Source organism: Paenibacillus nuruki (assembly GCF_963311185.1).
GTDB classification, from domain to species: Bacteria; Bacillota; Bacilli; order Paenibacillales; family Paenibacillaceae; genus Saccharibacillus; species Saccharibacillus nuruki.
This window is the reverse complement of sequence record NZ_OY725677.1, coordinates 2,059,975-2,175,317: the sequence shown is the minus strand read 5'-3', so window position 1 is coordinate 2,175,317 and position 115,343 is coordinate 2,059,975. Positions and strand designations below refer to the sequence as shown.

Below are 115,343 nucleotides of genomic sequence, written 5' to 3'. Positions count from 1 at the left end.
AACAGTACGTATTTTGGAAGAATCGTCTTCGTTCCCTTATCGAATGAAAGGGGAATTGATCGGTTCAGATATCCCGGGCAAAGAAAACCGTGTTGTTCGTGAAGCTAAAGGTGTAATCGGTGTAATTGGACCGTGGAATTTCCCTCTACATCTATGTATGCGTTCTGTCGCTCCAGCACTTGCTGTAGGTAATGGTGTAGTGATCAAGCCTGCTTCAGATACACCAATCACAGCAGGATTATTGATCGCTGATATTTTTGAAAAAGCAGGATTACCTAAAGGAGTCCTTAGTGTTGTCAGTGGTAGCGGTAGCGAAATAGGCGATGCTTTTGTCAAACACCCGATTCCTAAATTGATTTCATTTACAGGTTCAACAGAAGTAGGACGTGGAATCGGTAAATTAGCAGGCGAACATTTGAAAGATGTAGCGCTAGAGTTAGGCGGCGACAATGCAATGATCGTATTGGATGATGCGGATATTGATAAAGCTGTCGAAGCCGCTGTATACGGTAAGTTTTTCCATCAAGGACAGATCTGTATGGCACTTAATCGTATTGTGATTGATGATTCAATCTATAATACTTTTGTAGAGAAATTTACGAATACAGTCAAAGGTCTCAAATTCGGTGACCCTGCTGATGAGAAAACGTTAGTTGGGCCTTTGATTCATGAAAAAGAAGTAGATCGTCTATTAGAAGTTATCGAACAAGCGCAAAAAGAAGGCGCTAAATTACTGTATGGTGGTAAAAGCAAAGGCAGCGTGCTTGAGCCAACTGTATTAAGTGAAGTGTCTCCTGACAATTCAGCAGCACAACATGAATTGTTCGGACCTGTTGCTTTATTGATTCGTGCCCAAAATGAAGCAGATGCGATTGAAATCGTTAATCGTAGTGAATATGGTCTGAGTGGATCTGTATTTACATCGAATATCGAACGTGGTTATCGTGTCGCTCAAGAAGTAGAAAGTGGCATGGTGCATGTGAATGATCAATCTGTAAATGATGAAGCACATGTGATGTTTGGTGGCGAAAAATCATCTGGTTTGGGACGTTTCGGCGGCGATTGGGCGATTGAGAAATTTACACGTACACGTTGGATTAGTATTCAACATGAATACCGTGAATTTCCTAATATTTAAATCAATCGACTCAACAAGTATTCTATAATGCAATCATAGATCTGTTCAACTTAAACGGCTTTATCATTCCTGCGTATGGATGATAAGGTCGTTTTTGCATGATCGTATATGTTAAATCATAGCTATATTTCCTAGCAAAAAGATCAAAAAGGAGTTTGAAAGATCTGAAATGCGGTTATTAATTCTTACCGGAAGATTTACCATAATCTTATTATGGACTGTATATTGGTAACGAAGCTTCTGGTGAATCGAGAAGGAGTTGAGCAGGTATGTCAATAGATCGTTTTATACTCCATAAATTAAGCCGTGAAGCCAATGAGCATACTCGTACCAATTTATTGCGCTTATTTGTTATCCGTATCCGGAGTGCAGAAAAGCAAGAAGCTGTTAGAAAACATCAATATATTAGCTAAAATGATTTTAGATTATCGATCACTTTAATGAGACATTCTCATCATTATTCTTTTGATTGTCTAGATAATCATGAGAGTTAATGATGTATATAGTAGATGCTTAAAGCTCACAAAAAAACATCCGTTCTCCTTAAAGGAGCCGGATGTTTTTTTATAGTTATAATGGTTGTGTTATTTAGCTGTTTGAGAATACTCGGCTTCTAAAACCATTGCTTCTGGCTCTACCCATGATTGAGACCAGTCCTGAATACCGCGTATAACAGATTCTAATGCTAATCCTTTTTGAGTTAATTCATATTCAATCCGTACCGGAGTCTCAGGGTATACATGGCGGACAACCATTCCTTCATGCTCTAGATCCTTCAGGCGTTCGGACAAAAGACGACCGCTTACCGGGAGTGATGATTGAATAGAGCAAAAGCGTTGAGGACCACCCATCAGTTGATAAATAATTAAGCCATTCCAACGTTTACTTAAAATCTGCATCCCCTTTTCGAATCGAGGACAAAGCATTGATGTATCCATCTATATCACCTCTTTTAATAAACCTATTATATCACATAATATACATTTGATACAGACTATCACTTCAGTAATTTAATAACTTTTAAGATATTTCTTTTAAAAGTACACTAGATTACTTAAAGTTAATTGGTGTGCAATTGATTTACCTGCATTTTTATTTAAAATGATCGAATTGCTCACAAAAAGCCGGTATTACATATAGATCCGTAAAGATCAGTATGTAACACCGGCTAAATGACAAGAATACACTATTTTATGTAATGACTAAGAAAGCTCAGACAGAAAGGGCCAAACGGAAATGTTCCGTTTTCAGGCCCAGCGTAATGTCTATAGAAGTGCATGGAGATTCATTTTGTTTAGTATAGAGATAAAGCTAAAGTATCGCTTTCACGATAAGTGTGCAAAATCGCTTCAGAACCCACAACTTCGATACTGATCACTGTATCTAGACATGTTTTAATCATTTTTTTACCATTTACAACTTTGTGTTCAATCGTTCTGCGTAATAGTCTTAACAGCTTGGACATTGGTTGTGTATTCTCGGCGTTAAAGTAAACCGGAACCATCTTGTTCTCTAAAAGAATTGTCGTTTTCACTATTAATCACCTCGTTTATTTTTATAAGTAATTTGAATTCAAAAGATTGTGTAGGTTTAGCCTCTCGACTAACTTGACTTTATTGTAATCACCTTTCCTTAAAGAAAACTTAAAATTACATGATTTTCACCTAAAACATTAGTATGAATTTTAAAGCAAGACACATAATGTTCAATAAACCTACATTACTTATTACTTATAATAATCATTTATGGTTAAAAATGGAATATATTTCGGGAAATAATTGACAAAATTAAGCCTATAGTGCTACATTTGAATAGGTACTAAGAACCTGTATTCTATTATTTCCGTAAATAGTCGCCCTTTATATAGTTATAAAAGCTCACATGCCGGTATGGAAGGGAGAAGATAGTCCACATGTTAACTTTAAATTCTTCCAAAGAACTAATGATGACGTTGACAGACAAAGAATTGTTCTTTTTAGGCGGCATACTTGGATTCGATCAGATCATGGGTATAGACAATCCATTACACCATAGTACTGCTGAAGAACTGGCTGATATATGGAAGCAAGCAAGTACATCTTTATTACAAAAAGGATGCTTGATTATAGAAGATAATAATGAATTAGCGTCACTTCCACCAGATGCATATTTACAAGGAAAGTTTATCGGCACCTATAAGCGTGGATGCTGTATACGTTACTTTTGTGCTACAGATGCTAATAGTAAAGTCCGTGAAGGGCATAGCTATTTTACGCATGAAACGGTAGTTGATATTAAGCAAACGCCTACTTTACCGGGAAGCTATACGTTAACTGAATTAGGAAGTCTTAATAAAGCATGCACATTATTGTTAAAACGAATGAAATTAAGTAATAACAAAATAGGTGAAATGCCTGCATTAACATTTTCGCGGCAATGGTTTGATCAGTATTTTCGTGATGGTGAACCTATTCAATTAGAAAAGATGATTTCAGAATTAACTGAAATGACCGGAGATTCTGAAGGTTCACGTATTTTTGCAAAAGTGTTGCATAATTATAGTCTTCGTGCTGAGATTCAATTTTCTCAATGGGAAGAAGATAGTTGGCAACGTCAAGGCGCAGTGTTATTGGCTGATCAGAATACCAATTGGATTGTTCGTATGAGCAATCAAGATCATGAAGATTGGGTGATCGCTGTGCCTGTTGATAAAAAGCAATTACGTCGTATGTTGCTTGATTGGGTACAACAACCTGATCCTGTATAATTGTAGAAGTAGATCCTATGAGCCGGACAGATGATATCTGTTCGGTTTTTTATTGTTAAAATTGTTAAAAAAATATGAAAAAGTGATTCCATCACTACCTATATTGGGTAAATTGTTGAAGCACGAGGGTGCAATACTTATGCATACATATTTTATTTAAAAGGAGTGGAGTAAATGATGGAATCTACAATTAATATACATCGCTTTGCAGGTAAAACAGCGTTGGTGACCGGAGCAGGTTCTGGCATTGGTAAAGCGACTGCTCTTAAATTCGTAGCTGAGGGAGCGAATGTGATCTTATGTGATCTATCGCTTGAACGTATACGTGAAACAGAAGCAGAAGCAAATGCGATTCGTCCTGATGCAGCATTGGCTTTTGAGATGGATATTGCAAATGAAGAACAAGTGAAACATGCAATTCAGGCAGGAGCAGAACATTTTAGTGGTCTGGATATTGTTTTTGCTAATGCAGGGATTAACGGAGTACTTGCTCCTATTGATGAGATCGGATTCGAAGATTGGCAACGTACGATCAATACCAATCTAGGAGGTACTTTTCTGACGATCAAGTATGCGCTTCCTTTCTTAAAAGAGCATGGAGGCGGAAGTATTGTGATTACCAGTTCGATTAATGGTAATACCACATTTGCAAGCTTTGGTATGTCAGCTTATAGTACTTCCAAAGCAGGTCAAGTCGCTTTTGCTAAAATGGCTGCTCTTGAACTGGCTCAATTCAAAGTTCGTGTCAATGTAATCTGTCCGGGAGCAATCTCAACGAACATTGATCAAAGTACAGAAGTGAATGAACTGGTACGCAATATCGCTATTCCTATCGAATTCCCGAATGGTCGTCAACCTTTGGCAGGGCAATCGGGTTCAGCGGATAATGTAGCAGATCTGGTTACTTTCTTATCTTCTCCAGAAGCGGCTCATATCACAGGAGCGCAGATTACGATTGATGGCGCAGAATCGTTGTTGTGTTAATCTGTCGCTGACTCCCTAAATAGATAATTAATAATCATGTATATCATAAATAATGACCAAGAAGCTCTGTTATAGGAGCTTCTTTTGTTATATTATGAGGCTATTGAAATGATTACTGTAATAGATATAGATAATAATCAAAGAGGTGACAACCATATGTTATCTTGGTTAGCTGAACAGAAGATTAATAAAGCGATACAACAAGGAGAATTCGATGATCTTCCGGGAAAAGGAAAGCCACTGGAATTGGAAGATTTATCTCATGTGCCTGAAGAATTACGTGCCGCTTATAAATTGATGAAAAATGCAGGTGTCATTCCAGAAGAGTTACAATTGCGACAAGAGATGTTAACCTTAACCGATCTGATCGCAGCTTGTCAGCATGCAGGTGAACGACAAGCTTTACATCGTAAATTAGATGAGAAAACATTGCGTTTACAGATGATTACAGCTCAAAGAGGATTGTATGATAATGCTTCTTATCAACGATATGAACATCAAATTCGTCGTAAATTCACTTAGAATAGTAATATGTGATTGAAAAAAGTTCGCTTGGAATATTTAATTCTCATTTTATTAGATAGCGTTTATATAGATAATCAGACGTTTACAGAAAGGAATTATGATTTGACTGAATTATTGAATTTACCAGTAGATGCGTTGATTCCGGACTTAAAATTATATTTAGAGCAACAAGGAATAGCCGTATTAACAGCGGAACCAGGAGCGGGCAAAACAACGCGTATTCCACTTGCTTTACGTCATGAAAAATGGCTAGAACATAAGCGCATTATTATGCTAGAACCTCGCCGTGTAGCTGCGATTGCTGCGGCACGCTTTATGGCGGCTTCCTTAGGAGAGCAAGTCGGCCAAACGGTTGGTTATCGAGTAGCTTTGGATAGCAAAGTAAGTAAGCATACAGTGATCGAAGTGGTGACTGAAGGTATTTTGACAGCAATGATCCAGCATGATCCTTCATTAGAACAAGTAGGTTTGATTATTTTTGATGAATTTCATGAACGGAATCTGCATGCTGATCTGGGGCTTGCTCTGGTGATAGAGAGCAGGTCTATTTTGCGTGAAGATCTAAGGATAGTCGTTATGTCTGCTACGATGAATCCACATCCTGTTGCAGCTTTATTAGGGAATGCTCCTATACTTTCGAGTGCAGGACGAACATATCCTGTAGAAACTTATTATGTGGCAGGCGAGTCGATTTTTAATATGTATCAACGTCCATATTCTGATTGGGCCAAAAAAGTATCTTCGACTATCCAAGAAGCATTACAGCAACATGAAGGAAATGTACTGGTCTTTTTGCCAGGTATACGTGAGATTCGATCGGTATATCGAGAATGTGCATCTTGGATTCATCTGATGGGTAGTAAGGCAGAAATAGTCATTTTACATGGTGGTATGAGCGCATCAGAACAGGATCAAGTGCTTGCTCCTTCTATAGGACATACACGTAAAGTCGTATTATCCACATCGTTAGCAGAATCCAGTATTACAATAAATGGAATCCATATTGTTATTGATAGTGGTCTGATGCGTACGCCTGTCTTTTCCGCTCGGACAGGGATGCAACATTTGGCAACAGAACGTGTATCTCAAGATAGTGCAGATCAACGCCGAGGCCGAGCAGGGCGACAAAATGCTGGCATATGTTATCGTATGTGGAGTGAAGAAGAACAATTGTATTTATTAACTACCCGTTTACCGGAAATCATGCAAAGTGATCTGGCTTCGACGGCGTTACAAATTGCGCTCTGGGGAACAGATGTGAATGAATTGAACTGGTTGGATCAGCCACCCAAAGCCGCTTATGAGCAAGCTTGTCAATTATTGATCCATCTGGAAGCTCTGGACGATCAGAAATGTATAACAGCGCATGGACGTGAATTAGCTAAGCTTCGGGTTCATCCTCGTCTTGCTCATATGATTGTAAAAGCTATTCCTTTAGGTCTGGTTCAACAAGCGTGTGATCTAGCCGCTTTGTTACAAGAACGCGATATATTGTCATTTCATGAAGCAGGTGCAGATATAGAACATCGTGTACAAGCTCTTCATGGCAATACATCGTATACAGTAGATCAGGCGGCAATCAAACGTATTCGTGAATGGAGTCAACGATTTGAGAAGCAAGCACGTTTAGTTAAAGTGGATATTAAGGATGCTCCATTAGAACATCTTTCTTCTAAATTCCATACAGGGCTGTTATTATCACTTGCTTATCCTGACCGAATAGCCAAAAATCGTGGGAATGGTACCTTTCTATTACGTATGGGGAGAGGAGCTGTATGGAATAAGAAGCTGGCTCATTCTGAATATTTAGCAACTGCTTCGTATCTTGTCGCCGCCGAATTAGATGGTACAGGCACAGACAGTATGATTAGATTAGCCGCAGTCATAAGTGAAGCACACATTCGGGAAGTCCATCAAGTTCATATTCAATTGGTCTCTCAAGTTCACTACGATGAAGAGAGCGAAAGGATATCTGCACGCATGGATACTTGTCTGGGATCTATTACTTTGCAATCGGTGCCTGATCCTAAGCCTTCAGCAGAAAAGATTCAGCAGGCAATGATAGAAGCTATTCGGCGCAAAGGATTGGATAGCTTGAACTGGACCAAAACAGCTGTGCAGTGGAGAGAGCGAATATCTTTTATGCATCATCTTCAAGCCGATTATCCTGCTATGGATGATCAGACATTATTAGCAGACATGGATCAATGGTTACTCCCTTATATAGAAGGAATCCGTCGATTTAGTGAATTGCGTAAGATAAATATCACAGAGTTGCTAACTCAGCAGTTATCATGGGAACAACGTCAAGCGATAGAGCGATTGGCACCTACACATATTGACGTTCCTAGCGGATCACGAATTCCGGTTAACTATCATGATCCATTGCGTCCATTTATCGCTGTACGATTACAAGAGTTATTTGGTTGTCTCACTACACCGACTATAGGTTACAATACTCCGCTCACGATCCATTTATTATCTCCAGCAGGGCGACCGGTGCAGGTCACGAACGATTTGAATAGCTTTTGGCAAGAAGCCTATTTTGAAATCAAAAAAGATTTGAAAGGCAGATATCCCAAGCATTATTGGCCTGAAAATCCGCTAACAGCTGAACCTACACATCGTGTTAAACCACGTCAATCTTAAATGCTAAGTGTCTAACTACAGAAATATGATTTTGTCAACACTTTTTTTGTGATTCCGATTGAAAATATGCCTTCAAGGGTAATAACTTCACATGCAACCTGATACCAAATTAGGTGATAAAAGGTTAATACTCGGGAGGTAACAACAATGGATAAGAAAATCGTAGGTGTATTTAATACAGAACAAGAAGCTTCTAATGCAATTGAACAATTAAAAGGTCAAGGATTTTCTACAGATGAAATTTCTGTAATTACCAAAGACCGTGAAGAATTACGTAATATTACAGAAGAAACAGATACCAAAGCACCAGAAGGTGTAGCAACAGGAGCGACTACAGGCGGAGTACTTGGCGGAACAGCAGGCTTATTAGCAGGTCTTGGTGCGCTAGCTATACCGGGTATTGGCCCAATTCTAGCAGCAGGACCGATTGCAGCGACGATTACTGGTGCAGCTGTAGGTGCTGGAGCAGGTGGATTGTTGGGCGGACTGATCGGTATGGGTATACCGGAAGAGGAAGCTACTGAATACGAAGGTTATGTGAATAATGGTAAAATTCTTGTACTTGTAGAAGATGATGACCGTTATGACAATGTATACGGCGTATTCCGTAATAACCGTACATTGAATGAGACTCGTTACCGTACACAAGCAGACCGTCAAGGTACGCTAGACCAGTCTACAACAAAGCAAGATCAACCGGTAGGACGTACAGAAGAAGACCCGAATGCGTCTAAAGTTCACAAAGAAATAGATAAAGACAGTCTTAACGATGATAGTCAAGGATCAGACAACAAATTGACTTCATATTCTAATGGCGGTTACGGCGTATAATTGATTTTTCCTAAATTATATAAAGAAACATTCAAAAGCTTATCTTTGGTCAGATTTTCTGCCAGAGATAGGCTTTTCGTCATTATTCTACTAGATTCGCTACAGTAATTGCCAAAAAAACGTGCATTAGGTTATAAATGCCCTGTTAGATTATCGCTAGAAGAGGTATACTGACAGTGAAAGGGTATGTATTATGTTCCCTTTACTTTATCAATGAGGAGGTTATAATCATGGACGTACAGGATAAACTGACTCAGCCCACATCTGGTTCTGCAAAGGACAAAAAAAGAAATCGTCGTAAATGGATCAACAAGTTACGTAACGAACTTCGTCTTCCAGGTGCACCATCACCATCGCCTAGAAATGAATCACAACGCATGCCAACACCAACAATGTCTAACACTGCAAGCTGGGGTTGTGGATCACGTTTGACTTCATAAGACTGACTTATGAAGAACTATTGAATATTCCCTCAGGAGTAACATTATGACAAAAAAACCTAGATTAAGAGAAATCGAGATTTTGCGTGGTATGGCTTTTGCCGCTGTCGTGCTTCAGCATTCGATTGCTCATTTTTCTGTAGTCCCAGAATTGAAAATGGAGGATGGGGCTCGGCTTACTTTATTGCTATTAGCGGCCAAATTTGCAGTACCGGCCTTTATTTTCATCACAGGGCTGGTGCTTTTTTATAACTATGAAGGCAAAATCAATTATGTATCGTTTGTTCGCAAACGATTTAAAGACATTATTGTGCCTTATCTGTTATGGTCAGTTATTTATTCGTTTATGTTAGGTATTTACAATAATCCACCGTGGGAATGGATCACGACCATGATTCGCTTCTGGCTCACAGGTAAATCCAGTTATCACTTATGGTATATTGTGATGATTATTCCAATGTATCTGTTGTTTCCGCCGCTACGTATAGGTGTAAGAAAAACGATAGCATGGATTAATGGACAACGTTATCGTGCATGGATATTGATGATCGGGTTAGTTGTAGGATATGAACTTATTTTATTTGCAAGACCTTATATTACCGATACAGCCACCATGTTAAATATTCCGATTCTTAGTGCATATTTTACAACCTATGCTGATCGTAATGTGATCTATTATTTGTTTTATTTTCTATTAGGTGCTTTAGCTGGACTACATATCAATGTGTTCCTGGATATCCTAAAACGGGTGAAATTTCCTGTGATAGTGATATGCGGGTTGTTTGCGGTGTATTATACAGGGCTGGTCTTAGGGCATTTTCCTCCAGAAGCTCCATTTGGTAGACGGTTTATCGCATTAACTTTATTACAACCTGCCATGGGACTGTTCCTGATTTCATTTTTATTGCTGATCTATATTATAGCTTTGAGTATCCTATCTAGTGGTGGTACGTATCATCGACAATTATGGATTACACTAAGTCGATATTCATATGGTGGTTATTTGGCACATGCTTTGATGTTAAGAATAAGTTATATCATAGAAGAGTCATTATTAGCAGGAATGAATATTACAGTAAGAATGATCATCGTATGGATAATTACGCTCGTATTATCGGTATTCGTTACTTATGTGATCTCACATATTCCTTACGGACACTGGCTAACAGGCATGTCATTACGTAAAAAGAATCCAGTTAAACTATAGTGTATCCAAAGAAGCAGACATCCGTTTATAAAAGGTGTCTGCTTTTTTAAGTTCTTATTTGTTATCCTTAAAAGAATAGAATGTATAAGGCTAAAGAGTGTCAAAGTTGAAATCAAATGGTTAAGAAGTTTATAGTGTATTTACGGAATGAATATTCATTCCGCTGATATCACTCAAAGATTAGCTGATGAATGTAGAGCAAAATAGAGCTAGACCACACAGGATAGAAAGGAGTGAATACGATGGAAGCAACACTTCACAAGCAAGATTTAATCTTATCGGCTGCACTTCAATTATTTGCTGATCGTGGATTCGATGGTACGACAGTACCGGTTATTGCCGAAGCCGCCAAAGTAGGAGCAGGCACGATTTATCGTTATTTTGAAAATAAAGAAGCGCTGGTGAATGTATTATTTGAGCAAGGGACGTTATCACTCACAGAAGCGACAGTAGGCCAATTATATCAAAATGGTGAAGATGTACGCACACAGTTCAGGCGTTTATTTTATGGCATGGTACACTTCGCCAAACAAGATATCAATCATCTGCACTTTATTGTCACACATGCACAAGGATGGTATTTGACAGCTGCGAATAAACAATTATTTGAACAGTTACAACATGGACTTTATGCCTTTTGTGATTATGGCATTGAGCAACAGATGATTCGTCCATTGCCATCACCTGTATTAATAGCGATCGTATTTGGTGCTTTCAAAGAATTGTATAATGCAGTACGTCTGGGCGGTGTAATACTGTCCGCAGAATTGATAGAGCAAGTGGAGGAATGTTGCTGGAACGCGATAGAGCAGAAGAAATAAGGAGGAATCATAATGACCACCTATACAGATATTCCACAACCGAAAAAAGTAGGCTTACTCGGTAATTTACCCTTGATCGATGCTGAAGCTCCGTTGCAATCGATTGTAAAGTTATCTTATCAATATGGACCGATTTTTCGAATGGAGTTGCCCGGAAGAGAGCAAGTTTACCTTTCCGGACACAAATTAGTACAGGAAGCATGTGACGAATCTCGATTTGATAAAAATGTATGGGCACCTCTGCAAAATGTCCGTCCATTTACAGGCGATGGATTATTTACAAGTTGGACGCATGAACCCAATTGGAAAAAAGCGCACCATATTTTGTTGCCAAGCTTTAGCCAGCGAGCGATGCAAGGGTATCAGAATATGATGGTCGATATTGCTACTCAATTAGTTCAGAAATGGGCACGATTGAATCCAGACGAAAGTGTCAATGTGCCTGAAGATATGACCCGCCTGACATTGGATACGATTGGATTATGTGGTTTTAATTATCGCTTTAATAGCTTCTACCGTGATCAACCTCATCCATTTATCGTAAGCATGACTCGTGCATTAGATGAAGCGATGAGTCAATTGCAACGACTAGGTATTCAAGATAAATTAATGATTACGAAAAAACGGCAGTACAAGCATGATATTGAGCATATGTTCTCTACTGTTGATAAAATTATTGCTGAACGCCGCGAGGGATTGACCGAAGGCAAGGACGATCTGTTATCTCATATGCTTAACGGCAAAGACCCTGAGACGGGCGAGACATTAGATGATGAAAATATTCGCTATCAGATGATTACCTTCCTTATTGCTGGACATGAGACAACCAGTGGATTGCTATCATTTGCGATATATTATTTGCTCAAAAATAAAGATAAACTGCAAAAAGCATATGAAGAAGTAGATCGTGTATTAGTGGATCCATTGCCATCGTATAAGCAAGTCAGACAGTTAGATTATATACGAATGATCTTAAATGAAGCATTGCGTCTGTGGCCAACAGCGCCTGCCTTTTCACTATATGCCAAAGAAGATACGGTTTTGGATGGTCAATATCATTTAAATAAAGGTGATGCGGTCAGTGTATTGATTCCCAAGTTGCATCGGGATACTGAAGCATGGGGTGAAGATGTAGAAGAATTCCGTCCTGAACGATTTGAAGATGACAGTAAAGTTCCTCATCATGCGTACAAACCGTTTGGTAATGGGCAACGTGCCTGTATCGGTCAACAGTTTGCTTTGCATGAAGCGACATTAGTATTAGGAATGGTGTTAAAACATTTTGAGATTATTGATCATACCGATTATCAGCTCAAAATCAAAGAAACGCTAACCCTCAAACCGGACAATTTTACAATGAAAGTGAAAGTACGTAAAAATCCAACAGCTGTCGCTGTTATGGAAGAAAGTCAGCAAGAGCAAGAAAAAGCACAAAAAATCGAAGCTGATCCCAAATTAGCGGGTCATAATACCCCATTATTGGTATTGTACGGTTCTAATCTAGGCACAGCTGAAGGTATTGCACGTGAACTAGCAGAAACCGGTCATTATCTTGGTTTCCATAGTGAAGTCGGAACACTGGATCAATATGCAGCCAAACTACCAACCGAAGGCGCTGTACTAATCGTTACGGCTTCTTATAATGGCAATCCGCCAGATAATGCGAAGTACTTTGTGGACTGGTTGCAAGGAGCTGAAGCAAGCGCATTACAAGGTGTGAAATATGCTGTATTCGGTTGCGGAGATCATAACTGGGCAAGCACCTATCAGAAAATACCTCATTGGGTAGATCAACGATTGACTGAACTGGGAGCACAGCGTCTTTATGAGCAAGGTGAAGGCGATGCAAGTGATGATTTTGAAAAGCAATTAGATGATTGGAAAGAGCAATTATGGCCGCAATTGATGGGGGCATTCGATCTTAATTATGCGGGTGGTGACAAGAAAGAACACAGCAATCTATCGGTTAGTTTTGTTAGTGGGATGGTAGGTACACCACTCGCTGAGACCTATGATGCGTTCCATTCTGAGATTCTAGACAATCGTGAATTGCAACATCATGATAGCGGTCGTAGCACACGACATATTGAAGTGTCTTTGCCTGCCGAAGCATCCTATCGTGAAGGTGATCATTTAGGCATATTGCCACAGAATCCAGCCAGTCTGATTAAGCGAGTGACCGATCGTTTTCATTTGAAATTATCAGATCATCTATTGCTTAAAGGTAGTGGACGTAGTGCGGCTCATTTACCATTAGAACGTCCAGTAAGCTTGCCTGACTTATTAGGACACAGCGTCGAATTACAAGATGCTGCTACACGTGCACAGATTCGAGAAGTGGCTGCATATACTGTATGTCCACCACATCGTAAAGAACTAGAAGCATTATTAGATGAAGAAAAATACAAAACAGAAGTACTCGCTAAACGAATCACCATGCTGGATCTAATCGAACAATATGAAGCTTGCGAAATTCCATTTGATCGTTTCTTGGAATTATTACCACCACTCAAACCGCGTTACTATTCAATCTCAAGTTCGCCTAAAGTTCATTCCGATCGAATCAGTATTACGGTAAGTGTTGTACGTGGAGCTGCGCGCAGTGGCAAAGGAGAATATCGTGGTATTGCTTCTAATTATCTTGCGGAACAAGCCATCGGTTCATCTATCGTTATGTTTATTCGTAGACCGCAATCAGGCTTCCAATTACCTGACGATCCAGCAACACCAATGATTATGGTAGGACCGGGTACAGGTGTAGCTCCTTTCCGCGGTTTTTTACAAGCCAGAGAAGTATTACAACAAGAAGGCAAAGCACTGGGACAAGCTCATCTATACTTTGGTTGCCGTCATCCAGAACACGACTTTTTGTATCGTGAAGAATTAGAACAATATGCACATAAAGGAATTGTGACATTGCATACTGCTTTTTCTCGTGAAAAAGAAGAAGTCAAAGTATATGTTCAACATCAAATGAAGAAAGATACTCCTATGCTAATCGAACTGATAGATCAAGGTGCTCATTTCTATATCTGTGGAGATGGAACGAAGATGGCTCCAGATGTAGAGCAAACTTTGCGAGAAGCGTATCAAGAAGTGCATGGAGCAAGTGAAGAACAATCCGTACAATGGCTAGACGACCTACTCAGTAAAGGTCAATATGCTAAAGATGTATGGACAGGGATCTAAAAAGTAGAACCAAGAATCTCAAAATAATCGTTAAACTACCTTCAAACAGAACACCTTCAAGATTTTATTCAGTTCTTTTATAATTGAGCTGGATTAAATATTTGAAGGTGTTTTTCTTTATTCATTATTAAATTTAATGACATGAAAAATTCGAAACAGTGAATAGAAGGATATAACCATCACAAAATGGCTAGAACCGACGAGGGATAGCCGGAAATGAGCAACTCATTTAAACAGAACGTATATGAGTACAGAAATATATAATAATTATTTCAACATATGAAAAATTCAAAATAGAAAACCGAAAATCACGTATCAATGACTATATTCCAAAAATATGATCTCTACTTATGTCATTAAAGACTGCTTAACTTTTCAAACCAGTGAAAATTTCATATAATAGAACATGGACAGATGTTCTGATGGGATAACCCTTTGGATAACGGGTCACACACCAGTATGCAGAAGGGGGACGAGAAAATGGCGTTTATGATTGCACAACGAGCCTTTATCAAATTGTATCTAATTTCTATGGTTGAAGAACATCACGGATATGGATATGAGATGCTTGAAGAGATGAAAGCACGATTTGAGTCGTTTGGTTATTCTCCTCCACAGAGCGAAATTTATCGAGCTTTGCACGAATTGGTGCATGATGGTGTACTTTACCGGACGAAGCAATTAAAAGGTAATGATCCCAAAGTCGATTTTCAGGAGATTGTTATTTATCATTTTACAGATGATGGGCATGAGAAAGCGAATCTGTATAAGAAACAAGTGAAGGTCGATCTGGACCGATGTATCGGAATGCTCACCAAAGCCGCCACAGACAATTACAAATAACTACAAATGGGTATATAGTGTAGAAATGAGTTAAACTCCTTGCCGGAAAGTTAAAATCATTTAATTTAAAACGAAGGGAAGGAATACAATCATGACTGAACGTAAATTAAAGTGGGGCATTATGAGCACCGCAGGGATTGCTGTAAGCGCCGTCATCCCTTCTATTCATGAATCGTTACGTAATGAAACATTGGCGATTGCGAGTCGTTCGTTAGAACTGGCGCAAGTAGTAGCCGAACAGTGCAATATTCCAAGAGCCTATGGTAGCTATGAAGAGTTATTAGCTGATCCTGATATTGATGCTGTGTATATTCCATTGCCGAATCATTTGCACAAAGAATGGACGATCAAATCAGCAGAAGCTGGCAAACATGTATTATGTGAAAAGCCTGCGGCACTGGATGCGCAAGAAGCGGCTGAAATGGTGGACGTATGTCGTAGATCAGGGGTGTTATTTGCCGAAGGATTTATGTATCGTTACCATCCGAAGCATGCACGTGTCAGAGATATTATTGAATCCGGCGAGATTGGTACCATTCGTTCGATGCATGGACGATTTACATCTAACAATGCAGAAGATATTGATAACGTAAGATATCGCCGTGAAATGGGTGGCGGCTCATTATATGATTTGGGTGTCTATCCTGTATCTGCTGCACGTATGTATTTCGGGTCTGAACCTGTAGCTGTAACCGTACAAGGATTCTTTTCTTCTAAACATGATCATGTCGATATGATGGCATCCGGTCTGATTGAATTTCCAGGTTCGGCTTCATTAACCTTTGAATGTGGAATGTGGGCATATCCGAGCTGTGCTCTAGAAATTGTAGGTACCAAAGGGCGTATTAAATTACCATATGCTTTTGGACGCAATGACAGTGAAGATGAACCTCAAGTCGTCATCTATACCGATGAAGGCAAGCGCGGAGAAAATGTACAAGTGGCTAATCACTTTGCTCTTCAAGTCGATGCTTTTGCCGCAGCTGTAATTGATGGAACTCCATTACCTTATAGCCCGGAAGATGCAATCCGCAATACCAAAGTCATCGCCGCATGTCTAGAATCCGCCAAACGCGGAGAAAAAATCCGCCTTGTCTAGCATTTGGCAATAAAAATGCGACATCTTCTAGTAAAACCAAAAATGATTTTTGCAAAGCAAAATATCTTACGTAAGCGTTTGGCAGTAAAAACGCGACATCTTCTAGTAAAACCAAAAATGATTTTTGCGAAGTGAATATCTGATATTCTATCCTACTATAAGAAAAGGGGAATTTGTTCATGTCTAATCTTACTAGCGCTTCCGAACAATCTTATCAAGGAGAACCTGCTATTGTACTTACTTATGCAGGGCAAGAAGCGATTGTATTGCCAGCAATAGGAGCGAATCTGATTGCTTATCGTGATAATGAAAAAGGATATCGCTTTTTACGTGAACCGAAAGAAAATGAAATGGATGCTTTTCGAGCCAATCCAGGTGTCAATGGGATTCCCGTTCTTTTCCCACCGAACCGTTATGAAGATGGAACGTTTACATGGAATGGTAAAACGTACACATTCCCGATTAATGAAGTTGAAACGCATAATCATTTGCATGGATTTTTGCATACCATTCCTTGGAATGTGGATGTATATGAAGCTAATGCACAATCAAGTTCAGTCTTACTTAGTGTAAGTGTCGATGAGCATCATGAAGTATATAAATATTTCCCGCATTTGTTTACAGTGAAATTAAAATATACATTGTCGGCAGAAGGGTTGTTGCAACAAATTCAAATTCGTAATGATGGTGCAGAAGATATGCCAGTTATGCTTGCTTTCCATACTGCATTAAATGCTCCGTTTGCACCGGATAGTAAGTCAGAAGATATGTCTTTCAAAGCAACGATCGGTGAGCGTTATCAAATGACAGAGCGTATGTTACCGACAGGTGAATTCCAACCGTTATCAGCGTGGGAAGAACAATTCCAAAATGATGGAGCGAATCCTTCAGGCGAAGAAGCAGATAACCATTATACAGCTGTACCACAACGTGGACGTAACTTTACAGAAATCACAGATACTCGTCTAGGTGTAAAATTAGTCTATGATGTTGGAACGGCTTATAAGCATTGGATGATCTGGAACAATATCGCATGCGGCGAATTTATTTGCCCTGAGCCACAGACCAATCTAGTCAATGCACCTAATGTGGATCTTCCAGATGATGAAAAAGGACTATTCCGTCTGGAGCAAGGCGAAATTTGGGAAGAAAGTTCCCGTTTGTACACCATCGAGAGTTAAGATAATACTACAATTCTTTGTCGCTTAAAGAATAAAAAAATGCTCAACAATAAAGAAATATCCAAAAACGCTATCGTTAACAAGATAGCGTTTTTTTGCTGTTTATATGAATTTACATAGAGTTGATATTCAAAGGGTTTAGAATTCACAAATGATCGGTATAGTGAATATGGTTGTTGATACATATATTTTATAATTTATAAAAAAAGGGGATTTACAAACAAATGAAACAAACAATGAAAAAAATGATCGCAATTGCAGCTCTGGCTGGAATTACTTTGACAAGTGGAGTGGCGCAGACTGCACTTGCACAAGACGATGTGAACACAGAAGTGAATCAACCGGCTAAAGTGAAAAATGTTATTTTTCTAATTGGCGATGGCATGGGGCCTTCTTATATGACCGCTTATCGCTATTTCAAAGATAACCCTGCAACCAAAGCAGTAGAAAAAACAGCATTCGATGCGTATCTTGTAGGTGCACAGACAACATACCCTGATGATGATTCTGAAAATATTACAGATTCAGCTTCAGCGGCAACAGCGATGTCTGGTGGTGTCAAAACATACAATGCAGCAATAGCGGTTGATAATGACAAATCCAACGTCAAAACAGTGCTAGAACAAGCGAAAGAAAACGGCAAATCAACAGGTCTTGTCGCAACTTCTGAGATTACTCACGCGACACCAGCGGCTTTTGGTGCTCATGATCCGAGTCGTAAAAATATGGCAGGGATTGCAGACGATTATTTTGATGAGATGATCAACGGTAAGCATAAAGTAGATGTATTGCTTGGCGGAGGTAAAGACTATTTCGTACGTAAAGATCGCAATTTGACAGAAGAATTTAAAAAAGCAGGTTATTCTTATGTGACAGATCGCAATGGTCTATTGAACAATAATAGTAATCAATTGTTAGGGTTGTTCGCTCCAGGTGGATTGGATAAAGCCATTGACCGTACAAGTAAAACTCCTTCTTTGCAAGAAATGACGAGTGCAGCAATCAAACGTCTAGATCAAAATGACAAAGGATTCTTCTTAATGGTAGAAGGAAGTCAGATTGATTGGGCAGGTCATGATAATGATGTTGTCGGAGCAATGAGCGAAATGGGCGATTTTGAAAAAGCGTATCAAGCGGCTATCGACTTTGCGAAAAAAGATGGCGAAACTTTAGTGGTAGCGACAGCAGATCACTCTACAGGTGGAATGACTCTGGGTGCTGGTGGCGAATATAATTTCAAAGTAGAATCGTTAAAAGCAGCTAAACGCACACCTGACTTTATGGCAAATGAAATTGCTAAAGGTGCAAATGTGAAAAGTACACTGAGAAAATATATCTCTATCCCTTTAACAGCAACTGAAATTCAATCGGTACAAAAAGCAGCTGTGAAAAAAGATGTAACTACGATTGATAATGCGATTGAGAAGATTTTTGATACACGTTCCTTTACAGGTTGGACAACAGGCGGACACACAGGTGAAGATGTGCCTGTGTATGCTTTTGGCCCACAAAAAGAACAATTTGCAGGTCTGATCGATAATACAGACAATGCTCGAATTATCTTCTCTTTGTTAAAACAATAATTCATTTAATACATTGAAATACAAGAACAAGCTTTACAACTGCCTGATGCGAACAAAGCATCATTCTAAGGTAGAAGTGAAGCTTGTTTTTTTACGTTTTGCTAATATAAATATAGTCATATTCACTAAAAAACCTAAATCGTAATTATTTTGTTTAAATAGGTTGACAAGAGGAATAGCATAGGAGTAAAGTTATTCAGGTGGTATTCGTAAAAATTACGATAAGAACGGAAAGAATGGAAGGAGCGCTATATCTTGTTATTAGCTTCGATGCAAGACGTTATTTTTGGATATGATCGTGAACCGGTAGTGAATCGGTTGTCGATGGAAATATATAGTAATGAATTTTTGGCTTTAAGTGGCCCCAATGGTGCTGCCAAAACCACTTCACTCAAGTTATTGCTTGGTATATTGAAACCTTGGAGTGGACAAGTACAGATTAAGCGTAATGAAAAAGGGTCCAAACCCGTGATCGGTTATGTCCCACAACAAGTATCCTCATTTAATAGCGGTTTCCCGAGTACGGTCTATGAATTAGTTCGTTCCGGTTGTCATATGAATCTTGGATTATTTAGACGTTTTGGTGCTCAGCAAGCGCAGTTAGTTCAGTCATCTCTTGAAGCTGTAGGCATGTGGGAACTTCGTGATCGTAAGATCGGGGAATTATCTGGTGGTCAGAAGCAACGTGTCTGTATCGCACGTGCGCTTGCCCAAGAACCTGATGTGCTTATTCTAGATGAGCCTACAACAGGAATGGACTTGGAAAGCCGTAAAGGATTTTATGAATTAATGCGTCATCATGTACAAAAGCATGGACGTACAGTAGTTATGGTTACACACGGACTTGAAGAAGCAGAACCGTATTTGGATCGTATTATTCGTTTGGAGAGAGAGGAGGGTGGAGGATGGGCATGTTTGACTACGAGTTCATGCAGCGCGCGTTTTGGGCCGGAGGAATGATTGCTGTCATCGCTCCACTGCTTGGCGTATATCTGGTTTTGCGTAGACAGGTATTAATGGCTGATACGCTTTCTCACGTATCTCTAGCAGGTGTAGCGATCGGTGCTGTACTTGGTTTTAATCCGTCTATTGGCGGATTTATTGTTGCCTTATTAGGAGCATTGATTATCGAACGACTCAGACGGAACTTCCGTGGTTATGGTGAAGTATCGGTCGCTGTTATTATGACCGGTGGTCTGGCGCTTGCGCTGGTATTGATGAGTATGAGTTCATCACTAACCCGTAGCTTTAGCTCTTATTTATTTGGTTCTATTGTTGCGGTCAGTAGCACCCAGTTATGGATTATCGGAACCGTATTTGCACTGGTTATTATTTACTGGGTCACGATGAGAAGACCACTGTACAATCTGACTTTTGATGAAGAAACCGCTCAGATCGGTGGAACGCATGTACGCTGGTTATCGCAGACGTTTGCAGTATTAACAGGAATGACAGTAGCTGCGGCAATGCCAATTGTAGGAGTGTTATTAGTCTCTGCATTGATGGCTTTACCTGCGGCATTAGCTCTTCGCTTTGCCAAAGGATTTACTTCAGCGCTAGTGATTGCTGTAGCTATTGGTCTGATCGGTATGTTCGGAGGATTAACTACTTCGTATTATGTGAACACGCCTCCAGGAGCAACAGTGGCTCTATTATTGCTAACATTCTTATTAGTAGGCATGGGTATCCAACGTATCTATTATCGTCTGAATCGTAACAAAAACGATGGATATGCGCCAGATATTGATAGTCGTCGATTCTGGCAACGTCAAAATCGTAGTGAACAAAACAGCAAAGTCAAAACACAAGTTTTGAATAAAAGATAAAGCTTAATCAACATCTATGATCAATATAAAAACAACAGTGGACTAGGAGAGGTGAGAGATTACACATGAATATGAAAAAGAAGAGTTGGGTAACACTGCCTTTGATCGCTTTGTTAAGTATGAGTACATTACTTGCTGCTTGCGGTAATAATTCGAATTCAGCATCACCTACGACAGACGGTAATACTGCTTCAACAACGACTGGTAAGAAACTGCATATCGTGACTAGCTTTTATCCCATGCAAGAATTTACGTCTAAAGTTGCCGGCGATCTTGCAGATGTACAAGTGTTAGTACCAGCAGGTACAGAACCTCATGATTGGGAACCGACAGCTCAAGATATTGCTAAAATGACAGATGCAGATATGCTTGTCTACAACGGTGGCGGTGTCGAATCTTGGATTGATCAAGTAAAAGATACATTAGGCGATAGTGGCCCTAAATTAGTCGAAGCCAGTCAAGGTATTCAAATGATGGAGAGCACAGAAGAAGAACATGAAGGCGAAGAAGCAGGTCATGCAGAAGAAGCTGATCATGCGACAGAAGAAGGTCATGATCATGGATCTCTTGATCCTCACGTGTGGCTATCTCCACTTCAAGCACAGACTGAAGTTCGCAATATTGAGACAGCTCTAACAACACTTGATCCAGATCACACAGCTGATTACAAAAAAAATGCAGATGCTTATATTGCAGAACTTCAGAAGTTAGATGCTGAATACAAAGCAAGTCTTTCTAAAGTGAAACGTAAAGACTTTATTACACAACATGCGGCATTTGCTTATCTTGCTCATGATTATGGCTTAACTCAAGTACCGATTGCAGGTCTTTCTCCTGAACAAGAACCATCCGCAGAAGCGATGGCGAAAATCGTAGATTTTGCGAAACAAAACGATGTTAAAACGATTTTCTTCGAAACGCTAGTTTCTTCAAATGTTGCTAAAACGATCGCTGATGAAATAGGTGCCAAAACCGATGTACTGAATCCTTTAGAAGGATTAACCAGTGCAGAAACATCTGCTGGTGAAAATTATGTATCTGTTATGCGTACCAATCTAGCAGCGCTTGAAAAAGCTTTAAACGAATAAAAAGTACTGCTATAGCTCAATATGGACAGCTTTAATATGGAATTAAGCATAAAGACAGTTTCTACGATATTCCTGTAGAAGCTGTCTTTTTTTGCTATGTTAACAGATATGAGCATCTGCTAGTAGATGGCTAATCACATCCACTTTAAATCTTTTTATGAACAATTTTACATAATTTATAGGTGAGAAGATTGACTTCAAACGTAACGGGGTATAAAATAGTAAGTATAAGAACTAGAGAGTTTCGTGAGTACTATAAAGTTTTTGAACGTTTCAATAGGGGTTAAATGTGTGAAAGTATAGTGCAGAAGAGGTTATTGATTATGGTAGAAGAACGGAAGCGCGTGATCCTTATCGCTGGAGGTCAGTTGTTTGCAGAAAAAGGTTATTTCTCAACAACGGTGCAGGATATTGCAGAGCAGTGCAATATGTCCAAAGCTTCGATTTACAAGTTATTTGAATCCAAAGAAGATATTTTGTTACACATTGTGAAGCAAATGCATGAAGAAATTTTGCTAGCGGCTAATCGATTACATTTTGAAGATCATGTATCACCTAAAGAACAATTTACCCAGAAGTTAGTGGTACAGTTTCAAGAGTTTGTTTTAAAGCATGAATTTTTCTTGGTGTTAAATCAGACAATGCCTCTTGAATTGAGTGCGCAAATTCGGGCAGCTATGTTGCAATTCAAGCGTACGATGTTGAACTGGCAGAAGGAAGCGATTCTTCAGGCATTTGGAGATAAGGTGGAACCGATTGTATGGGACTTATCCTTGTGCATGCAAGGAATCGTCAAAGAATTTATGTTTTTATTACGATGGAACAAAAATACGAATTTTGAGCTGTCTGCTTTATCTGAATTTGTTGTAGAAAGTCTAGAAGCCATGATTCAAAAGCATCTGAATCGAACACCACTGATTACCGAACAAATGGCACAGCAGTTTGATTTGTCTGACCCAGATGTACGACATAAGTATTTTGGCGAAAGTGAATGGCGCAAAATCATACGTGAACTCAGTACAGCGATTCATCAACGTTCACCTGAATCGATTCGCCCGGATCTGATAGCCGCTACCGAACGATTAAACACGGAACGTAAAAAAGTCATACCGCAAACCTTTATGATTGAAGCATTAATCGCATATTTACAGAAAAGGGAAGAGCTTCAGCAGGAAGTCGCTCAACTACAACATGTATATCGTGCAACATGGGAGGAAAAGAAACATGAATAATATTTCAACACCGAATAAGCCGAAATTAAATATTACGCTTATTGTCGCTATTATGCTGGCAGGTGCATTTGTAGCGATATTGAACCAGACCCTACTTGTAACAGCATTACCGCATATTATGAGTGATCTTAATATTGATGCAACAGCTGCTCAATGGTTAACAACGATTTTCATGCTCGTCAACGGGATTATGATTCCAGTGACAGCGTACTTAATCGATAAATTTTCAACACGGGCGTTATTTATTACGTCTGTTGGTTTATTTGCGTTAGGAACACTGATTGCAGCCGTTTCGCCTAACTTTGGTACATTGTTAGTCGGTCGTGTTGTACAGGCAGCAGGAGCAGGTATTATTATGCCACTGATGCAGACTGTATTTTTAGTAATTTTCCCAAAAGAAAAACGGGGAGCAGCCATGGGGATGATCGGTTTGGTTATTTCATTTGCCCCAGCGATTGGACCTACACTGTCCGGTTGGATTGTCGATTCCTACTCATGGCGTACACTGTTCTACATTATTTTACCGATTGCAGTGATCGACCTTGTGATAGCTATCTTTGCCCTCAAAAATGTAAGTGAATTGAGAAATCCGAAATTGGATATGACTTCAGTAACATTATCGACATTAGGATTCGGTGGTCTATTGTACGGATTCAGTAGCGCTTCTAAAGGCTGGAATGATCCTACAGTGATTATTAGTATTCTAGTCGGTGTAGTCAGTCTGTATCTATTTGTCACTCGTCAGTTCAAATTAAAAGAACCATTATTGGAATTCCGTGTATTTAAAGATCGCGTGTTTACAGTTTCAATGATTATTACAGTGATTGTATTTACAGCGATGATTGGTGCATCCACATTGATGCCTTTATATATTCAAAATGCTCGTCATATGTCAGCTCTACATTCAGGATTGATTGTTTTACCTGGAGCGATTCTGATGGGGATTATGTCGCCGATCACAGGTCGTATTTTTGATAAATACGGTGCTAAAGTCATCAGTACGATAGGATTGATCCTGATGGCAGGCGGAACGATTCCATTTGCTTTTTTAACATCAACTACATCGATTACGTATATCACGATTATGTTTACACTACGGATGTTCGGTATGTCGATGGTATTGATGCCAGTAACGACAGCAGGTCTGAATCAATTGCCTACCCATTTGTTATCTCACGCATCTGCGATGAACAATACGTTACGTCAAGTTGGTGGATCGATCGGAACAGCGGTGTTAATTACTATTTTGACCAATGCTAGTTCTTCATCTGCTCTATTAGGAAATAGCACTGAAAATGCGTTGATTCATGGTACGAATATGGCGTTCTTAGTAGCTTCAGGATTATCTGTATTAGCATTAATTTTAATTTTCTTCTTAAAAGAACCCCCACGTAAAAATACAGAGAAGCAAGAAGAGAAAGCCAAAGCTTCTCCAGTAAATAGCAAACGCAAAACGATTTCTCAATCTTAAACAGTGCTTCAACATTAACTAACAATACCTATTGTGCAGAAAGGAATATACTGTAGTAATAGGTATTGTTAGTATACTTAATTATTTTTAGTATATTACTTGCATAAAATTGAATTGGTTACTATAATATATATAGTCACATTAAATAATAACAGGTACGATATAGAGAATAGGAGAGATAGCCTTGAATACAAAATATAAATCTTTATTTGAACCGTTCCAACTGAATGATGGTATTGAATTAAAAAACCGTATTGTTCTTGCTCCTATGACACATTTTTCTTCTAATACAGATGCTACTGTTTCTGATGCAGAGCTTGAATATTATGCACGTCGCACAGGTGGCGTAGGTATGGCTGTAACAGCTGTTGCTTATGTAACTAAAGGCGGTATCGGTTTCCAAAATCAATTTAGTGCTACAGGTGCTGAATTTACAGAAGGTCTACGCAAATTAGCAACAACATTGAAATCTAATGGTGCTAAAGCTGTTTTGCAAATTTTTCATGCAGGTCGTCTAAGTCCGGCTGAATTGGTTAACGGTGATGTAGCCGCTCCAAGTGCAATCGCAACAGATCGCACGAATGATGGTAGCGAAGCTCCAGCTCCTCGTGAATTGACAGCACAAGAAATCGACGATATTATTGTTGATTTTGGTAAAGCAACAGCGAATGCAATTAAAGCTGGATTCGATGGCGTAGAGATTCATGGCGCAAACGGATACTTAGTTCAACAATTCTTTTCTCCACATGCGAACCGTCGTGAAGACAAATGGGGCGGAAGCTTAGAAAAACGTCTAACGTTCCCATTAGCAGTAGTGGACGAAGTACAACGCGCAGTAAAAGAACATGCTAAAGGACCTTTCATCGTAGGATACCGTTTCTCTCCAGAAGAACCAGAAACTCCTGGGATCACAATGGCAGATACATTGGTATTGATCGATGCATTAGCTGAGAAAAACTTGAGCTACTTGCACGTATCTCTAATGGAATATGCTTCGACTCCACGTCGTGGTGTAGATGACAAACGCTCTCGTCTTGAAATTATTCAAGAACGTGTAGGCGCTAAAGTTCCAGTAATCGGTGTAGGTGCTGTTAACACACCTGATGATGCATTAAATGTTATCAATACAGGTGCACCACTAGTAGCACTTGGTCGTGAATTGATCGTAGATCCGGATTGGGTTGAAAAAGTAGAATCCGGTCGTGAGTCTGAAATCGATTATTCATTGACTAAACAAGACCAAGATCGTTTGGTTGTTCCAGATCCATTGTGGAATTCTATTATGACAATGACAGGCTGGTTCCCGGTTAAAGATGCAGAAGAATCTAGCACATTAACGAAGTAAGCTATAAATATACAGACTGTTCTTTTTCTGCTACGGTAGAAGAAGAACAGTTTTTTTGTACGTTGGATTGATAACGATATGGATAAAATAGAAGGAGCATGACGATGATCTATGATTACCATGTACATACAAATCATTCTTTTGATTCACAGGCGGTTATGAATGAAGTATGTGCAGAAGCGGTACGACTTGGCATCCAAGAGATTTGTTTTACAGAACATTATGCAGTTAATCCAGTACTGCCTACGTACGGGCATTTGAATTTTGAACATTATATACATGAGATTGAAAACGCTCGTGAGCGATATGCAGGGCAGTTGAAGATTAAAATAGGAATTGAATTGTGTGAACCTCATCATATGCAGACACAGTATCAAGCAGCATTAGCTAATCAACCACTCGATTTTATTCTAGGATCTGTACATAATATGGATGAGCGTAAATTAAGGCTTTTTTTAGCGCAAGAAGGTATTAATCATTATGATCTATATTTTAAAGAAGTATTAAAAATGGTAGAGTGTGCAGATATTGATGTGATTGCTCACTTGGATTTATTAAAAAGATATGCAGTAGGAACGGTAGGCAATTACAAGTTAGAAGATCATCAAGAAATTATTGAAGCGATACTGCAAACAGCGATTGCACGCAATATTGGTATCGAGATCAATACATCAGGTTGGCGAAGTGGTGTCGATCAATCGTTTCCCTCTTCAGAAGTATTGCAGTTATATCGACAGTTAGGTGGAGAGTTACTCACACTTGGTTCCGATTCTCACTTTGTAGAACATACAGGAGCAGGTATAGCAGATGCGATAGCGTTGGCGAAACAATGTGGATTTCAGTCGATCTATACGTATCACCAAAGACAACCTCAAGCTATAGCCTTAGATTAAACGTTTTGTCAGGATGCAGGCTACAATAAATAGATAGGGACTAGGTATGAATAGACTACTGATATCATGCTTTAGATCAGGGTAATACGATTAATTCAAATAGATATAAAAAAAGAAGCTCAACATCGACAAGAGTAATACTCTCGATGTTGAGCTTTTCATATCATGCAATACAATATTCTTTAATGATACACTATATCATCCGTTCTAAATAGGATACCTGAAGCACGATTGTATTACTGACTATACGTATTGCCTTGCTCATCTACATAAACAGATTTTACAAGAGTACGGCGGTACGGGTAACCTGCTTCTGTATATCCATCAATATCGGTTGTAACGACATAAATAGAAGGAGTATTCGCTACAGGCGTAGTTACCGATTCTTGAGTAGTCATTGAACGGTTAGCACGCTCGGTAGGTGGTGCAAGCTTAGTACCATCTGGATGATAATAGTTCACCGTGTAATTCAGGTGAGTACGTTGTTCGTCCAGACCTTCGGTATTGACGTTCATACGTAATTGATTATTGCTAAGGTGAGTTTTGAGTTCTGCTTGCTCTGCACCCGGTGTATACACAGCAGTCATAAGATAAGCACCTTTACTTGCACTGGTCGCTTGTAGTTTCCATTCTCCTGCTTCAGGTTGCTGTAGTGTAGCGATCTGATGATAAGCTCCTGGGAAAAATTCATCATCCGGATTCGATTGTACGTTAATATTTTGCTTTTTCCCACTTGGTGAAATGAATTGTAAATCAGTTAGTGGTTGATCACTGAGCCAATCGAGCGAGATCGTTTTAACATTGTTTTCTACAGTTAATGTCTCATGCGCTACACCTTGATGTTCTCCGCCCCGAATATAATATTGTCCATGACCGTCTTCAGAGGTCACGTTATATGGATCGACAGGAGGAGTCGATTGTGAACGGCTTGGCATAGTTGGATTGGTGACCGATGGCTGTGTCTGATAGGTGTTTTCTGTAACAGAAGCAGGTGTTTTGAGACTGGCTACAGCGGCTGGAAGAGTACCGATATATGATTTGAATAGATCAAATGTGGATGAACCTGTACGTACTGTTTTATGATTCCAAGCCCCGGACTGAATCAAAGTTGCGCCGGGCAATAGAGCGCTATCTGTAGTCACTACCCCATCGTTACTACCGAACAGTGATAAGTATGAACCGCCAAAAGTATATGAAGCCTTACCAGAACCCGACCATTTGTTACCACTCATTGTGTAAAAAGGAACTTTGTTTACATCAGGGTCTTTTGCCATTTCAGATCGAAAATAATCCATATAGGAGGTCTGAAGTGAACTGGTACCCGGACTTTGTGATCCAACAAGATCGGCAAGCCATCCAGCCCAACTGCTATAAGCAAGATCTGCTAATTGAGAACCGTGATGAGGTGTACTGAGTGTAATGACACGAGAAACGTAAGGATAGGCATTGTAACGTACCAATGCGGATTGAGTATCTACTCCGCCTTTGCTATGAGCGACAATGACTACTTTTTTGCCAAAGTATTTGCTGATTTCTTGAATTTTGGCGGCAAGCAATTCTCCATCTTTCCACATATCTTCCGGTGTACCTGTAATATCATACATATTGATAAAAGCCGTTTGATATCCATTTTTGTAAGCATACTCATACATATCATTATCTTCATACCAGACATTGGCTTTGCTGGTTAGACCATGAACAAACAAAATTGCAGGCTTGTTCGGAGAAACGTTGGCAGGCGTCTGTCCTGTTGCCCAAGCTCCGGGAGAAGGAGCAACAACAGGAGTGGTAGGAGCCATCCATGCTTGTTGTGGTAAAGCCGTTAATCCTAGAATAACTGTAAAAGATACCCCCAAAATCGTATGCTTGATATTCATTATATTCCTCCTGTAATGTGGTCTGGATAATGATATTATCCTTAAGCAAATTTTAATTTCTAAATATTAGAAACGATACTCATTTATGTATAAAATATTTTTACAAATCGATTCTATATATTGGAAAATTAATACATAATTGATCGACGGTTAATACAATAATGCTTATTAAAATAAAAATTTTAAGTTTTTTGCGTCTGAAATGAAAAGATGAGAGGTATATTTCTGAGAATCTGGTTATAATAGAATTCGTAAACAATCCAAATTCACTTCGGACGATAGCTAAAGGGTCATCCATTGTTAGTGATCGATCTCAATAGAATGATCAACATCAATAGGATCGCTGTTATAATCGTCCCGACCGTTCATCTCTAATGAACGAAGATTAGGTTTGGAAAAGTATGTAACAAAAAGTACAAGCGCAGAGAAAGAAGGGGCAAAGTGCATGAATAAGTTAGAAATGTTGCAAAATCCAAAACAGCGTAAATTGCTGGTCAGTGCTGGATTTAGCTGGATGTTTGATGCGATGGAAGTAGGTATGATTTCATTTATCGCTGCTGCACTGGCAAAAGATTGGAATCTAGCACCGCAACAAATCGGTTATCTGACCAGTATTAACTCGGTTGGTATGGCTGTAGGTGCTGCCACAGCAGGATATCTAGCCGATCGTTATGGACGTAAGTCGATTTTGTTGTGGACCTTGTTGATCTTCTCTATTGCGAGTGGGTTATCTGCTCTAGCCACAGGATTCGGCATACTGTTAGTGTTACGGTTTATCGCAGGCTTTGGATTAGGTGGAGAACTCCCAGTAGCTTCTACATTGGTGTCTGAATCGGTATCTGTACAAGACCGTGGACGAGCTGTTGTATTACTGGAAAGCTTCTGGGCACTCGGTTGGATTATTTCAGCGGTCGTTGCTTACTTTGTTATCGCACAATATGGCTGGCAATGGGGCTTTATTATAGGGGCTGTACCTGCGCTGTATGCGTTATATTTACGCCGGGCGATTGAAGATTCACCGAAGTTTGTTAAAGGTGGAGCAGGCAAACGTGCTTCTTTTGTAAAAGGATTCGCAGATATCTGGAGTAGTGAACATCGCCGTACTACGATTATGGCGTGGATTTTATGGTTTACAGTTGTGTTTTCTTATTATGGTATGTTTTTGTGGTTACCATCCGTGATGGGATTGAAAGGTTTTACATTGATCAAAAGTTTTGAGTACGTGCTTATTATGACATTGGCACAATTGCCAGGTTATTTTACAGCAGCTTATTTTATTGAGAAATTTGGACGTAAATTTGTATTGATTGTGTACTTAATTCTGACTGCTGTCAGTGCTATCTGGTTCGGATTTGCGACAACAACAGCTTCGCTTTTGATGGCTGGTATTTGTTTATCCTTCTTTAATCTGGGTGCTTGGGGTGGATTATATGCGTATACCCCTGAATTGTATCCGACCAAAGTACGCTCAACAGGCGTAGGGATGGCTGCTGCATTTGGACGTGTCGGCGGGGTTATCGCTCCATTTCTAGTCGGGATGTTAGTCGGTAAAGGGGTGGCTATTAGTACGATCTTTACGATCTTTTTTGTTACGATTCTGATCGGTGTAGCGGCAGTTGCTTTTCTAGGTAAAGAGACCAAAGGATTAGAATTAGATTAATCGGTTAGGGGAATCATAATGAAATATTCGTTTATGACTGATATGGAACTTCTGCTAGCTTATGAAGGCATTCGTAACACCAAATCTCGTTATTGTCGGCTGATTGATATGAAAAAGTGGGATGAATTAGGGAGTGTATTTGCTTCGGATGCAGTAGCTGATTTTAGTACAGAAGGCAATCCGATTCCTGTGTTAGAAGGTCGAGATACGATTGTCAAAGTGTTCAAAGACCTTGTACATCCTGCGGAAACGGTACATCAGGTACATAGTGCTGAAATTGAAATGATTTCGGCAACCAAAGCGAAAGTCTTCTCGCCTATGGAGGATTATGTAACTTTTCCAGAAGGAAGCGAAAATATTTCTTTTCACGGGTATGGTTATTACGAAGAGACATTCGTAGCGATCGAAGGTCAATGGTATATTCAGCATACAAGGTTGGATCGCTTGAAATTTGATGTCATCTAGTCGGTTGAGCAAGCTTACAGGGATGGTATTGTTCTTGTAGCTTGTAATTAGGAACATAAAAAGCCTCTATAAGCTGGAACTATAGAGGCTTTTTATGTTGAATTTTTTACGAAATGAGTTGTTGATCTGGTGCGAACAGTCTGTCTATTTACCCTAATCATTGCTAATATGTTCGGTATATTAGAATTAGTGGTCTATATCCTCTAAGATAGATAAGATGAATAAAGCAAACTTATGTTTCTAATCATCGTCACTGAACAGTTCATCCAGCATCCTTTTCGGATTTTCCAGAAATCGTCTAGTGATCTGGTAATGGTCGGTATCTTGATAGTGAATAGGCTCTAGCCGATCTTGATCGAAGCTGATAATCTCAGCATCAGGGTAGCCGAGCAGAATCGGCGAATGGGTCGCAATAATAAACTGCGAGCGTGGCGAAAGGTCTTTAATAATCCTCATTAAAGACAGTTGTCTGGCAGGAGAGAGAGCGGCTTCAGGCTCATCTAAGAGATAGATAGATTTTTCGCGCGCATGGGTAAATTTTTGCGTGAACAAGGTTAAAAATGATTCTCCATGCGATTGATGATGAAGAGACTTACCACCATAATTTTTAATACTGTCTACATCATCAATATGAGAAGCAAACTGGTAAAAAGATTCGGCTCTCAGGAAAAAGCCATTTGTTAATTTGGGGAGCCATGACAAACGCAAATAGTCCCCCAAAGCAGATTCGGCTTGATCGACTTCATAACTGTTATTACGCGAACCTCCTGCTGTATGAAATCCACATTGATACGCTATTCCTTCCAAAAGCGTTGATTTCCCTGACCCATTTTCACCGACAAAAAAAGTAACTGGATGATCGAAATGAAGCTGATCCAGACGCTGAATAAGAGGAAGCGAAAAGGGATAGGTATTGAAATCTACGATTTTGTCTTTTAGCAATGTAACTCGTTTAAGAGACATGATGAAGTACTCCTTTTGATTAGACATATATGAGTGATACATATCGAATCGTTGAAATGAATAAAAGTGCAGTAACCTATGAGTACAAATAAGTAATCATCAGGCACTACACTTATAAGACGTACACAAAGGTATTTTTGATACAAAATGTAGATATCATAGTACCGTTTATTATAAAAAATCAGCTAAAATCTGATCTTGATCTAGCGGCGTAATCACTTTTGCATCGGGTGACAGTGTCTTGTCGTTCATCGAACGAATCAAAGCATCCTGATCCAACTCTGCTGTGAAAATGATATCAGCTTCTTCAATATGTGGAGTCAGTGTTCCATGAGCCTCAGCGTGAAGATGGAACAACTGATACAGATTCGGTCGAATCAATTCAGTCATCGCTCGTCCGATCAGTGCAGAGCTCATCCGGTTCGTTGCAATATTATTGACATCATCAGGATAATGTTCCAGAGCGATATCTGTCCACAACATTTCACGTTGTTCTACATCGACAATAACTGGAATACAGATACGGGAATTAGCCGCAATATCTATACGATTTTGCACAGTAGATGATTCAAAGACTTCACCTGATTGCGGCACTTGACGCATCATCCACCCTGCATAACATTCAGGTAAATCTTTGAATACTTGTGATGTAAAAGCATTCACAGACATCTGAATATAGCGCACTCCCGATTCTCGGACAGAAGGAAGATGCAAGTCGATATACTCTGCCGCCCCTTCAGGAGCCGTAACAATATCCCCACTATGAGCTGCTAAAAAGTGATCGGAACGCAGATTCATATAGGAAATATGCTCTATTCGTTGCCATTGATCATCATACAGAATAGCAGATAGATCAATATCTACGCGATCACTATGTACACCATTTACCCATCCTTCTTTCCACCATACAAAAAAGCGCAAGGTATCGCCTTGATTCAGTGGTATCCATGAACCACGTGTTAATGTACGTAATGACTTACTAGCAGAACGTACACCTAAAGGTACAAAATGTTTTTTTAACTGAGGATCGATATAGATTTGTCCCAGATCTGGCTGTTCAGCAAATTTGTCGATCAATGCTTGCTTTGTGACTGCAATAATCGAAGACGTTACCTGTTCAGTTAAAGGAACAAGAGGTTGAGTAGATACAAATAGCTTAGCTGTATTGCCTTTTGGGAAAAAGTGACGTCTAGGTAAGGTAGAAGAACGCTTTTCAAAATGAGCCATTACACTTAATAAAATAGGTGTAGATACTTCGGGAGCGATCATCCGATATCGATTCAACAAAGACTCCATATCAACACCACTACGAATCAATCGATCCAGACGACGTACAAATTCACCTGGACGCTGACTTAATAGCTCTAAGATATGCTGATCCTGATGAGAAGCAAAAGCTTGTTCCACTTGGGAATAAAATGTTTGTGGACGATCTCCATGGCGCAGAGCATCAACATGTATCGCTGTTTGTGGAAAATGTTGACGGTATTCGCCCGGGTGAAGTCTTTCGCCTAATCGAATCCATCTGCCTTCATAACGGAACATATCTTCCAGCGGTTTACTGATATTTTCCAACAAGGCTAGGATTAATTTCCGCTGAGCACGTGAAAAAGAAACAAATCGAGTATTTGTTGCAAGACTGACATCCCCATTAGACAAAGCAGTAGCGATGCGCAAAACATCGGTGGCTGTCTGTACATGAGTATATAGCCATTCTTTATCTATTTTACCCGCAGAAATTAATGCTGCGATAAAGATAGCAGCATTCTCTTTATTAGGGATCACATCAGGTGTACTTTGTTGCCAGTGAGGTTGATGATTCGCAAACCAGATCAAATGCTCACGACTTGTTACAGGAAGTGCAGAGACCGCACGAAGTAAATGTTCACATATTTGGGCAAATTCTTCTTCTGTTCCTAAATGAATCACACGTAAAGAGACTTGATCCAATAGCATAATCTTCGGTTGTTCATCTTCAGGGGTACTATGACTCTCAGGTAAAATGCCTGTCCAATAATGAATAAGAGCGTTTATGTATAGCTGAGCATCTGACATTTGCATCACTTGATCGGGGAATCGAGGGTACATCATCCGATAATTCCGTTCAAAACCTGTCATTTCACAGAGTTCTTTTACTAATTTCTTATACCACGCTGTAAAAGTAGTTACTGACCATGTATTTAATATATCTAATACTGCTGGCGAAAATGTAAACCCTAGCGGTTCTAAGTTGGTCAAAGCTGTAGCTAATACATTAGCAGGTAATGAAGCTTCTTGTTGCTGAGTATGTAAAATTACTTTTAATTCACGTTGTAAATAAATCGAAAATTGATCCATCGGCGATATTCACTCCTTAAGCGCTTAATAGGATAAGCACCAACCATTGTTATACAAAAACAAATAAAAAAATCAGGAAACAGGTGTCCCTAATAAAGCAGCAGTTGGATTAGAAGGAAGGGGCACCATAGCCTGATTGTTCTTATTATAAGGAAGTTAAAAATGAAAAGCAAACGTTACCAACTTCATCATATCTTCATTCACATTTCAGACATAAATTTAAAAATAGTACACTATTCAGACAAAAAATGTTTTATAATGTGCTCATGCAGGTAAAAAAAGGTAATACTTATATTCTTTTTCAAAGATATCGATCTATGCTTTGGAAAAGACTAAAGTAGAAGCAATGATAAGATGTACACCTGTGTATTATTGTTCATTTGGAATACAGCAAGTTCATACTTTTTCGAAAGGCGGACTATCCATGGCAGACGATAATCAGAAGCAACCGCAAGCAAGTGAACATGAAGAAGAATTAACGTTAACGAATCGTCAGGGACATCCGGTTACTGACAATCAGAATGTAAGAACCGTAGGTAATCGAGGTCCGATTACGCTAGAGAACTACAACTTTTTAGAAAAAATCTCTCATTTTGATCGGGAGCGTATTCCAGAACGTGTTGTTCATGCTCGAGGCGCTGGAGCACATGGCGTATTCGAAGCATATGGAACAGCTGGCGATGAACCTATTTCCAAGTATACTCGTGCCAAACTTTTTCAAGAAAAAGGAAAGCAAACGCCTGTTTTTGTACGCTTTTCAACAGTGGTACATGGCAATCATTCACCTGAAACATTACGTGATCCGCGCGGATTTGCGACAAAATTCTATACCGAAGATGGTAACTGGGATCTAGTCGGTAATAACTTAAAAATATTCTTTATTCGTGATCCTTTGAAATTTCCTGATATGGTTCATGCCTTTAAGCCTGATCCTGTTACGAATGTACAAGATATGGAACGCTTTTTTGATTTTCTGGCAAATAGTCCAGAGTCTACACATATGGCAACATTCCTCTTTTCTCCATGGGGAATCCCTGCGAACTACCGGCAAATGCAAGGTTCCGGTGTAAATACCTACAAATGGGTCAACAAAGACGGAGAAGCCGTATTGATCAAGTATCACTGGGAACCGGTAGAACAAGGGATTCAGAATCTAACGCAAGAACAGGCGAATCAAGTGCAAGGGTTAGATTTTAACCATGCGACAGTCGATCTGTATGATGCGATTGATCGTGGAGAATATCCAGAGTGGGAATTGTGCGTACAGATTATGAGCGATGATTATCATCCTGAGCTGGACTTTGATCCGCTTGATCCGACCAAGTTATGGCCAGAAGATCAATTCCCATTTCTTCCAGTCGGCAAAATGACACTGAATCGTAATCCAGTAGACTATTTTACTGAAGTCGAGCAAGTGGCGTTCGGTACTGGGGTACTGGTAGATGGATTAGACTTCTCGGATGATAAATTGTTACAAGGGCGTACATTCTCTTATTCGGATACCCAGCGTCACCGGGTAGGAGCGAACTATCAGCAATTGCCGATTAATGCACCGAAGTCGAATGTCGCTACCAACCAATCTGGCGGGCAAATGCGTTATGAGCCAGACACAGCGCCGAAGCAGAATCCTCATGTCAATTATGAGCCTTCTTCTCTGGGTGGTCTGAAAGAAGCTCCCAAAGCAGGTGCTGATCATGAGCCTCATTATTATGATGTGAATCTAATGCGTCAGAAGCTAGATCGTCCTAACGATTTTGCACAAGCAGGAGAAACGTATCGTAACTTTGAAGATTGGGAACGTAATGAGCTAGTAGCCAATATTGCAGCAAATCTAGCGCAATGTGCTGATGTGATTAGCGATAAATTTATTGCAAATCTACAACAAGCGGATACCGAGTATGCACAGCGTGTAACAGATGAATTAGCTAAAATTAAAGCTGATCCTTCGAACAAACCGTTACATCGTGCCAACACAGCAGCCAAATTAGCCCAAGAAAAAGGTCATGATGCTAAACCGTACTAATATGTACGAACATGACAAGCTTTTATAAATAAGATAGAAATGAAGTTATCTGTAAGCTCTCTATTGTTTTCGCTGATTAGTGCGGGACGATAGAGAGCTTTATTTATGTTCATATATAGTCGAATAGAGCAGAGATTATATACTAATCGTTTAGTCTACTATGAGAAAGGTTTAATGATAAGCAAGACGATATACATATAGCAAAGGCGGAGAATACAATGAAAATTATTATTACACGTGAAGAAGCTGTTCAAAAAGGAATATGGGAAAAAGTAATGCAGATGTTCGGTGTGGATCAAGATGATGATACCTATGCCAATGAACAGTTTATTTTGACCGAGGAACAAGCCAAACAATTGCAATTAATCTGATCGTCTAAGATACTATCTAATGATAATAGATCAATCAGCAAAGCAGAGATCCAATAACTATTTTAAACTTCAAAAAGAAAGGCTACTCTTTTCGTTAAGAGTAGTCTTTTTTATTGCATTCTATCTCTATAAGATTATATTTCCAAAATAAGTTATAAAAGGTATTATGAACCTGAAACCTAGTTGAAAGAAATGTTGTTATCCTTAAATATGTAAGCGTTATCTTTTTGAGAAAGTTTACTTTATTCGAAGGAGTGTTGGCATGAAAACATGGAAAGTGCTAGGAACAACAGCGATGGTTACTGCTTTATCTTTATCCATTGTAGGGATAACTTCTGCGGAGGCGAATACGATCTCTTCTACATCTGTAAATGATCTAACCTCATCTAGCTCTACAGAATTAGCATCTGCTACAGCGGCTATTCCGGCAGGAGCAATCGTTGTGGATCAGAAAGGTTCAGGTCAGTACCAAACGGTACAAGCAGCCATCAATTCGATTCCAGCTAACAATAATCAACAGAAAATAATTTATATCAAAAACGGTACGTATACTGAAAAATTAACGATCACTCAACCCCGGATTACATTACAAGGAGAAAGTACGACAGGAACTATTCTTAGCTACAATGCCACCAATGCCAGTAGTGGAAGTACAACCAATAGCGCAAGTACTACGGTCAAAGGCGATTATTTTCAAGCCAAAACGATTACTTTCCGCAACAATGCAGGGATCAATGCTGGTCAAGCTGTAGCTTTTTATAATAATGCAGACAAAGCGGTCTATACCGATGTTCGTTTTCTAGGGCATCAAGATACAGTCTATACACCGGGTACAGGCAGGCAATATTTCAAAAACTGTTATATTGAAGGAACGGTTGATTTTATTTTCGGATCGGCGACAGCTGTATTTGATCAATGTCAGATTCATAGTCTAGGTGCAGGCTATGTTACTGCTGCTTCTACAGGTGCAGATACGAAGTATGGCTATGTCTTTTTAAATAGTCGTCTGACCAGCAGTGGAACAGCTAATCAATCAGTATACCTCGGTAGACCGTGGCGTCCTTATTCAGCAGTGACGTATATCAATACCGATATGGGAGCTCATATTCAACCTACAGGTTGGGATAACTGGCGTGATCCAGCGAATGAAGCAACAGCTCGGTATTATGAATATGCAAGCAAAGGTGCAGGAGCAAACAACAATGCACGCGTGAAATGGGCAAAATTCTTAACCAATGAGCAGGCAAAAGCAATCACTATCCAAACGGTACTTGGTGGAACAGATCAATGGAATCCTACACAAACGAATTAGAATGATTCTTTTAGATCAGATCATCCTATATCAATATCGACTTATCCTGTTTTTGTAAAAAGGAGTCTGGCATTCTGCTTGGTAGAGGATGTTCAGATTCCTTTTTTGAGTTGTCACCAAAAGTACATATAAAAAGCAGATAATACAAGCTTTTTTTGGGTAAAAAAAGAGTATAAACCCGTTGTTATATGTTATTTAAAAAGATACATATCAACATTGGCATAATAGAGAGCAGACTGTAATCACAGATAAAGGAGTGTTGGAATGGAATATTATCGTCAGGAAGTCGATCAAGTACTTGAGGAAGTGGAAAGTTCGACACAAGGATTATCGAATCAAGAAGCGAAGCAGCGTATTGAGACGCAAGGATACAATGAACTCAAAGGTAAAAAGAAAACACCAACATGGAAGCTGTTTTTAGAAAATTTCAAAGATCCCATGGTTATCGTATTATTAGCAGCTGTAACTGTGCAACTTATATTAGGGCAATGGGTAGAATCAATTATTATTTTCTTTGTGTTAATACTGAATGCGATTATCAGTGTTGTACAGACACGCAAAGCAGAAAGTTCGATTGATGCACTGAGGCAAATGTCTGCGCCTGAAGCGAAAGTGATTCGGGATGGAAAAAAGCAAAGTATCGAAGCTAGAGAATTGGTCAGTGGAGATATTGTACTTCTCGAAGCAGGAGATTATGTACCTGCGGATGGACGCTTACTAGAATCAGGTAGTCTCAAAGTCGATGAAGGGATGCTTACTGGAGAATCCGAAGCTGTAGATAAGCATATTGATCTTATTCATGAAGAAGCGCCGATTGGAGATCGCCGCAATATGGTGTTTAGCGGTTCACTGGTCGTGTATGGACGGGGCACAGTTGTGATTACAGGAACAGCATTAAATACCGAAATAGGTAAAATTGCTGGATTGATTGAAAGTGCAGAAGCCAAGCAGACACCACTACAACGTAAGCTTGAAAGCTTTAGTAAAAAGTTAGGTATATTTATTTTACTGCTATGTATCGTTATTTTTGGTGTAGAAGCAGGTCGGATCTGGTTTTCAAATGAAGTAGTCGATATGACGGCAGCTATCTTGAATGCATTAATGTTTGCTGTGGCGGTAGCAGTAGCAGCTATTCCAGAAGCTTTATCGTCTATCGTGACGATTGTGTTGTCTGTCGGAACCAATAAAATGGCAAAACAACATGCTATTATTCGCAAATTACCTGCGGTTGAATCACTTGGTTCTACTAGCGTTATCTGTACCGACAAAACAGGAACCTTAACACAAAATAAAATGACAGTAGTTGATTATTTTTTACCAGATGGAAGTACCGATGATTTCCCGGATGATCCTCAGCAATGGTCGGAAGGCGAACGCCGATTACTGCATATCGCTGTATTATGTAATGACTCGAATATCAATGATGAGGGTAAAGAGTTAGGTGATCCTACAGAAGTCGCTTTGATCGCTTTTAGTAACAAAAAGAATAAAAACTACAACGAAATTCGTGAAGAATTTCCACGTCAAGGTGAGCTCCCATTTGATTCCGATCGCAAACTGATGTCGACGATCCATATGTTTGATGATCAAAAAGCAATGCTTACTAAAGGTGGGCCGGATGTGTTAATCGGTCGCTGTACACAAGTATTTGTAGGTGACAAAGTCGTTCCACTGACAGACGAGATTCGTGAGCGTATGCAGACTGCTAACGAAGACTTTTCGAATCGTGCTTTGCGAGTATTAGCGTATGGATACAAAATTATTCCTAATGATCAGACTCAAGTCGGTATAGAGGATGAGCAGGAGTTTATTCTTGTTGGACTAAGCGCTATGATCGATCCACCGCGTGAAGAAGTGGCTGGTTCGATTGCAGAATCCAAAAAAGCAGGTATCCGCACAGTAATGATTACAGGAGACCACAAAACTACAGCGCAAGCGATAGGTAGAGATATCGGTCTAATGGATGATCAAGATATTGCGGTTACCGGTCAAGAGCTGGATCAAATGTCTGAACAGGAACTCGATCATCAATTGGAGAAAATTGCTGTGTATGCACGTGTTTCTCCTGAAAACAAAATCAGAATCGTTCGTGCGTGGCAGAAAAAAGGTAAGATTACAGCCATGACTGGAGACGGTGTCAATGATGCACCGGCACTCAAGCAAGCTGATATTGGTGTCGCTATGGGTAGCGGAACAGATGTAGCTAAAGATTCAGCAGCGATGATCCTGACCGATGATAACTTTGTATCTATTGTCAATGCAGTAGGTGTAGGTAGAACAGTATTCGATAATATCAAAAAAGCGATTGCCTATTTATTTGCAGGCAACTTGGGTGCGATTATAGCGATTTTGTTCGCTTTGATTATGGATTGGATCAATCCTTTTACAGCGATTCAATTACTGTTTATCAATTTAGCGAATGATTCTCTACCTGCTATTGCATTAGGCATGGAAAAAGCAGAACCTGATGTGATGAGCCGGAAGCCAAGAGATATCAATGAAGGTATTTTTGCAGGTGGAACGATGCAGGCTGTGATTACACGTGGTGCGCTGATCGGTATTGCAGTGATTTTGTCACAGTATATCGGTTTACAACACTCACCAGAAATGAGTGTTGCGATGGCATTTACAACATTGATTCTAGCAAGAACGTTCCAGACTTTTGCTGCTCGTTCCAATGTACAGACCGCATTTGGAGTAGGTCTATTTAGCAACAAATATGTATTGGGTGCAGTAGCCCTATGTCTGTGTCTATATGGAGTCACATTACTTCCAGGGGTACGCGATATTTTCTCTATTCCTGTAGAGTTTGGTGTACAGCAATGGGCTGTAGCTACAGGGCTTGCGTTAGGAGCAGTATTATTGATGGAAGTGGCTAAATGGATACGTACTAGAGTGACGATGAAGCAACAATTGAACGATGCTTGAGATTGATAGGAGAAGCATGATAGATAGTGTTAGAACCAAGAAGAAGGTGAAGCGTATCATACGTCTCACCTTCTTTTTCATTGATTAAGATAGGGGATAAGGTTTATTTGTCCTGTATAGCTATGTTAAAATGAAGATGATAAGATAAAATCCATTTTTGAGATAAAAAGGAATAAATGAAAAAAGCGCATTATAAGTACTGGAGGTGAACACTACTTATGTTAAAAGGTAAAAATATAACAGGTAGGCTCATAGCCGTGATGTATTGCTTGGTGATGTTTGAACTTTTAGTTCGAGCACCAGAAGGTCAAGTTGCGCATCATCCAATGTGGTATTATTCGATGATTCCGTTAGGAGCAGTTATTATTTACACTATTTTCGATAAATTTATTAAGTTTGATTTCTTTAAAGAAGACGAGCGATAATGAACGATAAAAAAACAGCCTGTTATCAGAGCATCTAAATGCTTGATTACAGGCTGTATGTTGTAACAATAGAATATATCAACAATTGCTAAATGATGCTGTATAGATTAAAAGGATGTCTGAAAAAGATTACTCTTTATCAGATTTATCGTCATCTCCAGCTGCTTTTGGAGAAGGTTTGGCTGTCCATTCATCGGCTTGTGTCTCGATATTGGAGCCATCCTCTTTTCTCTTTTTCTCCATCAGTGTATCTTCTGAATGAGTTTCGGGTTGTTTGTTTTCTTCTGTCATGATTAACTCCTCCTCGTATTGAAATCAGTATAGTGTTCCTTTCTATATATACCCGTTCTCGCTTTGGACAAACATTGTTTTGGATTTGATTGTGATCGACTATTGATTCTGCCATAATAAAATCAAGTGATGGATTGATATTCTTTTTTATGAAAGCGTTATATTTCTAAGGAGGAGATCAGATGAAAGATATACATATTGGCATGATTGGGTATAAATTTATGGGGAAGGCGCATAGCAATGCATATCGCAGTCTACCGATGTTTTTTCCAAAAGCAGCAAAGCCTCACATGTCTGTTATCTGTGGTCGTGATTCCAAGCAAGTGGAACAAGCTGCAGCGCAATTCGGTTGGGCAGAACATGTAACAGATTGGCAAGATTTGATCGCTCGTCCTGATATTGATCTGATTGATATTAATGCACCAAGTAATATGCACAAAGAAATTGCGTTAGCAGCCGTACAAGCGGGTAAACATCTCTTTTGTGAGAAACCGTTAGCTTTATCACTTGCTGATTCACGCGAAATGTTAGAAGCCGCAAATCAAGCAGGAATTGTGCATATGATTGGGTTTAATTATCGTTTCTCACCTGCGGTACGATTAGCGAAGAAGTTAATTGATAGCGGGCGGTTGGGAGAAATTCGGCATTTTCGTGCATGGTTTCTACAAGACTGGTTGCTTGATCCTCATTTCCCATTAGTCTGGCGTCTGCAAAAAGAAATTGCCGGTTCTGGTTCCCATGGTGATCTTGGGGCTCATTTAATAGACCTTGCGCATTATCTTGTAGGGGATATGGAAGAAGTGATCGGAATGAGTGAGACATTTATCAAAAAGCGTCCACTAGCTACAGAAATGACAGGCTTAAGTGCTAAAGGAAATCAAAATGGTCCACAAGGCGATGTGACTGTCGATGATGCAACATTGTTTATGAGTCGATTTGAAAATGGAGCTTTAGGCAGCTTTGAAGCAACCCGATTTGCAGCAGGGCATCGTTCGACCAATTCATTTGAAATTAATGGCAGTCTGGGTAGTGTAAAGTTTGATTTTGAACGAATGAATGAATTAGAAGTCTACTTTACATCAGACGAAGCAGATACACAGGGATTCCGCCGGGTATTAGCAACAGATGATGTTCATGATTATATGGATGCATGGTGGCCACCCGGGCATACGATTGGATTTGAACATACGTTTATTCATGAAATGTTAGAGCTGGTTAATGCGATCACTGAAGAACGGCAAGCTTCGCCTAACTTTGAAGACGGAGTGAAGTGTCAGGCAGTATTAGAAGCAGTCGAACGTTCTATTGAAGAGCGTCGTTGGATCAATATCGCTGATATGTAGAACTACAGCAATGGGCAAGACCATTAGCGATAAAAAGGAGGGACATTTGATGACAACTCACTGGGATGAATCACAAGTACCTGATATGCAAGGCAAAACGATCGTTATTACAGGCGCCAATAGTGGTATAGGATACGAAGCGACTCGTATACTGGCTGGCCGCGGAGCAGAGATTATTATGGCTGTACGCAATTATGAAAAAGGTCAACAAGCCCTTCAAAATATTCAGAATGTTCATCCTACCGCCAAATTACAATTAATGCGTCTGGATCTGAGTGAATTAGCCAGTATTCGTAATTTTGCTGAAGAGTTCAGACAGAAGCATCATCAATTATCGATTTTAATTAATAATGCAGGTGTGATGATGCCTCCTTATAGCCGTACTCAAGATGGATTTGAGTTACAATTCGGTAGTAATCATTTAGGGCACTTCGCATTGACAGGTTTACTATTACCTCATCTGCTTGCTACACCTTCAGCTCGAATCGTAACATTGAGTAGTATTGCGGCGTATGCAGGTAAGATCGATTTCGATAATCTGGATGGCAGCAAAGGATATCGAGCATTTAAATTTTATAGTCAAAGTAAGCTTGCTAATATGCTATTTGCTCGTGAATTACAGTTACGTCTAGCACAGCATCAAGCAGATGTGATCAGTGTGGCTTGTCATCCAGGGTTTACACATACCAACTTGGCTTCACGTGGTTCAGGCAAGCCTGTGAGTGGCATATTTGGATTGTTATCTCGTTCTTTCGGACAACCTGCATTAATGGGTGCTTTGCCTACCTTATATGCGGCGACTTCTCCAGCAGTACATGGCGGAGAATATATAGGGCCAGATGGTAAAGGTGGACGCAAAGGATATCCCAAGTCAGATGATCATATTGATAAGCTATATCAAGCCGATCTTTCTAAGCAATTATGGACGCTGTCTGAATCATTGACCGGTGTTCACTACGAATGGAAGCAACCTGAATTTGCATCATTTTCATAATTTTTGCACCATCCATTAGAATTCTAAGGAGTGTTAAAGATGAGAAAAGCATTGATCGTATGGGGTGGCTGGGATGGGCATGAGCCTGAACAAGTCTCTCGCATATTTGCAGATATACTGGAAGAAGCTTCTTTTGAGGTAGAACTAGCGAATGATCTAGAAGCTTTTAGAGATGCCGATAAATTACTTGGGCTTGATCTGATCGTACCTGTATGGACGATGGATGACATTGAACAACAATTAGTAGATCATGTCTCTGCGGCGGTGCAACAAGGTACAGGACTAGCGGGTTGTCATGGAGGCATGTGTGATGCTTTTCGTAAAAATGTCGATTGGCAGTTCATGACAGGAGGACAGTGGGTAGCACATCCCGGAAATGATGGAGTAGAGTATACCGTCAATATCAAGCCAATCTCCAGTCCGCTTGTTGAAGGAATAGCTGATTTTCAAGTGAAATCAGAACAGTATTATCTTCATATTGATCCTGCTATAGAAGTGCTGGCGACGACAACTTTTCCAATCGTAGATGGTCCACATCGTCTTAATGGTCAAGTACAGATGCCTGTCGCTTGGACAAAGCGATGGGGTACAGGCAGAGTGTATTACAACTCGCTAGGTCATCATGCCGATATCGTAGATATGCCACCTGTCAAAGAAATGATGCGTCGTGGATTATTATGGGCAGCCGATGGTAAGACCAGAGCGCAGGCAGAAGCTCAAGCTACAGGTCAAGTCTATTCAGGTATGGCAGATAGTCAGTAAAGTGTTATTCTGCGAAAGCGTACTTTCCATGTATAAAAAGGAACTTCCAAAATCAATATCACCATATTAAGCCATTGTACAAAATGCTTTATCAGCATATGACTCTGTTTATTCTAAGAGAAATAGACTGAAGCAAATACAATGGCTTTTTATATGTTAATTAAGCAGTTAATAATCTTTATAAGACTGTATTATTTTCCGTAAAATTTTGAGTAAGCGTTAACATTTTTAAAATTAAACCCGTTTATTTTTGTTTATAAACTTTTCAAACGTATTCAAAGATGATATACTCCTATCAAAGCAAAACAAACATATCCAAATATCTATCCAAACTTATTCATTAATGGAGGAATATCATGATACCGAATCAGTGGAACACAGGACAGGTTGCAAAGATTACAGAAGGTGTAGATCAACTGGTATATCGTTCTAATCTTATTGGTTCAGATCGCCGTGTATGTAACTGGGGTGGAGGTAATACATCTAGCAAAGAAATCACAACTGATTTTCGAGGTCGTGAGATTGAAGTGATGTATGTCAAAGGCAGTGGTTCTGATCTAGCGTCGATGGAAGCCAAACATTTTACAGGATTACGACTTGATGATATTCGTCCATTATTTGAAAAAGAAGAAATGCCTGATGATCAGATGGTTGCTTATCTCGCCAATTGTATGATTGATGCCAAAGCACCTCGCCCATCGATTGAGACATTATTGCACGCATTTTTACCTTTCAAACATGTCGATCATACCCATCCTGATTCGATTATCGGTCTGTGTTGCGCAGATAACGGCAAAGAAATAGCTCAAGAGATTTTCGGAGATACCTTTGTCTGGGTTCCCTATATTCGCCCGGGATTCACATTGTCCAAAATGATCGCTCAAGGCGTACTGGATCATCCCAATGCTGAATTGGTCTTGATGGAGAAACATGGTCTAGTCACATGGGGAGCTACACAGGAAGAATGTTATGCCAAAACGATCGAAATGATTAATAAAGCTGCAACCTATATCGAACAAAAAGCTTCACAACAACCGTTATTCGGTGGCGAGAAAGTTCAATCTCTAGAAGCTAACCAACGCCGTGAATTGGTTGCTCACATCATGCCAGCAGTACGTGGAGCAGTAAGTGACAGTAAGCGGATGATTTTAACATTTGACGATGCTGAAGATGTACTTTCTTTTGTAAATGCGAACGATGCAAGTCGATTATCCCAAGTAGGCGCGGCTTGTCCAGATCACCTTGTACATACCAAAATGACACCCTTATTTATTGACTGGCAACCAAGTGCTGAAGATCATGAAGGACTCAAACAAGCAGTCATTCAAGGCATTACCAATTATAAACAGAAATATCAAGATTACTTTGAACAAAATGCACATGAAGGCGATGTGATGTTCGAAGCCGCACCACGAGTCATCTTAATTCCGGGAATCGGTATGATCAATACAGGCAAAAGCCATGCGATGTCTTTAGTCAGTGGAGCATTATATCATCGTGCGATTGCTGTGATGCGTGGAGCGACTTCACTTGGACAATTTGTGTCCCTGAGCGAATCAGAATCATATAATGTAGAGTACTGGCCGTTAGAATTATATAAATTATCGCTTGCACCTGCCGAAACGGAATTTTCACGCCAAATTGCTCTCATTACAGGTGGAGCAGGAGGAATCGGAAGCGAAACGGCTCGTCGACTGGTAAGTGAAGGTGCTCATGTAGTGCTAGCAGACTTGAATCTGGAAGGTGCACAAAAAGTAGCAGATGAGATTAATGCTCAATACGGCCCTCATCGTGCACTGGCTGTCCAGATGGATGTCACCAGTGAAGAACAAGTCGCTCAAGCATATGCAGAGACAGCTATTCATTATGGTGGAATCGATATTATTGTAAACAATGCAGGTCTTGCCACTTCTAGTAAATTTGAAGATACCACACTCAAAGAGTGGAATCTGAATATGAATGTTCTGGGTACAGGCTACTTCTTGGTCGCTCGTGAAGCTTTTAAAGCGATGAAAGAACAGGCACTAGGCGGCAGTATGATATTTATCGGCTCCAAAAATTCAATCTATGCAGGCAAAAGTGTAACCGCCTATAGTTCTGCCAAAGCACTAGAAGCTCATCTTGCTCGTTGTATCGCAGCAGAAGGTGGCGAACACGGCATCCGTGTCAATACCATCTTACCTGATGCTATTTTGCAAGGATCAGCGATCTGGAATTCTAACTGGCGTAACGAACGTGCCGCCGCTTACGGGATTGAACCCGATCAATTAGAAGAACACTACCGCAAACGCACTACATTACTGGTCAATATTTATCCAAAAGATATCGCTGAAGGCATCGCCTTTTTCGCTTCATCCAAAGCCGAAAAAACAACAGGCTGTATGCTAACCATCGACGGCGGTGTCCCAGCCGCATTCACCCGTTAAGCTGTGCAGTTAAGAGGCAACCCAATTAATTATAAAAATCAAAATCATACTTTTAAAATCATAACAATAAATAAACTCATTCTTATCATTCAATAATAGGTATAATATGGAAATAAACATGGAAAATTATACAAGCAATACCTAATAAGCTTTTCTAAAAATAAAATTAACACTCTATCTCAACAAAGCACCCTAAGTAACTCTAAATGATCTCCCAATAAAGTAACATTAGCTACCCACCAACCAACCTTTAAAATATTTACTTCATAGGTATCTCTCCCCTCTGAGCGAAGGGAATATTATTGTTCTGAAAGAGTGAAACGATCGCCTTTGAAGTCATATCCCTACCGCAAAGCGGAAATCAAAGGGATATGACTTCAACAGCGACGACAAGAACAATAATATTCCCATAGCGTTCTCCCACCCAGATACCTATCCATAAAATTGCCAAAGGAGCCCACAAAATGAATGCCTATGCCTTATTTGAAGAACAACAACAGTCCCGAGGAATCGACCTGAACACTGTCCGTTCAAGATTGAAAGCGCTACAAATCGAAACTCCATCATGGGGATATGGCGATTCAGGAACTCGCTTTAAAGTATTTCAAAAAGTCGGGGTGCCACGTACCCCATTTGAGAAATTAGAAGATGCCGCCCAAGTACACAAAGTAACAGGGGCTTGCCAATCCGTAGCTATCCATATTCCGTGGGATCAAGTAGATGACTATAGTCAATTACGTAGCCATGCAGAAAGTTTAGGACTGACAATCGGAGCGATCAATCCCAACCTTTTCCAAGATGAAGATTATATGCTGGGTAGCGTCACTCATGCAGATTCAGCGATTCGGAATAAAGCGATTGCTCATTTGAAAGAATGTGTAGATATCGCGAAAGAAACCAAATCTAAAGATTTCAGCCTTTGGTTCGCCGATGGTACCAATTATCCCGGTCAAGGCAGTATTCGTCAGCGTAAACACTGGATGCTTGAAGGATTGCAAGAAATGTACAAAGTACTTGATCCCGATATGCGTTTGTTGATTGAATATAAATGCTTTGAACCTGCTTTCTACCATACGGATATAGCGGATTGGGGGATGGCGTATAATTTGTCGCTCAAGTTAGGCGAGCAAGCACAAGTACTGGTTGATACGGGCCATCATTTACCCGGGGCCAATGTGGAGCATATTGTCTCGTATTTGATTGATGAAGGTCGTTTGGGCGGGTTCCATTTTAACAGTTATAAGTATGCAGATGATGATCTAGTTGTCGGTACTATGAATCCGTATGAGTTATTTTTAATCTTTTATCAGATTTTGGATGCACTGGATAGTCAGGAACAACTATTGGTAGATACCGTGAATAAAATGCTCTATATGATCGATCAATCTCACAATATCGAATCCAAAATTCCGGCGATGATTCGCTCAGTGATGAATGTGCAGACGCAATATGCCAAAGCGTTATTGATTGACCACCAAGAAGTAGCCGAAGCACAGCGTAAAGGTGATGTATTAGGAGCAGAAGATGCGGTGCGTAAAGCTTTTGAATTTGATGTGACTCCATTGTTACATTCGATTCGTGAAGAAATAGGTGTACCGATTGATCCGATGAAAGCATATCTAGCGGATAATTATGGTTCTTCGATTCTAGCGAGAGGCAAAGGTGGTGCAAGCTGGTGAGTATCCTTGCTTACGATCTAGGAGCAGGCAGTGGACGAGCGATTATAGGTAGGCTGACCGATAACCGGATCGTGACTCAAGAGATTCATCGCTTTACCAATCAGCCAGTCAAAGTAGGCGACCGTTTACATTGGGATATTTTGCGCCTTTATCATGAAATTCAGCAAGGACTGATCATTGCCAAGCAAGAGCATATGTTGCCAGAGAGTATCGGTATTGATTCATGGGCAGTCGATTATGGATTGATTGGACGACATGGCGAACTGCTGGGGAATCCATACCATTATCGCGATTGGCATACCCATGGAGTGATGGAGAAAGTACAAGATCACTTATCGAAACGTGCTATTTTTGAAGCGACAGGTATTCAGTTTCTTTCGTTTAATACGATTTACCAATTAGCTGCATTACGCCAAAGTGATTCACCGTTACTGAGCGAAGCCGAGCGCTTTTTGATGATTCCCGATCTATTGCGTTATTTTATGACGGGTGAAATGATTAATGAATTTACGAATGCGACGACTACACAGCTCTTTAATGTGAGACAAGGAGATTGGGATCGCAAGTTATTATCCAGTATCGGTATTCCAGCTTCATGGTTTCACAAACCGGTTCAACCTGGATCATCAGCAGGGCGTATACGTTCTTCATTAATGGTTGATCTAGGGATTCCAGCGATTCCAGTCACAGCTGTAGCAGAACATGATACCGCTTCTGCTGTGGTAGCTGTACCCGCTTTGTCAGGTTCTTTTGCCTATTTAAGCTGTGGAACATGGTCGCTGATGGGAACAGAAGTGAAGCAACCGATTATTCATGAGCAAGCGATGAAATGGAACTTTACTAACGAAGGCGGAGCTTATGGCACGTATCGTTTGTTGAAAAATATTATGGGATTGTGGATTTTTCAAGAACTGAAGCGTGAAGCTGAGCGGGAAGGGCATCACTATTCATTTGAACAATGGATTCATCATGCACAGCAAGCTCCTGCTTTTGCGGCTCTGATTGATCCAGATGATGTATTGTTTCTTCATGCGGGAGATATGCGTTCTCGGATTCGTCAATATTGTCGGCAGACTGGACAACAGCCACCTGATACGTATGGAGCGCTTACGCGTTGTATTTTTGAAAGTCTGGCTCTGAAATATCGTTATGTGCTAGAACTGACCGAACAGTTATCTGACCAAACATTTGAAGGATTGCATATGGTGGGTGGCGGTATTCAAAATAAATTGCTGTGTCAGTGGTCAGCAAATGCGATCGGTCGTCCGGTGTGGGCTGGCCCTGCTGAGGGAAGCGCAATTGGCAATTTAGCGGTACAATGGATAGCACAGGGGACATTCAAAGACATGCAGGAAGCAAGAACCGTAATCCGGGATTCTTTTCCTATCGAAATCTATGAACCGGAGCAGGTACAAGCTTGGGAAGAAGCTTACGGGCAATTTCTGCGATTGATCACAGTGTCTACCCAATAACGATACGGAGTGTGGCTGATATGTTGGTGGCAGAACGATACGACATGATTGTAAGACTGGTGAATGAAAAAGGAAGTATGCGTGTAACGGAACTGAGTGAACAGTGTCAGGTGACCGAAGAGACGATCCGGCGTGATCTGGATCGCTTAGAACGTCAAGGATTACTGCGTCGCTCTCATGGTGGTGCAGTCAGTGTCAAAGACGAGCAACCTGAGACTCCTTTTTCCGAACGTGAAATTACGTATGCAGAAGAGAAACGGCGGATTGCTCGCGAAGCGATTAAGCTGATTGAGCCGCAAGATCGAATCATACTGGATGCAAGCACAACAGCATGGTATATGGCGGAAAGTTTACCTGATATTCCATTGACTGTACTGACCAATTCAATTCGTGTAGCAACACAACTTAGCAATAAAGAAAAGATTGATGTGATTTCTACAGGTGGATTGTTATTATCACGCTCGCTATCCTTTGTCGGGCCCTTAGCCGAGCGTTCACTAGATACGTACTATGTAGATAAAGTATTTCTGTCGTGCAAAGGAATCCATGCCGAACGAGGCGTTAGCGAATCGAACGAGATGCAAGGACGAGTGAAGCAAAAAATGGTCGGTATGGCGGATAAAGTAATTTTGCTAGCAGATGCAAGTAAATTCGGCGTTCAAGCATTTACCCATGTGATGGACTTGAGTGAAGTTCATGAACTTATTACCGATCGCCGTCTATCTCCTGAAAGTATAGCGCAATATCAAGAACAATCGATTCAAGTGACAGTTGTCTAAATGTATCCTTGTCAATAACAATGATGCAACAAGAAGCTAATGACACAATGATATACGCTTATGAATATGCAAATAAAAGATGGCAGTCGTAGAAGATATGGCTGTCATCTTATGTATAGAGGGAAGAGGTGTGCAGAGTGAAAGTATCGTTATTTATTACTTGTCTGAGTGATGCTATCTATCCCAAAGTCGGTGAAGCGATGGTACGTCTATTAGCTGCACATGGTATACAGCTTGATTTCCCACCCGTGCAGACCTGTTGTGGTCAGCCTTCTTACAATAGTGGGTATTGGGATGAGACAAGAACAGCCGCACGGACGATTTTGAAAGCGTTTCAATCTAGCGATTTTGTGGTATCTCCGTCCGGTTCTTGCACCTATATGATTCATCATTATCCTGAATTATTTAAAGATGAACCGGAATATTTAGCGCTAGCTCACGAGTTGGAAAGTAAGACGTATGAATTTACGCAATTTCTGGTCAAAGTATTGGGAATTACCGATATCGGAGCAGCATTTCCTTATAAAGTCACATATCACCCATCCTGTCATGGTAGTCGTCTGCTTGGAATCAAAGATGAACCGATCGCCTTGTTAAATCATGTACAAGGATTAGAACTGGTACCGCTACCTTTTGCTGAAGATTGCTGTGGCTTTGGCGGTACATTTGCTGTGAAGATGGCAGATATATCAGGTGCGATGGTCACTGAAAAAGTCGATCATATCAAGGAGACAGAAGCTGAGGTATTGGTCGGTCTGGATATGGCATGTCTGATGAATATTGCAGGCAATCTTAGGCATCGTGGTGAACAAGTACGGGTTATGCATCTAGCTGAACTTCTATATGAAGGGGTGAATATACGATGAATCCAGCATCTTCTACCCGTGGTACAGTCAAAGAACGTGCAGATATTGCGCTAAATGATGATTTTCTGCGAAATGCAGTGCGTTTTACAACCGATCGTCTACGAAGTGGTAAAAAAGTAGCTTCTACCGAACATGGGAACTGGGAAGAATGGCGTGAACGGGGTCGTCAGATTCGTTTGCATACAATTGCTCATCTCGATTATTATCTCAATCTATTTGTAGAAAATGCTCGTAGTAATGGAGTCCATGTTCATTTTGCGGATAATGCAGTAGAAGCGACAGATATCGTCATGACGATCGCCAGACAGAAAGAAGCACAGTCTGTTATCAAATCTAAATCTATGGTGTCAGAAGAAGTGCATATTAATCAAGCGCTTGAATTATCTGGCATTGAAGCGATTGAGAGCGATCTGGGTGAGTATATTATCCAATTAGCCGGCGAAGGCCCTTCTCATATTGTAATTCCAGCTATACACAAAAATCGTTACCAGATTGCTGAACTTTTATCTGAAGATGCAGGGGAAACGTTAGAACCGGATACGACGATTCTGGCAGGTTATGTACGGCGCAAATTACGGCAAAAATTTCTGGAAGCCGATATCGGGATGACCGGATGTAACTTTGCGATCGCAGAGACGGGTTCGATGGTGTTATTTGAAAATGAAGGTAATGCCCGTATGGTAACTACAGTTCCTAAAACGCAGATCACATTGATGGGGATGGAACGTATCGTTCCTTCATGGGCTGACCTTGAAGTGATGGCGACCCTACTGCCACGTTCGGCGACCGGACAACGCTTAACCATGTACATGTCTGGCATTACTGGACCTAAGCGTACTGTGGATGCTGATGGCCCAGAAGAAATGCATATTATTATTGTGGATAATGGTCGCTCACAACAGTTGGGTGATCCTGAATTTCAAGAACTACTCAATTGTATCCGTTGTGGGGCATGCCTGAATGTCTGTCCGGTCTATCGTCAGATTGGTGGTCATTCGTATGGTGGAACGTATAGTGGACCGATCGGGGCTGTGTTAACACCAGCGCTGAATAAAAATGTAGCCGAATGGGATGATATCGCCGGTGCATCCAGTCTATGTGGAGCCTGTTATGAAGCTTGTCCGGTCAAAATTCCGCTCCACGATATGCTTGTTTCTCTACGCAGGCGCAAAGTCGAGCGAGGTCATGGCGACAAACTTGAAGCACTCGGTATGAAAGGGTTTGCCACATTAATGGCTAATTCGAAGCGATTTGCACTAGCTATGCGTTTGGGGAAAATTGCCCAAAAACCATTTGTGCATAATAGTGGTATTCATCTCAAACTAGGACCACTTAAAGGATGGAACACCTACCGTGTAGCTCCAACGTTAGCAAGTCATTCTTTCCGTGATCAATGGAAAGAACTATCTGCGGAGACTGCGGCTCAACCGAAAACGATAGACCCTGCGGTACGTCAGCGAATGGAACAAGTACTTGCAGATCGCCAACATAGCAAGTCCACAAGCAGAACAGGAGGGGAATCACATGAGTAACACCAATCAACCTTTTTCTGCTAAGCCACCTGTGGTACCCAATCCTGAAGGTTCTCATCTTACGCCAGATCATGAACAACATGATTCATCGCAAGCAGATTGGCTTGATGAATTAGAGCAGAAGTCCAAAGCCAAACAACAGACATTTATGAACCATATTGCAGATCGTCTACAACGCCCACGAATCCAAGAAGCACCGCAACATCCTTTTCGCGGGGCACCAGAGATCTGGCAAGATTTCAATTGGAATGAAGCTGAAAAGATCGAAAAATTCACAAAGCATTTTACCGAAGTGGGTGGTAATGTATTGCGGATGCAGACGTTGGAAGAAGCAGGTGCATTTATTGCGGAACAAAGTCGTCTGTTGAATGCACAGTATATTGTCCGCCAACAATTACCGGAGACAGAAGCATTAACTTTGGAAGCGCGCCTACCCCATGTACAAATATCAGCGTGGAATAGCCATACAGAAGAAGCATGGAAAGCAAGAGCCGCCGAAGCGGATATCGGAATTGTCTTGGCTGATGGAGCCGCTGCATATACAGGTACAGTTATGGTAACGTCTTCTGCATCACAAGGTAGATCGGTGAGTCTATTACCGACCGTCTGTATCGTGTTACTCCCAATCGAGCGCTTGCAGACACGCTTAGGCGAACTACTGATTCCATGGGATAGTAAAGGCAGAGAGAATCTACCTGCGGGTATTCATTTTATCTCAGGGCCTAGTCGTTCTTCTGATATTGAAAATGAATTAACAATCGGCGTGCATGGTCCCGGGATTGTATATACATTGTTGATCGGGTGATAGCCATAATTATATATCTCATATAAAAAGCTGATCACTATAGACTGTGATCAGCTTTTTATATGATTTGGCAACAGCAAACTGATATATTCCCATAAGTACCCATACAATTAAAATAAACAATACAATCATTAACGTTATTTCCCACTTTTTGCGTTACTGTTCCATGATTTACAGCTCTTGATGAATGGAGTTTAACATATAACTCTCAAAATAAATTGTAAACTACACATGTTTCATAGAGTATGTATTTACTCTAATAATAAATTATCTTTAAATCGGTTTACCCTATTTAAGCTATCGTTTGTGTAAAAATGGGTATATGAATAGAAGTCCTATTTTTACAATAGATGGAGGGTTATACGATGAAAATGTCAGGAAATACAATATTAATTACAGGTGGAGCATCAGGAATTGGTTTGGCTTTCGCAAAACGATTTATGGCGCTGGGTAATACAGTTATTATCTGTGGAAGACGTCAAGATTGGTTGGATGATGTGCAGAAACAATATCCAGCATTACATACGATCGTTACAGATGTAGCTGAAGAAGCTCATCGTGTGGGATTAGCAGATCGTGTGTTGACTGAATTTCCCAAGCTAAATATGATTATGAATAATGCAGGTATACAGCGCAATTTCTCGGTTCATGATAACCAAATTAGCTGGGCGGCTCATCGTCAAGAATTAGCCATTAATCTAGATGCGCCGATTCATTTGACGACTTTATTTCTACCTCATCTTCGTCAACAAAGTCATGCGGCTATTATCAATGTCACTTCAGGGCTTTCTTTCTCACCCAAAGCATCTGCACCGATCTACTGCGCGACCAAAGCAGGGCTACATTCATTTACATTATCGTTGCGCCAACAATTAGTAGGCTCACCGATCGATGTCGTAGAGATTATCCCGCCAGGTGTTAATACCGATCTAGGTGGTGTAGGGCTACATGACTGGGGCGTACCGGTAGATGAATTTGCAGATAGCATCATGCAACGAATTGAAGCAGGCGAAGTCGAAGTAGGCTATGGTAGTTCTGAGAAATCACGCCTCGCTTCACGAGCAGAATTGGACGAAATATTTCAGAAGATGAACAGTCAGTCATCACCACAGATTTTGTAATCAACAGTCTATCCTCTCTCTATAATATTGCTATATGTCTATAAATGATGAATCAAAAAAATAGAAACCTAGCTCACCACAGGTCAACTTGGCGACTGTGAATGAGCTGGGTTTTTGAGCGTAACCAACCAGAACACCAAAGCAAGCAGACTTACGCCAGCACCCAGATAACATACTCCACTCCAACCTGCATAACTGTACATCATCGTGGAAGACATAGAACCAATGGCACTACCGATTGAATAGAAGATCATATAACTTGCGGTTAATCGACCACGTGCTTCAGGCAAAATGGTGAAAATCATACTCTGGTTTGTCACATGGACAGCTTGTACAGCGAGATCAAGTAACACAATCCCGACAATCAACCAGTATAGTGATGATCCTATATACGATAATGGCACCCAGGAGAGTAGTAGCAATACAAGGGCGATGCCTGTAGTCCATTGAGCTTTGCCTTGATCCGCTAATTTGCCTGCTCGAACAGCTCCAAGTGTACCAGCAATTCCTGCTAATCCAAATGCTCCGATCGCTGTATGACTGAGCGAGAATGGAGGTTCACTTAAGGGCAATACCATCGAAGTCCACAATATACTAAAAACAATAAAGATCAACATTGCTAGTATGCCTCGAATACGTAATATCGGTTGTTGAATATACAAATCTAGCATAGAACGAAGAAGTTCAGTGTACGAGAGTGATGATTTAACTTGCTGATCACTTGGCAATATTTTGAACAAGACACATGTAATCAAAGTCATTAAACAAGCAGATACCAGATAAACAGATCTCCAACCCGCCAAATCGGTTAGAAAACCTGCAAGTGAACGTGCAAATAAAATTCCAATCACTACCCCGCTAGTCACGATACCTACAATCTGTCCACGTTCTGTAGGCTTAGCAAGTGAAGAAGCATAAGCAACCAGTGTCTGTGTGACCACAGCAAGCAATCCAACAATAGCTAAGCCTACAAAAAGAATATAGATTGTTGGCGCAAATCCTACGATGACAAGCGCAATCACAGATAACCCCATTTGAATAATAATCAGACGTCTGCGCTGAATCAGATCCCCCAAAGGAACAAGTAAAAACAATCCTAGTGCATAACAGATTTGAGTAACTGTAATTACAACGCCGATCAATGAATGAGTAATGCCAAATTCTGAAGCTAACGCATCTAACAAGGGTTGCGCATAATAAATGTTAGCGACAGCCAACCCACAAGCAACTGCAAATAAGAAAGCCATAGAACGAGAAAATGAAGTATGTACTAATGTTTTCTTCATCGATAGATCATCCTTTTATAATATATTTTAATCATACCGATTGGTACAAAATGATTCGCAAGCAATATAACCCCTTTACAAATCAATTGTCAATATAAATAAATTCACTTTGACAATCAAATCGATCATCTATAGAATGATAATATACTGATTGGTACAGAAAGGTTGGATATGTAATCATGGTACGGAAGCGTGAATTTAATGAAGAGCAAGCTTTAGATGCAGCGATGCAATTATTTTGGGAAAATGGATTCGAAGCGACTTCTTTGACAGATCTCACCACAGGAATGGGGATTCAGCGTCCTAGTCTGTATGCTACGTTTGGCGATAAGCAAGAATTATTTGAAGCTTCTTTGCGCAAATATAATCAATGGCATGCAGTATCAGTTCGTCAGCAATTACATGATCATGTATCAGTACAAGAAGCATTTCGTGCTTTTTTTGAACAGATTGCTAGAGAAGGGTATGGAGGGAAAACGAGTAGAGGATGTTTTTGTATCAATACGATGGTTGAACTAGCGACTCATGATGAAAAGATTGAAATTTTGACGCGAGAACATCAGATGTATTTGACAGTCATTTTTCAAGAGCGTTTGGAGCAGGGAGTGCAAGCAGGGCAATTACCAAAAAGCGTCCATACCAAGTCACTGGCACAGACGCTAATCGTATCGTTAATAGGGCTTACGGTGATGTTGAAGTCACGACCTGAACGTTCGTTTATCGAACATTCGATTACAGGCATTTTGTCTTTGTTAGAAGATTAATTTTTATATAAATGAGAGATACGAAATATAAATCAAAAGCGTCCATACCAAGTCACTGGCACAGACGCTAATTGTTGTGTTTACTTATTATCGGTTGTATCTGAACTGGAATCATCGTTGCTAGAAGAGAGTTGCTTTTGCACATACTCATGTAACTTTTGTGGATCAACACCGATCACCGAAGCTCCTTTGACTTTGATTTCTTGCAGTAGATGATTCGGTGGAATCTGTAATTTTTCGGTTTTATCCAGATTAATATCTAAGCCAAGTGAAGATAATTTGATCATATCGTTGAGAGACAGATTGGTATGCAGATAAGGCGCAATCGAACTCAAAATACTTGGTAATTTGACGATAGATGTAGAGCTTTGCAGCTCTGCTGCAAGAGCAGTCAAAAACTTACGTTGTCGCTCTGTACGCGTGAAGTCGGATGTTGCATCATGACGGAAACGGACATATTGAAGGGCATGAGTTCCATCTAAATGTTGCAAACCTTTGGTTAAATGAATATCATAGCGGTGCTGATCGCCACCATCGGTATAATCCATATCTTTTTCCACATCGATCTCGACACCACCGATCGTATCCACCAATGTCTTAAATCCTTCAAAATCAATCGTGACATAGTAATCAATCGGAACTCCGAGCAGACCACTGACTGTTTGTTTAGCCAGCTCGACACCCCCGTACGAATAAGCCGCATTCAACCGACTGCTTCCATGACCCGGAATATCCACATACGTATCTCGTAAAATAGACATCAAATAGGCTTTTTTGGTGATCGGATCGATTGTAGCCACCATCATAGAATCCGAACGTCCATTACTATCAGCATCCCGAGTATCTGTACCCATTAGTAAAATGTGCACAGGCTCTTTGCCATCCCATTTCGGAATAGATACAGGCGCAGTCTGATCTTGATCCATAGAAGGAGAACGGTACGTATCATCTGCGATTGAAATCGTATGAGCAAATTGGTAAATCGAATATGTATAATATCCAACTGTACTGATACTTATGATAAGACAAATGCTAACGATCCATTTCCATTGTTTCCATATCTTCTTTAACAAATGACCAACCTCACTTATCTATATAGTTAAAACGTCTTTATAAATCATATGGATGTATCAACACTTTGTCAATATTTTAGACGATATACATAATAAATAGATGGTTAATAATTACTGAATCAGTCGAAAAGAACTATTTATATACATAATGATTACAATATGAATATATAAAAAACCTTTTTAAAGCAGAATGATCTCTACTCTCAAAAGGGTTTATATAAGATATGAACTAAACCAATAGTATTTTTACGCTAAAAATACATCTAAAAGCGAAGCTGTATATTCATGGCGTTCTTCATGATACAGATCGTTTGATGCAAATTGATCTACAATCTGCCCGTGACGCATCACCAGAATACGATCACTCATTTGATACACCGCAGCTAGATCATGTGAAATAAACAAATATGATAAATGAAGCGATTGTTGAAGTTCTTGCAGTAATTTCAGTACAGCGGCTTGACTCGTCACATCTAGACTGGCTGTTGGCTCATCTAAGATGATCAGATCAGGTTCAGTACTGATTGCCCGGGCAATGGTGACACGCTGTTTTTGCCCGCCACTTAATTCATGTGGATAGGCTGATAACAACTTGGTAGGTAATTGAACATATTCAAGTAACTGTGTAGCGATCTGCTCTCGATTACGAATCGTTGGCGATACAAAAGAAGGACGTAGTGATGGTTGTAAATCTAACGGTTCCATTAATGAGTCGATAATCGTGAGCTTAGGATTAAGTGCGGCTGTAGGATGCTGAAATACAGCTCCTATATGTTGCCTTGCCTGACGCAAAGAATGACCTTTAAGCGAACGATACAGTTGTTGCCTAAATTCAATCGTACCTTGATCTAACGATTCTAAACGTAATAGACAGCGTGCCAGTGTGCTTTTGCCACTACCACTTTCACCGACAATACCGACACATTCTCCTTTACCTATCGTCAAAGATACATCAGATAATGCAGGAGTAGGGCGATCGCTATAGATTTTAGTAAGATGATCTGCTTTCAAAATAGGTGTAAATGTCGTTGTCATTACGTATTCACCTGCTTATTTTGTAACTCTAATCGGTAGCGAGAAGGTAATTTGGGAATAGAAGATAAAAGTTGAACTGTATACGGATGTGTAGGATGGAAAAAGATGCTGTGACTTTTTCCAGATTCTACGACTTGTCCGGACTTCATAATAACTAATGTATCAGCAGTACGTTGGACTTGACGCAGATCATGCGTAATCCACAAAATAGCGATTCCTGTTTCTTGCTGGATTCGTTGAATTAACTGAATAATGGAACGCGATGTTAGACTATCTAGCGCTGTTGTCGGTTCATCTGCAATTAAGACTTTAGGAGAAAGCAACAGCGCTGTAGCAATCGCAGCACGTTGTAATTGCCCTCCACTGAGTTCAAACGGATAGCTATTGTAGACTTGCTTGGCAGGTAATTCAACTTGCTCTAAATGCGCTAAACAGGAATGTTGGCGCTGTTGACGGGATAACGATGTATGAGCACGTATCATTTCGTCCATTTGCTTACCAATTGTAATAAAAGGAGTGAACGCACTCTGATAATCTTGAAATACATAAGCAATCTCACGCCCACGAATATGCCGAAGTTCAGGTTCTGATAAATGAAGTAATTCTTTACCTTCTAATTGAATACTGCCGTGAGCATGAAGATCGGCTGAAAGTAAACCACCAATGGCTAGACTGGTCAATGTTTTACCACTTCCACTTTCACCGGCAAGGGCTAACCATTCTCCACGATGTAACTGAAGATCTAGCGGATGAACCAGTGTCTGTAATTGATGATGAACCGTTAGTCCACGTATAGATAACATGGATTACACCCCTTTGCGGAAAAGAATAGAAGACATTGAACGCTTGGCTGAATGGGATTGAACATGCACATCGTACCGATCACGTAGAAGATCACCCCAGCTATTGGTCAACAATACAGTGATGACTATACATAATCCCGGGAAAATCATAAGATGTGGAGCGGTCTGGAAATACGTTTTGCCTTCACTTAGCATAGCGCCCCATTCCGGACTAGGTGGTTGTGGACCCAGACCAATATACGACAGTGAAGCGATCATCAGAATAATTTTACCGATATCAAGTGTAGCCAGTACAAGCAGATTACCGATGGTATGTGGCAAAATATGCTTTACGACTAATTTCCACGGCTTCATACCACTGATTTCTGCTAGTTGGACATAATCTTTTTGGCGTTGTTCCAGTACAATGCTTCGTACCAACCGTGCATAACTAACCCATTTGACAGCTATAATCGCAAAGATCAAGTTCACTAATCCAGGTCCTAATAATCCAGTTAATATTAAGGCAAAGATATAATCGGGTAATGTCATAAAAGCATCTATAATTTTTTTGAATGCTTTATCTAACCAGCCACCGATATAACCGGATAACAGTCCAAAAGGAACACCGATCAATAAAGATACAAACAGTATCGTTAGACTAATACCTACAGTGGTACGAGCACCTTCCATAATTCGAGATAACAAATCTCTGCCTAGATGATCTGTACCTAACCAATGGATAGCGCTGGACGTCTGAAGTCGATCACCCATCTGAATTTGGTAAGGATCGTAAGGTGTCCAGACTAGAGCGACAATCAGAAATAAAAGAAATAGAGTTAAAAAAGAGTAACGTAATCCTATGCTCAGACTCATCAGGAAGTCACTCCTTTTTTACGCGGATCGATCGCAATAGCTGGATTGATGTAGCGATAAGACCATTCCACGATCATATTCAGTAAAACAATAAAAATACTCATAAATAGCATATAGCCTTGAATAATCGGATAATCCCGTGCTGTTATGGCATCGACGATCCATTTTCCTAGACCGGGATACGCAAATAGCACTTCAATAACGACGGTTCCTCCAAGTAGACTGCCGATACTTTCACTAAAAACAGTCAGTAGTGGAATTAGACTATGACGCATAAGATGAAAAGTGAAAATACGCTGTTTACCTACACCACGCGCTCGAGCAGAACGAATAAATTCCTGATGACTACTTTCCAAAATACTCGCCCGAATCAACCGCACATATACCGCAGACATCGCAATTCCAAGTGTAATCGAAGGTAGAATAAGATGTTGCCATGAACCTTCACCCATCGAAGGCAATATTCTAAGCTTAACCGCAAATAGATCAATCAATAACAGACCTAAACAGAAGCTAGGAATCGAAGAGCCAATCAGTGCAAAGATTCGGCTCAAATGATCTGTCAAACGACCACGATAAAGGGCAGACAGAATCCCTAGCGGAAGCGAAATCATAATCATCACTAACAATGAAGTGCCTGTCAGCATAAGGGTATATGGAATCTTCTCGATAAATTCAATAAATACAGGTCGTCCAGTCATATAAGAGTTACCGAGATCTAACGAAAATAGATTTTGAAGCCAGTATCCATATTGAACAAAAACAGATTGATCCAGCCCAAGTTGTTCACGCATCTGCTGTATCTGATCATCCGTCACAGCTACATCATCGACTCGTAACATGCTACGAACGGGATCACCCGGCACTAATTGCAGTAGACAAAAGCTAATAAACGATAAGATCAGAAGAAATAACAATAATCCTGTTATGTTCTGTACAAAAATACGCATATTAATTCACATCCAGATCTTTCGTTAACATATAATATTCGCTTTTGCTTGTGACCCAGCCACTGACACGTTTCTGATGCGCCACAAAGTTATTCGGATGAATAATATAAGAGTGTAGCAAGTTGCGATCGATCATTTCTACTGCTTGTTGGGCAATCTGATTACGTTGTTCTACATCTACCGTTTGGTTTAATTGTTGGATTAATGTGTTGAGTGCTGGGTCTTTGACCTGTCCATAATTCAGCCCACCTGTTGGTGTATAGACTGAGTTGAGGAGATAACTTGCATCTCCACGTGGCGCTGTAATAAAGCTATAGATCGCCATATCCCAATTTTTATTTTCGGCTAGATACTCATCTGCATTATCGACCTGCTGAATATTCAGCTTAATGCCTAATTGAGTAGCATTGGCTTGTAAAAGCTGAGCAATAATAGGCAATTCAGCACGTGACTGATACGTTACAAGGTTGAAAGTTAAAGGTGCCCCGTTATTAGTCACTTGTCCATTGGTTACCGTATATCCAGCTTGAGCAAATAACGTACGTGCACGTTCTATATCAAATGGCTTCGCTGTGTATTTTGGAGAAAGAGGTGAATCTGCTAAGAAAGGACCTTCCGCTACCGAAGCTTGACCTGACATAACAGCATCTACAATTTCTTGACGATTTAATAATGCGTCGATCGCTTGTCTAACAGGTAATTTGCCAAGGTGTGGATTCTCCATATTATAAATAAGCTGATGTGCACGTAATCCAGGCACAGATTCAATCACTAGATTAGGATCCGTTTGTAATTGAGACAGACTTTCTACAGGGAAGCGATAGACTACATCTGCATTACCCGATTGTAGTGCCAACAGACGAGCATTCGCATCTTCATTAAAAGAGAAGGTTGCTTCATCTAACTTAACCTGTCCATTCCAGTAACTCGGATTCCGCTTCACATCTACTTCTATACCGGGCTTGAATTGGGTCAATACAAAAGGGCCTGTACCACTTGGTGTACTTGCATCGACAGACGTATCAATAATACCCGTATTAGGATGTACCAGTTCAGAAGGGAACTGAGGAAGAGGGGTGTCGGTAACGATCTGTAAGGTTTGTCCATTAGCTGTCATTTTCTCAATATGTAGCGCATTACGAATCGCTGGATTTTCTTGAGTGACACGTTCTAATGAAGATTTAACCGCTTGTGCATCGACAGGAGCACCACTGTGAAAAGTAACATTTGGACGAATCTGGAATGTCCAATTTTGTCCATCTTTACTTTTCCAAGAAGTGGCTAACCACGGTTGTAGTTGTTGCTCATCATCAATCTTAACTAGCGTTTCGCTAATCCCTGCACGAGAAGCGGTATAGTTTACATCGGTATGAGGATCAATGGTATTGCTTTGCACATTGAATAAAAGGGTTAGCTTTTTGGTATTTTTCGCTTCACCCGAAGTAAAAGAAGTCTGTGAAGTACAAGCACTTAACAATAAAACAAATATAACGAATGAAATCGAATAACCTATTTTTTTAGATAATAATAACAAGAAAAATCCCCCTTATATATAGCAAATCTGTAAACGGTATGACTAACGATGTACATATTGCACAGTGTTTTGCTTGCTGAATGAATAACTACGCTTCATAAATAATAATCGTTACGATTACGATTGTAAACTAAAAAATATAAATATTAATTAACGTATGATCTTATTTTCATATGTGTAATATGTTGAAAATGATTTGACAAACTAGAAATAAGAAGAGTACAGTGTATTCATGGATTTAATAGTAATTATTACGATTAAAGAAATGCGAGGTGTAAATCATGACTATGATCGAACAAGCATCCAAAATGCCTGTTACTGTGTTGAGTGGTTATCTAGGGGCAGGCAAAACAACATTATTGAATCATGTATTAAATAATCGAGAAGGCTTGAAAGTCGCAGTCATCGTTAACGACTTGAGTGATGTGAATATTGATGCTGATCTTATCCGCGATGGAGGCGGATTGTCTCGAACAGATGAGAAATTAGTCGAAATGTCTAATGGGTGCATCTGCTGTACACTGCGTGAAGATCTATTAGTAGAAGTAGAACGGCTAGCCAAAGATGGACGTTATGATTATCTGTTGATCGAATCGACAGGCATTGGCGAACCAGTTCCTGTTGCTCAGACATTCAGTTATGTAGATGAAGAACAGGGTATCGATCTGACGCAATTTACCCGTCTGGATACAATGGTGACCGTTGTCGATGCTCAAGGATTCTGGAACGATTATCATTCACGTGAATCTCTTGCAGATCGTGGACAAGCCGCAGGAGAAGAGGATACACGCCGAATAGTGCATCTGTTGATTGAGCAGGTAGAATTTTGCGATGTGTTGATCTTGAATAAATGCGATCTGATTGAACCTAATGAATTAGAACGATTAGAAACCGCACTTCGTGGACTGCAACCGAACGCCAAAATCATTCGCTCCACTTACGGTAAGGTCGATCCGCATGAGATCTTGAATACAGGGCGATTCGATTTCGAACAAGCCAGTCAATCCGCAGGTTGGATACAAGAAATGATGAAAGAAGAACATATACCGGAGACCGAAGAATACGGAATCAGTTCATTTGTGTACAAGCGCAAAGTTCCTTTTCACCCAGAGCGGTTATTACAATGGATTACAACATGGCCCCAAGAAGTGGTTCGTGCCAAAGGTATTCTATGGATGGCTACACGTAATCGGACAGCCATATCATTCAGTCAAGCAGGCAGTTCCAAGCAATTATCACCAGCGGGCTTATGGATTGCAGCGCTGAGTGAAGAAGAACGACAGTATCACTTGGGCGACAGTTACCCGCTACCAACAGATTGGGATGAGGTATGGGGAGATCGAGTGACCAAGCTGGTTATGATCGGAATCGATCTGGATCGTGCGCAGATTGAACAGTCTTTGGATCAGGCTTTATTAACGGAAGAAGAAATGAACTCCAACTGGAAAAAGTTCAAAGATCCTTTTCCACAATTAGGTCAATAAGCAGGTCAATGGTATAGCAATATAAACAAAATTAATAACAAATCAAATGAATACTAAAAGGAGTTATTACACTATGGCTAAAAAATCAAAAGTCGTTCGTCAACAACAACGTGAAAAAATGGTCGCTAAATATGCAGATTTACGTCGTGAACTGAAAGAAAAGGGAGACTATGAAGCATTGCAACAATTACCACGCAATTCTTCTCCAACCCGACTCAAAAGCCGTTGCCAGATCACCGGTCGTCCCAGAGGATACCTACAAAAATTCAAAGTATCCCGTATCGTATTCCGTGAATTAGCCCACAAAGGTCAGATTCCCGGAGTACAGAAAGCAAGCTGGTAAAAGCAGAATGAAACGGTATATATTCAGTGGAAGAAATAAGCTGAATATGATTTTTAATGATTAAAGAACGGTATGATTAACGTTTGTGTTATAGAAATTAGATGTAAAAAGGCAACCTCTTCTACTATTGATATGTAGAGGAGGTTGCCTTTTTTATACCCTATATAGGTGTGAATATAAATGTTAGTAAAGTGGAAATAAATATAGTTACTAAAGCACATTTTATGTAGATTACATCAAATTCTTCTCTGTATTAGAATAGATAGTTCCCATACTTTAATTGACAATTAAACAATAAAAAAGATAAATTATATATAAATAGTAACTCATACCACACAGAAAGGAGTTCATTCAACGATACATAGGATGTATGAAGCAAGATCAGTTTGGCTATTTAAGCTATAGAGAGCAGGGTAATAATAATGGAAAAAAATAAATCTACATCAAGCTCGGACGTTAGGAAAAAATGGGATAAGCATAAGAAAGTACGTGTTATTACAATTGCCGTACTAGCATTAATTGTAGTATTCGTAGTAGTACCAATTTTTACTTATTACAATGTAGAATCAGAGAGTACTCAAGCAGTCAGCAGTCCAGATAGCAATGTTGTAAATAATACGACATTAACGCCTGTTGATCCATTACCTTTCGTATTAAGTTCTAAAGTAGGAAGAGCAGAAGGGGTAGGAGATTCTGTTTTTAAGAGAGAGTCTGGCATTCCTATGTTAAAAAAAGATGATCCCAAAAGCCTACCACAATCTACTCAAACTGTATTGGTTGAGCGCTTATCGGGTACACAGATGTCCAAGCCTTTTACAATAGATAAAGGGTATCGTTATGCGAAAATCTGGGTGAAAAACAAAGGGAAGCAACGAATTGCTATATCCATATCCAAAAATTCACCAACAGGTGCGCTTGTGACTGAACGTGTAGTTACTATCGCAGGTGGAACCAACTGGTCGATATATACAACTAAGCCTTGGGAATCGGGTACGTATTATGTCAATTTCACTTCTAACGGATCACCGATCCAAGGTGTTGCTGTAGCTAGAGTGGGCGCAAGATTAGCCGAATTGAATTCGTAATTTTGACTATTGTAGCTGATTGCTCGTAAGAATTTAATACACCTCAGATAGATAGGAACAACGTTCAACGTTATCTTATATCTATCTGAGGTGTGTTTTTATTTGGAAATATAGCGATGCGAGATGATGTATAGCTTCCAATATCAATGAAGTAGAATGATCTACGATTTTAAAGTATAGGTGAAATGTTTTTCCTGATTAGAGCCAGTACGAAAAGTAAAATAGAATGTATGATTGACTCTTTTATCCAATTGAAGATAATCACCTGATCCAAAAGAGTCGATATCCACATCTTCGCCAATCTGTTTTTGCCACGAAGTATCCAGTAGTTCTTTGTATAATGTGACAGATTGGTTAGTATTGCGATCGATCAGCAGAAGTCTTCCTTTGGAGGCAGTCCGCATAAGGATAGCATCATCGTACAGACCTTCTACAGCGTATTTTTCGTTACTGTCCCCACCAAGCTTGACCAGATCAAGCTGATCGATAACGTTTCCTGTTCCATCTTCAATCATTCGCAATATTTTCCCGTCGCTTAGCACAATCTTACCTTGATACGTAGAAATGTCGGAGTCGTTGATTGTGGTAAAGTCTGTATATGCTTTTCGGATCATTAGCCAAATAAAAAGTATATGTAGTTGGAAAGGAAGAACTAGATGCTAATGCAGGGTTACATAAAAATGATTGCAACAGCAAAGTGGATGACAGTAAAGCAGAGAAGATTATTTTTTTATTAATGGTAATGATTTCCTTTATTGGTTGTGTTAAGGTGGTTATATCTATGGACGTAAATCAAAAAGAGAAGTTGCATGATGAAAGGTGTGGAAATAAATACATAAGTAAAGGAGAGAAGAATATGATTAAAGTAATAATAGGATGCAGTTTGTTTCTAGCTTCGATTTGCATTCTTTATGCAGGGTTTATCATTTCGGCAATAGGCTCATCGGATCGCACAGTAAATACTAATTTTGTGTATAGTATTTGGCATGTCAATATATTGTGGACAGTAGTACCGATTGTATTGTTTGTTCTACCTTGCATCGTTACATATAGTGGGTACAAAGAATATTCGTATAATCAAGTAGAATCATAAAAAATAGAGTAAGTAAAAGAGCTTATGACTTAATAAAAAGTGTGTTTATATTCAACATAATTCGTAGAAAGGGAGAGCTAGCTATGACTATCCAATCCACAATAAATGTAATTAAAAACTACGAGAAGCGCATCATTAAATGTTTGCTATATAGATTTTAGACCATCTATATAAATAGTAATTTCATTTTCGCTTTCTAAATTTAAAATTTCAGAATAGTTCTCCTTTATGCAAAGAAATAAACTTCGACAAATACAGTCTATATCTGCTGATAATTGAATTATAAAATCAACTTGATTATCTCTAAAAGACATTTTTGAACCATGAACATACTTTGATCTAATTCCATAGGCACTTTTAACCCTTTCTATAACCCAAGAGTTTTCTCTTTGACTTTTACTTATTAATAAAGCTGTTCTGGTTTTTAGATTTTCAGAAATTTTATTATTACTTCTTGAGAGAAGTATTTCAAGAAATAAAATATAAAATACGATTTTAAGAGTAGGTTCAGATTGTGATCGAGCAAAGGCAATAAATTGAATACTTCTTGTGATTCGATCATAGTTATTGTAAGGATCAAATGTATAGTAATGAAAGACTTTTGAGGTTTGTTCAGTATTAATAATTTGTCCGACGATAGGAGGCGTAGTAGGATTAGGTTGAAGAAGTTCTTTTAATATACCAAAAGGATCCATTCCATTTTCTATCTCACTTCTTAAACGCGCATTACGAGGCGATTCATTTAAAATATATTTATAAAAAAATTCAACAGCTTGTTTAAGTTCTATTTGAGAAAAATGAGTTGTATTACTTGAACTTCGAGAAGTTGTGAAATTAATTGCCTTAACATTTGTTAGTAGTAATTCTTCCTCATTGCTGTATAAATATGAATGACTTAAATTAATAGCATTATCTTTTATTAGCCAAGTACAAAAAAGAAATAATTGAATTAAACGAGAATCGTATTCTAACTCACTATCTAAATCATACGATTTTTCTGTTTCTAAATCTTTTACAAGACATATATTGTTTATTAAGGTTTTAAAATTTAGCTGACCAATCATAATTGAAAAATTATAGTCAGTAGAATCTTGAATCTCGTTTTCTCTATCTAAAAGATATCCTATTTTCTCTTCTATTAATGTTGAGCCAGATTTAATAATATAATTATTCCAAAAATTAATATTTTTAACTTCTGGTATGATTTTTAACCCTTTAAACCCATGTATCATTTTATAAATCATAATAATCCTCCTAAATTAAAACAATTATATAACTGACATCAAATAATTTGTTTACTCTATATAATAAATTAGCTATATCATTGTAAAAAATATAATTTTAGTTTGCTGATTTAGCAATTAAAATGTATATAAATAGATAATTTTCTTTTATATTTGAAGATTTAGCAAATCTATTTTTTTGACATATAAAACATGCTAATCTTAATTTAAAGTATCATAAAGGTAACGATTGTCGTTGCCTTTTTGTTTTATCTAAATCTCTAGTTATTTATTAATGTTATATCAAACAAACCCAACCAAAGGAGCACTCAACCATGTGGATTAGAAGCCAAGACCGTACAACATTTATTGATACAACTGTCCTCACTTTAGAACTCGAAACCGCCGATCATAAATTCGTGATTTCTGCTTATGCTGGTAACGGGTCGGTTGAATCTGCTTTTACTGTAGGCGAATATGATCAAGAGCATCAAGCTCAGGATGTACTACAACGATTTGCAATTCATTTGCAGACAGGAATGACAGGTGCTTTTCAAGTATAATGTAGATTGGTACATAGATGGAATGCGATATTGTATCAATATAAGAATTATACTTTTGCAGGAGGAATAGAATCATGTATGATGCAAGAACAATCATCGACCACAATTTCAAAGGCAGCGAAGGTAGCTTTATTCATGATCTTCACGAAAAGAATATCTTCAATATAGCAGCGTTCAAAGAATACGTAGATGCGATCACTCAACTTACGGAGCATGAGAAAGATGAACAGATGATAGAACGTTCTCTTATGGATCAGGTATTTTTTACATACAGTTATATACTGAAAAGTGTGATCTGGCATCTGGATCTAAATGATCACTCGTCGATAGAGAATATGAGTGATGAACAACTTGCTGAAATGGTCGAACGATTGGAAACGGTCGTTAGAACGTTTATTCAAGGGAATGCCAAATAAGAGCCTGAGCACAGAGGGCTCTTATTTTCTATTTCAAAGGCTAAATAGCTTAGTGAACGCCAATTCGTTATAATGAAAGAGTATCGTCTTGATATGACTCAATAAGGTTAGAATGTGTTAAATAGTATACAAACCTTTGATAATACCGATTCATCCAACTGGAGGAATATCGATGACCACTATTCAAACGACAGGCTTAGCTAAAAGTAAAACGACGCAATGGCAGACGGTCTTAGAAGAGCATTATGATAAATTTTTGAGTTATGGTCAGAAAGCAGTGAAAGATTTTGATGATGAAGATGTACATCAAGCACGTGTGAATTGCCGTAAGCTGATGACTTTGTTACGTATTTTGGATGCTTCGGATCAAGTAGGATTGATTCCTTTGTTGAAAAAATCACAAAAAGCACTTGGTAAAGTTAGAGATGCCGATGTGATGATTGATGCTTTCAAAGAACGTAAAGAAGATGCCAAAACAGATGATCATAAAGATGAAGCTGATCTTCTCAAAGCAGTTATTAAAGCCCACAAACAAGAACGCAAAGAGTACCGCACCAAGCTTGCCAAAAAATTACCTAAGCTCCAAGGCAAAATACTTAAAAAGAAATGGAAAACATTGATCGAAGATCATCTGGAAACGTTAGCGGCACAAGCAGATGTGAATCGGATCATGCGTGAACTTGAGATCGCTTATGAACAACAAAAGCGTACGTATCGCCAGACCGCTAAAACAGAAGGTATAGATTCTGTTGAAGCACTGCATGAATTGCATCAATTGCGGATCGCTGCTAAAGAAATTCGGTACACCGCATCTGCTGCTGAATTTGCACTCAGTTCCAAGTTTCGGGATTCGGAAGAAGTGTACAAAAAGATCCAGACTCAATTAGGGCATATTAATGATAAGCGAGCATGGGTAGAAACATTGGAAGATTTCAATCCCAAAAAGCTAAAAGTCGACGAAGACACATGGAATACATTTATGAAGCAATTACAACAAGAATTAAATGAAGCGATACATGAACAACAAGCTCTTTAAAATATAGCGCGAAGCAGTAAAGGGACTCCCTTTGGAACCTATTGCTTTTTTTAGAACAGTTTCGGTTATATAGATAAAGAAACGTTTTTTATTAAAGGAGCGATAGATATGTCCAAGCGACCATTGAACTGGGTACTGGCAACAGGAGATAAGATTGATCTGAAGAAGATCGATCCTAAAAGCACTGGCGAGTACACATCCAAAGAAGATACGGAAAAAGAAACTAAAGAGCTGATGAAACGATTTGAGAAGTTACAAGACAAGTTATTCTCAAGCAAGAAAAAATCGCTTCTTTTTATTTTTCAAGGCATGGATTGCAGTGGGAAAGATGGCGTAATTAACAAAGTCTTTTCGATCTCTCATCCACAAGGTGTGCAGACACATAGCTTTAAGACACCAACTCGTGAAGAATTAGACCATGATTTTCTCTGGCGTGCTCACAAATTAGTATCAGGCGTCGGTTATATTACAGCGTTCAACCGCTCCTATTATGAAGATGTATTGATTACACGTGTGCATAAATTAATTTCGGATAAAAAGGCACAGCAACGATTTAAACAAATACGACACTTTGAAGAAATGTTAGACGATAATGGCGTGAAAGTAGTCAAAATCTTTTTGCATATTTCTAAAGAGTTTCAGCTAGAGAAATTAATTGCACGTATCGAAAATCCGAAAAAGAACTGGAAATTCGATGAAAGTGATCTGTTAGAACGTAAATCTTGGGATACTTATCAAGCGTATTATGAAGATGTATTTGCTAATGCAGCGACCAAAGATCATCCATGGCATATCGTTTCTGCTGATAATCGTTGGTATCGTGATCTAGCTGTTTTACAAATTGTAGTACGCACACTGGAAGATTTGGATTTGTCTTATCCTGATCCTAATCCGAAGTTACAAGATCACTTGCCTGATATGTATGCAGAACGTGAGAAATTATTGAAAGATAAAAAATAAGTATGATTGATCATAAACTCAAGGAACTATTTCAGTGATCTATAGCCAAATTACGCATATAAACTGAATGCTGTGTTATATACTGTTGGATTTTACTAACAGCCATATAGCCAGCATTTTTTAATAGCTGATTACCTAGAATAACTCTATGAAGAACTCTATTTTATTAAGAAAAGAGGGGAATCGTATGGAACATTCAGATAAAGAGCGTCAGATTATTGTAACCGGTGGAGCGATTATTCGAGATCAGCATAACCGCATATTATGGCAAAAGCGTGCGGATTCTAACGATTGGGGTCTACCGGGTGGTGGTATGCATGCAGGCGAGACGGTTGAAGAAACGATGATACGTGAAGTGAAAGAAGAGACTGGCTTAGCGGTTATTTCTTCTACCTTGTATGCTGTGTATAGCGGAGAACGATTGAAGTATACCTACCCCGGTGGAGATGATGTAGTATTTGTAATGTTTATTTTCGATGCAGTGGCTGATCTGGAAGATAAGATCGCTTCAGATGGAAAAACGTTGTTATTTGAAGATGATGATCATGAGTCGGTGACATTTGTATTTTATCTGATAGAAGAAATGAATATCGAGCAGATTAATCCTGCACAACGTCCATTATTTGAAGATTTGAGTCAGCAAGATCAGCAACAGGGAATACTTCGAAACTAATTGTAATATAAATAACTACAGGTATAGATAATCAAAACGGAATAGCTTAACACAAAAAAGCTCTGTCCCTTCTAAACATACCTATAGCAACATAGGAATGAAGAGAGGGACAGAGCTTTATACGTTTACATGTTAGCGACAGAGAGTATACGTATTACCATTTCAACGTAACAACCGATTTACCAGGAACGGTATAGTTGGTAGACTGACCATTCCATTGTACTTTAACTGTTTTGGTTGCTGTCTGAGAATTGTACAATACAACCACTTTTGTGCCATCTGGATTTTTGAACGCTACATTTTGGATATCGTTAGATGAATTGGTATCAATACGTGTAGCTCCTGTAACGACAAATTTACTGAAATGTCCTAAAAGATAATATTGTTTGTTATAGGTGACTTTATCTTCTGGATTACTGTTGCTGTTATCCGAGTTCTGGATCGTAACCATACCTTTGTTGGTATTGTAATCTCCGATTACACTAGGGCCATCTTTTTGATCTAGAGCAGCATTCCACAAGATAATCGATTTGGACCAGTTACGAGTAATCCCGATAAATTCGTTGATCATATTATCGAATCCTTGAGTGGAGCCGTCCACTTTGTCATTCCAATCGCCAAATCCACCTTCTGTAAACCAGATATCTTTATCTGGATGCGCATTATGCATCGAAGTCATAGCTGTATAGTCGCCACCGTAATGATGGAAAGCACTACCAGCTACAGCACTTGATTTACCACTATTTTTAAGCCCTGCAATAACTGTATTCGGGTAAGACCAGTTATCATAATTATGATCATAAGCGATTACTTTTGTGTTAAGACCTGCATTTTTAAGAGCTGGGCTTAAGTAGTCACCGATCATACCGATCTGATCTTGCTCATTCATATTCATGCCCGGATAACGTCCAGGTTCAAATAATGGTTCATTTTGCGGAGTGACCGCATAGATTGGAATCCCTTGTGCTTGATAACTTTGAATAAATTTCACAAAGTAATTAGCATAGGTAGGGTAGTATTGTGCTTGTAATTTACCTGTACCGTTTTTGTCATTGGTTGTATATTTCATCCAAGCTGGAGCGCTCCATGGAGAAGCGATAATTTTAAGGTTTGGATTTTTGGCAAGCGCTGCTTTGGTCATAGGTATAATATAAGGTTGATCCCTTGCAATCGAGAATTGGCTGAGAGAAGTATCTCCTGCTGTATCATCGTAAGTATACGTACTCCACGCAAAGTCACTAGCACCCATCGTCTGACGTAGCATACTCATGCCTATACCTGTATTGCCGAAAAGGCGTTCCATCACTTCAGCCCGTTTTCCACTACTAAGCTTGTAATTCATTAACCATGTAGATGAATCTGTTAAAGAAACACCGAATCCATCCATGGTTTGATACGTTTTGCCTTCATTTACATTGATCGTATAGTCTGCGTTGCCTGTGGTAGTTGCGAAATTAATATTCGCTTTCTTTGTAAGACGTGCACCTGGGCTTAGTCCGACAGCAGGTTCTGAATTGGGATCAGCAGTCGTTAACCAGACTTCTACCGATTCATTGGCTGCATACGTCTGTGCAGGTACCGATAATAATGGTGTAATCATCAACGAGCTTAACAAAACAAGATTAAGGCTTTTTTTGAACATAGACATGAACATATACACCCTCTTCACATTTTTTGTAAGCGTTTACTAACTTCTGGATTGATATTAGCAAAATAAACCTTTTTTTACAATTATTTTAGAGGGTGTAAGTGCCAAATCGTAGGAATACACAGATAAACCATAGAATCGCCTATACAAATACAAGATAAGAAGACGACAAAAAACCTCTTTTGCTTGAGAACGAATAAGAAATAAATCTTATATCGATCTAGCCGAAAGAGGTTTTGAGATCAAATAATATTATACATAAAGTTGAGTATAGATGATTATTTAGCTGTTAACGCATATTGAGCACGTTCTGTATTTAATTTAACATGGGTATCATCTATATGATCAATGCGAAGATCATGTAAAGCAATTTCATACGTATTTTGCGGAAGAGGAACATTATCGCCATCTGCATTCGATGTAGAACCTTCTCCATGCAAAATTAAAGAGCTTTCTACATAATCGTCAATCGCATTATCTTCACTGCGAATATCTACTTCAGTGACTGTGAAATGAACTTCATCGGTATCATCTAATTCATGTTTTTTGATAATGATGGTACGTTTAAGATGATTATTCAACCAGTCTGATAGTGTTTGTACGTCTTTTTCGTGTTCCATGATTCATCATCCTTTTGTATTAGAAATAGTATTATAAAGCAAGTTAGGTCTTGTAATGCTTTATTTACCCTTTCTGATGCTTATGGAATCGGGTGATATGTAATTCGGGAAATGCACGAATAGGCAATCAAGTGGGACTTTTACCATATTTACAGGTGAAGCAGAATAAGAGATACTTTTTTTAGTCAGTATTTTGTAGAAAAGTAAATTATTTTACAGTCTATAAATATAGTTGCCAAATATGATTCAACAACCTGATAACAGAGTAAATTAGAGAAAGAGATCACGCTCTGGATAGATAGCTATCCGGGTAGGAGGTTAATCATGAACAATAAGCCGAATCAGGCATTTAATCAAGATATATATACCATGGTAGAGAAACATATGATGTATTGGAATCCGATGAATCTAATTGAATGGTGCTTACCCGATGAATATTCGATTGAAATCGATCATATTGTCAAAATACTTCCTTATATGAAGTCTGCTGAAGAATTAGGCAACCAAGTCTATTGGATTATGCAAAAATATTTTGGAAGTCATTTCGCACGTTCAACCGAGGAATGTCACCATATTGCAGACAAAATATATAAAAATCTAGAATATATAAATAGCTTGAATACGTCTTTTGTTTCGTTTAATTTATATTTTAATTCATTTAAAGGGATACGTAGAGATTAGGCGGTAAAATGAGATTCTAATAGATGTAGTGTAGTTACTGATAAATATACTTTGAAGAACCATTGAAGTATAGGAATATGGACACCTGTGTTATAGATTGTTATGATAAACCCAACCGAGCACAAGGGAGGGTAATATGAACAAGTTTAACGATACAGCGAACATAGAACAATCTACAACCTATATTACATCGATTGAAGAATTAAGAGCATTTACTGGAGTTCCTCATGAACATATTATCAAAAAGACGGTTGCGTCTATTGATCCACATATTGCTTATTACTTATCACTATCATCACTATTTTTCTTATCTACATCTGATCAAGAAGGCAAATGCGATGTTTCTCCACGTGGAGATGAGCAAGGGTTTGTGAAAGTGTTGGATGATCAACGACTCATTTTCCCGGAACGTCATGGTAATCGGCGTGCAGATTCGTTGTTAAATATACTAGGGAATCCTAAAGTAGGTATGATTTTCCTGATTCCCGGTATGAATGAAGTGTTACGTGTTAATGGGCATGCCCGAATTACCAAAGACAGTGCATTGTTAGAGCAAATGAATTGGACAGGCAAAACGATGGGGCTTGGTATTATCGTAGAAGTGGAAGAATGTTTTATCCATTGTCCAAGAGCGCTCAAAACAGGAAACGCCTGGCAACCAGAAGAATGGGTAGATGCTACACAACATCCGTCTACCAAAGATATGTTTATTGCTCATTTGAAAATGAACGGTATTGTTTTGTAAATGATATAAGCATGGAAGCGAAGAATGGAGTGATTGCAGTCCATTCTTTTTTGTTGTATAAAAAGAAATGGGTTTACAGCTTTATTATTTTATGTTATTCTTGCCGAAATGAAAACTATGTCTTAATACCTATATTCTCGCGAAGCACGCGGATTATTCCTTTTCAGGGAGTAGTCCGCTTTTTTGTGATTACATATGAATTTAACAGAAATATATGCTAACTAAATAAGTACTTGGAAGAATCCTATTTATCCCATATAATGATGCAAGTGGTATACCATTTAGTCTTAAATACCTAGATCAGTTTACCAGCAGAAAAGATTACGATTGGAATAGAAATACAGCAACTACATATCACAATTTGAAAGATAGAGGAGTATTTTAAAATGAAAAAATTAATCAGTTCCGTATTCGCAGTAGCAACACTTTCGGTAATGTTAAGTCCTTTGATGCAGACAACCAATGCTACTACGTTCAAAGATGTTACTTCATCTCACTGGGCAAAAACAGCAATCGATGAAGCTGTATCTAAAGGATATTTCAAAGGATATGCAGATGGTACGTTCAAGCCGGGTGCCCAAGTCACACGTGCCGAGTTCGCTGTTTTGCTAGATCGTGTGTCTGTGAATGAGAAAGCCGAAGGTAAAGGCAGTTTTGCAGACCTTGCAGGCAATTGGAGTGAAAAAGAAGTGAATGAAGCGGTAGCTAAAGGATTTTTGACTCCTTCTGATTATCCCAATGGATTCAAGCCGACCACTCCCCTTACTCGCAAAGAAATGGCAAAATGGATGTCTTCTGGTCTAGCAACAGCTAGTACAGATTATAAGCAAGCCCTTACCGATACTGTAGATACAGTCGTACCGGTAGCCGAATATTTTAAAAAAACCATGAGTAAAAGCGAATACCCTTATGTATCCCTGATGATGGGAACAGGTTTAATGTCTGGTTATGCAGATGGAACCTTCGGCGGCGGAAAAACCACTACACGCGCAGAAGCAGCTGTTATTCTGGTACGGTTAGCCAATGTACAGAAACAATCAGCAGATTCATTTACAGGGTTGAAGGAGTTAAGAGCTGTAGGTACGACAGGAACGAATATGGAAGTGATCACTCCGTTTAGTAGTGGAGTAACTTCTTTTAAGAATGTACAAGGGAAAAAAATGAAGTTTCGCAATGGAGCCGGTTATTCTAGTTTAAATTATTTAATCTTTGTCGATAGTAGAGATTGGAATAATAAAAAAGGGATTTATGCGTCTGTATTTGTAGGGAAAGAAGATAAAAAATATAACTATAATAATGTATACACTTTATTTGAAAATCAAACTATTTATCCTACAGCTAATGACTTTGGACTATCCCATTATATGAATAGTAGTTTAAGCAAAATTGCAGTAGGGTCTGCTATACAAAATACTTTACCTGATAAATATGGATATACGACTTTACCAGTATTTGAAACAAAAGAAGTATTCAAAAAATACCTTAATAACAATAGTGGGGTGAATTTATGGGTAGCTAATAATATTTTAATATCAAGTCCGGATGCTTCTTATATAACAACAGATGGGTCAAGATTTGTTGTGTTAGATAACAAATAATTAAAGGCGGTTAATATGAAACAAGTATTTATATTATTCTTCGTTGGAATTATATTTTTTTCTGCTCAAAATATAATATATTCGGCAGAAGAAACAAATTATCCTAATAATATTGAATTAGTGCCAAAACAATTCGCAAAGCTTCAAACCTTAAAAATATCCTTAAAAGGAGCATCTACACCATTACCTAAAGTTGTTTGGACACAAACAGACGAGTATAAATGGACTGCTTCGAGAAATGAAGGCATGGATACCTACAAAGTAGAAGGACAAGGAAGTGGAAGAAATGCTCGTCCTGTCCCTACAGAAGTAACAGATAAGATCACCGTTGAAAAATATCCACCAGAAGATATGCATGATACACTTGGACAGGTTTATAATCAGAAGTATATTTCTGATTTAGGTTTCGAAACTATAGATGAAGTTCCAATTAATAGTTACAAATTAAAAAGTCTTAAATACAAAAAAGGTGATATTTTTGCAGTTATTTCTACTGAAACTGGTTATGGTTATATAAATAATGAAATTGGAGTATTTGCAAAACGTGAAGATGATACAGAAAAATTGTGGGTTGCATATTATACGCCTTTAAATATCAATTACACCGGACATGTCATCGAAAAGAAAGAAATTCAAGTCAAATCGGATGCAACATTGCAAATTGACGATACCGAACAACTAACTGCTGAAGTACGTACGAAAGCTTACAATGAACAAGAATTTACAGATAACTGGATTGATGTGACGCATCGGGATCAGACGAAATGGGAATCGTCTGATCCTGCGATTGCTAGTGTGGATCCTGCTACAGGAGAAGTAACTGCCCATGCTACAGGAACAGCGCAGATTACAGCATATTGGTCAAAAGATCCGTGGAGTCTCAAAGATAGTGCTACTATCACTGTAGGTGCAGCCGAAGAGCCACCGACAACAGGTCCTTCAGCAATATGTACGATTCCTCAAGCAGGTCAGCAATTAACTGGCAATTACATGGATCCAATGGTATCCGCGATGATCAAAGCCGATCGACGAGGAAGCGAAATGTTCGATGTCGCTCAAGGGATTCCGACTTCGGAAAGTCTATATGGTAATGTATTTGCATTGAATTATCTTTCTCAACATACCTTTACAGAATATACAGGGGAATGTACATATCGAATATCGGTTAAACGAACGTACAAATTAAAATGGGATGATGGAGAGAAGAAAGATACCAAAACAGTTAATTATTCCTTTGATATTCAGCGACCGTATGCATTTTGGAAAATCGATCAATTGGGAGTATACGGAATTAAGCAAGCTACGCTGAATAACTATGCGTTTGCAGATAATAAGATTATAATTTCTCCTAACAACTATATACCGCCATCTTATTCTGTTTTAACTACAGGTACCTATTATGCTCCTAAGAATCCTGGTAATCAGAATGGAGGTACCAAAAACTTAACAAAAAGTGGAAGTAGCCGTCCTACCATTCCAGATGAAAGCAGCGATATGAAAAGAAAAGCTGAAAATGCTGTAGGTAATGTAGAAGTAGAAAATGATAATCTGAAGTTTAACAATGACATCATTATGGATAGTACACGAACGATTAAAAAAGGACCAACGCCTAAAGCGATGCCTATGCCTACTATGATTAGCAAAGATACGCTTTATAGTACTAACCATATGATTCCCAAAACCAAAACGAATCTAAAAAATGCACCAAGTACAGGTACGATCGAATATAATCTTTTACCGGGAAATATTGATGGCGGAGCTAACCAGACATTCCCGATTAATGGCATCAATACGGTTACTGTCCATACCCCTGTAGTCAATTATTCATTGGTGTCTGATGATCAGAAACATAATCAGAAAACAGTACCTGATGCGTACAGTTCAGCGCTTATTTTGGATCGTCCTTTTTCAGTGCGTATTCCTACTGTTGGACAGCATGTGAATTATCCGGGTTATGGCAATCGAGACTATGCGAAGTATATACGTACAAAGCAGGTTCAATTTCCGTTTGACACTTATAATAAAGAGCAGACTACATTTATTCCTAAAAACACATGGGTAGATGTACCTGTTAATCAATTGGATACAACATTCTTTTTGCCAGTCTGGGTAGATGAAGGTAAATACGATGTTTTATTCCGTACGATTGCTGAAAATGCACCATCTTCGTTTACCGTACAGCACAATGCCAATGTAACATTAGATAACCATGTAGCTGTCGAAAGTGTACCAGTAGAAGTGATTGGTCGTGTCTATGATTTTCATATTACTGATATTGCAGATTACAACTGGCAGATCGTATTTCATCCGTGGCAAAATCTAGCTGTACCTGATGGAACATCGTATTGGGTAGGGGACAATGGTATTGATGGAGCACCTCGTGGAAATACAGCGCCTTATGTACTACCAGTACGTCAGGGAAGTCATCCTTTTTACAGAAATCTAGCAGTGAAAACGGGATATCACTTTAAATTTGATTTGAAAACAAAAGGGAATATGTTCGGTTCAAAAGATGGCATTCGAATTACACCTACATTTCGTTATGTACCACGGCAAGGTGGCACTCCTTTTCCAGTTGATGTGTATTATTCAACAGCGACAGAGAATTTGATTAAAATAGGATCGCCTCAAGATACAGTGCAACGGTATACCATTTTGAATGATCCAACACGTCATGTACCTGAAGAAGAATTGAAAAATACGGCTTTGTATATGTATGATCTTCTTTTACAAGAACAAGCACTGCCGTCTAAAACTAAAACACCAAATAAAGTGGCTCATTCTCAACCATCTACACCATTGACTTCATTTTGGAATATAGCATGGGAACGTGCAGTATCGTCCATCTGGCAAGATCTTACCGGACTCTCATGGGAAACGGTAGCGATTCAAGAGGAACAATCACCTTTGTCCATCATACCTGTTACTCCGACTAATCCAGAAGAAGCGATTGCAATGTTCAGCAAAGCCAGCCATACGCGCAAAGTCAATATCGGTAACTTTACCCATCTATTATTGACTCAGCCATTACGTACATTAATCGGTCCACAACAACATTTACCTCAAGGAAATAATACAATGCGTTCTTTGGCTGCTGTACAAAAGTGGTATGGAGAATACAGCTTGCCGTCAGATGTATATGTAGTCAAACAAGGGACATCTTTGCAAGACGTTAGCGGTTCTACAAATACCAATCGACAACAATCTGCTGAACAAAGTACAGATAGTACCAACAAAAATAATCCAGTAAATAACAGTGCCAAAGGATTAGATGAACATTCGTCTGTCTTTTTAACCGATGGCTATATTGTGGTTAACTTTGATATTGAAACGATCCAACAAGGAGATACCGATCATCCTCATCTACAATATATCCATGCACCACTTATGAACCAATGGCAATTGGAAGGATTTCAAAAGCAATTTAATGATCCTTGGGGATATAATTTTCAACTCAACGATGGAGATGTACTTTTCTATCATACAAATAAAGGCAGTCGTAATGATTTTCAATCGTCAGTTACGCATTAAAATATAAATCTATAGCAAATGATAGATGATAAACCATCAACCAAATGCAGAAGTCTAAAGGGAAAATGAAGAACAACAATCAAAAAAGGAAAAATAAAAAAAATGACGAAAGATCGCAGATTTTATAATGAGTAATGTTCGTTAATTAGCGATAAATATACTTTTATTAAAAAATAATAAACATATAAAATCAATTTATACGAACTATTATTCAAATTAACACTTGACCGTTCGCTTATTTTTTTGTAAGATACCACTGTAGCCAATAGAGATGTATAGGCGCTACAGTGGTATTTTTACGCAATGATCTTATTCAGTATTTAGTATGAATACATCTTACTCGTACAATAAGAATAGAAGTTACAGCGTAAATGATCGTGTTATATTCAATGACTTGTTGATCCTACATTTTAATGATTTTGATATCTAATATATTCGTATATCCCCGAAAATAAGGTTTGGGGGTTTCTACAAGGGACCATAAATTCCTGACTACGAATAGTGTGCTTTGGCATATCTATTCAACAGTCAGGATTTTTTTGTGCGTTCACCCCATATTACTCAACTCAGGAGGACATTATGAACCATTATGATTGTATTGTTGTAGGCGCAGGACCAGCAGGGATTTTTGCATGTTATGAATTAACTCGTCAAGCACCCGATTGGAAAGTATTGTTGATCGATAAAGGGCATGATATTCATCGTCGCAGTTGTCCGATTATGGAAGAGAAGATTCAATTATGTCCACCTCCCGCAGGTAAAAAAGATTATGCTGGCTGTCTACCCGCTTGTTCAGTAACCGCAGGTTTCGGTGGAGCAGGCGCATATAGCGATGGTAAATTCAATATTACTACTGAATTTGGAGGATGGTTAACCGATTATCTTTCCCCTTCGAAAGTAATGGAATTGATTCGTTATGTGGATGATATCAATCTAGAACATGGAGCTACTCGTAATATTACCGACCCTACAACAGATACTATTCGTGATATTGAGCAACGTGGATATGCTTCAGGTTTGAAATTGCTTCGTGCCGAAGTTCGTCATTTGGGAACCGAGCAGAACTTGGAAATTTTAAAATCTATCTATAGTTATTTAACTTCACGCATTGATATGGTATTCAAAGCAGAAGTAGAAGATATTATCACGACCAAAATCGAAGGTAAACACCGCATCACAGGTATCACTACCAAAAAAGGAGAGACCTATGAAGCACCGATGGTGATGATTGCTCCCGGACGTGATGGTTCTGCATGGTTAACCGACATTTTGAAAAAACGTCGTCTAAAAATGTACAATAATCAGGTGGATGTAGGTGTGAGAGTTGAAACGTCTGATGTGGTGATGCGTCAGATCAATGAACATTTATATGAAGGTAAATTTATTTTCAATACTTCGGTTGGGACAAGAGTAAGAACATTCTGTAGTAATCCTTCCGGTCATGTGGTCGTTGAGAATCATAGTGGTGTGATGGCGGCAAATGGTCATTCATTTAAAGATCCGGTACTTGGTTCTGCGAATACGAACTTTGCTCTACTGGTATCGCACAAATTTACAGAGCCATTTGATAAACCCAATGAATATGCTCGTGAAATCTGCCGTCGTGCTAATGATCTATCGAGCGGTGGAGTGATTGTACAGAAATATGGTGATATTCTTCGTGGTCGTCGTTCGACTAGAGAACGGATTAATGAGGGATTCCTTGAACCTACACTTAAAGAAGCGGTTCCCGGCGATCTAGGATTGGTGTTACCTTATAACACGATGAAAAGCTTGATCGAAATGGTAGAAGCGTTAGAAGGTGTAACACCGGGTATTGCTTCTGAACATACATTATTCTACGGTGTAGAAGCTAAATTCTATTCTGCTCGTCCAAAGTTAGATGAACATTTAGAAACTGAAATTGATGGTCTATATTGTGGTGGTGATGGTGCAGGGGTAACCCGTGGACTAGCACAAGCAGGGGCGGCAGGAGTATGGATTGCTCGTAATATGGTTAGCAAAGCAGGAGCAACCACAAAAGTACCTGCTACTGTAGTATAAATAAAATAAATGTGGCGGTATGATCATCTTATTCTATAGATATATAGATGCGGATAGATTCATGACAAGAGATCAGATCACTTTTGATAAGTGCATCTGATCTTTTTTTAATTCATTATAGTTTGATATAATCAGTAGAAGTTGAACAACGAAAAGAGGTTAATATCGTGCTATATCCATCACCATCTTCATCTGACACACCGGATGAATCGAATCCAGAACATGCCGCTTCCTATATCTATACTTATGCTTGTCATGAAGATGAGTATGAGCTATGTCAGTTAGAATTACGTTCGTTATTTACCTATAGAACATCGGAGTCCACATTGCATGACCGTTATCTTGAAACGAACATGGCTATATCTCCCAACCGTAGCCCTTTTATCCACTATCGGATAGCTGTGCAATATGAAGCTAACACATTAGAACAATTAGAAATGATAGTACAGAGCATCCAATTACAAGAGCAGACGTTCAAATTAATGTGCCTTGATGCAGAACAGTTATTTACCTATGATGAAAAACGTTCGATAGAACGCCAAATAGGCATGAATATTCGCGGCAAAGCTCAAATGAAAAATCCACAAATCATGCTAGGGATTACATTTGCCAATCATCGCTGGGTGGTAGGAACATGTATAGCTTCTGAACCTGTTTGGCTTCACCATAATGATAAACCCAAACATTACTCTACAGCACTCAGTACACGGGTCGCTAGAGCCGTCGTCAATATTGCTGTTCCACAACCTACAGGAATAACAATGATTGATCCTTGTTGTGGCATAGGAACGGTGTTGATCGAAGCTTTATCTATAGGTATAGACATTATAGGTTATGATCTTAATCCTTTAGCAGTGCAAGGAGCACGAGAAAATCTATCTTATTACGGTATGCCAGATATTGTGAAGATAGCAGATATGCGAGAATTAGAAGGACGCTATCATGCGTTAGTTTTGGATTTACCTTATAATTTGTGCTCTGTGCTAAGCAGTGAAGAACGATTAGATATGCTTGCCAGTAGCAAACGTCTAGGAGAGCGTATTCTTATTCTGGCGACAGAACCTATAGAAGATTCTATCGAAGCTGTAGGCTTACAAGTGATCGAAGTCTGCCATATTCGCAAAGGAAAATTTGTACGCTATCTATTTATTTGCCAATAACATCAAGTTCATATGAGACTATAGATGCAATTTTTACTATTTATTCGACCATTGGATAAAAAAACTATAAATTGTGTGTGAAATTTAGTAACATGTAAACAACCGGTATGTGCCGGGAGCTTACATACAGAGAGGATGTATACCCTATGAAATTTAGTGAATTTCCTTACGAACGCCCGAATTTGGATGCGGTTAAAGTTACATTTGATGAATTGTTAAGTCAATTTGTAAATGCAACTACGTTTCAAGAGCAGGATCGTGCGATGGCTGAAATTAACAAGTTGTTCAATACGTATTCAACTCAAGCACAACTTGTCTATATTCGCCATTCTATTAATACGAATGATGAATTCTACAAAGCAGAGCAAGATTACATGGATGAAATCGATCCTCTGTTTCAAGAGTACATAGACACGTATTATAAGGCACTGGTTACTTCTGCGTTCCGTACCGAATTAGAGCAAAAATGGGGTAGCCACCTATTCGCATTAGCTGAAATGAAACTTAAAACATTCCATCCGGATATTATTGCAGATTTGCAACAAGAAAATAAGTTAACGACTGCTTATGCTCAATTGATTGCATCGGCTAAAATTCCGTTTGAAGGGGAAGAACGTACCCTTTCTCAATTAGCACCGTTTGGTTTATCTAAAGATCGTGATATGAGACAACGTGCAGGCGAAGCTCGTTATGGATTCCTTGCTGAACAAGGCGAAGAATTGGATCGTATTTATGATGAGTTAGTTAAGATTCGTACAACGATTGCTCACAAGCTAGGATACAAAACATTTACAGCATTAGGATATGCACGTATGGGACGTACCGATTATGGTCCTGAACAAGTAGCTAATTTCCGCAAACAAGTTCAGGAGTATATTGTCCCAGCAGCAGCGCGTTTGAAAGAACGTCAACGTGAGCGTTTGGGATTAGAGCGCTTGTCTTATTTTGATCAAGAGTACTCTTTCCCTACAGGTAATCCGACGCCTAAAGGTGATCCTGAATTTATTATCCAAAACGGTGCACAAATGTATAAAGAATTGTCGCCAGAAATTAATGAATTCTATGAATTTATGATGGAACATGAATTGATGGATTTGTTAAGTAAAAAAGGTAAAATGGGTGGCGGTTATTGTACCTTTATTAATGACCACCAAAGTCCATTTATTTTTGCTAACTTTAATGGAACATCGGGCGATATTGATGTACTGACACACGAAGTAGGGCATGCTTTCCAAGTCTATGAAAGCCGTCATTTTGAAGTGCCTGAATACACATGGCCGACCTCAGAAGCCGCCGAAATTCATTCGATGAGTATGGAGTTCTTTACATGGCCATGGATGGAATTGTTCTTCAAAGAAGATACAGAGAAATACAAATTCGATCATTTATCCAGCGGGTTAATCTTTATTCCTTATGGAGTCGCTGTCGATGAATTCCAACATATTATTTATGAAAATCCAGACTTCACACCAGCAGAGCGCAAAGCGGCTTGGAAATCGGTAGAAGAGAAGTACCTACCATTCTGGGATCAAAGCGATAATCTATATCTGCAAAGTGGAGCTTACTGGCAAAAACAAGGTCATATTTATGAATCGCCATTCTATTATATTGACTATACACTGGCTCAAATCTGTGCTTTCCAATTCTGGAAACGGATGAATGAAGATCAGAAGCCAGCATGGGATGATTATCTTCAATTATGTCGTGCAGGTGGAAGCAAACCATTTACAGAGCTTGTGAAAGTAGGCGGGTTGACGTCTCCATTTGAAGACGGTTGTGTAGCTTCAGTGATTGGTAATATTGAAGATTGGTTGAATAAAGTAGACGATAAGAAATTGTAAATTCTACTAACCAAGCGATAAGATTTTCATATCAATAAATGTATATATGTACAAAAAGGCTGACTGCGATCTTTGATCCATGTCAGTCTTTTTTTGCATTTAACAAATCAACAGCACAAAATGATACTGTGGCTAACAATTGGCTTGTAAGATGGATAACGTAACGTGATTGCTTGGCAAATATTCTTTTGATGCGATGAATGTGCATGTATACTAACCGATGCTTTACATATTTTATATATTGAGGGGGCTAACGATGTCTATCGATCAGTCTATGCATATGCCTATTCGTTGGATCGTATCAGATGTAGATGGCACTTTACTAGATACACACCAACAGATATCTCCATATATTCAGCAACGTATTCGTACATTTACAGAACGTGGAGGATACTTTACTTTAGCTACAGGTCGATCACTAATGAGCGTACAACCGTTTATAGAATTATTGCATCTAACCAATCCTCTGATTCTATATAATGGAGCCAAGATCTATGATCCGCTACAAGCTTGCTTTCTTGAAGAGCAATTTGTCTCTAAATCGCATGTACAGTGGATATTTAATCACTACTATAGTATTCGTCAGCCCTTTGATCTGGACTTGCTTGTATTTCATCAGGAACAGATTTACTGCACACGAATTACGCCTAGAATCCAGTGTTGGATTGATAAAGAGCAAGTGGAAGTACAAGTGATTACTTTGATGGGATTAGAACATATTGCTGAACAAATTACTAAGATGATGTTACTGGGCGAGCCTGAATCGTTAACTCTTTTTCAGCAACAGATTGAATTTCTAAATACCGTTAAATCAGAACATGACATTTTAGAAATATTGCCTTTTGGGATAAACAAAGGAACAGCCTTACAACAATTAATTACGATGACAGGTAGTCAGCCTGATGAAGTGCTAGCTGTAGGGGATCATTTAAACGATGTAGAAATGATTAAGCTAGCAGGGCATGGTGTAGCGATGCAAAATGCACATTCAGATCTCAAAAAAGTGGCCAATTGGATAACGGTAAAAACAAATAATGAAGAAGCATTGGTTGAAATTATTGATCATGTTGAACAGAGCTGGACTGAACAATATAATCCAGTAATTAGATAAAATGTGAAGCAAACCATCTTTTTTGGCTATAGGCTAAAAGAATAGGTTTGCTTCTTTTTTGTGCTGGTTTCTGTATTTTTGTTATGCTAAGCTAATCGTACATTCGGATAGATCAAAGGAGAGTGCATTATGGATCGATTATTTCAAAATCATCGTATTCGGGCTAGACAATCACTAGAAGGTCTATGGGACTTTGGTAAAATGAGAGCGTTATCAATAGACGGATTAGCTGAAAATATAGATTATGATTACAAGCTTGCTGTACCCGGTTGTTGGGAAATGCATCCTCAATTGTTGACTTATCGCGGACATGGGATATATCGCAGATCGATTTATATCGACAATACAGCCCATGTTCGGCTGCTATTCAAAGGTGTGAGTCATACCGCTAAAGTCTATTGGGACGGACAACAAGTAGCTGAGCATTATAATGCTTATACAGCATTTGATACGACTATTATGAATGTAGAGCCGGGTGCTCATGAATTGTGTGTAGAAGTAGATAATTCATTTGGTCAACATTCTGCCCTTCATCTTCCTAATGATTACTATACATATGGAGGTATGATTCGTCCGGTCATAATAGAAATACTTCCGCTACAAAGTTGCTCCATTCAATGGGTTCAATTTACACCTATCAAAGAAGATTGGACAACAGATGAAGAAGGAAACTGGCAAGCAAATGTGCGGATAGCTCTACAGTCTCATGCAGATCATGATATTAAAGGGCACATCCAATTTGAATTATCACCTCTTCAGCAATCCACACTCTGGAAGCAAGAATTACCAGAAATCACGCTAAAAGCTGGACAATATTTGGAATTTACGCACACGTTCACATTTTCGAATATACAGTCATGGAGCTGTGAGCATCCTTATCTTTATGAATGGCAGACTTTATGGTATCAGCATCAGTCGAACACGGTAGAACTTGTAGATGATTGGGTGGAACGGGTAGGATTTCGAACGATCAATACATATGAAGGGAAGTTGTTACTGAATCACCAACCTATTGTGTTAAAAGGGTTCAATCGCCATGAAGATCATCCGATGGTCGGTGCTTCTTTTCCTATCGCATTGATGGTACAGGATCTAGAATTAATGATTCATACAGGTGCAAATGCCGTTCGTACGAGTCATTATCCAAATGATGAACGTTTTCTTGATCTATGTGATGAATATGGAATACTGGTATGGGAAGAAAATCATGCTCGTGGATTGAGTATCGAAGATATGCGTCATCCGCAATTTATAGAGCAGTGTGAACAAGTAAATCGTGAAATGGTCACTCAACATTACAATCATCCATCGATTATCATATGGGCCATTCTAAATGAATGTGCAAGCGATCAAGAAGAAGGTCGAGTTCATTATCAACATCAATTGGAGCAGATTCGTAGCTTAGATCATAGTCGACCGCTTAGCTTTGCTTCTCATCATCGGGAAAATGAGATTTGTTTTGATCTAGCAGACATTGTATCTTTTAATCTCTATCCAGGTTGGTATGGGGATGAAGATCCCGGGGAATTATGCGATCTAGCACGCCAATGGGCAGATCAAGCAGGTGGAAAAGGGAAACCGATGATAATGAGTGAATTTGGAGCAGATGGATTTTATGGCTATCGTTCACCTAATCGTGTCAAAGGCACAGAAGAACGACAAGCAGATATTATTGAAAGTAATTTGAGAGCATATAATGAGCGAGCATATATATCAGGGATGTTTATCTGGCAATTCTGCGATTGTCGTGTTACGGAAGAAGGCATCTGGCCGATGATGCGAGCACGTACACAAAACAATAAAGGAATCGTAGATGGTTATCGCCGTCCCAAACTTGCATATGAAGTGGTAACACGATATTTTAAATAAGAGATGAATGCGTTGGATGGAGAGTGGAAAAAGTAATGAACAATATAGCCCAGCAACTGTTAGCGCAATATTTAGAACCTTATCATCCAGAACAATCTATACCTGATTATCTTGAATATACCTTTGATAAAAATCATCAACAAGATACATGGCAACACAGTCTGAATGTGGCAAAGCAAGCGGTGATGTTGGCAGAACGGTATGGAGCAGATCAACATACCGCTCAATATGCAGGATACTTACATGATCTCAGTACACTATTGACCGATCATGAGAAAGTTATACTGGCAGAGCAACTAGGGATCGAAATATTAGCTGAAGAACGACAAGTTCCTTATGTATTGCATCAGAAATTATCCAGCTGGTTAGCCGCGGAATGGTTCGGTTTGGATCAATCAGATCTGTTAAGTGCGATTACTTGTCATACGACACTACAAGCTGAGCTTGGCACGATGGATAAAATTCTATTTGTAGCCGATAAATGCTCTTGGGCATCAGAAGATTCGGCTCCTTTTATTCATCAGATGAAATCTGCCGCAGAGCATTCTTTAGATGATGCGATTGTAGTGTATTTGGATTATATCTGGCAACAACGAGAGCAGATGGTACTTCATCCATGGCTCAAAGCGGCAAAAGCAGCTTTTGATATGAAGCAAACCGGGCAATTATTAAGTACATTACCAGCGCTCTCACAACCTATTTCTTGGGGACCGGTTACAGCAAGATTCCAACCAATTACTTCGCTAGATGAAATAGATATTGCACAGATTAGTAACATATCGATTGTACCGATGGTAGGCGATCAAGTGGTGATCATGCAATTGGAAGATGGACGCTGGGAATTGCCAGGAGGGACATTGGAAGAAGGAGAACATTATGTAACTGCTCTTGAGCGTGAAGTTATGGAAGAAATGGGGGCAACCCTTATCGATTATCATGTTTTCGGCTATTTTCAATGTATCTCTTCTGCCGAGACTCCTTATCGATCGTATATTCCACATCCTTCTTTTATTCGTCTTACTGTCTATGGACAGGTACAGCTCAATCATCAACCACTTAATCCTCCAGATGGAGAACAGGTCTCTGTAGTAGATGTGGTGAGTATTGAAGAAGCAATCAAGCGCTTATCCGCTACGGGTAGACAAGACCTTGCTGACTTTTATCAGATAGGATATGACATCAGCTTGCGTTCGTGATGAACAGTAGTACAAAGAAAGTGTAGGTCTGTATGATCAGAAAAGTGTCGTTTATTTTATTATGTATATACACGCCATTGTTGCTGTATTGGATGTTTTTCGGATTTGGAAGAGAGTATGACCCTCAATCAGCTTATCGGTATAATATCGTTCCTTTTCATACGATTACTGATTTTGCTTTGATGCGAGTAGGTGGGCGGATCGATCAGTGGATTAATTTATTCGGAAATATTGCTGTCTTTGTTCCGTTTGGAGTATGTATTCCTTTGCTAAAGTCATATACTTGGCGGGCATTTATGATTCGCTTTGCATTAGGTATTCTCATTATCGAAATTGTACAGATGATCAGTAAACGTGGAACATTTGATATCGATGATCTGATTCTAAATTCGATCGGGGCAACGATAGGTTGGTGTCTATGGCATTATATATCTACGTTTAGACAAAGATCATTATAAAGAAAAGCATCCTGCTTGATAACAGGATGCTTTTTTAATTCATAATATATAGTTTTGTAAAGTTGCCTATGATGTAGCCTATTTAGATAGAAACGGGTTGATTCCCTGTGTTCGTGGGCTTACGGAACATAAAGTAATATAACAACGAAGAGATCGTATACAATACGCCTGTGATACTAAACGCAATCGCATAACCCCAATACGTTCCATAGCTAGTGACTAGATACGATTGTACAGGTCCCATACTTGCCCAACCTAACATAAATACGGTCTGCATTAATGAATTGGCGATGCTGCGTCTTTTGTCAGACACACGATCTACCATGATAGAAGATTGCAAAGGATTTGCCGCATTCATCAGTGCTTGTCGGAACAAAAAGCTAATTGAAGCGATAATCAATACATTTGTAAATCCGGTTAACAATAAGAACGGTAACGATAGCAATTGAAACACAACCACCGCTCGTACTGGACCTATTCGTGCTGCCAACGAAGGGCCGAGTAACATCGATACAATCGTCATTAATTGTCCTAACGAAATCAATATACTCATTGAAGTTAACGAAACTGCGAATCGATTGGTGAAATACAAATTTAAGTAAGGCACGACTAACCCTGAACCTAATCCTGTTAATAACTGAGCGAGTAGAAAGCGACTGATAAATACAGTATCTGAATGAGCAGTCGATGGAACAGATTTAGTCGCAGTCGAGACGGCTATTGGTTCAGGTTCGGCTTGCTTGGTCTCTAGTATTTTAACTTCAAGTGGAGCAGGTGCCGCAGATGAAGCATTTTCCCGAATCATCGCCATAGGGATAAAAGCAGCTAAAGTCGCTATACTCCCCAGTAAAAGCACTAACTGTAGACTTAATATGTACGTGAGTCCTGTAAATTGTAGAATATCGGCAAGCACACCACCGCCTGTATTACCCAGTACCTGAGCTGCAAGTGTAAGACAAGCCAGATAACTGAACATTCGTAGACGCTTGGATTTCTCTACATTTTCAGCCAAAAAAGGAATAGCCATGACTTGAAAAATAGAAGCAAATATTCCCGAACATACAGCTAAAACTAATAAACTTTGTTCATTCATCGCAAAAGATCTACCGATAAAAAATAGACCACTGGTCAAAGCACCCAGCACTAGTAACTTTTTACGGCTGAATCGATCGCCCATTAATCCGACAGGTATAAATAAAATAGCAGTAGCTAAGGATTGAATACTAATAATACGTCCGTTCATCACATCGGGGTAACCTAACCCTTGAATATACAAATTGTAGAGTACACTGAACATCCCTGTACCTATTTGATAAAATAAATTAGCCCAGAAAAATAACCGCACATTGTGCGGCCAACTACGTATTTCGTTCCAGATCGATATCAGTACACGCACGTCATATGCCTCCCCTGTTGGATGTATCTGCAATCAACCTTCGTAGTATAACAGTTTGTTGTTGATTTATAAAGGGAAAGAGCCGGATACATCCATACTTACAGTAGAAGCTTACGAATAACGAAGTAGATTTCTCTCAATTTCTTTGCTAATCTGATAAATTAAAAAAGGAGCACCGATAATAACGGTGATCGGCATCACCGAAATATCAAAAATCGGATCAATCGTATGCGATAAAATATCCAATCCAAGAATCAATACTGCACCATAAATCGATGACCCTAGAATCAACCAGCGAATCGGCGGTTGATGAAAGAAAAAGCGCAATATACTTGGAATAATAATGCCCACCAGTCCAAGCGGCCCAGCTAACATCGTCGATATGCCTGTCATCAGAATCACCATCAGCATACAAATGATCGTTGCCCAACTTAATGAAAAGAAACGAGTTGTTGTTGAGCGGGATGGTACACGTAGTGAAAGTAACCAGCAGATTACTATTGCGCCTACAGTGACAGGTAACAGCACCCAGATGGTAAAGCGTGGGTCACCTAATATAGTAGGATTCACCAGATGATCGATATAATCAATAGTAGAATAAGAAGAATATATAATCATAGAGATCACTGTAATTAAGAAGACAGCTGCGATTCCGCCACTGATCTGGCGTAATGATTTTACTTTCCATGGAAGTAGATTGCCGATACTATAAGCTACGAATCCACCTATAGCTGCGCCTGCAATCGCCCAGATCATAATCATCCACTGACTTAGTGAAGGTAGAAAGATAATAATAATGCATAATGCTAGCGCTGTTCCTTGAGTCAAGCCCATAGTGGAAGGAGAAGTCATTGTGTTACGCGAAATATACTGCATGACTGTGCCGGATACGGCTAGACAAGCTCCTACAAGAATACAGCCTAATGTACGAAAAAGTGATCCAGTTTGTGAATACATGTGTTCTCTGTTGATCCTTACTGAAAAATAACATTCAATGATCACTAAAATAACTCCAATAATCAGTACCATCATCATATAATGAGGTACATGCTTAGGAGTTACAGAAGTAGTAGGAATCGCTGTCGAGCGAGACATAAAAAAATTCACTCCTTTATGAGATTGAGTATTTGTGCCAATCTAAATTATGTAAGTGCTACATGATCCATCTGATAAAACGTCTATCTATAGATGCTATTTTGTAGAGTACCTTATCTATTATCGGAAAGAAGATTGTTATTTTTCACTGTTTGAGCAAAAATTTACATAATTGATGAAAATGAGCTATGAAATGCAAAGTAATACAGCTTTTATATGGTAAACTTTGTTAATATGAAAAAGAAGGATAAGGTGAAAGAGTTAATTTGCAGACAGGTGGGATAAAACAGTGAATACAATCAAATCACAAGAGCAAATTATAAATATGATCGTCACATGGGCAGAACAGACAACCAATATTCGTGCTGTTGTTTTGGCAGGTACACATGGTAATGATCAAGTTCATAGTAATCCGTTAGCAACCTATCATATTCAATGTATAGTGAATGAACTGAATACAATGATCTGGCAAGAAGAATGGTTGCATACATTCGGAGAACCGTTGACTACATTACAACATATTCGTCATCATTCGGTGACTGGAGCGGTTGCTTGTACTCAGAATGTATTGTATACCGATGGTATCGAAATCGAATTTCAAATCTATCCTGTGAGTGAATGGGAGAATCAGATCGACAATGAATCTGCTTTCACTACACCGATATACCAAGTATTGCTGGATAAAGATCATCGTATACAACATTCAATCGTGGTACTTAATCAACAGTCTGTACGTCTAAATAAACCTGCACGGCAAGAATATGAACAGATTCAGCATGAATTTTGGTGGTATTGTATGCAAACAGCCAAAAGCCTTTTGCAACAAGAATTGCTTGTCGCTAAATATCAGTTGGATCATATTCTACGAACTCGTTATCTTGAAAAAATGTTAGATTGGTATGCAGGTAGTCAGCATGAGTGGGATGTGATGTATCATCATGATCGGGCTGGATATCGACAACAGCTAGAACCTGAATTAGCGCAAGCATTAGCACAAACGTATGCAGGCAATCTGTTAGATGATAACTGGCAAAGCTTGCTTCAGATGACAAAGCTATTCCGTAATCTATCGGTATATGTAGCAGAAGTGACAGGCTACGAATATGATCATGAGCAAGATCAGCGCATGATTCACTATTTGCATCAACTTCAAAACCAATAAGTTTCTATCTGTATGATGAATCAATATAGAACACAAAAAGACTGCATCCCAAGATTACTGAGGACGCAGTCTTTTTGTTATTTAGCGTAATGTTTGTTGAACTGTACCTGATCCATTAGATACCTGAATATGAGTACTAGCCCCATTAATTAACGTAAGTTGCGGAGGAATATGTCCAATATCTACATTATAAATCACAGGAATCTGTTGTTCTCCGAATACAGCTTGTAATGCATCTTGAATTTCGAAATTTTTGACAGGTGTATAGCCAGCTGGTCTACCGATCAGCACACCACGTGTATGCTGGAACCAACCCGCTTGATTCATTTGCCAGAGATGACGATAAATATCACCCGCATTCATTTCACAACTTTCCAGATACCAGATAAATCCTTCTTCTTGATCATAATGTTGGATAAAATCAGTCACAGGAGCCCATGGTGTACCGATCAGTGGAGTAAGCACATCCATACAACCACCTATCAATCGACCTGACAATTCAAGAGAAGATTCTGGTTGATCTTCTTGTCCGAGAATCTTCCATTCTGTAGGCGTATCCAGATTGAAATTAGGCTTCGAATAATCGCTATGCGTCTGATGATACGTAGAAGATGATTGCTCGACGCTTTGTCCTGATGCAGCAGATAAAAGATCCTGCCAGCGAATCGTTAGATTATCATCCGCTCCTGAAATATCAACCACTCCAGGTCCATGAGCTGATGCATATCCTGTCATCATCGTATACGTAAAGGTTAAAGTGCTAATATCTGAAAATCCTAGAATCCATGTAGGTGAGGCTTGACGAATCTTTTCCCAATTTAATAAGGGCAAAATATCCATTAGAAATTCGCCACCCCATGGAGGAATAATGGCTTTGATCTTATCATCAAGCAGGAATTGCTCTAACTCGGCTGCCCGTTGTTCTTTAGGTAAGCTTACACATTTATCATTAGTCCATACACTGCTACCGACACGTGTCTGATACCCTAATTGATGCAGATACGCTGTAGACCGGTGTATTAAATGATGAATCTCTGGTTCTAACCCACTGGATGGAGCAATAATACCGATAAGATCGCCTGCTTGTAAAGGTGCAGGATAGATGATGTGCGAAGCATACAAATCTGAATGATGGGTCATAATGATTTAACCTCCCGACGGTTCTGAATACGATGGTAGTTACACGAAATATAGAGTATGCCTATCTTCATTATATGCGATAACTAGCAAAAGGTTCTCCATTCTTGTTTGAACGGCTCATTTCATCTAATCGAGCATCGACTTCATCACTAATGACATAGTCTAAGCTATGCAGATTACTTTCCAATTGATCTGCATGTGTAGCGCCTACAATGACTGTAGCAACAGCAGGACGTTTAAGTAACCATGCTAAGGCAAGCGTTGTAGGTTCAGTGGAACGATTTTGTGCATACAGTCGTAATACTTCACCTAGATTGAGACGTTGGGTATTAAAAAAGCGCTGGAAAGAAGGATCTGTATCTGCACGCGAACCTGAAGGAGAAGGTTGCTTATCTGAATATTTACCAGTAAGAATACCACCAGCAAGAGGGAAATAAGGAATAATGCCTAACCCTTGATCCAAACATAAAGGAACCACTTCTTGCTCGGGTGTACGATCTGCTAAAGAGTATGAGGTCTGAAGTGATACATACCGATTGAGATTGAATTGGTCACTGATACTTAATGCTTTCATCAATTCCCATGCCGCATAATTCGAAGCGCCGATATACCTTACTTTACCTGAACGTACCATATCATCTAGTGTACGCAATGTTTCTTCTAATGGAGTATATGGATCGAACGTATGAATTTGATACAGATCTACATAATCGGTCTGCAACCGTTTGAGACTTTGATCCAATTCGCGTTCAAGATGATAGCGAGAAGAACCACGATCATTAGGGCCCTCACCCATTGGAAGACCAGCTTTGGTCGTTAATACCACTTGTTGACGTTTACCACCTTGTAGACCTTGACCAATAATGCGTTCTGAAGCTGTGCCTGCATAGATATTAGCGGTATCAATAAAATTAATTCCCCGATCTATAGCAGTATGTAAAATACGAATCGATGTTTCTTGATCTGCACGTTTGCCAAAAGAATTGGTGCCTAGACCCAGTTCAGACACTTTTAATCCACTTTTTCCAAGGTTACGATAGTTCATAGGTATACTCCTTTATGTGATTTATTCTTAGATGTATCGATGTGGTGAGTAATCGAGCATGAAGTACAAATAAAGTCTGTAACCGTACCCTTGACGATTATTTTACTTATTATACCAAGCGAATAGAGTAGCGTTGTCCGGGTTCAGATCGTACATCTACAGGGGTATTGAAAAAAGAACTGAGTTGCTTGGATTCCACCATCGCTGTTGTATCACCTGAAGCAAATACCGCTCCATCACGAATCAATAATGTTTTGTTAAAGCAAGGCATGATTTCTTCGATATGATGCGTAACATAGAGTAATGTAGGCGCATGATCTTGCATCGCTATCGATTGTATCCGATGCAGTAATTGATCACGTGAAAAAATATCAAGCCCTGTACAAGGTTCATCCAAAATCAGCAATTCTGGCGACGCCATCAAAGCTCTAGCAATCAGAATACGTTGCCGCTCTCCTTGAGATAAGGTATCATAAGTGCGTCCTACTAGCCTTTCGGCATCCAATTGCTTCATAATAGATAAAGCTTGTGCATGATCTTGTTCTTCGATCTGATCGTAAATACCAATCGAAGCAAATTTGCCACTAAGCACAATGTTCTCTGCTTTCTCATGACCATGTAATCGTTGTTGCATCGATGTACTGACCCAGCCGATTTTTTTTCGATGTTCTCGCAGATCGACAGCACCAAATTGTTCATCAAGCACGTTAATACTACCTGTTGTCGGCCAAATGTAACCATTTACCATATTCAGTAATGTGGTTTTGCCCGAACCGTTGAGACCGAGTAAGCACCAATGTTCTCCGGGCTGTACTTGCCAGGAAATATCGTTGATAATCGTAGTCTGATCTCTGCGCCAGCTGGCGTGTTGTATATCAATAATCATATCGCTCACTCCTCATAAGTTTGGAAATTATTATAGCATTAAATGATTTATACATTGAAATTAATCAGAGAAGGAGACTACATAATATGTCATTTATAAACCATTCTAGTAAAGATGGAATCATCGGATTGTTAGTTGGAGACGCTGTAGGTGTCCCTTACGAATTTTTGGATCGTTCAATCATAGCTCGTCAGCCTGCTGTAGATATGATCGGTTATGGTACTCATCAACAACCAGCAGGGACGTGGTCAGACGATGGTGCATTGACGGTCGCATTATTAGTTAGTCTTGTTCACCATCCACAATTGGATACGATCGATTTGGGAAGACGTTTTATTCAGTGGTATCGTCAAGGGCTCTGGGGTGCACACTATGAAGTATTTGATATTGGGATTGCGACCCGAAAAGCCATTGCACTTATAGAAAAAGATCCGAACTATCCAGAACAAGCAGGAGGTCATGACGAGTATAGCAATGGGAATGGATCATTGATGCGTATTCTGCCTTTAATTTATAAATTAGTCGATCAAGATGCGAGTACACGTCTGGATTGGGTTACACGGGTATCTTCTTTAACGCATCGTCATCCTGTATCTATTCTTGGGAGTATTATTTATGTCGAAATAGGTATCCAGTTGTTACAAGCTTCTTCACCGATGACAATCAAAGATGGCTATCAAAAGGCTTGTCAGATCATTAATAGTGAATATGCCGATTATCCAGAAATAGAACGGTATCAGCGCTTACTTAGTGGCTCGATCGATCAGTTTCCTATAGAAGAAATCTCTTCAAGCGGATATGTAGTGCACACATTAGAAGCCAGTATATGGGTACTTCTGCATACTTCAAATTATCGAGATGCGGTATTACAAGCAGTGAATCTAGGTGAAGATACCGATACAACAGCCGCTGTAGCAGGAGGACTGGCTGGAATACATTACGGTTATGATCAGATTCCTAGCGATTGGATCAAGCAATTGGCTCGATTGGAAGAAATGCTAGAGTACTGTGAACAATTTGACCAGCAAGGAGAATCATAATGAATCAGAATTACAATATCTGGGGTACCAAAGTATGGACAGGCAAACTAGTTATGTTGATCACGTTATTGATCGCTACAGGGTTTTGTGTAGCACTAGGTATTCATTTACGAGATTATACAGGGCGAGATATTTACCGTTATCTAAACTGGGACATTTTTCTAGGCTGGGTTCCGATTGGTCTAGCGTTGTGTATAGATGTATTGGTCAAGTTACGTCAGTCTTGGATCAAAAATATATTGGTGATTGGAGCAGGAATTGTCTGGTTATTGTTTTATCCCAATTCAGTATATCTGGTAACAGACACATTGCATCCGTTTGTTCATTTTGAAGTTCCATCAGGACAACGCTTTTTATTTCATTTGGAATTCTGGTATCATCTGTTTTTATTTTTTGTCGCGGCTATATTAGGATTGGGATTAGGTACGTATTCATTGTCTTCGATACAGCAATTAGTGAGTGAACGTTATGGTGTTGTACGTTCGTGGATATTTGCGCATATTGTTCTGATTCTAAGCAGTATCGGTATCTATATTGGACGGTTTATTCGTTGGAATAGTTGGAATGCGATAACACATCCCAAGTCAATCTGGAAAGATGTGATAGACATTGTGACTGATCCGGTGCAATTACATTTTATGTTTGTTTTTACAGCAATGATCTGGGTGATTAGCCTGATCGGGTATTTTATGATGCGTGGCGGAATGTTTATGACAAGGCGAGGATGAAGCAGGATGTATCGATATAATTTATTTACTAAGATGGTCATGTTAATTGTGATTATGCTGATTCCTATTATGATTCTGTATATCTACTCTAACCGTACAACAACAGAAGTACTCAGCCGGGAACTGAATCAATCGAATATTAATCAATTGAACTTTTTTCAGACACAGGTTAATACCAACATCGAATTATTATCATCATGGCCGAATTTGTTAATTCATGATCCGGATATTGTGAGTTTTAATGATATTTATTTACAAAATGGATATCTAAATCTTGATGCGATCACATTGGTCAAGCGTATTCAAGGTAAATTAGCGATTCAAGAAAGTTCATCGAACTGGCGAAGTCATTTGTCGATCTATTCGCCAAGCCTGATGCGGTTAGTTACAGATAACGATATGAAAGACTATCGTATCAGTCAAGCTCAACGTTGGGCGAAGCCCGGCTGGCAAGTCACTTCATTACATGATAATAACAGAACCACATTCAATTTCTCATGGACAACCATTTCTCCGTATACTGCCAATACTCCAGATTTGCGAGATGCAAGTACCGTGATACGGGTGGAATTTGATAGTAGTAATATTCAAGATATGCTTGATAAATTCAAAAGTGATGGTCGACGTGATCCTTTTTACTATAATCCAGAACTGGGTGTCGTCTATAATCGTTCAGCTGATCATGTCTTAACAGATGAATTGATCGGTCATCTTAGAGAAAAGCCATTACAAGCTTTAGAAAGTCGCACGATTGAGATCGCGGATCAACAGTACATGGTGAATGCTGTTCGATCTGAAGTAACCGGTTGGTACATGGTAGACTATATTCCTTTGGACGATGTGTTACAGCCGATCCATAATTCGAATCGATTATTTTATTTGTCGATGATCGCTCTGTTATTAATGAGCTGTCTGGCTTCTTATCTTCTATACGCACAGGTACAGGTTCCGATTCGTCAGTTGATTGCTGGATTTGATCGGTTAAAGCAAGAAGATTATTCGGTACGTATACGACCGAAAGGTAGAAGTGAATTTGCTTATCTATCGATTCGCTTTAACTCAATGGTGGCGCAGATCCAATCTCTATTTGAAAATGTGTATATGGAGAAAATTCATGTGCGTGAAGCGAGGCTGAAGCAGCTACAGTCACAGATTAATCCGCACTTTTTTTACAATTGCTTTTCATTTATTACCAGTATGGCGAAGCTGAATAACCAGCAAGCCGTTATTGCGATGTCCAAAAATTTGTCTCAATATTATCGATATACAACCCGTCAAGAACGTGATCTGGTTCCGATGACAGAAGAAATTGATTTTGTCCAAAATTATTTGAAAATTCAGCAGATGCGTATGTCCAGATTGAATTATAATATTCATTTGTCAGAAAATATCAAACACATTCTGATTCCACCGCTGATTGTACAACCACTTGTTGAAAATGCAGTGATTCATGGCATTGAGCGGTATTCGTCAGCAGGGTTAATCACTATTCATGGTTGGTGTGATGAAGAACAGTGGTTTTTGAGCGTAGAAGATGATGGAAAAGGAATGGAACCTGAAGCTTTAGCACATCTACAGCAGAGTCTATCCGAACCATTAGGCGAAGAAATGGGCTGTGGACTATGGAATGTACATCAACGATTAACATTGCGTTTTGGCGAGCAATCTGGGGTGCATTTGTCACCATCTGAATTAGGTGGACTTAAAGTGACTCTCAGTTGGACGCAAAATAAAGGAACTAACATTCAGGAGTGAACCGTTAATTATGAACATTTTACTTGTCGATGATGAATCTTATGTTACAGAAAGCTTAGAACTCACGATTCCATGGACAGAATTAGGGATAGAAGACGTGTATCGTGCAGATTCAGTAGATCAAGCACTGACAACGTTAAAAAAATATGATATTGATGTCGTAGTGACTGATATCCGTATGCCTGATCGGGATGGACTCGAGTTACTGGCTGAAATCGGAAATACATGGCCACATATTCGTACACTGGTGTTAACTGGTTATTCTGATTTTGAATATGCACAGAAAGCGATTCGTCTCAAAGCAGGCGATTATATTCTCAAGCCTGTTGATGATGATCCATTTATGGAAAGTATTCGTCGTGTAGTGAATGAGATTGAAGCCGAGTGGGGACAGACAGATAAATATAATCAGCTGGCTTATCAGCGTCAATCGGAGCTTGAGTTGTTGCGAGATGGTCTGCTAAATGATCTACTGCTTGGCAGAGAAGCTTCTGATCGTAGTATGTTATCTCGCTTAGAAACGTATGATATTCAGATTAAGCCAAATCATACAGCGCAGATGTTATTTGTTCCTCCAGGGTCATACACCCAAGATCAGACAGAAGAAGCAATTCGATTGTTAGAATATGCGATTGGGAATATTACAAATGAGATTCTAGGTGCGCATGGAGGAGTCTGGTTAGGGAGAGCACCACAAGGAGGTTTGGTGATCTTATGGCAGTATGATGCTCAGATCTACTCGGGTTATAAGCTACACATACGTGAACTAAGAGATAGCGTACATCGTTATTTGAAAACGAATTTGTCTTTCTGGGTTAGTGATCCTTTTGTATTCCCGGCAGAAATGTCATCGACCTATCGTCATATGATGCGTTTTGCCCATCTGGCTTATGCAGCAGCAGAACAAGGCATTCATTTTATTCAAGAACAGCATCAACCGTTAGAACGTCCATCTGCTATGAAATTTATGGAATCGCTCTACAAACCGCCAGCGCTTATTCATCTGTTAGAATCTGCACAATGGAATGCCGCTAAGCAAAAGGTCGATCAAGTGCTTGATACGATGGAGTCCTTACCCTTAACCCATGAACATTTGTATGAAGTCTATCTGGCAGTGAGTAATGCACTGGTGTATATGGCACATCATCATGGCTACAAATTAGCAGCTTCGGATTCAGGAGGATTAGACCCTTTTTCAGCGCAACAGATTACAGGTTCACTCAGCAAGCTTCGTCTATGGTGTAATAGTGTGCTGACCCGGATTGAACTGCAAGGAACACCTTCAGCATTAGAACCAAGTCGTAGCCGCATTGTGAAGCAAGTGCAAGAAATGGTCGCTGAAAGTCTAGGGCAAGATGTATCGGTCAAAACGATTGCAGATCGTGTATTTCTTCATCCCGTGTATTTGTCTAAAATCTATAAAACAGAAACAGGTGAAGGACTGGGCGATTATATTATTCGGATTCGGATGGAAAAAGCATTATATATGCTCAAACACACCAATAGCAAAATTTATGAGATTACCGCAGCGTTAGGTTATCAAAACCCCCAATACTTTAGCAAATTGTTCAAAAAACATTACGGAATGACTCCAAATGAGTTCCGTGAAACATAAATGATTGCAAAAGGTGCAGGAATGTTATATTCGTGACATAGGCGATTGATGTTCTTGCACCTATACTTAAGAAGTAAGCAAGAAGCAACATACAATATGAACGAACGTGAGAACTAATAAGCTTGAATGTAGAATAAGGGGGAGCAACATGGGAATCAAGAAAACAGCAACAATCGTCATGAGTACACTACTTGTAGCGGCAAGCCTAGCAGGATGCGGAGGCGGAAAAGAAAGCGCACCTGCGGCGGTCAATACTGAAAACGTATACAAAGAGAAATACGATCCTCCAGTAACGATCACCACAGTGTGGGGAGTAGATCCAACCTTACAATTTAAAAATGGAGAATCTGCTGAAAATAATGTAGCAACCAAATGGGCAAAAGATAAATTCGGTATTGATGTCAAATCACTCTGGTCTGTAACCGATACGAACGGTGCATTTGCAACGAAAGTCAGATTGGCAATGTCTTCAGGACAAGAAATGCCAGATGTCGTGACAATCGGTGATACGGATTCGCAACTTGCACAAGATTTGATCGATTCTGGTATGTATAGCGAAGTTGGACCGTTGTTCGACAAATACGCTTCAGATACGTGGAAAAAGGCAATGTCTGAAGATGCTAATGTATGGAATCCTTATATCCGTGATGGTAAAAAAATGGGTATTCCTGTACTTGATTATGCATACAACCATGATTATGTATTGTGGATTCGTCAAGATTGGTTAACCAAGCTAAATATGAAAGCGCCTACTACTATGGATGAGCTAGAAAAAGTAATGGAAGCTTTCAAAAACAATAATCCAGATGGATTAGCACCAGATAAAGTAATTCCACTCAGTATCGGATTCAAATCTTCTATGAACACATGGATGGGTGATCCTTCGTGGATCTTCGGAGCTTATGGAACGATTCCTCAACAATGGAATCTTGGTTCTGATGGTACATTGCAATACGGTTCGATCCAACCTGGTATGAAAGAAGGTCTGGTGAAGATCAAAGAATGGTTTGATAAAGGATACATTCCGAAAGAAGCAGCACTATGGGATGAAAATAAAACTTCTGAACCAGCAGTTGCAGGTACAGCAGGTATTTTGCCAGGACCTTACTGGATGAGCGGATGGCCGTTACAAGATACTGTGAAAAACGTTCCAAGTGCAGTATGGAAACCCATCACGATCCCTGTTGGACCGAATGGCAAAGCGATGCGTCATGGTACAACAACAACGAACGGCGTAACATTGATCAATAAAAACATGAAACATCCTGAAGCATTCTTTACGTACCAAAACTATATGTTTGATCAATTGGCTAATCCTTCAGCAAATAGTGAATTTGATAAAGGTTTATTCAAAGGATATGACTACGATGTCGATTCTTCAGGCAAATTGTTGACAGGCGAAAATATCCCGGGTGGTTATGTGAACAGTGTACGTTACTTGTTAGTTCGTGATGGCGCACGTATTCCTAATGCTCAAATGGATGCTTTGATTAAATTAGCAGATGGTGGTAAAGCAGAGACTCGTCTAGAACGTGATATTCAAAATAACTATGGGCCTTTGACACCGGAAGCGGCTAAAGTATTGATGTCTCAGAAAGACAGTTCTTATCCAAATATGTTTACAGGTCCAACAACACAAAGCATGAAAACAAAAATGGACTATTTGAACAAAATCGAGAGTCAAACTTTTAATGAAATCATTTACGGTAAATCACCTATCGATTCATTTGATACTTTTGTACAGACATGGAAAACGTCAGGTGGAGACGAAGTAACCAAAGAAGTAAATGACTGGTATAAGAGCGTTCATAAATAATCTTAAGTAATACATTAAGAATGATCGAAATGCAATAAAAGGATATGAGAAAATAACGACTCTATCCAGAGTCGTTATTTTCTTCCTATCTACTAATTACAACCATAACAGTAAGCAATATATAGAGATATCGGAATATAGAGGAAAAACGATATAGAAGGTATGAGGAGGAGAGAAATGAAAACACTTAGAAAAACTTGGCCGTTTCATGTGATGTTACTACCATCTATGATTTTCTTGCTTATTTTCAGTTATGTACCGATGGCTGGGATTGTGATGGCATTTCAAGATTATAAGCCGTGGTTAGGATTTACAGGTTCCGAATGGGTAGGACTGGCTAACTTCCGTTATTTATTTGAAAGACAAGATAGTATACAAGTAATCTGGAACACATTAGTGATTGCTGTGCTCAAACTGATTTTTAATTTATTTGTTCCTTTTATTTTTGCGATTTTATTGAATGAGATTCGTCGTGTTAAATTGCAACGTACCATTCAAACGTTAGTCTACTTACCGCATTTTCTGTCATGGGTAATTTTGGGCGGGATATTGATTGATCTATTAGCAACTGATGGATTCGCTAACCGTATTTTAAGCACATTTGGTGTGCAACCGATCTTCTTTCTCGGGGATAATGACTGGTTCCGGTTCACAGTCATTGCATCTGATGTATGGAAGGAATTTGGATACAATACAATCATTTTCTTAGCAACACTGGCAGGTATCAATCCTTCTCTTTATGAAGCAGCAGAGATGGATGGAGCAACTCGACTCAAACAAACCTTGTACGTTACGATTCCTTCAATGATTCCAATGGTAGCTGTAGTAGGTACACTAGCACTTGGTAATGTATTGAACGCTGGATTCGATCAGATATTTAACTTATACAACCCGCTTGTCTATGCTAAAGGCGATATTATTGACACCTTTGTCTATCGTACAGCGATCTTGAATGGTGAAATGGGCTTTGGTACAGCTATTGGATTGTTCAAATCTGTGATCAGTATGGTTCTTATTCTCTTGTCTTACCGTTTGGCGTACAAATGGGCGAACTACCGTATATTCTAAAGGTTATGTATTAACCTCAGTACAACATCAACGGATCATTTAAAAAGCGAAACATAAAGGAAAGAGGGAGAATATGTATTTCAAAACCAGAGGATATCGTGTTTTCAATGTATTTAACACGATTTTGCTTATCCTGTTATCGATTATGTGTATTATACCTTTAGTGCATGTACTAGCGATTTCACTCAGTTCCAAAGCAGCAGCAGATGCTAATCTAGTCGCTTTGTGGCCAATCCAATTTTCATTAGAAGCCTATAAAAAGACGATGTTTAATCCAGTATTTTTACATTCCATCTGGATATCTGTCTTACGTACCGTGATTGGTACAGCAATTACATTATGTCTAACCTTCCTAGCCGCTTACCCGTTGTCTAAAGACAACTCGGTATTTAAAGGACGTAATATTTACTCATGGATCTTCGTATTCAGTATGGTATTTACCGGCGGATTAGTACCATTCTATATCGTTATTCAGAAATTAGGCTTGATTGATTCATTCTGGGTACTGGTATTACCTGGTGCAGTGAACACCTTCCTGGTTATCCTTATGCTTAACTTTTTCCGTGGTATTCCCAAAGAACTGGAAGAAGCATCATTTATTGATGGCGCAGGACCATTCCGTACCTTGTTTACCATTTACTTACCGATCTCATTACCATCGATCGCAACCATTACACTATTCAGCATGGTGTTCCATTGGAACTCTTGGTTTGATGGATTGCTTTATCTAAATAATGCCAGTCAATTCCCACTAGCGACATTTTTACAAACCGTTATTATTCAACAAGATATGAGTTCTATGAGTTCCAGTCCGAAAGAAATGGAATTGATCTCACAAACAACTGTCAAAGCCGCCCAAATCTTCATCGGCGCAGCACCTATCTTAATCGTCTATCCTTTCCTACAAAAATTCTTTGTTAAAGGGATGACTCTAGGTTCTGTAAAAGAATAGTAACCATTCATTATTACTGCTAAATGAGGGTATAGTAATGCCAATTAAGATTCTACATCTTGCATAACGATGCTTTACATTATGATATAAATAAAAAAGTATAAGAGCATAAAGGTATAAAAAAGTAACATCAATCTTAAAATCCCTCCCCTGCTACCCCAATTCAATAGGCACACTTTATCTTGTAAAAAGTTGCCACCCCAGCAGAGCGGAGGGAACGAAATCAATTCTAAAGGAAGCCTTTAAGGTTGGATATCGACTGCTTAGCAGTCCAATCAAGATATCCGACCTTACCAGCGCCCGACAGAATGATTTCGTTCCCGCAGCGGTCTAACTAAATGCAAATATGTAACAATAAAGGAGCCCATCATGACCACTATTGAATCCACTTGGAACCAAATGCTTCACGGAGCCGATTATAACCCTGAACAATGGCAACATCGTCCAGATATTTTAGAAGAAGATATTCGTTTGATGAAATTAGCCAAATGTAACGTAATGTCTGTAGGTATTTTCTCTTGGGTCGCATTAGAACCCGAAGAAGGTGTATATAACTTTGAATGGCTAGATCGCATACTGGATAATTTTGCAGCGAATGGAATTTCAGCATTGTTAGCTACACCGAGTGGAGCACGTCCAGCTTGGATGTCTGCAAAATATCCTGAAGTATTGCGTGTCGAAGCGAATCGTGTACGCAATTTACATGGATTCCGTCATAATCATTGTTTTACTTCACCGGTTTATCGTGAAAAAGTCGATATCATGAATACCAAATTAGCAGAACGCTATGGAGAGCATCCTGCTGTAATTGGTTGGCATATTTCAAATGAATACGGTGGCGAATGTCATTGTGATTATTGTCAGGATGCCTTCCGTACTTGGGTGCAAAACAAATACACAACACTTGATACTCTAAATGAAGCATGGTGGACGAACTTCTGGAGTCATACGTATACCGATTGGTCTCAAGTAGAATCACCTGCTCCACATGGTGAGACTCAAGTGCATGGTATGAACTTAGACTGGCGTCGTTTTGTTACCGATCAGACAGTAGATTTTTGCCGTCATGAAATCGAACCTTTGCGCAAAATCAATCGTTTACTGCCTGTAACGACTAACTTTATGTTTACAGGGAATTTCGATGGATTGAACTACTGGAAATTCGCTGATCTGTTGGATGTATTGTCTTGGGATAGTTACCCAACATGGCATGATCAAGCAGGAGATGAAGTACAGGGAGCAAGTATTGCATTTATGCATGATATTGTTCGTTCGATCAAACAAAAACCTTTCTTATTGATGGAAAGTACACCAAGCTTAACAAACTGGCAAGAAGTCAGTAAAAATAAACGTCCTAATATGCATATGTTATCTTCACTACAAGCTGTTGCACACGGGTCAGATTCTGTGCAGTATTTCCAATGGCGCAAAAGTCGTGGTTCAAGCGAAAAATTCCACGGTGCTGTAGTCGATCATGTAGGACATGAACATACACGTGTATTTAAAGATGTACAAGATGTGGGGCAAGCGTTATCCAGTATGCAAGATATCGTCGGCAGCCATGTGAATGCAGAAGTCGCAGTAATCTACGATTGGGAAAATCGCTGGGCAATCAAAGACAGTCAAGGTCCTCGTAATATCGGTATGAAGTATGATGAGACTGTACTTAATTGTTACCGTCCTTTCTGGGAACGTGGTATTCCTGTCGATGTGATCGATATGGATCAAGATTTGTCCAAGTACAAAATCGTTGTAGCCCCTATGTTATATCTGGTACGTGAAGGGGTAGGCGAACGAATGGAGCAATTTGTAGAAGCAGGCGGAACACTCGTAAGTACGTACTGGTCAGGTATTGTAAATGAGACCGATTTATGTTTCCTTGGCGGATTCCCGGGCCCTTTACGCAACGTACTAGGGATCTGGTCAGAAGAAATCGATGGATTGCATGATCATGAGCGCAATCATTTAAAAATGTCTGACAACAATGGATTACAAATGCAAGGAACATATGATGTGAAAGAACTTTGTGATCTTATCCATTTGGAAAATGCACAAGCATTGGCTGTATACGGTAATGACTTCTATGCAGATCGTCCAGCACTAACAGTCAATACATTTGGAGCAGGTGAAGCTTACTATATTGCAGCTCGTACAGACTATGATTTCTTAGATGCATTTATCGGAAAATTAACAGATCGTCAAGAAATCAAGCGTACATTAGCAGGAGATTTACCTAAAGGTGTCACTGCCCATTCACGTATGAATGAAAAAGATGAATTTCTGTTTATTCAGAATTACACTTCTGCTGCACAATCTATTTCATTGGATCAACAGACCTATTATGATCTATTAGAAGATCAAGAACATGTTGAATTACCTAAAGAAATAGAGATTCCAGCATATGGAATTCGTGTACTGAAAAGAAGCCTATAATAGATCAAAGTAGGGAAGGAATGGATCACTCATTCCTTCCTTATTTTTATATGTATTTTAATTTTTATCTTTAATTTGATATATAATTGTCGTAAAAATGCTTTGAAAATAAAATATATGTCGAAACAATTAAAATAACATTGAATATTGTTGAGCTTTCATATATATTGAAATCTGAAAGAAACACATATCGCTATAAAGAGAAAGTTAAACCGTTTACATTTATTGTTTATTATTCAAATTATCAAGAGGGGGAGAGACATGCCGACCATACATGATGTCGCCAAACATGCTGGCGTCACTCCAACAACAGTATCCCGTGTACTCAATAACAGGGGTTATATCAGTGATAAGACTCGTAAAAAAGTGTACTCTTCGATGGAACACTTAAATTACCAGCCTAACGAAATTGCACGTTCTCTCAAAAACAAGCAGTCCAATATTATTGGATTAATTGTGCCGGATGTATCCCATCCTTTTTTCGCAGCATTTGCCAGTCAGATTGAATATTATGCTTATGAAAATGGAATGAAGGTATTGTTATGTAACTCTCATCTAGATCCGGTTAAAGAAAAAGAATATATTGATATGATGCGAGGTAATCGAGTAGATGGCATTATTATGAGTAGCCATACACTGGAGACAGAACAATATCAGAATGTGCAAAGCCCTATTGTTACGTTTGACCGGCAAATAGGAGATATTCCTTACATTTCGTCTGATAATTATATGGGAGGCAAGCTGGCAACCGAATTGCTTATTAAGCAAGGATGCCGAAAGATTGCTCATATTTGTGGAAACTTACAATTGAATTTACTTGCAAATGAGCGAAGTAAAGCTTTTTTGGATGTAGTCAATGTACATAATGTTGAACATATTGTTATCGAAACAGATACGAATGTCTTTCATAACCAAGAATATCAAAAAATGATTCGTCAATTGTTAGCCGATCATCCCGATCTGGATGGCGTTTTTGCAACCAGTGATATTATTGCAGCTTATGTGATCAAAGAATGTATAGAGCTAGGCATCAAGGTACCTGAACAAATTAAAGTTATCGGCTATGATGATGTCAGTATTGCACCGTGGATCACACCTTCTTTAACAACGATTCGCCAACCTATAGAAGACATAGGGAAGTTAGCGATTAAGTTATTAAGTCAACAAATAAACAAAGAAGAATATGTGATCAAAAATCAATTAGATGTTGAGCTTATTGAAAGAGCTTCCACCCTGTAGTGTGGAGGTTTTTTATAAAATGTATGTTAACCGATTGATAGGATGCTCCGGGCAATCTATACTCTTATTATGACACCCTGTCACTTATAGATATCTACTCGAACCATATTTACTTTTCTTATTAAATAGAAGAAGGGAAGATAAAAAATGAGTTATAGTATCGAACGTGCCAATCGTTTTGTTGCTGAGTCCAAACATTTGCTAGTCGATCAATATCGTTTGCATTATCATTTTATGGGCGAATTTGGATGGATCAATGATCCTAACGGTTTTGTTCAATATAAAGGGGAATATCATTTATTTTATCAATATCATCCGTATCAACCAGTATGGGGACCCATGCATTGGGGACATGCAGTCAGTAAAGATTTGATCGAGTGGAGACATCTACCTGTCGCTCTGGCACCGGATCAAGAATATGATCGTGATGGATGTTTTTCAGGAAGTGCGATAGAGCATAAGGACAGTCTATATCTACTATATACAGGGCATATTATGACAGGACCTGATATTACCAAAGACTATTATCAAGTTCAGAATCTAGCGATATCACAAGATGGTATTCTGTTTACAAAAGATGCTCATAATCCAGTCATTAATACCGATCAAATTCCTGCACATACCAGTCAAAAAGATTTCCGTGATCCTAAAGTGTTTGAACGGAATGGACAATTTTATATGGTGCTTGGCTCCAATGATGATCAAGGTAAAGGATTGATTTTACTTTATCGCTCGGTGGATCTTCATACATGGGAATATATGAATGTGATGGCACAAAGCGACGGTACATTGGGCGACAACTGGGAATGCCCGGATGTGTTCGATTTGGATGGTATAGATGTATTAATGATGTCTCCACAACGAATGTCGCCGCAAGGAAATAATTATCATAATTTACATTCCACTGTATATATGTTAGGTAAGCTTGATACTGATACAGGCATTTTTGATTATAAACAGTATATTCCGATTGACTATGGCTTTGATTTCTATGCTTGTCAGACTACACTCGATCAGCAAGGTAGACGTATCATGATCGGTTGGATGGACAGCTGGGAAGCATTAATGCCTACCCAAAATGGACATCACTGGGCAGGAGCGATGACGTTACCACGCGAAGTTATCCGTGACGGTGAACGCTTATTGTTCCGTCCTGTTGCTGAATTGGAGCAATCTCGCTTAGAAGGATTACATGCAGAATCATTTGAAGTACAAGGACAACAAGTGTTGGATTACAGAGGCGAAAGTTACGAGATTGAACTGAATATCGACGTCAGCAAATCCGAAGAATTTGCTATACATTTACGTACAGGTGAAGCAGAAACAACAGTACTCAGCTACTCACCTTTGGAACAATTATTCCGCTTTAATCGTGACCAATCGGGTATCGGACCAGGCGGTGAGCGGATCGCTTCGCTAACTACACCCGAAGGTCAACTACACCTACGCATTTTTGTAGACTTATCTTCAGTGGAAGTGTTTTTACAAGATGGCGAAAAAGTAATGACCGGACGCATCTATCCACAACCAGAATCACAAGGTATTGCGTTATATTCCAACGGTATCACTCAAGTACAATCTTTACACATCTGGAACCTAGCCAAACCCGAACAGATATAACCTATTTTATCTAAAAAAGAGCTATTGTGCTGTTAACAACACAGCCCCAATAGCTCTTTTCTTTGTACATATTCCGCCTGCTCATTAAATAGTTCCTATCAATAGCGACGACAAGGACAATACTGCCCCTGAAGTGCTCTCCCTTTTCAGCACGAAACCGACCCCAGCTTTTAGTTCAAAAACGCATCTAAAGCAATCGTCACTTTCCCTTTAGCATCAAAAGCCCCTTTAGTATATTCGTACCACGTACCGTAAGACTGAGGTTCCCAATAGAACACACCTAATCCTTTACCACCAGATACAGAACGTGTTTTGTTCAAAATGTCGGTCAAAAAAGCTTTAGACGTTGCCGGATCACTAGCATCCATACCGACTTCACAGACCATGACTTCTTTGCCATAACGAGCAACCATATCATTCATATTGGTTAACGTTTGTTGATTCAAAGTTTGCCAATTATTTTTCTCTGGATAAAGCGACATTCCGATGACATCGTATTTAGCACCATTCGCTTTGAGTCCATCAAACATCCAGCGATACAATGAATTATCATAGCCGTTAGATAAATGAACAATCACTTTTGTACTGCTATTGACTGCTTTTGTCGCATCATACCCGGAATTGATTAACCAGGCGAAATTTTTCATATTAGCAGAAGCACGTCCTTCTTCCCAGAGCATACCGTTGTTCGTTTCATTACCAACTTGTACCCATTCTGGCGTAACTCCTTGCGCTTTGAGAGCAGTCAGCACATCATACGTATGATCATAGACAGCTTTCATTAATCCGTTAAAATCTTTGCTAGCCCAATCTTTAGGCTTGGTCTGATGAGCAGGATCAGCCCAGACATCGCTATAATGGAAATCAATCATAATACGGAAACCCATTTTTTTAGCACGAACTGCTTGTTTGATCACATCTGCTTTATTAGAGAAATTTTTAGCAGGATTAACCCATACACGTAGACGAATCGAGTTCATTCCATGATCTTTAAGAATTTGTAGAGCATCTTGCTTAACGCCAGCATCATTATAAAAAGCCCAGTTATACGATTCCATTTCAGATAACCAACCAACATCAGCACCTTTGGCAAATGTAGCCGCATCTGCTGTAGAAGTCAGTGGAGCGACACTATAGCTTAATCCTGTTAGAATAGAAAGACTCAATACAACCCCGGATATACGTTTCATGATTTTACCAGACCACTTGAACATAAATAACCTCCTCAGTTCTTTTTGATTGTATGCGTTTACATTAAACGTTTTAAAAAGATTCCTTTTGCGAAGGAACAAGATTTATTGTAGCTTGCAGGTCAAAGGAAAGGTACCTATAAAAACTCAATATTTTAGCACTTTTGACAATAAAGATTCGTTAAATGAATATTTCTATAGTTAGGTGAACATCAAACACCATATCTATATAAAGATAGCTTTTACACAATATGTTAAAAAATATATATTGATTATTTACAAACGGTAGACATACACTTTATGATAGTACTGTTACTACATAGTAAACATTACGTATAAAATGCCTTTATTTGCTAACAAAGTTGTTCTTTTTATAAACGATTTTTCTTTTTAAAAGGAGTTGTATACCCAATTGGCGAAATAAATAACAAGAATGTTATAAAAATGTGTCGATCGTTTAAAGGTTATGTCTGAACTTACCGATAAATAATGTATTCAGTATTTCCTTTACCCACACAATAGAACTCATCGGATAGGCACTTGTATCACAATAATGACTGGGACATCGCATCATACATAATGTGAACCAGGGAATGGTAGGGATGATATGAAAAGAATAAGTTTATGGATGCTAACTCTGATCATGATTTTGATGGTAGTCTTGCCTTCGACAGGACATGCTGCCATTACAGCGAGCACTCATATTAATTTGGATGGGCAAGAGTTAGCTCTACCTGCAAGCGGACAAGTAGAGACAGTAGATGGAACAGTGATGGTACCGCTACGTGTTATCGTAGAACAATTAGGTTACAAAGTGAGCTGGTCGAATAAGGCACAGACAGCAACGATTAAAAAAGATAAAACAACATTACAACTTGTAGCAGGTAGTCATGTGGCTACGGTCGACAATAAATTGATTGATCTACCTGAAGCGCCTTTATTGCAAAATGGAACAACGCTTGTTCCGCTTCGGTTTATCAGTGAAAATACAGGAACAACAGTCAAATGGGACAATACGGTTAAAACGGTTTTTCTAACTACACCTAAAAAAATAGAACCTTCTGTACCTGATAAGACTCCAGATACGACAACACCAGCAGATACAACCAATGCTTCTGCTTTGCAAGCGATTAGCTTTAGTGATAGTCGCTTAACAGTGACGTTAAATGGAACAGCATCACCTAAATACAGCGCACTGACGAATCCAAATCGTATCGTGCTTGATTTACCGAAAACTGCTTTTTCAGATTCATTTTTAAATGGAAAAGTAATGAATCTAGGTAATGTAGGAAAAGTCGATGTAGCAGGTGATCCAGATGTAGCAGGTATCCGTTATTCATTATTTAGTAATGCACCATCTACAGTGCGTGTCGTGATGGATCTGAATAACGCACAGAAATACAAAGTGATCAATAACAATAAAGGTGTAGTCATTGTCGAATTAGATGGTGCAATTAAACCAGCATCTACAATCAACAATGGAACAGGAACGACCACCAATAACGGAAACACACAGGTATCAGGTAATCCGAATACGTCTACCGATCCTGTAGTCACTAATCCAGACGGTTCAACATCTCCTGCTTCTGATCCTAATAACGATCCGAATACGACTCCAACCGATACACCTTCGACGGCTGTCCCTGTCACACCGGGTTCTGGACCAGGGAAAGATGGCAAGAAATTAGTCGTTATTGATGCAGGTCATGGTGGTAAAGATTCAGGTGCAATCAGTCTGACAGGACGATATGAGAAAAACTTTACATTGCCAGTCGTACTCAAAATTCAAGCTTTATTAGAACAAGAGCCGAATATCGATTTTGTGTTAACACGTAGCGATGATAGTTATCCTACTTTGCCAGATCGTGTGAAGATTGCCAATGATCTGAATGCCGATGTATTTGTATCGATTCATGGAAATAGTACAGATTCTGCTGTTTCTCCAAGTGGTACAGAAATGTATT

General features: G+C 39.2%; 95 protein-coding genes and 1 riboswitch (2 of these 96 only partly in view). Of the genes, 72 read left to right on the top strand and 23 right to left on the bottom strand.

Annotation, left to right across the window (positions count from 1 at the left end):
* Together RCP16_RS09395 and RCP16_RS09390 are read left to right on the top strand one after the other, a co-directional pair.
* On the top strand, positions 1 to 1,138 hold the 3' portion of the coding sequence (locus RCP16_RS09395; protein ID WP_308642282.1) for an aldehyde dehydrogenase family protein. Its footprint begins 335 nt before the window's first position; only the last 1,138 of its 1,473 coding nucleotides appear in the window; its start codon lies beyond the left edge, outside the window; its stop codon occupies positions 1,136 to 1,138.
* A 269-nt stretch (positions 1,139 to 1,407) separates the two neighbouring features.
* Positions 1,408 to 1,551 carry a hypothetical protein gene (locus RCP16_RS09390; RefSeq protein WP_175425102.1) on the top strand — a complete coding sequence of 48 codons (144 nt, stop codon included), beginning with the start codon at positions 1,408 to 1,410 and terminating at the stop codon, positions 1,549 to 1,551.
* A gap of 171 nt (positions 1,552 to 1,722) precedes the next feature.
* Here the strand turns inward: RCP16_RS09390 and RCP16_RS09385 are convergent, their stop codons facing one another.
* Positions 1,723 to 2,076, bottom strand: a complete 354-nt coding sequence (locus RCP16_RS09385) for a winged helix-turn-helix transcriptional regulator (RefSeq protein ID WP_069325885.1) — start codon at positions 2,074 to 2,076, stop codon at positions 1,723 to 1,725.
* A 356-nt stretch (positions 2,077 to 2,432) separates the two neighbouring features.
* The gene (locus RCP16_RS09380) at positions 2,433 to 2,672 is read right to left on the bottom strand and encodes a hypothetical protein (protein WP_069325886.1); all 240 of its coding nucleotides are present in this window, start codon (positions 2,670 to 2,672) and stop codon (positions 2,433 to 2,435) included.
* Between the two features lie 378 nt (positions 2,673 to 3,050).
* Between RCP16_RS09380 and RCP16_RS09375 the strand changes: the two genes are divergently transcribed.
* The 20 genes from RCP16_RS09375 to RCP16_RS09280 all read left to right on the top strand — a co-directional run bounded on the left by RCP16_RS09375 (position 3,051) and on the right by RCP16_RS09280 (position 27,091).
* On the top strand, positions 3,051 to 3,884 hold the full coding sequence (locus RCP16_RS09375) for a hypothetical protein (RefSeq protein WP_308642281.1): 834 nt from the start codon (positions 3,051 to 3,053) through the stop codon (positions 3,882 to 3,884).
* Between the two features lie 177 nt (positions 3,885 to 4,061).
* The gene (locus RCP16_RS09370) at positions 4,062 to 4,868 is read left to right on the top strand and encodes an SDR family oxidoreductase (RefSeq protein ID WP_137222932.1); all 807 of its coding nucleotides are present in this window, start codon (positions 4,062 to 4,064) and stop codon (positions 4,866 to 4,868) included.
* A gap of 156 nt (positions 4,869 to 5,024) precedes the next feature.
* Positions 5,025 to 5,390, top strand: coding sequence for a DnaJ family domain-containing protein (locus RCP16_RS09365; RefSeq protein WP_308642280.1), 366 nt, complete (start codon positions 5,025 to 5,027; stop codon positions 5,388 to 5,390).
* Between the two features lie 105 nt (positions 5,391 to 5,495).
* Entirely contained in the window at positions 5,496 to 8,042 is a 2,547-nt protein-coding gene (hrpB, locus tag RCP16_RS09360) for an ATP-dependent helicase HrpB (protein ID WP_308642279.1), read from the top strand.
* Between the two features lie 147 nt (positions 8,043 to 8,189).
* Complete coding sequence (locus RCP16_RS09355) at positions 8,190 to 8,873, top strand: general stress protein (RefSeq protein WP_069325889.1); 684 nt, start codon at positions 8,190 to 8,192, stop codon at positions 8,871 to 8,873.
* A gap of 230 nt (positions 8,874 to 9,103) precedes the next feature.
* On the top strand, positions 9,104 to 9,313 hold the full coding sequence (locus tag RCP16_RS09350) for a hypothetical protein (RefSeq protein WP_069325890.1): 210 nt from the start codon (positions 9,104 to 9,106) through the stop codon (positions 9,311 to 9,313).
* A gap of 46 nt (positions 9,314 to 9,359) precedes the next feature.
* Positions 9,360 to 10,520 (top strand): acyltransferase, encoded by a 1,161-nt coding sequence (locus RCP16_RS09345; RefSeq protein ID WP_308642278.1) that lies wholly within the window; start codon positions 9,360 to 9,362, stop codon positions 10,518 to 10,520.
* A 242-nt stretch (positions 10,521 to 10,762) separates the two neighbouring features.
* Positions 10,763 to 11,341 (top strand): TetR/AcrR family transcriptional regulator, encoded by a 579-nt coding sequence (locus tag RCP16_RS09340; RefSeq protein WP_308642277.1) that lies wholly within the window; start codon positions 10,763 to 10,765, stop codon positions 11,339 to 11,341.
* A gap of 12 nt (positions 11,342 to 11,353) precedes the next feature.
* A complete protein-coding gene (locus tag RCP16_RS09335) occupies positions 11,354 to 14,530 on the top strand; it encodes a bifunctional cytochrome P450/NADPH--P450 reductase (RefSeq protein ID WP_308642276.1) in 3,177 nt (1,058 codons plus the stop codon).
* A 480-nt stretch (positions 14,531 to 15,010) separates the two neighbouring features.
* Complete coding sequence (locus tag RCP16_RS09330) at positions 15,011 to 15,373, top strand: replication termination protein (protein ID WP_069325894.1); 363 nt, start codon at positions 15,011 to 15,013, stop codon at positions 15,371 to 15,373.
* A gap of 91 nt (positions 15,374 to 15,464) precedes the next feature.
* Complete coding sequence (locus RCP16_RS09325; RefSeq protein WP_069325895.1) at positions 15,465 to 16,472, top strand: Gfo/Idh/MocA family protein; 1,008 nt, start codon at positions 15,465 to 15,467, stop codon at positions 16,470 to 16,472.
* A 179-nt stretch (positions 16,473 to 16,651) separates the two neighbouring features.
* Positions 16,652 to 17,653: an aldose 1-epimerase gene (locus RCP16_RS09320; protein WP_137222834.1), complete on the top strand. Its 1,002-nt coding sequence runs from the start codon at positions 16,652 to 16,654 to the stop codon at positions 17,651 to 17,653.
* A gap of 224 nt (positions 17,654 to 17,877) precedes the next feature.
* The gene (locus tag RCP16_RS09315; RefSeq protein WP_273593777.1) at positions 17,878 to 19,236 is read left to right on the top strand and encodes an alkaline phosphatase; all 1,359 of its coding nucleotides are present in this window, start codon (positions 17,878 to 17,880) and stop codon (positions 19,234 to 19,236) included.
* Between the two features lie 255 nt (positions 19,237 to 19,491).
* Entirely contained in the window at positions 19,492 to 20,196 is a 705-nt protein-coding gene (locus RCP16_RS09310) for a metal ABC transporter ATP-binding protein (protein ID WP_069325898.1), read from the top strand.
* Positions 20,142 to 21,062 carry a metal ABC transporter permease gene (locus RCP16_RS09305; protein ID WP_069325899.1) on the top strand — a complete coding sequence of 307 codons (921 nt, stop codon included), beginning with the start codon at positions 20,142 to 20,144 and terminating at the stop codon, positions 21,060 to 21,062. Before RCP16_RS09310 ends, RCP16_RS09305 begins: the two co-directional genes overlap by 55 nt.
* 65 nt (positions 21,063 to 21,127) lie before the next feature.
* The gene (locus RCP16_RS09300) at positions 21,128 to 22,150 is read left to right on the top strand and encodes a metal ABC transporter substrate-binding protein (RefSeq protein ID WP_069325900.1); all 1,023 of its coding nucleotides are present in this window, start codon (positions 21,128 to 21,130) and stop codon (positions 22,148 to 22,150) included.
* Positions 22,151 to 22,473: 323 nt separating this feature from the next.
* Positions 22,474 to 23,382, top strand: coding sequence for a TetR/AcrR family transcriptional regulator (locus RCP16_RS09295; RefSeq protein WP_273593778.1), 909 nt, complete (start codon positions 22,474 to 22,476; stop codon positions 23,380 to 23,382).
* Positions 23,375 to 24,853 carry an MDR family MFS transporter gene (locus tag RCP16_RS09290; RefSeq protein WP_308642275.1) on the top strand — a complete coding sequence of 493 codons (1,479 nt, stop codon included), beginning with the start codon at positions 23,375 to 23,377 and terminating at the stop codon, positions 24,851 to 24,853. Before RCP16_RS09295 ends, RCP16_RS09290 begins: the two co-directional genes overlap by 8 nt.
* Before the next feature lie 184 nt (positions 24,854 to 25,037).
* On the top strand, positions 25,038 to 26,198 hold the full coding sequence (locus RCP16_RS09285; RefSeq protein WP_308642274.1) for an NADH-dependent flavin oxidoreductase: 1,161 nt from the start codon (positions 25,038 to 25,040) through the stop codon (positions 26,196 to 26,198).
* Between the two features lie 104 nt (positions 26,199 to 26,302).
* Positions 26,303 to 27,091, top strand: a complete 789-nt coding sequence (locus RCP16_RS09280) for a histidinol-phosphatase HisJ family protein (RefSeq protein WP_308642273.1) — start codon at positions 26,303 to 26,305, stop codon at positions 27,089 to 27,091.
* A gap of 236 nt (positions 27,092 to 27,327) precedes the next feature.
* Here the strand turns inward: RCP16_RS09280 and RCP16_RS09275 are convergent, their stop codons facing one another.
* Positions 27,328 to 28,968 (bottom strand): esterase/lipase family protein, encoded by a 1,641-nt coding sequence (locus tag RCP16_RS09275; protein WP_308642272.1) that lies wholly within the window; start codon positions 28,966 to 28,968, stop codon positions 27,328 to 27,330.
* Between the two features lie 445 nt (positions 28,969 to 29,413).
* Between RCP16_RS09275 and RCP16_RS09270 the strand changes: the two genes are divergently transcribed.
* Both RCP16_RS09270 and RCP16_RS09265 read left to right on the top strand, forming a co-directional pair.
* A complete protein-coding gene (locus tag RCP16_RS09270; protein WP_308642271.1) occupies positions 29,414 to 30,628 on the top strand; it encodes an MFS transporter in 1,215 nt (404 codons plus the stop codon).
* An 18-nt stretch (positions 30,629 to 30,646) separates the two neighbouring features.
* Positions 30,647 to 31,093, top strand: a complete 447-nt coding sequence (locus tag RCP16_RS09265; RefSeq protein ID WP_308642270.1) for a nuclear transport factor 2 family protein — start codon at positions 30,647 to 30,649, stop codon at positions 31,091 to 31,093.
* Between the two features lie 240 nt (positions 31,094 to 31,333).
* On the opposite strand, the gene RCP16_RS09260 is transcribed toward RCP16_RS09265, so the two are convergent.
* Positions 31,334 to 32,056 carry an AAA family ATPase gene (locus RCP16_RS09260; protein WP_069325908.1) on the bottom strand — a complete coding sequence of 241 codons (723 nt, stop codon included), beginning with the start codon at positions 32,054 to 32,056 and terminating at the stop codon, positions 31,334 to 31,336.
* Between the two features lie 171 nt (positions 32,057 to 32,227).
* A complete protein-coding gene (locus RCP16_RS09255) occupies positions 32,228 to 34,393 on the bottom strand; it encodes a TerD family protein (RefSeq protein WP_308642269.1) in 2,166 nt (721 codons plus the stop codon).
* Between the two features lie 424 nt (positions 34,394 to 34,817).
* Between RCP16_RS09255 and RCP16_RS09250 the strand changes: the two genes are divergently transcribed.
* From RCP16_RS09250 to RCP16_RS09230, 5 genes are all read left to right on the top strand, one after another.
* Entirely contained in the window at positions 34,818 to 36,416 is a 1,599-nt protein-coding gene (locus RCP16_RS09250; protein WP_308642268.1) for a catalase, read from the top strand.
* A gap of 218 nt (positions 36,417 to 36,634) precedes the next feature.
* Positions 36,635 to 36,787, top strand: a complete 153-nt coding sequence (locus RCP16_RS09245) for a hypothetical protein (RefSeq protein ID WP_193555948.1) — start codon at positions 36,635 to 36,637, stop codon at positions 36,785 to 36,787.
* Positions 36,788 to 37,049: 262 nt separating this feature from the next.
* Entirely contained in the window at positions 37,050 to 38,099 is a 1,050-nt protein-coding gene (locus tag RCP16_RS09240) for a pectinesterase family protein (protein WP_241669341.1), read from the top strand.
* Between the two features lie 264 nt (positions 38,100 to 38,363).
* Complete coding sequence (locus RCP16_RS09235) at positions 38,364 to 41,027, top strand: cation-translocating P-type ATPase (protein WP_308642267.1); 2,664 nt, start codon at positions 38,364 to 38,366, stop codon at positions 41,025 to 41,027.
* Between the two features lie 218 nt (positions 41,028 to 41,245).
* On the top strand, positions 41,246 to 41,452 hold the full coding sequence (locus tag RCP16_RS09230) for a hypothetical protein (protein WP_308642266.1): 207 nt from the start codon (positions 41,246 to 41,248) through the stop codon (positions 41,450 to 41,452).
* 129 nt (positions 41,453 to 41,581) lie between these two features.
* Here RCP16_RS09230 and RCP16_RS09225 read toward each other — a convergent pair whose 3' ends face one another.
* The gene (locus RCP16_RS09225) at positions 41,582 to 41,743 is read right to left on the bottom strand and encodes a hypothetical protein (RefSeq protein WP_175425104.1); all 162 of its coding nucleotides are present in this window, start codon (positions 41,741 to 41,743) and stop codon (positions 41,582 to 41,584) included.
* Between the two features lie 182 nt (positions 41,744 to 41,925).
* Between RCP16_RS09225 and RCP16_RS09220 the strand changes: the two genes are divergently transcribed.
* The 11 genes from RCP16_RS09220 (at position 41,926) to RCP16_RS09170 (ending at position 55,522) form a co-directional block, all read left to right on the top strand.
* Positions 41,926 to 43,086, top strand: a complete 1,161-nt coding sequence (locus RCP16_RS09220) for a Gfo/Idh/MocA family protein (RefSeq protein WP_308642265.1) — start codon at positions 41,926 to 41,928, stop codon at positions 43,084 to 43,086.
* A gap of 49 nt (positions 43,087 to 43,135) precedes the next feature.
* Positions 43,136 to 44,080, top strand: coding sequence for an oxidoreductase (locus RCP16_RS09215; protein ID WP_069325914.1), 945 nt, complete (start codon positions 43,136 to 43,138; stop codon positions 44,078 to 44,080).
* A 39-nt stretch (positions 44,081 to 44,119) separates the two neighbouring features.
* Entirely contained in the window at positions 44,120 to 44,842 is a 723-nt protein-coding gene (locus RCP16_RS09210; RefSeq protein WP_308642264.1) for a ThuA domain-containing protein, read from the top strand.
* A 356-nt stretch (positions 44,843 to 45,198) separates the two neighbouring features.
* Positions 45,199 to 47,268: a bifunctional aldolase/short-chain dehydrogenase gene (locus tag RCP16_RS09205; protein WP_308642263.1), complete on the top strand. Its 2,070-nt coding sequence runs from the start codon at positions 45,199 to 45,201 to the stop codon at positions 47,266 to 47,268.
* A gap of 464 nt (positions 47,269 to 47,732) precedes the next feature.
* Positions 47,733 to 48,947 carry an L-rhamnose isomerase gene (gene rhaI, locus RCP16_RS09200; RefSeq protein WP_308642262.1) on the top strand — a complete coding sequence of 405 codons (1,215 nt, stop codon included), beginning with the start codon at positions 47,733 to 47,735 and terminating at the stop codon, positions 48,945 to 48,947.
* Entirely contained in the window at positions 48,944 to 50,419 is a 1,476-nt protein-coding gene (gene rhaB, locus RCP16_RS09195) for a rhamnulokinase (protein WP_308642261.1), read from the top strand. Before rhaI ends, rhaB begins: the two co-directional genes overlap by 4 nt.
* Before the next feature lie 20 nt (positions 50,420 to 50,439).
* Entirely contained in the window at positions 50,440 to 51,198 is a 759-nt protein-coding gene (locus tag RCP16_RS09190) for a DeoR/GlpR family DNA-binding transcription regulator (protein WP_069325919.1), read from the top strand.
* A gap of 137 nt (positions 51,199 to 51,335) precedes the next feature.
* The gene (locus tag RCP16_RS09185; protein WP_308642260.1) at positions 51,336 to 52,064 is read left to right on the top strand and encodes a (Fe-S)-binding protein; all 729 of its coding nucleotides are present in this window, start codon (positions 51,336 to 51,338) and stop codon (positions 52,062 to 52,064) included.
* Positions 52,061 to 53,596 carry a LutB/LldF family L-lactate oxidation iron-sulfur protein gene (locus RCP16_RS09180; RefSeq protein WP_308642259.1) on the top strand — a complete coding sequence of 512 codons (1,536 nt, stop codon included), beginning with the start codon at positions 52,061 to 52,063 and terminating at the stop codon, positions 53,594 to 53,596. The genes RCP16_RS09185 and RCP16_RS09180 overlap by 4 nt, the downstream gene beginning before the upstream one ends.
* The gene (locus tag RCP16_RS09175; RefSeq protein ID WP_308642258.1) at positions 53,589 to 54,401 is read left to right on the top strand and encodes a LutC/YkgG family protein; all 813 of its coding nucleotides are present in this window, start codon (positions 53,589 to 53,591) and stop codon (positions 54,399 to 54,401) included. Before RCP16_RS09180 ends, RCP16_RS09175 begins: the two co-directional genes overlap by 8 nt.
* 365 nt (positions 54,402 to 54,766) lie before the next feature.
* The gene (locus tag RCP16_RS09170) at positions 54,767 to 55,522 is read left to right on the top strand and encodes an SDR family oxidoreductase (protein ID WP_137222867.1); all 756 of its coding nucleotides are present in this window, start codon (positions 54,767 to 54,769) and stop codon (positions 55,520 to 55,522) included.
* 83 nt (positions 55,523 to 55,605) lie between these two features.
* On the opposite strand, the gene RCP16_RS09165 is transcribed toward RCP16_RS09170, so the two are convergent.
* A complete protein-coding gene (locus tag RCP16_RS09165) occupies positions 55,606 to 56,808 on the bottom strand; it encodes an MFS transporter (RefSeq protein WP_308642257.1) in 1,203 nt (400 codons plus the stop codon).
* A 179-nt stretch (positions 56,809 to 56,987) separates the two neighbouring features.
* On the opposite strand from RCP16_RS09165, the gene RCP16_RS09160 reads away from it, so the two are divergent.
* The gene (locus tag RCP16_RS09160; RefSeq protein ID WP_308642256.1) at positions 56,988 to 57,572 is read left to right on the top strand and encodes a TetR/AcrR family transcriptional regulator; all 585 of its coding nucleotides are present in this window, start codon (positions 56,988 to 56,990) and stop codon (positions 57,570 to 57,572) included.
* A gap of 80 nt (positions 57,573 to 57,652) precedes the next feature.
* Here the strand turns inward: RCP16_RS09160 and RCP16_RS09155 are convergent, their stop codons facing one another.
* The 6 genes from RCP16_RS09155 to nikA all read right to left on the bottom strand — a co-directional run bounded on the left by RCP16_RS09155 (position 57,653) and on the right by nikA (position 63,822).
* Positions 57,653 to 58,633, bottom strand: coding sequence for an LCP family protein (locus tag RCP16_RS09155; protein ID WP_371748228.1), 981 nt, complete (start codon positions 58,631 to 58,633; stop codon positions 57,653 to 57,655).
* Positions 58,634 to 58,891: 258 nt separating this feature from the next.
* Complete coding sequence (locus tag RCP16_RS09150; protein ID WP_308642254.1) at positions 58,892 to 59,680, bottom strand: ABC transporter ATP-binding protein; 789 nt, start codon at positions 59,678 to 59,680, stop codon at positions 58,892 to 58,894.
* Positions 59,680 to 60,483, bottom strand: a complete 804-nt coding sequence (locus RCP16_RS09145) for an ABC transporter ATP-binding protein (protein ID WP_308642253.1) — start codon at positions 60,481 to 60,483, stop codon at positions 59,680 to 59,682. The genes RCP16_RS09150 and RCP16_RS09145 overlap by 1 nt, the downstream gene beginning before the upstream one ends.
* 3 nt (positions 60,484 to 60,486) lie before the next feature.
* Positions 60,487 to 61,338: a nickel transporter permease gene (gene nikC / locus RCP16_RS09140; RefSeq protein ID WP_308642252.1), complete on the bottom strand. Its 852-nt coding sequence runs from the start codon at positions 61,336 to 61,338 to the stop codon at positions 60,487 to 60,489.
* Positions 61,338 to 62,288 (bottom strand): nickel ABC transporter permease, encoded by a 951-nt coding sequence (gene nikB, locus RCP16_RS09135; RefSeq protein WP_308642251.1) that lies wholly within the window; start codon positions 62,286 to 62,288, stop codon positions 61,338 to 61,340. The genes nikC and nikB overlap by 1 nt, the downstream gene beginning before the upstream one ends.
* A 1-nt stretch (position 62,289) precedes the next feature.
* Positions 62,290 to 63,822, bottom strand: a complete 1,533-nt coding sequence (gene nikA, locus RCP16_RS09130; protein WP_308642250.1) for a nickel ABC transporter substrate-binding protein — start codon at positions 63,820 to 63,822, stop codon at positions 62,290 to 62,292.
* A 278-nt stretch (positions 63,823 to 64,100) separates the two neighbouring features.
* Here nikA and RCP16_RS09125 point away from each other — a divergent pair, with 278 nt between their 5' ends.
* The 3 genes from RCP16_RS09125 to RCP16_RS09115 all read left to right on the top strand — a co-directional run bounded on the left by RCP16_RS09125 (position 64,101) and on the right by RCP16_RS09115 (position 66,734).
* Positions 64,101 to 65,306, top strand: coding sequence for a GTP-binding protein (locus RCP16_RS09125; protein WP_371748227.1), 1,206 nt, complete (start codon positions 64,101 to 64,103; stop codon positions 65,304 to 65,306).
* A gap of 73 nt (positions 65,307 to 65,379) precedes the next feature.
* Positions 65,380 to 65,649 carry a 30S ribosomal protein S14 gene (gene rpsN / locus RCP16_RS09120; protein WP_069325930.1) on the top strand — a complete coding sequence of 90 codons (270 nt, stop codon included), beginning with the start codon at positions 65,380 to 65,382 and terminating at the stop codon, positions 65,647 to 65,649.
* A gap of 422 nt (positions 65,650 to 66,071) precedes the next feature.
* Positions 66,072 to 66,734, top strand: a complete 663-nt coding sequence (locus RCP16_RS09115; protein WP_308642248.1) for a hypothetical protein — start codon at positions 66,072 to 66,074, stop codon at positions 66,732 to 66,734.
* A 161-nt stretch (positions 66,735 to 66,895) separates the two neighbouring features.
* Here RCP16_RS09115 and RCP16_RS09110 read toward each other — a convergent pair whose 3' ends face one another.
* Together RCP16_RS09110 and RCP16_RS09105 are read right to left on the bottom strand one after the other, a co-directional pair.
* Positions 66,896 to 67,348, bottom strand: coding sequence for a hypothetical protein (locus RCP16_RS09110; RefSeq protein WP_308642247.1), 453 nt, complete (start codon positions 67,346 to 67,348; stop codon positions 66,896 to 66,898).
* Positions 67,349 to 67,973: 625 nt separating this feature from the next.
* Positions 67,974 to 69,071 carry a HEPN domain-containing protein gene (locus RCP16_RS09105; RefSeq protein ID WP_308642246.1) on the bottom strand — a complete coding sequence of 366 codons (1,098 nt, stop codon included), beginning with the start codon at positions 69,069 to 69,071 and terminating at the stop codon, positions 67,974 to 67,976.
* Between the two features lie 314 nt (positions 69,072 to 69,385).
* On the opposite strand from RCP16_RS09105, the gene RCP16_RS09100 reads away from it, so the two are divergent.
* The 5 genes from RCP16_RS09100 (at position 69,386) to RCP16_RS09080 (ending at position 72,698) form a co-directional block, all read left to right on the top strand.
* The gene (locus tag RCP16_RS09100; protein ID WP_308642245.1) at positions 69,386 to 69,613 is read left to right on the top strand and encodes a hypothetical protein; all 228 of its coding nucleotides are present in this window, start codon (positions 69,386 to 69,388) and stop codon (positions 69,611 to 69,613) included.
* Between the two features lie 74 nt (positions 69,614 to 69,687).
* Entirely contained in the window at positions 69,688 to 70,029 is a 342-nt protein-coding gene (locus RCP16_RS09095; protein ID WP_308642244.1) for a hypothetical protein, read from the top strand.
* A 172-nt stretch (positions 70,030 to 70,201) separates the two neighbouring features.
* Positions 70,202 to 71,065, top strand: coding sequence for a CHAD domain-containing protein (locus RCP16_RS09090; protein ID WP_308642243.1), 864 nt, complete (start codon positions 70,202 to 70,204; stop codon positions 71,063 to 71,065).
* A gap of 108 nt (positions 71,066 to 71,173) precedes the next feature.
* Positions 71,174 to 72,025, top strand: coding sequence for a PPK2 family polyphosphate kinase (locus RCP16_RS09085; RefSeq protein WP_308642242.1), 852 nt, complete (start codon positions 71,174 to 71,176; stop codon positions 72,023 to 72,025).
* A gap of 187 nt (positions 72,026 to 72,212) precedes the next feature.
* On the top strand, positions 72,213 to 72,698 hold the full coding sequence (locus RCP16_RS09080; RefSeq protein ID WP_308642241.1) for an NUDIX domain-containing protein: 486 nt from the start codon (positions 72,213 to 72,215) through the stop codon (positions 72,696 to 72,698).
* Positions 72,699 to 72,852: 154 nt separating this feature from the next.
* Here the strand turns inward: RCP16_RS09080 and RCP16_RS09075 are convergent, their stop codons facing one another.
* Together RCP16_RS09075 and ymzB are read right to left on the bottom strand one after the other, a co-directional pair.
* On the bottom strand, positions 72,853 to 74,346 hold the full coding sequence (locus RCP16_RS09075; protein ID WP_308642240.1) for a glycoside hydrolase family 30 protein: 1,494 nt from the start codon (positions 74,344 to 74,346) through the stop codon (positions 72,853 to 72,855).
* 278 nt (positions 74,347 to 74,624) lie between these two features.
* A complete protein-coding gene (gene ymzB, locus RCP16_RS09070; RefSeq protein WP_069328451.1) occupies positions 74,625 to 74,966 on the bottom strand; it encodes a protein YmzB in 342 nt (113 codons plus the stop codon).
* 324 nt (positions 74,967 to 75,290) lie between these two features.
* Here ymzB and RCP16_RS09065 point away from each other — a divergent pair, with 324 nt between their 5' ends.
* The 11 genes from RCP16_RS09065 (at position 75,291) to RCP16_RS09015 (ending at position 91,199) form a co-directional block, all read left to right on the top strand.
* The gene (locus RCP16_RS09065; RefSeq protein WP_308642239.1) at positions 75,291 to 75,647 is read left to right on the top strand and encodes a hypothetical protein; all 357 of its coding nucleotides are present in this window, start codon (positions 75,291 to 75,293) and stop codon (positions 75,645 to 75,647) included.
* Between the two features lie 136 nt (positions 75,648 to 75,783).
* The gene (locus RCP16_RS09060; protein ID WP_308642238.1) at positions 75,784 to 76,392 is read left to right on the top strand and encodes an MSMEG_1061 family FMN-dependent PPOX-type flavoprotein; all 609 of its coding nucleotides are present in this window, start codon (positions 75,784 to 75,786) and stop codon (positions 76,390 to 76,392) included.
* A gap of 386 nt (positions 76,393 to 76,778) precedes the next feature.
* The gene (locus tag RCP16_RS09055; RefSeq protein WP_308642237.1) at positions 76,779 to 77,990 is read left to right on the top strand and encodes an S-layer homology domain-containing protein; all 1,212 of its coding nucleotides are present in this window, start codon (positions 76,779 to 76,781) and stop codon (positions 77,988 to 77,990) included.
* 120 nt (positions 77,991 to 78,110) lie between these two features.
* The gene (locus RCP16_RS09050) at positions 78,111 to 81,521 is read left to right on the top strand and encodes a DUF5704 domain-containing protein (RefSeq protein ID WP_308642236.1); all 3,411 of its coding nucleotides are present in this window, start codon (positions 78,111 to 78,113) and stop codon (positions 81,519 to 81,521) included.
* 415 nt (positions 81,522 to 81,936) lie between these two features.
* Positions 81,937 to 82,036: riboswitch (purine riboswitch) on the top strand.
* Between the two features lie 64 nt (positions 82,037 to 82,100).
* Positions 82,101 to 83,564 (top strand): NAD(P)/FAD-dependent oxidoreductase, encoded by a 1,464-nt coding sequence (locus RCP16_RS09045; protein ID WP_069328446.1) that lies wholly within the window; start codon positions 82,101 to 82,103, stop codon positions 83,562 to 83,564.
* Positions 83,565 to 83,731: 167 nt separating this feature from the next.
* The gene (locus RCP16_RS09040; protein WP_308642235.1) at positions 83,732 to 84,724 is read left to right on the top strand and encodes a TRM11 family SAM-dependent methyltransferase; all 993 of its coding nucleotides are present in this window, start codon (positions 83,732 to 83,734) and stop codon (positions 84,722 to 84,724) included.
* A 146-nt stretch (positions 84,725 to 84,870) separates the two neighbouring features.
* Complete coding sequence (locus RCP16_RS09035) at positions 84,871 to 86,565, top strand: M3 family oligoendopeptidase (RefSeq protein WP_137225097.1); 1,695 nt, start codon at positions 84,871 to 84,873, stop codon at positions 86,563 to 86,565.
* A gap of 256 nt (positions 86,566 to 86,821) precedes the next feature.
* On the top strand, positions 86,822 to 87,676 hold the full coding sequence (locus RCP16_RS09030) for a Cof-type HAD-IIB family hydrolase (RefSeq protein WP_308642234.1): 855 nt from the start codon (positions 86,822 to 86,824) through the stop codon (positions 87,674 to 87,676).
* Positions 87,677 to 87,805: 129 nt separating this feature from the next.
* The gene (locus RCP16_RS09025) at positions 87,806 to 89,545 is read left to right on the top strand and encodes a glycoside hydrolase family 2 protein (protein WP_308642233.1); all 1,740 of its coding nucleotides are present in this window, start codon (positions 87,806 to 87,808) and stop codon (positions 89,543 to 89,545) included.
* 35 nt (positions 89,546 to 89,580) lie between these two features.
* Entirely contained in the window at positions 89,581 to 90,741 is a 1,161-nt protein-coding gene (yqeK, locus tag RCP16_RS09020) for a bis(5'-nucleosyl)-tetraphosphatase (symmetrical) YqeK (RefSeq protein ID WP_308642232.1), read from the top strand.
* A gap of 32 nt (positions 90,742 to 90,773) precedes the next feature.
* Positions 90,774 to 91,199 carry a VanZ family protein gene (locus tag RCP16_RS09015; RefSeq protein WP_308642231.1) on the top strand — a complete coding sequence of 142 codons (426 nt, stop codon included), beginning with the start codon at positions 90,774 to 90,776 and terminating at the stop codon, positions 91,197 to 91,199.
* Between the two features lie 82 nt (positions 91,200 to 91,281).
* Here RCP16_RS09015 and RCP16_RS09010 read toward each other — a convergent pair whose 3' ends face one another.
* The gene (locus tag RCP16_RS09010) at positions 91,282 to 92,595 is read right to left on the bottom strand and encodes an MFS transporter (RefSeq protein ID WP_069328441.1); all 1,314 of its coding nucleotides are present in this window, start codon (positions 92,593 to 92,595) and stop codon (positions 91,282 to 91,284) included.
* Between the two features lie 111 nt (positions 92,596 to 92,706).
* Complete coding sequence (locus RCP16_RS09005) at positions 92,707 to 93,690, bottom strand: FecCD family ABC transporter permease (protein ID WP_308642230.1); 984 nt, start codon at positions 93,688 to 93,690, stop codon at positions 92,707 to 92,709.
* Positions 93,691 to 93,979: 289 nt separating this feature from the next.
* Here RCP16_RS09005 and RCP16_RS09000 point away from each other — a divergent pair, with 289 nt between their 5' ends.
* A complete protein-coding gene (locus tag RCP16_RS09000) occupies positions 93,980 to 94,852 on the top strand; it encodes an aminoglycoside 6-adenylyltransferase (RefSeq protein WP_137225091.1) in 873 nt (290 codons plus the stop codon).
* A gap of 81 nt (positions 94,853 to 94,933) precedes the next feature.
* Here the strand turns inward: RCP16_RS09000 and RCP16_RS08995 are convergent, their stop codons facing one another.
* From RCP16_RS08995 to RCP16_RS08985, 3 genes are all read right to left on the bottom strand, one after another.
* Complete coding sequence (locus RCP16_RS08995; RefSeq protein WP_308642229.1) at positions 94,934 to 95,992, bottom strand: S66 family peptidase; 1,059 nt, start codon at positions 95,990 to 95,992, stop codon at positions 94,934 to 94,936.
* A 70-nt stretch (positions 95,993 to 96,062) separates the two neighbouring features.
* Entirely contained in the window at positions 96,063 to 97,037 is a 975-nt protein-coding gene (locus RCP16_RS08990) for an aldo/keto reductase (RefSeq protein WP_308642228.1), read from the bottom strand.
* Between the two features lie 109 nt (positions 97,038 to 97,146).
* Positions 97,147 to 97,923 carry an ABC transporter ATP-binding protein gene (locus RCP16_RS08985; RefSeq protein WP_308642227.1) on the bottom strand — a complete coding sequence of 259 codons (777 nt, stop codon included), beginning with the start codon at positions 97,921 to 97,923 and terminating at the stop codon, positions 97,147 to 97,149.
* Positions 97,924 to 98,009: 86 nt separating this feature from the next.
* Between RCP16_RS08985 and RCP16_RS08980 the strand changes: the two genes are divergently transcribed.
* The 10 genes from RCP16_RS08980 (at position 98,010) to RCP16_RS08935 (ending at position 112,189) form a co-directional block, all read left to right on the top strand.
* Entirely contained in the window at positions 98,010 to 98,963 is a 954-nt protein-coding gene (locus RCP16_RS08980) for an ADP-ribosylglycohydrolase family protein (RefSeq protein WP_308642226.1), read from the top strand.
* Complete coding sequence (locus tag RCP16_RS08975; protein ID WP_308642225.1) at positions 98,963 to 99,691, top strand: DUF1361 domain-containing protein; 729 nt, start codon at positions 98,963 to 98,965, stop codon at positions 99,689 to 99,691. The genes RCP16_RS08980 and RCP16_RS08975 overlap by 1 nt, the downstream gene beginning before the upstream one ends.
* Before the next feature lie 33 nt (positions 99,692 to 99,724).
* A complete protein-coding gene (locus RCP16_RS08970) occupies positions 99,725 to 101,446 on the top strand; it encodes a sensor histidine kinase (RefSeq protein WP_308642224.1) in 1,722 nt (573 codons plus the stop codon).
* Between the two features lie 10 nt (positions 101,447 to 101,456).
* On the top strand, positions 101,457 to 103,061 hold the full coding sequence (locus tag RCP16_RS08965) for a response regulator (protein WP_308642223.1): 1,605 nt from the start codon (positions 101,457 to 101,459) through the stop codon (positions 103,059 to 103,061).
* Positions 103,062 to 103,209: 148 nt separating this feature from the next.
* Positions 103,210 to 104,877 carry a type 2 periplasmic-binding domain-containing protein gene (locus RCP16_RS08960; protein ID WP_069328431.1) on the top strand — a complete coding sequence of 556 codons (1,668 nt, stop codon included), beginning with the start codon at positions 103,210 to 103,212 and terminating at the stop codon, positions 104,875 to 104,877.
* Between the two features lie 177 nt (positions 104,878 to 105,054).
* Positions 105,055 to 105,945: an ABC transporter permease gene (locus RCP16_RS08955; RefSeq protein WP_069328430.1), complete on the top strand. Its 891-nt coding sequence runs from the start codon at positions 105,055 to 105,057 to the stop codon at positions 105,943 to 105,945.
* Positions 105,946 to 106,018: 73 nt separating this feature from the next.
* A complete protein-coding gene (locus RCP16_RS08950; protein WP_069328429.1) occupies positions 106,019 to 106,897 on the top strand; it encodes a carbohydrate ABC transporter permease in 879 nt (292 codons plus the stop codon).
* 369 nt (positions 106,898 to 107,266) lie between these two features.
* A complete protein-coding gene (locus tag RCP16_RS08945; protein WP_308642222.1) occupies positions 107,267 to 109,330 on the top strand; it encodes a beta-galactosidase in 2,064 nt (687 codons plus the stop codon).
* 261 nt (positions 109,331 to 109,591) lie between these two features.
* A complete protein-coding gene (locus RCP16_RS08940) occupies positions 109,592 to 110,569 on the top strand; it encodes a LacI family DNA-binding transcriptional regulator (RefSeq protein WP_069328427.1) in 978 nt (325 codons plus the stop codon).
* Between the two features lie 147 nt (positions 110,570 to 110,716).
* Entirely contained in the window at positions 110,717 to 112,189 is a 1,473-nt protein-coding gene (locus tag RCP16_RS08935) for a glycoside hydrolase family 32 protein (RefSeq protein WP_308642221.1), read from the top strand.
* Between the two features lie 170 nt (positions 112,190 to 112,359).
* Here the strand turns inward: RCP16_RS08935 and RCP16_RS08930 are convergent, their stop codons facing one another.
* Complete coding sequence (locus RCP16_RS08930) at positions 112,360 to 113,403, bottom strand: glycoside hydrolase family 53 protein (RefSeq protein ID WP_273593838.1); 1,044 nt, start codon at positions 113,401 to 113,403, stop codon at positions 112,360 to 112,362.
* A 604-nt stretch (positions 113,404 to 114,007) separates the two neighbouring features.
* Between RCP16_RS08930 and RCP16_RS08925 the strand changes: the two genes are divergently transcribed.
* On the top strand, positions 114,008 to 115,343 hold the 5' portion of the coding sequence (locus RCP16_RS08925; protein WP_308642220.1) for an N-acetylmuramoyl-L-alanine amidase family protein. Its footprint extends 254 nt past the window's final position; 1,336 of the gene's 1,590 nt are visible here — the first part of the coding sequence; it begins with the start codon at positions 114,008 to 114,010; its stop codon lies beyond the right edge, outside the window.

What these genes read in the sequence shown, in the direction of transcription:
- RCP16_RS09390 (WP_175425102.1), top strand. Translation starts at nt 1,408, where the DNA reads ATGTCAATAGATCGTTTTATACTCCATAAATTAAGCCGTGAAGCCAAT.
- RCP16_RS09385 (WP_069325885.1), bottom strand. Translation starts at nt 2,076, where the DNA reads ATGGATACATCAATGCTTTGTCCTCGATTCGAAAAGGGGATGCAGATT.
- RCP16_RS09375 (WP_308642281.1), top strand. Translation starts at nt 3,051, where the DNA reads ATGTTAACTTTAAATTCTTCCAAAGAACTAATGATGACGTTGACAGAC.
- RCP16_RS09370 (WP_137222932.1), top strand. Translation starts at nt 4,062, where the DNA reads ATGGAATCTACAATTAATATACATCGCTTTGCAGGTAAAACAGCGTTG.
- RCP16_RS09365 (WP_308642280.1), top strand. Translation starts at nt 5,025, where the DNA reads ATGTTATCTTGGTTAGCTGAACAGAAGATTAATAAAGCGATACAACAA.
- RCP16_RS09355 (WP_069325889.1), top strand. Translation starts at nt 8,190, where the DNA reads ATGGATAAGAAAATCGTAGGTGTATTTAATACAGAACAAGAAGCTTCT.
- RCP16_RS09350 (WP_069325890.1), top strand. Translation starts at nt 9,104, where the DNA reads ATGGACGTACAGGATAAACTGACTCAGCCCACATCTGGTTCTGCAAAG.
- RCP16_RS09345 (WP_308642278.1), top strand. Translation starts at nt 9,360, where the DNA reads ATGACAAAAAAACCTAGATTAAGAGAAATCGAGATTTTGCGTGGTATG.
- RCP16_RS09340 (WP_308642277.1), top strand. Translation starts at nt 10,763, where the DNA reads ATGGAAGCAACACTTCACAAGCAAGATTTAATCTTATCGGCTGCACTT.
- RCP16_RS09335 (WP_308642276.1), top strand. Translation starts at nt 11,354, where the DNA reads ATGACCACCTATACAGATATTCCACAACCGAAAAAAGTAGGCTTACTC.
- RCP16_RS09330 (WP_069325894.1), top strand. Translation starts at nt 15,011, where the DNA reads ATGGCGTTTATGATTGCACAACGAGCCTTTATCAAATTGTATCTAATT.
- RCP16_RS09325 (WP_069325895.1), top strand. Translation starts at nt 15,465, where the DNA reads ATGACTGAACGTAAATTAAAGTGGGGCATTATGAGCACCGCAGGGATT.
- RCP16_RS09320 (WP_137222834.1), top strand. Translation starts at nt 16,652, where the DNA reads ATGTCTAATCTTACTAGCGCTTCCGAACAATCTTATCAAGGAGAACCT.
- RCP16_RS09315 (WP_273593777.1), top strand. Translation starts at nt 17,878, where the DNA reads ATGAAACAAACAATGAAAAAAATGATCGCAATTGCAGCTCTGGCTGGA.
- RCP16_RS09305 (WP_069325899.1), top strand. Translation starts at nt 20,142, where the DNA reads ATGGGCATGTTTGACTACGAGTTCATGCAGCGCGCGTTTTGGGCCGGA.
- RCP16_RS09300 (WP_069325900.1), top strand. Translation starts at nt 21,128, where the DNA reads ATGAATATGAAAAAGAAGAGTTGGGTAACACTGCCTTTGATCGCTTTG.
- RCP16_RS09295 (WP_273593778.1), top strand. Translation starts at nt 22,474, where the DNA reads ATGGTAGAAGAACGGAAGCGCGTGATCCTTATCGCTGGAGGTCAGTTG.
- RCP16_RS09290 (WP_308642275.1), top strand. Translation starts at nt 23,375, where the DNA reads ATGAATAATATTTCAACACCGAATAAGCCGAAATTAAATATTACGCTT.
- RCP16_RS09280 (WP_308642273.1), top strand. Translation starts at nt 26,303, where the DNA reads ATGATCTATGATTACCATGTACATACAAATCATTCTTTTGATTCACAG.
- RCP16_RS09275 (WP_308642272.1), bottom strand. Translation starts at nt 28,968, where the DNA reads ATGAATATCAAGCATACGATTTTGGGGGTATCTTTTACAGTTATTCTA.
- RCP16_RS09270 (WP_308642271.1), top strand. Translation starts at nt 29,414, where the DNA reads ATGAATAAGTTAGAAATGTTGCAAAATCCAAAACAGCGTAAATTGCTG.
- RCP16_RS09265 (WP_308642270.1), top strand. Translation starts at nt 30,647, where the DNA reads ATGAAATATTCGTTTATGACTGATATGGAACTTCTGCTAGCTTATGAA.
- RCP16_RS09260 (WP_069325908.1), bottom strand. Translation starts at nt 32,056, where the DNA reads ATGTCTCTTAAACGAGTTACATTGCTAAAAGACAAAATCGTAGATTTC.
- RCP16_RS09255 (WP_308642269.1), bottom strand. Translation starts at nt 34,393, where the DNA reads ATGGATCAATTTTCGATTTATTTACAACGTGAATTAAAAGTAATTTTA.
- RCP16_RS09250 (WP_308642268.1), top strand. Translation starts at nt 34,818, where the DNA reads ATGGCAGACGATAATCAGAAGCAACCGCAAGCAAGTGAACATGAAGAA.
- RCP16_RS09245 (WP_193555948.1), top strand. Translation starts at nt 36,635, where the DNA reads ATGAAAATTATTATTACACGTGAAGAAGCTGTTCAAAAAGGAATATGG.
- RCP16_RS09240 (WP_241669341.1), top strand. Translation starts at nt 37,050, where the DNA reads ATGAAAACATGGAAAGTGCTAGGAACAACAGCGATGGTTACTGCTTTA.
- RCP16_RS09235 (WP_308642267.1), top strand. Translation starts at nt 38,364, where the DNA reads ATGGAATATTATCGTCAGGAAGTCGATCAAGTACTTGAGGAAGTGGAA.
- RCP16_RS09230 (WP_308642266.1), top strand. Translation starts at nt 41,246, where the DNA reads ATGTTAAAAGGTAAAAATATAACAGGTAGGCTCATAGCCGTGATGTAT.
- RCP16_RS09225 (WP_175425104.1), bottom strand. Translation starts at nt 41,743, where the DNA reads ATGACAGAAGAAAACAAACAACCCGAAACTCATTCAGAAGATACACTG.
- RCP16_RS09220 (WP_308642265.1), top strand. Translation starts at nt 41,926, where the DNA reads ATGAAAGATATACATATTGGCATGATTGGGTATAAATTTATGGGGAAG.
- RCP16_RS09215 (WP_069325914.1), top strand. Translation starts at nt 43,136, where the DNA reads ATGACAACTCACTGGGATGAATCACAAGTACCTGATATGCAAGGCAAA.
- RCP16_RS09210 (WP_308642264.1), top strand. Translation starts at nt 44,120, where the DNA reads ATGAGAAAAGCATTGATCGTATGGGGTGGCTGGGATGGGCATGAGCCT.
- RCP16_RS09205 (WP_308642263.1), top strand. Translation starts at nt 45,199, where the DNA reads ATGATACCGAATCAGTGGAACACAGGACAGGTTGCAAAGATTACAGAA.
- rhaI (WP_308642262.1), top strand. Translation starts at nt 47,733, where the DNA reads ATGAATGCCTATGCCTTATTTGAAGAACAACAACAGTCCCGAGGAATC.
- RCP16_RS09190 (WP_069325919.1), top strand. Translation starts at nt 50,440, where the DNA reads ATGTTGGTGGCAGAACGATACGACATGATTGTAAGACTGGTGAATGAA.
- RCP16_RS09180 (WP_308642259.1), top strand. Translation starts at nt 52,061, where the DNA reads ATGAATCCAGCATCTTCTACCCGTGGTACAGTCAAAGAACGTGCAGAT.
- RCP16_RS09175 (WP_308642258.1), top strand. Translation starts at nt 53,589, where the DNA reads ATGAGTAACACCAATCAACCTTTTTCTGCTAAGCCACCTGTGGTACCC.
- RCP16_RS09170 (WP_137222867.1), top strand. Translation starts at nt 54,767, where the DNA reads ATGAAAATGTCAGGAAATACAATATTAATTACAGGTGGAGCATCAGGA.
- RCP16_RS09165 (WP_308642257.1), bottom strand. Translation starts at nt 56,808, where the DNA reads ATGAAGAAAACATTAGTACATACTTCATTTTCTCGTTCTATGGCTTTC.
- RCP16_RS09160 (WP_308642256.1), top strand. Translation starts at nt 56,988, where the DNA reads ATGGTACGGAAGCGTGAATTTAATGAAGAGCAAGCTTTAGATGCAGCG.
- RCP16_RS09150 (WP_308642254.1), bottom strand. Translation starts at nt 59,680, where the DNA reads ATGACAACGACATTTACACCTATTTTGAAAGCAGATCATCTTACTAAA.
- RCP16_RS09145 (WP_308642253.1), bottom strand. Translation starts at nt 60,483, where the DNA reads ATGTTATCTATACGTGGACTAACGGTTCATCATCAATTACAGACACTG.
- nikC (WP_308642252.1), bottom strand. Translation starts at nt 61,338, where the DNA reads ATGAGTCTGAGCATAGGATTACGTTACTCTTTTTTAACTCTATTTCTT.
- nikB (WP_308642251.1), bottom strand. Translation starts at nt 62,288, where the DNA reads ATGCGTATTTTTGTACAGAACATAACAGGATTATTGTTATTTCTTCTG.
- rpsN (WP_069325930.1), top strand. Translation starts at nt 65,380, where the DNA reads ATGGCTAAAAAATCAAAAGTCGTTCGTCAACAACAACGTGAAAAAATG.
- RCP16_RS09115 (WP_308642248.1), top strand. Translation starts at nt 66,072, where the DNA reads ATGGAAAAAAATAAATCTACATCAAGCTCGGACGTTAGGAAAAAATGG.
- RCP16_RS09110 (WP_308642247.1), bottom strand. Translation starts at nt 67,348, where the DNA reads ATGATCCGAAAAGCATATACAGACTTTACCACAATCAACGACTCCGAC.
- RCP16_RS09105 (WP_308642246.1), bottom strand. Translation starts at nt 69,071, where the DNA reads ATGATTTATAAAATGATACATGGGTTTAAAGGGTTAAAAATCATACCA.
- RCP16_RS09100 (WP_308642245.1), top strand. Translation starts at nt 69,386, where the DNA reads ATGTGGATTAGAAGCCAAGACCGTACAACATTTATTGATACAACTGTC.
- RCP16_RS09095 (WP_308642244.1), top strand. Translation starts at nt 69,688, where the DNA reads ATGTATGATGCAAGAACAATCATCGACCACAATTTCAAAGGCAGCGAA.
- RCP16_RS09090 (WP_308642243.1), top strand. Translation starts at nt 70,202, where the DNA reads ATGACCACTATTCAAACGACAGGCTTAGCTAAAAGTAAAACGACGCAA.
- RCP16_RS09085 (WP_308642242.1), top strand. Translation starts at nt 71,174, where the DNA reads ATGTCCAAGCGACCATTGAACTGGGTACTGGCAACAGGAGATAAGATT.
- RCP16_RS09080 (WP_308642241.1), top strand. Translation starts at nt 72,213, where the DNA reads ATGGAACATTCAGATAAAGAGCGTCAGATTATTGTAACCGGTGGAGCG.
- RCP16_RS09075 (WP_308642240.1), bottom strand. Translation starts at nt 74,346, where the DNA reads ATGTCTATGTTCAAAAAAAGCCTTAATCTTGTTTTGTTAAGCTCGTTG.
- ymzB (WP_069328451.1), bottom strand. Translation starts at nt 74,966, where the DNA reads ATGGAACACGAAAAAGACGTACAAACACTATCAGACTGGTTGAATAAT.
- RCP16_RS09065 (WP_308642239.1), top strand. Translation starts at nt 75,291, where the DNA reads ATGAACAATAAGCCGAATCAGGCATTTAATCAAGATATATATACCATG.
- RCP16_RS09060 (WP_308642238.1), top strand. Translation starts at nt 75,784, where the DNA reads ATGAACAAGTTTAACGATACAGCGAACATAGAACAATCTACAACCTAT.
- RCP16_RS09055 (WP_308642237.1), top strand. Translation starts at nt 76,779, where the DNA reads ATGAAAAAATTAATCAGTTCCGTATTCGCAGTAGCAACACTTTCGGTA.
- RCP16_RS09045 (WP_069328446.1), top strand. Translation starts at nt 82,101, where the DNA reads ATGAACCATTATGATTGTATTGTTGTAGGCGCAGGACCAGCAGGGATT.
- RCP16_RS09035 (WP_137225097.1), top strand. Translation starts at nt 84,871, where the DNA reads ATGAAATTTAGTGAATTTCCTTACGAACGCCCGAATTTGGATGCGGTT.
- RCP16_RS09030 (WP_308642234.1), top strand. Translation starts at nt 86,822, where the DNA reads ATGTCTATCGATCAGTCTATGCATATGCCTATTCGTTGGATCGTATCA.
- RCP16_RS09025 (WP_308642233.1), top strand. Translation starts at nt 87,806, where the DNA reads ATGGATCGATTATTTCAAAATCATCGTATTCGGGCTAGACAATCACTA.
- yqeK (WP_308642232.1), top strand. Translation starts at nt 89,581, where the DNA reads ATGAACAATATAGCCCAGCAACTGTTAGCGCAATATTTAGAACCTTAT.
- RCP16_RS09015 (WP_308642231.1), top strand. Translation starts at nt 90,774, where the DNA reads ATGATCAGAAAAGTGTCGTTTATTTTATTATGTATATACACGCCATTG.
- RCP16_RS09005 (WP_308642230.1), bottom strand. Translation starts at nt 93,690, where the DNA reads ATGTCTCGCTCGACAGCGATTCCTACTACTTCTGTAACTCCTAAGCAT.
- RCP16_RS08995 (WP_308642229.1), bottom strand. Translation starts at nt 95,992, where the DNA reads ATGACCCATCATTCAGATTTGTATGCTTCGCACATCATCTATCCTGCA.
- RCP16_RS08990 (WP_308642228.1), bottom strand. Translation starts at nt 97,037, where the DNA reads ATGAACTATCGTAACCTTGGAAAAAGTGGATTAAAAGTGTCTGAACTG.
- RCP16_RS08985 (WP_308642227.1), bottom strand. Translation starts at nt 97,923, where the DNA reads ATGATTATTGATATACAACACGCCAGCTGGCGCAGAGATCAGACTACG.
- RCP16_RS08980 (WP_308642226.1), top strand. Translation starts at nt 98,010, where the DNA reads ATGTCATTTATAAACCATTCTAGTAAAGATGGAATCATCGGATTGTTA.
- RCP16_RS08975 (WP_308642225.1), top strand. Translation starts at nt 98,963, where the DNA reads ATGAATCAGAATTACAATATCTGGGGTACCAAAGTATGGACAGGCAAA.
- RCP16_RS08970 (WP_308642224.1), top strand. Translation starts at nt 99,725, where the DNA reads ATGGTCATGTTAATTGTGATTATGCTGATTCCTATTATGATTCTGTAT.
- RCP16_RS08965 (WP_308642223.1), top strand. Translation starts at nt 101,457, where the DNA reads ATGAACATTTTACTTGTCGATGATGAATCTTATGTTACAGAAAGCTTA.
- RCP16_RS08960 (WP_069328431.1), top strand. Translation starts at nt 103,210, where the DNA reads ATGGGAATCAAGAAAACAGCAACAATCGTCATGAGTACACTACTTGTA.
- RCP16_RS08955 (WP_069328430.1), top strand. Translation starts at nt 105,055, where the DNA reads ATGAAAACACTTAGAAAAACTTGGCCGTTTCATGTGATGTTACTACCA.
- RCP16_RS08950 (WP_069328429.1), top strand. Translation starts at nt 106,019, where the DNA reads ATGTATTTCAAAACCAGAGGATATCGTGTTTTCAATGTATTTAACACG.
- RCP16_RS08945 (WP_308642222.1), top strand. Translation starts at nt 107,267, where the DNA reads ATGACCACTATTGAATCCACTTGGAACCAAATGCTTCACGGAGCCGAT.
- RCP16_RS08940 (WP_069328427.1), top strand. Translation starts at nt 109,592, where the DNA reads ATGCCGACCATACATGATGTCGCCAAACATGCTGGCGTCACTCCAACA.
- RCP16_RS08935 (WP_308642221.1), top strand. Translation starts at nt 110,717, where the DNA reads ATGAGTTATAGTATCGAACGTGCCAATCGTTTTGTTGCTGAGTCCAAA.
- RCP16_RS08930 (WP_273593838.1), bottom strand. Translation starts at nt 113,403, where the DNA reads ATGTTCAAGTGGTCTGGTAAAATCATGAAACGTATATCCGGGGTTGTA.